Genomic DNA, 115,343 nt, shown 5'->3' with positions numbered 1-115,343 from the left:
TCGGGACGGAGGACCTTGGTCCGGAGGACCGACTCGTTCAGGTTCATCTGTCGGTCGAGCTCCTTGACGACCGCAGGCTCGGCCTGCAGGTCGATGACCGAGTAGATGCCCTCAGGCTTCTTCTTGATCTCGTAGGACAGACGACGACGGCCCCAGGTGTCGACCTTCTCGACCTTTCCGTTGCCCTCACGGACGACGGAAAGGAAGTTCTCGATCAGCGGAGAGACAGCGCGCTCTTCGAGATCGGGGTCGAGGATGACCATCACTTCGTAGTGACGCATGTGGAACCCACCTCCTTTGGACTCAGCGGCCACGGTCGTTCCGTGGCAGGAGGGTTGTGATGCGTACGCAACGGTATCGGCCGCCACTGACAATCGGGCTCCCATCGGCGAACCGAGCGGGATTCCCTGTCGTGACCTGGCCTTGGCCTGGGCAGACACCGGTGCAGAGAGTACAGAGTACCCGCACACGGGCTTCCGGTTGAAATCCGACCGGGTTGAGCGTCAATCTGTACACATCGGGTGTGTATGGCGCTACGATGCGCCGCCTTCCGCAGGAGGTGCCTTATGGCACAGACATTGCGACCCAACACCGTCGGTTCCCTGCTCGCCACCGACCACAAGCCCCATCCCCTCCAGGACACTCTGGTCGGGCTGACCCTGGTGCTCGGGGCGACGGCCTTCATCACGGCCCAGTTCCACAGCCTGCATCTGATCAGCTCCTGGACAGGGCTGCTGGGCATCCTCACCGGCGCCGGCGGACAGTTCATCTCGGAGACGACACGGGAGCGCTTCGGGCTGATCCTGGGTCTCGGTGCCGCGGCCGTCGGCTTCTTCCTTGGCATGGCACACGGCGGCCTCTTCGGCGGCGTCATCGGCTGACGGCCCGCCAGACAGCCGAACAAGCCCTCAGGACGTCCTGGCCGCGTATCGGTCAGGGCGCAGGTTCCATACGGCCAGACGGGGCGCTCACAGGGCGCAGTAGGCTTCGGCGCGAGAGCCGGAGCCCCTGTACCCATGGGGACACACCAGCCCGAGGAGCGCCCCGAATGAGCCTGACCCTGAGGACCATCAGCCGTGAGCAGCATCTGGCGTACATCCAGAGTCTGCCCGCGGCCAGCCACATGCAGGTCCCGGCCTGGGCAGACGTCAAGGCGGAGTGGCGCTCCGAGAGCCTCGGGTGGTTCGACGACAGGACCGGCGAGATGGTCGGGGCGGGCCTTGTGCTGTACCGCCAGCTGCCCAAGATCAAGCGTTATCTCGCCTACCTGCCCGAGGGTCCGGTCATCAACTGGTTCGCCCCGAACCTCGGCGACTGGCTGCAGCCGATGCTCGCGCATCTCAAGCAGCAGGGTGCCTTCTCCGTGAAGATGGGCCCGCCGGTGATCATCCGGCGCTGGGAGGCCGCGTCCATCAAGGGCGGCATCCAGAACCCGGACGTGAAGCGACTGCGCGACATCGAGGCCGACTTCATCGAACCGCGCGCCTTCGAGGTCGCCGACAAACTGCGCCGCATGGGCTGGCAGCAGGGTGAGGACGGCGGCGCCGGCTTCGGCGACGTGCAACCGCGGTATGTCTTCCAGGTGCCGCTCGCCAACCGCTCCCTGGAAGAGGTCCACAAGAACTTCAACCAGCTGTGGCGCCGCAACATCAAGAAGGCCGAGAAGGCGGGCGTCGAGGTCGTCCAGGGCGGTTACCAGGACCTGGAGGAGTGGCAGCGGCTGTACGAGATCACGGCCGTCCGCGATCACTTCCGGCCCCGCCCTCTGTCGTACTTCCAGCGCATGTGGACGGCCCTCAACACCGAGGACCCCAACCGCATGCGGCTCTACTTCGCCCGGCACGACGGCGTGAACCTGTCCGCAGCGACGATGCTGGTCGTCGGCGGACACGTCTGGTACTCGTACGGCGCCTCGGACAACATCGGGCGGGAGGTCCGGCCCTCGAACGCGATGCAGTGGCGCATGCTGCGCGACTCGTACGCGCTTGGGGCGACCGTTTATGACCTGCGCGGCATCTCCGACTCGCTGGACGAGACCGACCACCTCTTCGGCCTGATCCAGTTCAAGGTGGGCACGGGCGGAGAGGCCGCCGAGTACCTCGGCGAATGGGACTTCCCGCTCAACAAGCTGCTCCACAAGGCGCTCGACATCTACATGTCGCGCCGCTGACCCGGGCCGATCCGCATGCCGTGCCCCTGACCCGGCCCGGCATCGCTCCGTCGGTCCGGCGAAGCCGCCACAATTTCCCTTCATACCTCTGATACACCGCAGCCACGAGAAAGGTTCCGGGACCGGCCATGGCGCTCACGCTCTACGTCGACACCGCGCGCTGGCGGGCACACCACAAGCAGGTGTCCGAGCAGTTTCCGGGGCTGGTCCCCGTCTGCAAGGGCAACGGGTACGGCTTCGGCCACGAGCGCCTCGCTGACGAGGCCACCCGCCTGGGCTCGGACGTCCTCGCCGTCGGCACCACGTACGAAGCCGCCCGGATCAAGGACTGGTTCGGCGGTGACCTGCTGGTCCTGACGCCTTTCAGGCGAGGCGAGGAGCCGGTACCGCTGCCCGACCGTGTGATCCGCTCCGTGTCGTCCATCGACGGCGTGTACGGCCTTGTGGGCGCCCGCGTCGTCATCGAGGTGATGTCCTCGATGAAGCGGCACGGAGTCAGCGAGCAGGACCTGCCGCATCTGCACTCCGCCATAGAGAACGTCCGGCTGGAGGGCTTCGCCATCCACCTGCCGCTGGACCGCACCGACGGCTCGGACGCCGTCGAGGAGGTCATCGGCTGGATGGACCGCCTGCGTGCTGCCCGTCTGCCGCTGCACACGATGTTCGTCAGCCACCTCAAGGCCGAGGAACTCGCCCGCCTCCAGCAGCAGTTCCCGCAGACCCGCTTCCGCGCCCGCATCGGCACGCGGCTGTGGCTGGGGGACCACGAGGCGACCGAGTACCGCGGGGCCGTCCTGGACGTCACGCGCGTCTCCAAGGGCGACCGCTTCGGCTACCGCCAGCAGAAGGCCGCCTCCGACGGATGGCTGGTGGTCGTCGCGGGCGGTACGTCGCACGGTGTGGGCCTGGAGGCTCCGAAGGCGCTGCACGGTGTCATGCCGCGCGCCAAGGGCGTCGCCCGCGCCGGCCTCGCGACGGTCAACCGGAACCTTTCCCCGTTCGTCTGGGCGGGCAAGCAGCGCTGGTTCGCGGAACCCCCGCACATGCAGGTGTCCATCCTTTTCGTGCCTTCCGACGCCACGGAGCCGAAGGTCGGCGACGAACTCGTGGCCCATCTGCGGCACACCACCACGCAGTTCGACCGCATCGTCGAAGGCTGACCCTGGGGCCGCGATCCTCTGGGCCAGCCAAAAGGCCGTACACGGTGTCCGTGTACGGCCTTTTGCGTGGCTTCCCCGCGTCCTGTTCGCTCAGGGCGAACGGTCTCCAGCGGTCGCGCTTCCGCTGCCCCACTCCACCTGGGGCCCCTCGAAGTGCGCGGCGTGCCGCGGCGGATGGGCCGCGGCCCCGAACACGAAGACGTCCTCCGCACCGTCCAGCACCCCACCCGACGGATCGTCGTCACCGGCTCGGCGCACCATGTCCCGCTCAGGCATGAAGATGTCGCGCACGACCACGGCGCACAGGTACAGCGTCCCCAACAGGTGGACAGCGATGGCGACTTGGTAGCCCTCGGTCGGCAGACCCTTGTGAGCGTCCCCGCTGGTCGTGTAGGCGAGGTACATCCAGATCCCCAGGAAGTACGCGACCTCGCACGCCTGCCAGATCAGGAAGTCCCGCCAGCGCGGCCGAGCCAACGCGGCGAGGGGGACCAGCCACAGCACGTACTGCGGTGAGTAGACCTTGTTGGTGAGGATGAAGGCCGCGACGATCAGGAAGGCGAGCTGAGCGAAGCGGGGGCGGCGCGGGGCGGTGAGCGTGACCGCGGTCAGGCCCACGCAGACGAGCAGCATCATGATCAGCGCCCACGTGTTCGCCGCGTCGGCGGTGATCGTGATCTTCAACCAGTTCGAGAGGAACAGGAAGATCGAACCGAAGTCGACGCCCCGTTCTTGGCTGAAGCTGTAGAACTTCGCCCACCCGTCCGGCGCGAGATACATCACCGGAAGATTCACGACGAGCCAGGCTCCGACCGCGCCGAGCAGCGCGGTCCCGAACTCTCGCCATTTACCCGCTCGCCAGCACAGCAGGAACAGCGGTCCGAGCAGCAGGAACGGATAGAACTTGGCGGCCGTGGCGAGCCCGATGAGCACACCGAACGCCAGAACACGGCCTCGCGACCACATGAGCATCGCGGCGGCCAGGAGGGCCACAGCGAGGAGATCCCAGTTGATGGTGGCCGTGAGCGCAAAAGCGGGCGCCAGGGCGACCAGAAGGCCGTCCCAGGGCCGCCTACGGTGGGTGCGCGCGGTGCATACGGCGATGACCGCCGCGCACACCATCAGCATCCCGGCGTTGACCATCCAGTAGATCTGCTCCTGGTCCTGGATGCTGCCGCTGCCCGGAGTGAGCCAGGACGCGACCTCCATGAACACGCCGGTCAGCACCGGGTACTCGAGGTACTCCATGTCGCCGGGGAGCCTGTCGAAGTACGGCACAAGGCCGTCGGCGAAGCCGCGCCCCTGATAAAGGTGCGGGATGTCCGAGTAGCACGCGTGCGTGTACTGGGAGCTGGCCCCGAAGAACCATGCGCCGTCGTAGCACGGCAGCTTCTGCACCATGCCAAGGGCGAACACACCGATCGCCACGAGTGCGACGACCCGTACGGGGGTCCACCAGGACGTCCCGAGAAGGGCCCGTCGTCCGATGGGACCGCCGATCAGCTCACTGCCGGTCGCGGCGACCTCGTCTTCCCTGGTCGGCCGTACCGGCTCCGGCTCGCGGACGCTCGCTCGCGTCGTCTCTGCACTGGGCATGCCGCACATCCTGCCGTACGCACCTAGGAATGCGGCGAGGGCCGCCACACCTGGTCGGTGCGACGGCCCTCGTTTCACGTGAAACGGTGTGTTTCACGTGAAACACACACGGAGGCGGCTATCCGCTCGATCCTCCGAAGAGCCCTCCGTTGCCGTTCCCATTGCTGTTCCCGTTACTGCTACTGGTCGACTCCGATGGCGTGGCAGACACTCCTCCGTCCGTGCCGCCGGTGTCTGTCCCGCCGGTGTCCGTCCCACCGGTTTCGGAGCAGTTCCAGTCGAAGTTGCCGCAGGTCTCGCTCGTCGTGGGCGTGGGAGACGTCGTGGTCAGGGTGGGCGTCGGAGTCGGCGTCGCGCTCTCCACCTCGCTCTCGGTGGGCGAGGGGGTCACGCTCGGGCTCGGGGTGTCGTTGATGACCTCACCGATGTCCTCGGGCTCCGGGAAGTCCACCGCCTTCTCACCCTTGAGCGCCTGCTCCATGTAGTCGTGCCAGATCTGGGCCGGGAACGAGGCACCGTGGATCTTCTTCTCGCCACCCGTGCCGTACATCTCCAGGAACTCGCGATCCTTCTTGGTCTCGTCGTCGTCCATGCGGTACATGCCGATCGCGGTCGACAGCTGCGGGGTGTACCCGACGAACCAGGCGGACTTGTTGCCGTCGGTGGTACCGGTCTTACCGGCCACGTCCCGGCCCGTCAGCTGGGCGGCGGTACCGGTTCCCTTCTCGACCACGGTCTTGAGGACGTCGGTGACGTTGTCGGCGACCTTCGCGGTGAAGGCGTCCTTGGCAGTGCCCTCGTGCTGGAAGACGGTGCCGTCCTGGTCGGTGACCTTCTCGACCGAATACGGATCGTTCTGCTTGCCGCTGGCCGCGAAGGTGGCGTACGCACCAGCCATACGGATGGCACTCGGGTCGGAAGTACCGAGGGAGAACGACGGGAAGCTGGCGCTGGCAAGGCTCGACTCCAGGACACCCGCGTCCACGGCGGCCTCCTTGACCTTGTCCAGGCCGACATCCATGCCCAGCTGGACGTAGGCGGAGTTGACGGAGTTGCGCATCGCCTCGCGGAGGTCGATGTCGTAGCTCGGCGCGTTGTACGACTCACCGCCGTCGTTCGTCTGCAGCCACTCCTTGTCGTCCTTGTCCGTCCAGACGGTGCCGTCGTAGTCCTGGATCTTCAGCTTGTTCTTGCCGCTGTAGAGACTGTCGGGGGAAACGACGGTGCGCTCGTCCTGCGCCTGGACCGCGTCACCATCCTTGTCTCGTACACCCCAGGACATGGCGGCCGCCAGCACGAACGGCTTGAACGTCGAACCGACCTGGGCACCAGTCGCGTCGGCGTTGTCGGTGAAGTGCTTGGTCGCGTCCACGCCACCGTAGATGGCCTTGATCGCGCCGCTCTCCGGGTCCACGGAGGCCCCGCCGAACTGGACGTAGGTGTCCGTGTCCGGGCGCTTCTTGGGATCGATGTTTTTGTCCTGGACTTCCTTCACGGAAGCTTCGAGCGCGGCGACCTTCTTCTTCTCGAAGGTCGTATGGATCTCGTAGCCGCCCTGCTGAAGCTGGTCCTGAGTGATCCCGGTCTTGTTGTTGATGAGGTACGAGTTGGCCAGGTCGACGAGGTAACCGATCTGGCCGCTCAGCTGGGCGTTCGACCGCGGACTCTGGTACTTGGGGAAGGTCTTGTACTTGGCCCGCTCGGTGGCGGTCAGGTGCCCGTCCTTGACCTCTTCGTCGAGAATCCACTTCCACCGGTACTCGGCGCGCGCGCGGTTGGCCTTGGGAGTGGCGGACGGGTCGATCGACACGGCACCCGCGGGGTCGTAGTACGTGGCGCCCTTGAGCATCGCCGCCAGGAAGGCGCACTCGCTCGCGTTCAGGTCCGTGGCGTCCTTGTCGAAGTAGGCGCGCGCCGCCGCCTGGATGCCGTAGGCGTTGCGTCCGTAGTACGCCGAGTTCAGGTAGCCGGCCATGATGTCGTCCTTGTCCATGGAGGCACCGACCTTTATGGAGACGAACAGCTCCTTGAACTTGCGGGAGACCGTCTGCGACTGGTCGTCCAGCATCGCGTTCTTCACGAACTGCTGGGTGATGGTGGAGCCACCCTGCGTCTGGCCGCCCTTGGCCATGTTGACGAAGGCTCGGGCGATACCCATCGGGTCGACACCACTGTCGGTCTCGAATGTCTTGTTCTCGGCCGACATGACCGCGTAGCGCATCTCCTTGGGGATCTGCGCGTAACTGATGATCTGGCGGTTCGTCTCACCACCTGTGGCGACCATCTGGCTGCCGTCGGCCCAGTAGTAGACGTTGTTCTGTGCCTCGGCGGTCTTGGCGACGTCCGGGACGCCCACCAGGGCGTACGCGACACCCGCCACCGCCACCAGGCTGCCGCAGAAGCCGATGAACAGCCCCGAGACCAGCTTCCAGGACGGAATCCAGCGCGCTGCGCCGTACTTGCCCGCGCGCGGATAGTCGATGATGCGCTTCTTCACGGGCCCGGATGCACGGCCGCGGCCACGCCCGGGCCCGTTCGGGCCCCCGGGGCCGCCACGTCGGCCTCCGCCTCCGGGGCCGCCGTTTCCGGCGCCGTCGGCTCCTCTGCGCCGGCTGCCGCCACTGCTTCTCTGCGCCGCACGGCGGGCCTCGGCACGGCCACCGTACGAGCGCTCCTCTTCACCCCCCGACCCATAGGAGTCGGAAGGAGACCCGGTGGCGCTGCGCGGTGCCCCGCGGCGGCCAGAGGTCGAGCCGGACTGGCCGCGTCGGGCCGCGGCACGTCCGCCTTCCTGCGACTGCGGCAGTTTGCGACGGTGCTCGCTCATCGAACGATTACTCCTCGGGCAGGCGCACCCATGCGCGCCTGGAAGCGGCTGCGGCTGGTTTCCGGTCCCCCCGAAGTACGGATGCGGTCGTAATCGCATTCACCCGTACTGCACCGAGGACGGTGACGTCCTCAGACGTCACTTGGTTCCCCGTGGTGTGCATGCCGCACAGACTACGCACCGTCAAAACCCGCCTAGGGCCGAAGTTCACCCCAAATCAGGCAACTTGCTTCGTATGAATCGGTGATGTGACGCCGTTCACCGTGACCCCTCTTGCCGCATCCGAGTGGCCGTTCTATCGTGTCGATGTATCGAGTCGATACATCAGCGCGGCATAAAGACCGTGCCGAGGAGACAGCGACAGGGAGGAGGCGACATGAGCCGGCGTTCCGGGATCCTCGAGTTCGCCGTACTCGGCCTGCTCCGCGAGTCTCCGATGCACGGCTATGAGCTGCGCAAACGACTCAACACGTCACTGGGTGTGTTCCGTGCCTTCAGCTACGGCACGCTCTACCCCTGCCTCAAGACGCTGGTCGCCAACGGCTGGTTGATCGAGGAGCCGGGGGCCACACCCGAGGACGCCCTCGCCGCTCCACTTGCGGGGCGTCGCGCCAAGATCGTCTATCGATTGACGGCGGAAGGTAAGGAGCACTTCGAGGAGCTGCTCTCCCAGACGGGTCCCGACGCATACGAGGACGAGCACTTCGCGGCTCGCTTCGCTTTCTTCGGGCAGACGTCACGCGATGTACGCATGCGCGTACTGGAGGGCCGCCGCAGCCGCCTCGAGGAGCGCCTGGAGAAGATGCGCGCCTCTCTGGCGCGCACCCGGGAGCGCCTCGACGACTACACGCTTGAGCTCCAGCGCCACGGAATGGAGTCCGTGGAGCGCGAAGTGCGCTGGCTGAACGAGCTCATCGAGAGCGAGCGAGCGGGGCGGGACGTCAAGGGTTCCGCCTCCGAGGGCTCAGCTCAGCAGGACAGCACATCTGGCGAGGCGGGCGGCCTGCCCCGGCACCGGGACAGCTCCCGGCCGGATCCGTCCGACGACACCACCACGTGAGACCCGGTCGGGGTTTCACCAGTACATACAGGGAGCAATCGGAATGGGTTCGGTTCGCGTAGCCATTGTCGGCGTGGGCAACTGTGCCGCCTCGCTGGTGCAGGGCGTCGAGTACTACAAGGACGCCGACCCGGCGGCCAAGGTGCCCGGCCTGATGCACGTCCAGTTCGGCGAGTACCACGTCCGTGACATCGAGTTCGTCGCCGCCTTCGACGTCGACGCGAAGAAGGTCGGCCTCGACCTCTCCGACGCCATCGGTGCCAGCGAGAACAACACCATCAAGATCTGCGACGTCCCGAACAAGGGCGTCACGGTCCAGCGCGGTCACACCCTCGACGGTCTCGGCAAGTACTACCGCATGACCATCGAGGAGTCCGCCGAGGAGCCGGTCGACGTCGTCCAGATCCTCAAGGACCGCCAGGTCGACGTCCTCATCTGCTACCTGCCCGTCGGTTCCGAGGACGCGGCGAAGTTCTACGCCCAGTGCGCCATCGACGCCAAGGTCGCCTTCGTCAACGCCCTCCCGGTCTTCATCGCCGGCACCAAGGAGTGGGCGGACAAGTTCACCGAGGCGGGCGTCCCGATCGTCGGCGACGACATCAAGTCGCAGGTCGGCGCCACCATCACGCACCGTGTGATGGCGAAGCTGTTCGAGGACCGCGGTGTCCGTCTTGAGCGCACCATGCAGCTCAACGTCGGCGGCAACATGGACTTCAAGAACATGCTGGAGCGCGACCGCCTCGAGTCCAAGAAGATCTCGAAGACGCAGGCCGTCACCTCGCAGATCCCCGACCGCGACCTGGGCGAGAAGAACGTCCACATCGGCCCGTCGGACTACGTCCAGTGGCTGGACGACCGCAAGTGGGCGTACGTCCGCCTCGAGGGCCGCGCCTTCGGCGACGTCCCGCTGAGCCTGGAGTACAAGCTCGAGGTCTGGGACTCCCCGAACTCCGCGGGTGTCATCATCGACGCCCTGCGCGCCGCGAAGATCGCCAAGGACCGCGGCATCGGCGGCCCGATCCTCTCCGCGTCGAGCTACTTCATGAAGTCCCCGCCGGTGCAGTACTTCGACGACGAGGCCTACGCCAACGTCGAGAAGTTCATCAAGGGCGAGGTCGAGCGCTAAAGCCCGTCTCGTTGATGGCTGTTGAGGGTCCCCGGGCATTCCGCCCGGGGACCCTCCTCGTATGTGAGGCTGTGCTCCATGGCTGTCGTACGTGACCTGCGCGTACTCCTGCGCTTCCAGGGGTTCAGGCGTCTGCTCGGCGTACGGCTGCTGTCCCAGGGCGCCGACGGGGTCTACCAGGTCGCGCTCGCCACGTACGTCGTCTTCTCACCGGAGAAGCAGACCTCGGCCGGCTCGATCGCCTCCGCCATGGCGGTACTGCTGCTCCCGTACTCCCTCATCGGCCCCTTCGCGGGCGTCCTGCTGGACCGCTGGCGGCGCCGCCAGGTCTTTCTGTACGGCAACCTGCTGCGGGCGGCACTGGCGTGCGTGACGGCCGTCCTGATGCTGAGCCATGTCCCCGACTGGCTCTTCTACGTCTCCGCTCTGTGCGTCACCGCGGTCAACCGCTTCGTCCTGTCCGGCCTTTCGGCCGCGCTGCCCCGCGTCGTCGACTCCGAGCGGCTGGTGATGGCCAACTCCCTGTCGCCCACCGCCGGCACGCTCGCCGCGACCATGGGCGGTGGGCTTGCCTTCGTCGTCCGGCTGGTCGCCTCGGACTCCGACGCGGCGGTCGTCCTCGTCGGGGCAGCCCTGTATCTGTGCTCGGCCCTCGCCTCTCTGCGTCTTGCCCCGGAACTGCTTGGACCCGACCGGGAGTTGGTGCCGTCAAGGCTGTCCACGGCCCTCGCCGGCACCGCGCGCGGCCTCGCGGCGGGCGTGCGCCATCTGGCCGAGCCCGCACGACGACAGGCGGCCTGGGCGCTCATGGCGATGACGGTGATGCGCTTCTGCTACGGCGCCCTGACCGTCATGGTGCTGATGCTGTGCCGGTACGCCTGGACGTCCGGCTCGGATGACGACGGGCTGGCACTGCTGGGGCTGGCTTTGGGTATTTCGGGGGCAGGATTCTTCGCCGCGGCCGTGGTGACACCCTGGGCAGCCGGACGACTGGGCCCCGGCGGCTGGATCGTCGCCTGCGCCGGCGCTGCCGCCGTCCTGGAGCCCGCACTCGGCCTGCCGTTCGCCGCTGCTCCCATGCTGGTCGCCGCATTCGTCCTGGGTCTGACCACACAGGGCGCGAAGATCGCGACGGACACGATCGTGCAGTCCTCGGTCGACGACGGCTTCCGCGGCCGAATCTTCTCCGTCTACGACGTCCTGTTCAACGTCGCCTTCGTCGGTGCGGCCGCAGTAGCCGCACTGATACTGCCTCCCGACGGACGCTCGGTTTCGCTTGTCGTCACCGTGGCGGTGCTCTACGCGGCGGTGGCTGCCGCGTTGGCTCGCTTCGAGCTCCGGTGGGCGGCGCCTTAGCCGCAAAGCAAGGAGCGGTGTTTCACGTGAAACACCGCCCGTTCCTGGAGCCCGGGTCGATGTTTCACGTGAAACATCGACCCGATCCAAGAGCCTCAGCTCTGCTCGGCCCACCACTCCTTCAGCGCCGACACGGCCGCGTCACGCTCCATCGGCCCGTTCTCCAGCCGAAGCTCCAGCAGGAACTTGTAGGCCTGACCGATGGCCGGTCCGGGGCCGATGCCCAGGATCTCCATGATCTCGTTGCCGTCGAGGTCGGGACGGATCGAGTCCAGCTCTTCCTGCTCCTGGAGTTGCGCGATGCGTTCTTCCAGGCCGTCGTACGCGCGGGAGAGCGCGGTCGCCCTCCGCTTGTTGCGGGTGGTGCAGTCGGAGCGGGTCAACTTGTGGAGCCGGTCGAGGAGCGGGCCCGCGTCGCGTACATAGCGGCGAACCGCGGAGTCCGTCCACTCTCCGGTGCCGTACCCATGGAAGCGCAGGTGGAGTTCGACCAGACGCGAGACATCCTTCACGAGGTCGTTCGAGTACTTCAGCGCCGTCATCCGCTTCTTGGTCATCTTGGCGCCCACCACCTCATGGTGGTGGAAGGAGACCCGCCCGTCCTTCTCGAAGCGGCGCGTCCTCGGCTTGCCGATGTCGTGCAGCAGCGCGGCGAGCCGGAGGATCAGGTCGGGGCCGTCCTCCTCCAGCTCCATCGCCTGTTCCAGGACGATCAGCGTGTGCTCGTAGACGTCCTTGTGCCGGTGGTGCTCGTCGCGCTCCAGGCGCAGCGCGGGAAGCTCAGGCAGCACATGGTCGGAGAGCCCGGTGTCGACGAGCAGCGTCAGGCCCTTGCGCGGGTGCGCGGAAAGAATCAGCTTGTTCAGCTCGTCCCGCACCCGCTCGGCCGAGACGATCTCGATGCGCCCCGCCATGTCCGTCATCGCGGCCACCACCTCGGGGGCAACCTCGAAGTCGAGCTGTGCGGCGAACCGCGCGGCCCGCATCATCCGCAGCGGATCGTCGGAGAAGGACGCCTCAGGGGTACCCGGCGTGCGCAGGATGCGACCGGACAGGTCGTCCAGGCCCCCGTGCGGGTCGATGAACTCCTTCTCCGGCAGCGCGACGGCCATCGCGTTCACGGTGAAGTCACGGCGCACGAGATCTTCCTCGATGGAGTCGCCGTAGGACACCTCGGGCTTGCGTGAGGTCCGGTCGTACGCCTCGGAGCGGTACGTAGTGATCTCGATCTGGAACGACTGCTGTACGTCGCCCACCCGAGCGTCCTTCTGCGCGCCGACTGTGCCGAAGGCGATCCCCACCTCCCACACGGCATCCGCCCAGGGCCGCACGATCTTCAGTACGTCCTCGGGGCGAGCGTCGGTCGTGAAGTCCAGGTCGTTGCCGAGCCGGCCAAGGAGCGCGTCCCGGACCGAGCCGCCCACCAGCGCGAGTGAGAACCCGGCCTCCTGGAATCGGCGGGCGAGCTCGTCGGCGACAGGGGACACCCGCAGCAGTTCACTCACTGCGCGGCGCTGCACCTGACTCAGGGCACTGGGGTTGTCTTCGTTGGCGTTCGGCACAACAGAAAAGGGTACGTGGCCGGGGCCCCCGCGGGCGCCTCCATAAAACGTGCACAGCCGACCCCTCCCTGTACGACGGCCAATACGCACACATACAGGACACTCGGCCCGGTCCCCCGATCTTGTGGCACAGTCCGCGGCACTTCCCCTCAGCGCGCATCGTTACCATGCGTGGACGCACATTCCGACGACCACTGACGACGACGAGGGACGGGCGAGCGCGTGGCCGAGGCGGCAGACTTCCAGGGGATGAGTCCCTCACCTGCCCGCCGGTGGCTCCGGCGCAGCGGCGCACTGCTCGCCGGTGTGCCCTTGCTGGCCGGGCTGCTCCAGCTGCCCCTCGGTACGTCCGCGTACGCCTCAGAGAAGACCGCTGTGGCCGACGCCACCGGGTCCAGCACGGTCGATGTCTCCATCGACTCGCTCAGTCCCAGTGCCCCTACGACAGGCGACACCATCACGGTCTCCGGCACGGTCACCAACAAGGGCAAGCAGACGGTCACAGACGCCCATGTGGGCGTGCGGGTGGGTCCGTCTCTCAACAGCCGCTCCGCGATCGACAGCGCCGCGAAGCGCACCGGGTTCCAGTTGGGTCTCGACGGCTCGGAGGTCGGCGGCACGTACGTAGCGAAGTTCTCCGAGCTCGTCGTCGGCGTCTCGCAGTCCTTCAGCATCTCGGTGCCCGTCGATGAGCTGGATCTCGGCGCCGACGGGGTCTACCAGCTCGGCGTCTCCCTCACGGGCCGGACCGCCGCCCAGTCGTGGGACCAGATCCTCGGCATCCAGCGGACGTTCCTGCCCTGGCAGGAGGATGCGGCGGACACGAAGACGAAGACGACGTACCTCTGGCCACTGATCTCCACGGTCCACCTCACGGCGGAGACCGGGTCGGACGCGCAGCAGACCCCCGTCTTCGAGAACGATGACCTGGCCAAGGAGATCTCCCCGGGCGGCCGGCTGGATCAGCTGTTGTCCTTGGGCAGCAGTCTGGACGTCACCTGGGTGCTCGACCCGGACCTGCTGGCTTCCGTCGACGCCATGACGCGCAGCTACCAGGTTCAGGACGGCGACACCACCACGGCAGGCAAGAACCAGGCGATCGCCAAGCAGTGGCTCGCCGAGCTGGAGAAGACGGTCGAGGACAAGGAAGTCGTCGCCCTCCCCTTCGCCGACCCCGACCTGGCGTCTCTGGCGCACAACGGCACGAACGTCACCGGCTCCCTGAGTCACCTCAAGGACGCCACGGACGTGGCCGCCAGCACGGTGGACACGATCCTCCACGTCACGCCGAACACCGACTTCGCCTGGCCCGCGGACGGCGCCCTCGACCCGTCGATCGTCAAGGTCGCCACCTCCGCCGGCGCCGACAAGGTGATCGCCCGCAGCGACAGCCTGCGCGAGACGGGCGGGCTGTCGTACACGCCGAGCGCCGCCCGCCCCATCGGCGCCGGGACGACCGCGGTGGTCGCGGACGCCCGGCTGTCGACCGCATTCCAGGGCGACATGACGAAGGCCGACAGCTCCACGCTCGCCGTGCAGAAGTTCCTGGCCCAGAGCCTGGCGATCAACCTGCAGGAGCCGGAGAAGCAGCGCAGCATCCTGGTCGCCCCGCAGCGCATGCCGTCCGCGAGCCAGGCCCAGTCGATGGCGCAGGCACTGACGGCGCTCCAGGGCGGGAACTGGTCGGAGTCCCAGAGCCTGTCCGCGGCCGCCAAGGCCAAGCCGGACCCGGGTGCCACCACGAAGGTGCCCGCCGAGTCCTCGTATCCCTCCTCGCTGCGCAAGCAGGAGCTGCCTCAGTCGGCCTTCGAGTGGATCCGGGACACGCAGACGAGTCTCGACAACTTCAAGGTCATCCTCACCGACGAGTCCCGTGTGGTCACTCCGTTCGGCAGGGCGATGGACCGGGGGATGTCCACGTCCTGGCGCGGCCGGCCCGTTCCGGCGGCTACCTTCCGCGCAAGCGTTTCGTCGTACCTCAACGAACTCACCGGCCTGGTCAGACTGATCGAGAAGTCCGACGCGAAGCTCTCCGGTCGCAGCGCCACGATCCCCGTGACCGTGCAGAACAACCTCGTGCAGGGCGTCGACCATCTGGTCCTGCGCCTCACCTCGCAGCAGCCCACCCGCCTCAAGATCGGCGACGGCCCCTACGACGAGCAGCCGATCACCGTCGCGGGCGAGCACAGCCAGTCGGTGAAGTTCGACACCTCGATCAAGGCCAACGGCCCAGTGAAGGTGGTCGCCCAGCTGTACACACAGGACGGCCAGGAATACGGCGACCCCGTCACCTTCGAGGTGAAGGTCACCGAGATCACCTCGACGGTCATGCTGGTCATCGGCGGCGGCTTCCTGCTGCTCGTGCTCGCCGGATTCCGGATGTACACGCAGCGCAAGCGCGCGGCCGCCCGGCAGGCCGAGGAGGACGCTCGCAGGGACGAGAGCGCGGACGAAGACGCGGACGCCACCGAGGACACCGAGGACTCCCAGGACCACCCCGCGGGCGAGTCCGGCACGGAGTCCGGGGCAGACGACCCGGAGCACCCGAGTGACCCGACACCGGACACCGCACCGGAAAGCGCGGACCCGTCCGGCACGGGTGAGAGAGTGGACCGTTGAGCGATGTCGTGGCCGGTGGGCCCGGGGACGATGAGGTGGGGTAACCATGAACGCGCCGTACGAGGGTGACCGCGGTCAGGGCGCGGGCAGCTCGGGCTACCCCGAGGGCTACCCGGACCAGGGCACAGGGAACTCCGGCTACCCCGAGGGCTATCCCGAGGGCCCGCCGCCCGAGCCCGGGCAGCTGCCGCAGGGGCCCCCCGCGGACATGTACTTCCAGGATGCCTACACCCAGGACCCCTACCGGGCACAGGACCTCTCCGCCCAGGACCCGGTGACCGAGGCGCTCTACGACCGCGCCGCGCACCCTCCGCCGCCCCCCGGCACGTATCACCCGCAGCCTCCGCTCTACGCCCAGCCGCCCACGCCGCAGTACGCCCCCGATCCGCGCATCTGGGCCCAGACGCCCCCGCCGGAGCCCGCGGGCCCGACCCGGCACCTTCCGTACGGCGACAACGCGTCCACCACCCAGTTCGTGGGCGTCGACGACCTGGTCACCCAGGCCGGCGAGCAGCACCACGAGCCCGACGCCTTCGCCCACCTCTTCCGCGACCAGGGACAGGGCGCCGGCCGTCCCTACGCCGGTCCGCCCGGCGTACCGTCACCGGCCCCCGAACCAGCTCCGGCCGCCCCACAGGCTCCGCCCCCCGCGGCCGCGTCCGCTCCGAAGAAGTCCGGAGGGCGTGTTTCGGGGATGCTCCAATCGAGCGCGGTGATGGCGGCGGGGACACTGGTGTCCCGGCTCACCGGTTTCGTACGCACCATGATCATCACGGCCGCTCTCGGTGCCGCGACACTCGGCGACACCTGGACCGTGGCCTACACCCTGCCGACGATGATCTACATCCTCACCGTCGGCGGAGGACTCAACTCGGTCTTCGTGCCCCAGCTGGTGCGATCCATGAAGGACGACGAGGACGGCGGCGAGGCCTACGCCAACCGCCTGCTGACCCTCGTCATGGTCGCCCTCGCCGTGATCGTCGCTGCCGCTGTCTTCGCGGCACCGCTACTGATCCAGCTGATGTCGAACTCCGTCGCGAGCAATCCGGAGTCGAACAACGTCGCCGTCTCCTTCGCCCGCTACTGCCTGCCCACGATCTTCTTCATGGGTGTCCATGTGGTCATGGGCCAGATCCTGAACGCCCGCGGGAAGTTCGGCGCGATGATGTGGACTCCGGTCCTCAACAACATCGTCATGATCTTCACCTTCGGCATGTTCCTCTGGGTGTACGGGACCGCAGCGGACTCCGGCATGACGGTGAGCAACATCCCGCCGGAGGGCATCCGCCTGCTCGGCATCGGCACCCTGCTCGGCCTGGTCGTGCAGGCCCTGGCGATGATCCCGTACCTGCGCGAGACCGGTTTCCGGTTCCGCCCGCGCTTCGACTGGAAGGGCCACGGCCTCGGCAAGGCGGTCCAGCTTGCCAAGTGGACCGTGCTCTTCGTCCTCGCCAACCAGGCGGGCGTCCTCGTCGTCACCCAGCTGGCCACCGCGGCGGGCAAGGCGTCCGGCAAGAGCGGCGCGGGCATCATGGCCTACTCCAACGCCCAGCTGATCTGGGGCATGCCGCAGGCGATCATCACGGTCTCCGTCATGGCGGCCATGCTGCCGAGGATCTCGCGAGCCGCCCACGACGGCGATCCCGGTGCCGTCCGCGACGACATCTCCCAGGGCCTGCGCACCTCGGCCGTCGCGATCGTCCCGGTCGCCTTCATGTTCGTCGCCCTGGGCATCCCGATGTGCACCCTGCTCTTCGGCTCCAGCAGCATCCCGGCCGCCCAGTCCATGGGATACGTCCTCATGGCGTTCGGCCTCGGCCTGATCCCGTTCTCGGTGCAGTACGTGGTCCTGCGCGGCTTCTACGCCTACGAGGACACCCGCACGCCCTTCTACAACACGGTCATCGTGGCCGCGGTGAACGCCGCCGCCTCGGCTCTCTGCTACGTGGTTCTGCCCGCTCAATGGGCGGTCGTCGGCATGGCCGGCTCGTACGGCCTGGCGTACATGGTCGGCGTCGGAGTCGCCTGGCAGAGGCTGCGCAGACGGCTGGACGGCGACCTGGACGGCGCCCGTGTCCTGCGGACGTACGCACGGCTCTGCCTGGCATGCATCCCGGGTGCTCTGGCAGGTGGCGCGGTCGGGTTCGCGATCACCAGGGCGCTCGGTCACGGAGTCCTCGGATCGATCGCGGCACTCGTCGCGGGATCGATCGCCCTCCTCGGCGTCTTCTACGTCGCGGCGCGGAAGATGCGCATCGAAGAACTCAACTCAATGGTCGGAATGGTCCGCGGGCGCCTGGGGCGCTGAGGCGGGGGTACGCGCACAACCATCGTCCGCCGCCGCGTGTCGTGCATAGCGGCGGACTGTGGGCACAATTGGTTTCTGCGTCGGAGCACGCAATGGATGGGGAGGCGGGAACGACGGTGGCGGAACGGAGCACGGCTGCCGTCGACGTGGCAGACAACAGCGGTGACGAGCCGCTGACCGCCAAGGCGGACCAGTCCACGGCCGACGGGGTGGCCCAGAAGCGGGAGCGGGACACGGAGAGCGAAGAGGCACAGGGGAGCGGCGGGACCGAGCGTCCCGGAAAGGCCTCACCGCCCGAACTGCACAGTGGTCACAAGCTCGCCAGACGCTATCGCCTCGAGGAGTGCGTCACCCGTCTGGACGGTTTCAGCAGTTGGCGTGCGGTGGACGAGAAACTCCGCCGTGCCGTCGGTGTGCATCTGCTGCCCGCCGACCATTCGCGGGCCCGCTCAGTACTGGCGGCGGCCCGGTCCTCCGCCCTGCTCGGCGATCCCCGCTTCGTCCAGGTCCTGGACGCGGTCGAGGAGAACGACCTCGTCTATGTGGTGCACGAGTGGCTTCCGGACGCCACGGAGCTGACGACGCTCCTGGCCGCGGGCCCGCTCGAAGTGCACGACGCGTACCAGATGGTCAGCCAGGTCTCCCAGGCCATGGCCGCCGCGCACCGCGAGGGCCTGGCGCACCTGAGGCTGACCCCGGGCGCCGTACTGCGCACCTCGTCCGGCCAATGGCGCATCCGCGGGCTCGCGGTGAATGCCGCGCTGCGCGGCATCAGCTCCGACACCCCGCAGCGCACCGACACGGAGGCGATCGGCGCGCTCCTGTACGCCGCGCTGACTCAGCGCTGGCCGTACGACACCGATGCGTACGGTCTGTCGGGGCTGCCCAAGGGTGTCGGTCTCATCGCTCCCGACCAGGTGCGGGCAGGCGTTCACCGGGGCCTGTCCGAGCTCACCATGCGCGCGCTGGCCAACGACGGCGCGACCGCCTCCCGCCACGAAACTCCGTGCACCACGCCGGAGGAACTGGTGAAGGCGATCAACGAGATGCCCCGCATCCGCCCGCCGGAGCCAGCGTTCACCGCCCCGCCGGAGTACCAGCGCACGTCGTACCAGCAGGGCACCTACGGCCGCCAAGCACCACGCCCGGGCGCGACGCAACCCATTCCGGCCCCGCCGTCCCCGCTACAGAGCCGCACCGGCAAGGCCCTCAAGTGGGCCGTGTCGGCTCTGCTCATCGCCGCGCTGGGCCTCGGCAGCTGGCAGCTCGCGGACGCGCTCATGGACCAGGGCAAGTCCGAGGACACGAACCAGACTCAGCCGACGGACGGCAACGACAAGTCGAGCGACAAGGCCAAGCCGGTCGAGCCGATCACCATCAAGGGCGCGCAGGAATACGTCGCGAGCGGCGAGGCCCAGGCGGCCGGCGATGTCGGCCTGACGTACGACGGCGACAGCACGACATTCTGGCGCACCAAGAAGTACAACGAGGGTCCGAAATTGGCGCCCTACAAGCCCGGCGTGGGAATCGTCTACGACCTCGGCTCGGCCCAGGAGATCTCGGCCGCCTCCATAGGGCTGCGCTATCCGGGAGACCACACGACGATCCACTTGTACTCCACGGACTCACTGTCTCCCTCGACATCCGTCGAGGGAATGACGGAGATCGGGACCGTCACCACGAGCGGCACGACCGCGAAAGTGACGGCTCCGAAGTCCATGAAAACGCGGTACGTGCTGCTGTGGATCACCGATGTGCCGAGTGCTCCTGCCGACGGCTACAGCAGCGCCGGCTACAAGCAAGCCATCACGGACGTGAAGTTCACCGGCTGACGCTCGTCGACAAAGGGGAGGGGGTCCGATGGCCGATGAAGCCGCATATCGCGAAGCCAGCGATCAGGACCTCCTCGCTCGCCATGTCGAGGGCGACCCCGACGCCTTCGGCGAGCTCGTGCGGCGTCACCGCGACCGGCTCTGGGCGGTGGCCCTGCGAACGCTGGGAGACCGCGAAGAGGCCGCTGACGCGGTCCAGGACGCCCTGGTCTCCGCCTACCGCGCCGCCCACACCTTCCGCGGCCAGTCGGCCGTCACCACCTGGCTGCACCGCATCACGGTGAACGCCTGCCTGGATCGCGCCCGCAAGGCCGCTTCCAGGAAGACCTCTCCCGTCGATGACACCGAACGCCTGGAACAGCTCCTCGAGCCGCACGAGTCCGCCTCCGCTCCGGCCGAGCGCAACGATCTGCATCGAGAACTCCTCAAGGCGTTGTCCACCCTCCCGCCCGACCAGCGCGCCGCCCTGGTTCTGGTGGACATGCAGGGCTACCCCGTGGCGGAGGCAGCCCGCATCCTCGACGTGCCGATCGGCACGGTGAAGAGCCGCTGCGCTCGCGGCAGAGCCAGACTGCTCCCGCTGCTCACCCATCTCCGTACGGAGAACGGAAGCGGCGAGGACAGCAAGAAGGCGGGCGGCGGACGGAACCGGACGCAGGGGACATCCGTCCCACCCGCAGCGGGACCACACGATGCAGGGCCAAGCGATCCAGCTGCTGTGAAGGGCGGAGGTGGGAGAGCGTGACATCCACGACGGATATGGCCGGGCACCCGGACGTCGCGGAGATCTCCGACCTCACCGAAGGTCTCCTCCCTCCCACCCGTACCGAGGACGTGCGACGGCATCTCGAGGACTGCCCGCTCTGTGCCGACGTGTACGACTCGCTGGAGGAGATCCGAGGTCTGCTCGGCACCCTGCCGGGCCCGGCACGCATGCCCGCCGATGTGGCCGGCCGCATTGATGCCGCTCTGGCTGCGGAAGCTCTGCTGAGTGCCACGGCACCCGAGCACGACTCCGATGCGGAAGACGACCGCGCGAGTGTTTCACGTGAAACATCGGCCGCTGACGTCCTCGTCGCGTCTCCCGACTCGGGCTCCCCTTCCTCGGCAGACCGCCCCCTGGGCCACCCTCGCGCGGCCACCGGCCCCGGCCGTGCCCACCGAGTGCGTCATGGGCGCCGTAGGGCCGCCGTCATCGGCACGGTCTTCACGGCCGCAGCACTGGGGCTGGGCGCGATCCTCCTGCAGACGATGGGGGATGACAGCCCGGGCAAGAGTTCTCAGGCAGAGGCACCACAGGAGTCGGGTTCGACGGTCACCTTCTCCGAGGGGACGTTGGAGAGCCAGGTCTCCGATCTCCTCACGAAGAACAAGAACACAGAGAATCGCTCCGGCGGAGTGGAACCCTGGGGAGTCGAGTCCCCTGACGCCGGTTCCGGGTCTCCAGGAATCGGCACCTTGAACACGCCCTCCGTGACCGTCCCTCAATGCGTCCAGGAGGGAACGGGGAACAGCGGGGCCGTTCTCGCCGCGGAGCCAGGCACGTACAAGGGCACGAGCGTCTATCTCCTCGTGCAGCCCGACGCTTCCGACAGCACGAAGGTCGCGGCCTATATCGTCGACGCCGCCTGCGTCAAGAAGGACTCGGCATCCCCGGGAAAGCTCCTGCTGACGCAGTCCTACACCCCGTCCTGAGGTTCTCAGAGCCGAACGAGCTCCTGCCCAGACGCCGCATGGCCTCTCTCTGAGGTCTCGCGTCTCCGTGTGCCCGGACACAGTGGGAATGCTGGCCCCTTAGGATCCGTTGGGTGGGGTGAGAGTTCTGAGAGAGGCTCCCACCGGCAGTACGCAGCAGTCTCCAGAGACGAGGAATCAAGCCGTGACCGACGTTCGTAACGTGATCATCATCGGCTCCGGGCCCGCCGGCTACACGGCGGCGCTCTACACCGCGCGCGCGTCGCTGAAGCCGCTGGTCTTCGAGGGCGCCGTCACCGCAGGTGGCGCGCTGATGAACACCACCGAGGTGGAGAACTTCCCCGGCTTCCAGGACGGCATCATGGGCCCCGAGCTCATGGACAACATGCGTGCCCAGGCCGAGCGCTTCGGTGCCGAGCTCGTTCCGGACGACGTCGTCGCCGTCGACCTGGCGGGCGAGATCAAGACCGTCACGGACACCGCAGGCACCGTCCACCGCGCCAAGGCCGTCATCGTCACGACCGGCTCCCAGCACCGCAAGCTCGGCCTGCCCAATGAGGACGCCCTCTCCGGACGCGGCGTCTCCTGGTGTGCCACCTGTGACGGCTTCTTCTTCAAGGACCACGACATCGCCGTGATCGGCGGCGGCGACACCGCGATGGAGGAGGCTACCTTCCTCTCCCGCTTCGCCAAGTCCGTGACGATCGTCCACCGCCGGGACACCCTGCGCGCCTCCAAGGCAATGCAGGAGCGCGCCTTCGCCGACCCGAAGATCAAGTTCATCTGGGACAGCGAAATCGCCGAGATCGAGGGTGACCCGAAGCTTTCCGGTCTGAAGCTGCGGAACCTCAAGACGAGCGAGATCTCTGAGCTGCCGGTGACCGGTCTGTTCATCGCGATCGGCCACGACCCGCGCACCGAGCTCTTCAAGGGCCAGCTCGACCTGGACGGCGAGGGCTACCTGAAGGTCGAGGCGCCTTCGACCCGGACGAACCTGACCGGTGTCTTCGGCGCCGGTGACGTCGTCGACCACACGTACCGCCAGGCGATCACCGCGGCCGGCACTGGCTGCTCCGCCGCTCTCGACGCCGAGCGTTACCTCGCCGCCCTCGCGGACAACGAGGCCGCTACCGCGGCCGCCACTGTCTGACCCCCATCCGCCCCACCGCACAAACGAGTTAAGGAGCCCGCCGTGGCCGGCACCCTCAAGAACGTGACCGACGACTCCTTCGAGCAGGACGTCCTCAAGAGCGACAAGCCCGTCCTGGTGGACTTCTGGGCCGCCTGGTGCGGTCCGTGCCGCCAGATCGCGCCGTCGCTCGAGGCGATCGCAGCCGAGTACGGCGACAAGATCGAGGTCGTCAAGCTCAACATCGACGAGAACCCGGGGATCGCCGCCAAGTACGGCGTCATGTCGATCCCGACCCTGAACGTCTACCAGGGTGGCGAGGTCGCCAAGACCATCGTCGGTGCGAAGCCGAAGGCTGCGATCGTGCGTGACCTTGAGGACTTCATCGCCTAGTAATCGGTGAGCTGCCGCGCGCGAGCGGCGCGTGTTTCACGTGAAACACGAGTGGGCCAGCCCTTCCGGGCTGGCCCACTCGTGTTTGCAAGGTCAGAACGCCCCCTGCAAGGCCAGAGCGCCAGCTACAGGGGGCGGAGCGCCGGTTCCTTCTGCACGGCTCCCAGAAGGCGGTCCAGGGCCAGTTCCACGTCTTCCTTCCACGAGAGCGTCGTACGCAGCTCAAGCCTCAGTCGCGGATAGGTGGGGTGCGGCCGGACCGTCTTGAAGCCCACGGCCAGCAGATGGTCCGCAGGTAGCACACAGGCCGGCTCCTTCCACCGCGCGTCCCCGAATGCCTCGATCGCTTTGAAGCCGCGACGCAGCAGATCCTTGGCGACTGTCTGCACGATGACCCGGCCAAGTCCCTGCCCCTGGTAGCCCGGCAGGATGAAGGCGGTCATCAGCTGAACCGCATCCGGTGACACCGGACTCGTGGGGAAAGCCGTGGCGCGGGGAACATAGGCCGGAGGGGCGTACAGCACGAACCCCACCGGTACGTCGTCCACGTAGACAACGCGGCCGCAGGATCCCCACTCCAGCAGGACGGCGGAGATCCAGGCTTCCTTCTCCAGCTCAGGTGTGCCGGCCTTTACCGCGGCCTGACCGCTGACTGGGTCCAGCTCCCAGAAGACACACGAGCGACAGCGGTTGGGAAGGTCCTGAAGGTTGTCCAGCGTGAGCGGTACGAGCCGACGCCCCATGAAGGATGTTCCTCACTTCCTTCGCCCGCAGCGGCACGGGCGGCTGCCAGAGCGCTCCGCTCCTTGAGCAGACTGCCGACGAAACCGCCGACCGCTCCAAGTCCCAGGCCCGCGGTCAGCAGTCCGGTACGGGTCATGGATTGCACGGCCCCCGCCTCCCCAATGAAGGTGCTGCCAGGTGGATGCGCCATACCCGAACGCATCGTATCCACGATGCGATTCCATCGATACCGCCAGAAAGCAAAAGAGCGGGCCGTGTCCGGTACACACCGGACACGGCCCGTTCTGGTGGGTCCCCCGATCAAAGACCGTCCCGCCACCGGAGGACTCAGGCCTCCGAGTCCTCGGAGTCGTCGTCCAGAAGACTCTTCTGAAGAACCGGTCCCTCGCCCGGCGCGAGTGAACCGAGGATGCGCTCAAGGTCGTCCATCGAGGCGAACTCGACGGTGATCTTGCCCTTCTTCTGCCCCAGATCGACCTTCACCCGCGTCTCGAAACGGTCCGAGAGACGCGACGCCAGATCGCTGAGCGCCGGGGAGAGCCGAGCACCGGCCCGCGGCCCCTTGGAGCGCGGCGCGGTCTGCGGCCGCGATCCCATGAGGGTGACGATCTCCTCGACGGCCCGCACCGAAAGCCCCTCGGCCACGATCCGGTGGGCCAGCCGGTCCTGCTCCTCCGAGTCGTCGACGGAGAGCAGCGCCCGTGCGTGTCCGGCAGAGAGGACCCCCGCCGCAACACGGCGCTGAACCGCGGGAGAGAGCTTCAGCAGACGCAGGGTGTTGGAGACCTGCGGACGCGACCGCCCAATGCGATCCGCCAGCTGGTCGTGCGTGCAGTTGAAGTCCTTGAGCAGCTGGTCGTAGGCCGCGGCCTCTTCCAGCGGGTTCAGCTGCGCGCGGTGCAGGTTCTCCAGCAGCGCGTCCAGGAGGAGCTTGTCGTCATCCGTGGCCCGCACGATCGCCGGAATGGCCTCGAGCCCGGCTTCACGGCAGGCCCGGAAGCGCCGCTCGCCCATGATGAGCTCGTAGCGCGTAGGACCGACCTGGCGTACGACGACGGGCTGGAGGAGCCCGACCTCCTTGATGGAGGTGACGAGCTCGGCAAGAGCGTCCTCGTCGAAAACCTCGCGGGGCTGGCGCGGGTTCGGGGTGATGAAGTCGAGGGGCAGCTCGGCGAAGTGAGCACCTACAGGCGCCGGGGGCGCCTCCAGAGCTCCGTTCGACGACAGCTCCTCCGTTTCATGTGAAACAGGCGGCAGCATGGCCACCTTCGCCGCCGCCACCCCGCGCTCCGCGGTGAGTACGGGCACGGCCGTCGGTGAAGCGGACGTGCCGCCTACCGCCGAGGAAGCCGACTTCTCCCCTGTCGGGGCCGCAGGGATCAGTGCGCCGAGGCCACGCCCCAGTCCCCGTCGTCGCTCGCTCACTGGATCCCCTCCACCATGTTCTGACCGTTCTGTGCGCCCATGTGGGCAGGTTCCGCGTCGTACGCCACACCGACTCCTCGGAGGGCGATTTCTCGTGCTGCCTCAAGATACGAGAGGGCACCGCTCGACCCCGGATCGTAGGTCAGCACCGTCTGCCCGTAGCTCGGGGCCTCGGAGATACGGACCGAGCGAGGAATGCTCGTCCGCAGCACCTCCTCACCGAAGTGACTGCGCACCTCGTCCGCGACCTGCGACGCCAGTCGCGTCCGGCCGTCGTACATGGTGAGCAGGATCGTCGAGACATGGAGGTTGGGGTTGAGGTGCCCCCGTACCAGGTCCACGTTACGCAGGAGCTGTCCCAGGCCTTCCAGCGCGTAGTACTCGCACTGGATGGGGATGAGGACCTCCGCGCCGGCCACCAGCGCGTTCACCGTCAGAAGACCGAGCGACGGCGGGCAGTCGATGAGGATGTAGTCCAGCGGCTGCTCGTATGCCTGGATCGCTCGTTCCAGCCGACTCTCCCGTGCCACCAGGGACACAAGCTCGATCTCCGCACCGGCGAGATCGATCGTGGCAGGCGCGCAGAAGAGACCCTCGACATCGGGGACCGGTTGGACAACTTCGGAGAGCGGCTTGCTGTCGATCAACACGTCGTAGATCGATGGAACTTCGGCGTGATGGTCGATGCCCAGCGCGGTGGAGGCGTTGCCCTGAGGGTCGAGGTCGATCACCAGGACACGGCCACCGTGCAGAGCGAGTGAGGCAGCAAGGTTGACCGTGGTCGTGGTCTTACCCACCCCGCCCTTCTGATTGGCAACGACCATGACCCTGGTCTGCTCGGGCCGTGGCAGGCCCTCACCGGCGCGACCTAGCGCCTCCACTGCCAGTTGGGCAGCACGACCGATGGGAGTGTCGTCCATCGGGGGCGGTGTTTCACGTGAAACATCCTCCCCCATCGACTCGGTACGGGGACCGGGGACCGGATCGGTCATCGGTCCCGCGATGTTGGCGTCGGACCGCAAGGATTCACTCTCCTCGACTTCAGGCTCGCAATGAACAGAGCCTCCCATGCCTTCGGGGTCGTGAACCAGCGAGGCCCGTTCTTCTGTGGAGAAATCCACCTCTGTGGACAACTCCGCACCCCCTCTGAGGGAACCGAGAGGTCTCCGGTCGCGGGGTTCGGCCGCGGCCCGGCCGCGACTGATGATTCCGTGCAACAGTGAGCGACGTTTCACGTGAAACACGATGCATAGCGTTCACGGCCATCGCGGCGCGACACTCCGAGATGCGTAGGTTTGGCAGCTTGTGTGGAGTACCGCTCGTCGTCAGGACGGATCAGCGGGAGTGACGAAGAACTCCCGGCTCCATGGAGCGGAGCCGGGAGTTCAGGGTCCATCGAGCGCCTCTCAGGCTCAGCGTCGGCGTCGCGTTCGCCCGGTGCGGGCCGCCTTCGCCCGCTTGGCCGCGAAGCGCACACCTCCAGGACTCTCCCCGACCTCGACACGGACGACGGTGGAGAGCGGATCCACTACTCCCTCTCCGACCTGGAGGACGGAAGTCTGGACCGCACCGAGCTTGCTGAGCGCCGTAGCAGCACTCTTCAGCTCCTCCTCGGCGGTGTCACCCTTGAGGGCGAGCATCTCGCCGTAGGGACGCAGCAGTGGGATGCCCCAAGCGGCCAGGCGGTCCAGAGGCGCCACGGCGCGCGCGGTCACCACGTGAACAGGCTGAAGCTTGCCCATGGCCTCCTCAGCACGGCCACGGACGACCGTCACATGGTCGAGGCCCAGCAGTTCCACGACCTCGGTCAAGAAGGTCGTGCGCCGCAGCAATGGCTCAAGCAGTGTGATCTTGAGGTCCTCACGGACGAGCGCCAGTGGAATGCCAGGGAGCCCGGCGCCCGAGCCGACATCGCACACCGTCACTCCTTCGGGTACGACCTCGGAGAGCACCGCGCAGTTCAACAGGTGCCGCTCCCACAGGCGGGGCACTTCGCGCGGGCCGATCAGCCCCCGCTGCACACCCGCCTCGGCCAAGAGTTCCGCGTACCGGACCGCGTCCGCGAAGCGATTGCCGAATACCTCGCGCGCCTGCTCGGGCGCGGGAGGGAGCTCCGCTGCCTCCGTCACGGGGACCGTCCTTCCGTACCGCATAAGCGCATTGGGCGCTGACCACCAGGACCATCAGGGACTACCAAGGAGCAACCAGGTACTACCGGGGACTACCAGGCTGACAAAGATCGGCCCCGCCTGCGCAACAGACGGGGCCGATGGAACGTACGTACCGATCAGGCGGGAAGCACGACGACGAAGCGCTGCGGCTCCTCGCCCTCGGACTCACTGCGCAGGCCCGCGACCTTGACGGCGTCGTGCACCACCTTGCGCTCGAAGGGCGTCATCGGGTTCATCTTCACGGGCTCGCCGGAGCTCTTGACCTCGGCCGCGGCCTTGGCGCCCAGCTCGGAGAGCTCCTCACGCTTCTTCGCGCGGTAGCCCGCGATGTCCAGCATGAGCCGGCTGCGGTCCCCGGTCTCCCGGTGTACCGCCAGGCGCGTGAGCTCCTGCAGGGCCTCCAGCACCTCGCCGTCCCGGCCGACCAGCTTGTTCAGATCGCGGCCGCCGGCTTCGCTGATGATCGAGACAGCGGCGCGGTCGGCCTCGACGTCCATGTCGATGTCGCCGTCGAGGTCAGCGATGTCGAGCAGACCCTCGAGGTAGTCCGCCGCGATCTCGCCCTCCTGCTCCAAGCGGGTCAGGGTGTCGCCCTCGGCGGCAGCGGAGGTGGTGCCTTCCGTCACGGGATGGACTCCTTCTTACTTCTTGGACGGCGACTTGGGCCGCTGAGGACCCTTGCGCTGTCCGGACTGGGCTTTGCTGCGGGTACCGGAGCCGGGGTTGTTGCCGCTCGCCGCCGGCTTGGCTGCGTTCGGCTTGGCGTCCTGCGGCTCGTCGGACTTGGTCAGCGAGGTCTTCGGCTCGGACTCGCCCGCCGCCTTGGCCGCACCCGACTGACGCTGGGACTTGGACTGCCGCTTCGGCTGTTGCCGCTTGGAGGCGCCGCCGGTGGTCGTCGGGGTGCCGTCCTCGGCCTCGGTCACGGCGTCGCTCACGCCCTTCACCACGGTGCCGTCGGCCTGGGCCGCCAGGCCCGCCTTGGTCAGGGTGTTGATGAACTTGCGCTCGTGCTCGTTGCGGTCACGGCCCTTGGCGACGATCGCCTTGACGATGGCCTTCTCGCCGCGGCCACGGGTCTTCTCGTGGTGCGTGACGTGCTTCTGCAGGCGCTCCAGGTAAGCGGCCTGTGCCTTGCTGCCCGGGGTCGGGTTGTTGCGGATGACGTACATCTGCTGGCCCATGGTCCACAGGTTGGTGGTCAGCCAGTAGACGAGGACACCGACCGGGAAGTTGATGCCGAAGACGGCGAACATGACCGGGAAGACGTACATCAGCATCTTCTGCTGCTGCATGAAGGGCGTCTTCACCGTGGTGTCGACGTTCTTCGTCATCAGCTGACGCTGCGTGTAGAACTGCGACGCCGACATCAGGACGATCATGACCGCAGTGACGACACGGACATCGGTCAGCGTGGCACCGAGAGAGGCGACCTTGTCGGCGCCGTCGGTGAACTTCGCCGCGAGCGGAGCACCGAAGATGTGCGCCTTACGGGCGCTGGTCAGCAGCGAGTCGTCGATGAAGCCCATCGTCTTGCCGGTCGCGATGCTGTTCAGCACGTGGTACAGAGCAAAGAAGAACGGCGACTGCGCCAGGATGGGAAGGCACGAGGAGAGCGGGTTGGTACCCGTCTCCTTGTACAGCTTCATCATCTCTTCGGACTGGCGCTGCTTGTCGTTCTTGTAGCGTTCCTGGATCTTCTTCATCTCGGGCTGCAGCGTCTGCATCGCCCGCGTCGACTTGATCTGCTTCACGAAGAGCGGGATGAGGCAGATACGGATCAGGATCACCAGGGACACGATGGACAAGCCCCAGGCCCAGCCCGTATCGGGACCGAAGATCTTCCCGTACACGGAGTGGAACTGGACGATGACCCAGGAAACGGGTGTCGTGATGAAGCTGAAAAGACTGGCAATCGTGTCCACTAATCAGGCTCCTTGAGCATGGGACGGGGTCTCGGCGGCCGGGCTCGAGGGGTGGTCGGACATACCGTGCCCTTCGATGGCCGGTTCGGCGGCGGAGGTCCCGCCCTTGCGTGCACGCCAGGCGTTGCGCAGCATTTCGTGCCACCGCGGACGCTTACGCGGCGGAACATGGTCCACACCGCCCAGCGACCACGGATTGCACCGGAGGATGCGCCAGGCGGTGAGTGCCGTTCCCTTGATCGCACCATGCCGGTCGATGGCCTGGTAGCCGTAGTGGGAGCACGACGGGTAGTACTTGCACACCGGCCCCAGCAGCGGGCTGATCGTCCACTGGTACAGCTTGATAAGAGCCAGCAGCGGGTACTTCATCGCGCGCCCCCTCCCAGCAGCCGCTGAAGGGCGGCATCCAGGTCTCGGGCCAGCTGTTCATGGTCGGCGTCACCCGCACCGGGCAACGCTCGTACGACTACCAGGCTACCGGGGGGCAGCAGGGCCACTCGGTCACGCATCAGATGGCGAAGCCTTCGCTTCACCTTGTTGCGTACGACGGCCCCACCCACGGCTTTGCTCACGACGAAACCCGCACGCGTCGGGGGAGCGCTCTCCCCAGGCGCGTGCGGGTCCGTTGCACCGCTACGTAGATGGACGACGAGGAGCGGGCGTCCGGCCCGGCGTCCTCGGCGTACCGCGGTCGCGAAGTCCTCGCGCCGCCTCAGCCGATGCTCGGTAGGCAGCACGACGTCATGACCTGTTGGTTATCAGGCGGACAGGCTGGCGCGACCCTTGCCACGACGGTTCGCGAGAATCGCGCGGCCGGCACGGGTGCGCATCCGCAGGCGGAAGCCGTGGGTCTTGGCGCGACGACGGTTGTTCGGCTGGAAGGTGCGCTTGCTCACTCGGGGGCTCCAGAAAGAATCGGTGGTGGCGGGGTGCCGTCCTGGCTGTCACCGTGCGCCCACGAGTAGCTCGTATACGCCCGAGTGCACCGCTTCCCGATCACTCGAAGTGACCTGTGCCCATCGGAGGCAGGCGGCAGCAGCCATCGACAACTCGACCTGGTTACGGTACGCGCGGCTACGCCATCCGGTCAAACCAGCATCTGCCAGGAGACACTATCCACAGGCTGGGGACAACAACTTGAACCGCAGCGGTCGCCCTGACTACCGTGGCCAAACTCCGATTCGTTCCCTTCTCACCGCCCCAGCGGCTTTGTCCCCACCGCACCACCCGACTGACTTCCCAACCTGTTCCCAGAACCACACGTTCGTGGGACCCATGAGAGAGCGTGCCCTGTGGCTGACGTACCTGCCGATCTTGCCGCAGTGTGGCCACGAGTACTGGAACAACTTCTCGGTGAGGGCCGTGGTCAGGGCGTCGAGGCGAAGGACGAGCACTGGATCAAGCGCTGCCAGCCTCTCGCGCTGGTCGCGGACACTGCGCTCCTCGCGGTCCCGAACGAGTTTGCGAAGGGCGTACTCGAAGGCCGTCTCGCGCCGATCGTCAGCGAGACCCTGAGCCGCGAGTGCGGCCGCCCGATCCGCATCGCGATCACCGTCGACGACTCCGCCGGCGAACCCTCGACGCCCACCCAGCCCCGGTACGAGGAGCCCGAGCCCCCCTCAGGACAGGGCCAGGGCCGCGACACCTATGACGGCCAGGCACGCGAGGACCGGAACCCGTACGACAGCCAGGCGCGCGACGAGCGACCCTCGTACGACAGCCAGGGCCGTGACGAGCGGAACGGCTACGACGCCCAGGGCCGCGACGAGCGGAACCCCTACGACAGTCAGCGCCGCGACGGATACGAGGGGTACGGCCGCCACCGCGCCGACGACCACAGGTCCGGCCGATCCGACCAGCTCCCCGGGGCCCCCGGCGACCAGCTGCCGTCCGGCCGCCCGGACCAGCTCCCGAACGCCCGCCCCGCCTACCCCGACTACCAGCGCCCCGAGCCGGGCGCCTGGCCGCGGCACCAGGACGACTACGGCTGGCAGCAGCAGCGCCTCGGCTTCCCGGAACGCGACCCGTACGCCTCGCCCCCGCAGGACTACCGGCCGCAGTCCATGGACCGGCCGCCCTACGAGCAGCAGCGCCCGGACTACGACCAGCAGCGCTCCGACTACGACCAGCGCCCCGACCGCCGCGATCTCCAGGAGCCGCCCTCCGGAAGCGGCCACATGCACCGTGGCGGCCCCTCGCTGCCCTCGTCCAGCGGCGCCCCCGGCCCGCTGGCCGCGCAGCCCGCGCCGGCGAGCGGCCCTGGCGAGCCCACCGCACGCCTCAACCCGAAGTACCTCTTCGACACCTTCGTCATCGGTGCCTCGAACCGCTTCGCGCACGCCGCCGCGGTCGCCGTCGCCGAGGCGCCCGCCAAGGCGTACAACCCGCTCTTCATCTACGGGGAGTCCGGCCTCGGCAAGACGCACCTGCTGCACGCGATCGGGCACTACGCCCGCAGCCTCTACCCCGGCACGCGGGTGCGGTACGTGAGCTCCGAGGAGTTCACCAACGAGTTCATCAACTCCATCCGCGACGGCAAGGGCGACAGCTTCCGCAAGCGGTACCGCGAGATGGACATCCTTCTTGTCGACGACATCCAGTTCCTGGCGGACAAGGAGTCGACGCAGGAGGAGTTCTTCCACACCTTCAACACGCTCCACAACGCGAACAAGCAGATCGTGCTCTCCAGTGACCGGCCGCCCAGGCAGCTGGTGACCCTGGAGGACCGACTGCGGAACCGTTTCGAGTGGGGTCTGACCACGGACGTCCAGCCGCCCGAGCTGGAGACCCGTATCGCCATCCTTCGTAAGAAGGCGGTGCAGGAGCAGCTCAACGCCCCGCCGGAGGTCCTGGAGTTCATCGCGTCCCGCATCTCGCGCAACATCCGCGAGCTGGAGGGCGCACTGATCCGGGTGACGGCGTTCGCGTCGCTCAACCGGCAGCCGGTGGACCTCGGTCTGACGGAGGTCGTCCTCAAGGACCTGATCCCCGGCGGCGAGGACTCGTCCCCGGAGATCACCGCGCCGGCCATCATGGCGGCCACCGCCGACTACTTCGGCCTCACGGTGGACGACCTGTGCGGCTCCTCGCGCAGCCGTGTCCTGGTGACGGCACGCCAGATCGCGATGTACCTGTGCCGCGAGCTGACCGACCTCTCCCTGCCGAAGATCGGCGCGCAGTTCGGCGGCCGCGACCACACGACCGTGATGCACGCCGACCGCAAGATCCGCGCGCTGATGGCCGAGCGCCGCTCGATCTACAACCAGGTCACCGAGCTCACGAACCGCATCAAGAACGGCTGAGCAGGACGGCATCGGAGACGGCGGCACGGACCGTCGTACGTCGCTGAGGGCGCCCCGGGACGATTTCCCGAGGGCGCCTTTCGCCGTTCTCGTACGTCTGCTGAGGGCGTTCGGCGCCGGTCCCGTACGTCTGCTGAAGGCGCTCGGCGCCGATCTCATACGTCTCTGAAGGCGCTCGCGGACGTTCTCACGCGCCTGCCGAGGGCTCGCGGCGACGTTTTCAGCGCCTGTCGACGGTTCGCGTCGATGCTCGGCCGTCATCCTCTGTTCGATTACGGGCCGGGTTACGGCCACTCTCCACAGATTTGGTGACTTTCTGGCGTCCACACCCTGGGGACTGGGAAGTTGTCCAGATCGTGTCCACAGGGGGCACTGTTGAAAGACCATCAGACCAGGTCACCTGCTTGTGGATTGGTGGACGAACGCTCTCCACAGCCTGTGGACGAAGAAAAGATCCACAGGGTGTGCACGGAGTTGTCCACCGCCGACCCACAGGCTGGAGCCAGTTGTCCCCAGTGATCCCCAGCTTCTCCACACCTCTGTCCACTGTTCGGCAACGCGACGCGCGCTCTCACCGTGTCGAGTGAAAGGCGTCACACCAAGGTGCCTGGTTGGCCTGTGGGGAACGTGGGTAAACCTGGGGACGCCTCTGGGGAGAAGTGCCCTCAGGCTGTGCATGGAGTGTGCAGAACTTTTCGCCGTCCACAGAGGAGCGTGGTTTTCCACCGCTCCCACCCACAGGGTCGGTGGACAAAAAATCCCCTCTGACCTGCGAAAACAGGGTTATCCACGGTTTCCACAGGGCCTACTACTAAGACCAACTAGAGAGAGGCTGGGAATCGATTCGAAGCGGGGGCTGTGCACAACTTGCCCTCGGAGCCTCTGGTGCCGCTCGCAACGACTTGACCCCGAGGGGCACCGACTGTCAGTGCGGTGCGTCAGACTGGTCCCCGGTGTCCTGCCCATCCCTGGGCCGAGCGACACCGAGTCAGACGACGAAGGCCAGCAGGGCGAGAGCGCCGGCAACAGACGGAGGCGGCAACGGTGAAGATCCGGGTGGAACGCGACGTACTCGCGGAGGCAGTGGCCTGGGCGGCACGCAGCCTCCCGGCCCGTCCGCCGGCGCCTGTGCTCGCCGGCCTTCTTCTGAAGGCCGAGGAGGGCGCTCTGAGCCTCTCCAGCTTCGACTACGAGGTTTCGGCACGGGTCTCGGTGGACGCCGAGGTCGACGAGGAGGGCACGGTGCTCGTCTCCGGCCGCCTGCTCGCCGACATCTGCCGCGCTCTCCCCAACCGGCCGGTGGAGATTTCCACAGACGGTTCACGGGCGACCGTGGTCTGCGGCTCCTCACGATTCACACTCCACACCCTGCCTGTGGAGGAGTACCCGGCGCTGCCGCAGATGCCGTCGGCGACCGGCACCGTGCCCGGCGAGGTCTTCGCCTCGGCGGCGGCCCAGGTGGCCATCGCGGCCGGCCGCGACGACACCCTGCCCGTCCTGACCGGCGTCCGTATCGAGATCGAGGGCGACACGGTCACCCTCGCCTCCACCGACCGCTATCGCTTCGCGGTCCGTGAGTTCCTGTGGAAGCCGGAGGACCCCGAGGCGTCCGCGGTGGCCCTGGTGCCCGCCAAGACGCTCCTGGACACCGCCAAGGCCCTTACGAGCGGCGACAGCGTGATCCTGGCGCTGTCCGGCTCGGGTGCCGGCGAGGGTCTGATCGGCTTCGAGGGCGCGGGGCGGCGTACGACCACCCGTCTGCTCGAAGGCGACCTCCCGAAGTACCGCTCGCTGTTCCCGACGGAGTTCAATTCGATCGCCGTGATCGAGACCGCCCCCTTCGTGGAGGCCGTCAAGCGTGTGGCCCTGGTCGCCGAGCGGAACACCCCGGTGCGGCTGAGCTTCGAGCAGGGTGTGCTGATCCTGGAGGCCGGTTCCAGCGACGACGCACAGGCTGTGGAGAGGGTCGACGCCCAGCTGGAGGGCGATGACGTCTCGATCGCCTTCAACCCGACTTTCCTGCTCGACGGCCTGAGCGCCATCGACTCGCCGGTCGCCCAGCTCTCCTTCACGACGTCCACGAAGCCCGCGCTGCTCAGCGGCAAGCCCGCCGTGGACGCCGAGGCGGACGAGGCCTACAAGTACCTGATCATGCCGGTGCGCCTCAGCGGCTGACGCGTGGCGGTCCGACACACCCGGCCGACGAAGCCGCAGGTGGGGCGTACGTTTGAGCGCGTATGCCCACAGGTGTGCGTGAGCGTCCGGGTTTAGGCTCGGACGCAGGTACGAAAGTGCCGTCACGCCACGTCGCAAACCTAAGGAACAACTGATGGAGCTCGGTCTCGTCGGCCTCGGCAAGATGGGCGGCAACATGCGCGAGCGGATCCGCCGCGCAGGCCACACCGTCCTCGGATACGACCGCAACCCGGACCTCGCCGATGTCCACAGCCTGGAAGAGCTTGTGGGCAAACTCAAGGGCCCGCGTGTGGTGTGGGTGATGGTGCCGGCGGGTGCCGCGACCCAGTCCACCATCGATGAGCTGGCCGTGCTCCTGGAGCCCGGCGACGTCGTGGTGGACGGCGGGAACTCCCGCTGGACCGACGACGAGAAGCACGCCGTCGAACTCGGCATCAAGGGCATCGGCTTCGTCGACGCCGGCGTCTCCGGCGGCGTCTGGGGCCTGGAGAACGGCTACGCCCTGATGGTCGGCGGCGACGCCGAGAACATCGCCAAGGTCCAGCCGGTCTTCGACGCGCTCAAGCCCGAGGGCGACTTCGGCTTCGTCCACGCCGGCAAGGTCGGCGCGGGCCACTTCTCCAAGATGGTCCACAACGGCATCGAGTACGCCATGATGCAGGCCTACGCCGAGGGCTGGGAGCTCCTGGAGAAGGTCGGCTCGGTCACCGACGTACGCGAGGTCTTCCGCTCCTGGCAGGAAGGCACCGTGATCCGCTCCTGGCTCCTGGACCTCGCCGTCAACGCCCTCAACGAGGACGAGCACCTCGACAAGCTCCGCGGCTACGCCGAGGACTCCGGCGAGGGCCGCTGGACCGTCGAAGCGGCCATCGACAACTCCGTGCCACTGCCCGCGATCACCGCGTCGCTGTTCGCGCGGTTCGCCTCGCGGCAGGACGACTCGCCGCAGATGAAGATGGTCGCGGCCCTGCGCAACCAGTTCGGCGGCCACGCCGTCGAGAAGAAGTAATCCACAGATCCACAGGCCAAAAGCCCGCGGATCCACAACCCTGGGGGAGGTCGGCGAACGACCATGCACGTCACGCATCTGTCGCTGGCCGACTTCCGCTCCTACGCCCGGGTCGAGGTCCCGCTCGACCCGGGCGTCACCGCCTTCGTGGGCCTCAACGGCCAGGGGAAGACGAACCTCGTCGAGGCGGTCGGCTATCTCGCGACCCTCGGCAGCCACCGCGTCTCCTCCGATGCGCCGCTGGTGCGCATGGGCGCGGACCGGGCGATCATCCGGGCCAATGTGCGGCAGGGCGAGCGCCAGCAGCTCATCGAGCTGGAGCTGAACCCCGGCAAGGCCAACCGCGCCCGCATCAACAGGTCCTCGCAGGTCAGACCCCGTGACGTGCTCGGCATCGTCCGTACCGTCCTGTTCGCTCCCGAGGACCTCGCCCTGGTCAAGGGCGACCCCGGCGAGCGGCGCCGCTTCCTCGACGAGCTGATCACCGCCCGCTCCCCGCGGATGGCGGGCGTCCGCTCCGACTACGACCGGGTGCTCAGGCAGCGCAACACGCTCCTCAAGTCGGCCGCGCTGGCCCGGCGCCACGGTGGCCGCACCATGGACCTCTCCACGCTCGACGTCTGGGACCAGCACCTCGCGCGCGTGGGCGCCGAGCTGCTCGCCCAGCGGCTCGACCTGGTCTCCGCGATCCAGCCGCTGTCCGACAAGGCGTACGAGCAGCTGGCGCCCGGCGGTGGCCCGATCGCGCTGGAGTACAAGCCCTCGTCGCCCGAAATCGTCGGCCACGCGCGCGAGGAGCTGTACGAGCAGCTCATGGCCGCCCTCCTGGAGTCCCGCAAGCAGGAGATCGAGCGGGGCGTCACCCTGGTCGGCCCCCACCGGGACGAACTGCTGCTCAAGCTCGGCCAGCTGCCCGCGAAGGGATATGCGTCACACGGCGAGTCCTGGTCGTACGCGCTGGCGCTGCGCCTGGCCTCGTACGACCTGCTCAGGTCCGAGGGCAATGAGCCGGTTCTGGTGCTGGACGACGTGTTTGCCGAGCTGGACACCCGTAGGAGGGAACGGCTTGCGGAACTCGTCGCTCCCGGCGAGCAGGTGCTGGTGACCGCCGCGGTCGACGACGACGTACCGGGCGTACTGGCGGGGACGCGGTTCGCCGTGTCCGAGGGCGGGGTGGAACGCGTATGACGGAGAACACACCCGACCCGGCAGCGAGCCCCAAGACCCCCGAACCGTCCGGCGTCGACCTCGCGCGCGTGGCCCTGCGCGCCGCGAAAGAGCAGGCACGCGCGCGTGGGGACGCGGCGCAGCAGAAGAAACAGGCGCGGCGCGGCGGTGGCCTGCGCTCCGGCGCGCGCGCCGACGGGCGCGACCCGATGGCGCTCGGTGCCGCCATCAACCGGCTGCTCACCGAGCGCGGCTGGGAGACGCCTGCCGCGGTGGGTGGCGTGATGGGCCGCTGGCCGGAGATCGTCGGCGACGCGATCGCCACGCACTGCAAGCCGGAGCGATATGACGAGGAAGCGCGAGAGCTGACCGTCCGTTGCGACTCAACGGCGTGGGCCACCGAAATCAGGCTGCGTGCCCCGCAGTTGGTCGCGCGACTGAACGAGGACCTGGGGCACGGCTCGGTGCGCCTGATCAAGGTTCAGGGTCCCGGTGGTCCCCCTCGCCGCTTCGGTCCCCTGCGCGCCCCCGGAAGCAAGGGTCCCGGCGACACCTACGGGTGATCGGGACAGGCCGGAACCGTCGGCCGCGGTTGCCCGCGTGCGGTTGCGAACACCGACCTGACTCGGCAGTAGCCAAGGGTTGACACCCGGAAGCGCTGAGTGCCGCTGTGAGCCTCTTTGAGCCCGGGTCCGCATATGGGGAGTCGGCCGAGACCGGTTCAGGGCGGCACATGCGGACTCAGGTACCGGCAAACCCCCATCACACTCGGCGCTACCGGTAGACTGGAAGCTAATCCCGCCCCACTTGTGGGACGCACCGAGCAACGCTGACTAGGGCTTACCAACGCAACACGCCGCAGCCGCTCCGGCCACCCGTCAGGAGCTTGGCTTGTGCTGTGCCAGAAAGGGCGCTTCGTGGCCGATTCCGGCAACCCCAACGAGAACATCCCGTCCACCGACGCCGGCGTCAACGCCGAGGCCATTACCTCGCACGGCGAGGTCACAGCCTCGTACGACGCCAGCGCCATCACCGTCCTCGAGGGTCTGGACGCGGTCCGCAAGCGACCCGGTATGTACATCGGCTCGACAGGCGAGCGCGGACTGCACCACCTCGTGCAGGAGGTCGTCGACAACTCCGTCGACGAGGCGCTGGCCGGCCACGCGGACACCATCGACGTCACGATCCTGGCCGACGGCGGCGTGCGCGTGATCGACAACGGTCGTGGCATCCCGGTGGGCATCGTCCCCTCCGAGGGCAAGCCGGCCGTCGAGGTCGTGCTCACGGTGCTGCACGCGGGCGGCAAGTTCGGCGGTGGCGGTTACGCCGTGTCCGGCGGTCTGCACGGCGTGGGTGTGTCCGTCGTCAACGCCCTGTCGACGAAGGTCGCCGTCGAGGTCAAGACCGACGGGTACCGCTGGACGCAGGACTACAAGACGGGCGTCCCGACCGCCCCGCTGGCCAAGCACGAGGCCACGGACGAGACCGGCACCTCCGTCACCTTCTGGGCCGACGGCGACATCTTCGAGACCACCGAGTACTCCTTCGAGACGCTCTCGCGGCGCTTCCAGGAGATGGCGTTCCTCAACAAGGGCCTGACCATCAAGCTCACCGACGAGCGCGACTCGGCCAAGGCGACCGCCGGGGCGGACGAGGCGGGCGCCGATGAGAAGGACGAAGTCAAGACCGTCACGTACCACTACGCGGGCGGCATCGTCGACTTCGTGAAGTACCTGAACTCCCGCAAGGGAGACGTCGTCCACGACACCGTGATCGACATCGAGGCCGAGGACAAGGAGCGCCTGCTCTCCCTCGAGGTCGCGATGCAGTGGAACAGTGGCTACAGCGAGGGTGTGTACTCCTTCGCCAACACCATCCACACGCACGAGGGCGGCACCCACGAAGAGGGCTTCCGGGCCGCTCTGACGGGTCTGATCAACCGGTACGCGCGCGACAAGAAGCTGCTGCGCGAGAAGGACGACAACCTCACGGGTGACGACATCCGCGAGGGTCTGACCGCGATCATCTCGGTCAAGCTCGGCGAGCCGCAGTTCGAGGGCCAGACCAAGACCAAGCTGGGCAACACGGAGGCGAAGACCTTCGTGCAGAAGGTCGTGCACGAGCGCCTGACGGACTGGCTGGACCGCAACCCGAACGAGGCTTCGGACATCATCCGCAAGTCCATCCAGGCGGCCACCGCGCGCGTGGCGGCCCGCAAGGCGCGTGACCTCACCCGCCGCAAGGGCCTGCTGGAGTCGGCGTCCCTGCCGGGCAAGCTCTCGGACTGCCAGTCGAACGACCCCACCAAGTGCGAGATCTTCATCGTCGAGGGTGACTCCGCCGGCGGCTCGGCCAAGTCCGGGCGCAACCCGCAGTACCAGGCGATCCTCCCGATCCGAGGAAAGATCCTCAACGTCGAGAAGTCGCGGATCGACAAGATCCTGCAGAACCAGGAGATCCAGGCGCTGATCTCGGCCTTCGGCACCGGAGTCCACGAGGACTTCGACATCGAGAAGCTCCGCTATCACAAGATCATCCTGATGGCGGACGCCGACGTCGACGGCCAGCACATCAACACCCTGCTGCTGACGTTCCTGTTCCGCTTCATGCGGCCGCTGGTCGAGGCCGGGCACGTGTTCCTGTCGCGTCCCCCGCTGTACAAGATCAAGTGGGGTCGCGACGACTTCGAGTACGCGTATTCCGACCGTGAGCGCGACGCGCTGATCGAGCTGGGCAAGCAGGCCGGCAAGCGCATCCGCGAGGACTCGGTCCAGCGGTTCAAGGGTCTCGGCGAGATGAACGCCGAGGAGCTGCGCATCACGACCATGGACCAGGAGCACCGCGTCCTCGGCCAGGTCACCCTCGACGACGCCGCCCAGGCCGACGACCTGTTCTCGGTCCTCATGGGCGAGGACGTCGAGGCGCGCCGCGCGTTCATCCAGCGCAACGCCAAGGACGTCCGCTTCCTCGACATCTGAGTCGGTCTCAGCTGACCGCAGCAGAAAGGATCTTCACCAGCAATGGCCGACGAGAACACTCCCAGTACGCCTGAAGAGGGCGTCATCGCCCAGCGCGTCGAGCCCGTCGGGCTCGAGACGGAGATGCAGCGCTCGTATCTCGACTACGCGATGTCCGTCATCGTGTCGCGTGCGCTGCCCGACGTCCGGGACGGCCTCAAGCCCGTCCACCGCCGCGTCCTGTACGCCATGTACGACGGCGGCTACCGGCCCGAGAAGGGCTTCTACAAGTGCGCCCGCGTCGTCGGCGACGTCATGGGCAACTACCACCCGCACGGCGACTCCTCGATCTACGACGCGCTGGTCCGCCTCGCGCAGCCGTGGTCGATGCGGATGCCGCTCGTGGACTCCAACGGCAACTTCGGTTCCCCGGGCAATGACCCGGCCGCCGCCATGCGGTACACCGAGTGCAAGCTGATGCCGCTGTCCATGGAGATGGTCCGTGACATCGACGAGGAGACCGTCGACTTCACGGACAACTACGACGGCCGCTCCCAGGAGCCGACCGTTCTGCCGGCCCGCTTCCCGAACCTGCTGATCAACGGCTCGGCGGGCATCGCGGTCGGTATGGCGACCAACATCCCGCCGCACAACCTGCGTGAGGTCGCGGCCGGCGCCCAGTGGTACCTGGAACACCCCGAGGCCTCGCACGAGGAGCTCCTGGACGCGCTGATCGAGCGCATCAAGGGCCCCGATTTCCCCAGCGGTGCCCTAGTAGTGGGCCGAAAAGGGATCGAGGAGGCGTACCGCACGGGCCGTGGCTCCATCACGATGCGCGCGGTCATCGAGGTCGAGGAGATCCAGAACCGCCAGTGCCTGGTGGTCACGGAACTCCCCTACCAGGTCAACCCGGACAACCTCGCGCAGAAGATCGCCGACCTGGTGAAGGACGGCAAGGTCGGCGGCATCGCCGACGTCCGCGACGAGACGTCCTCGCGCACCGGCCAGCGCCTGGTCATCGTGCTGAAGCGCGACGCGGTCGCCAAGGTCGTCCTGAACAACCTGTACAAGCACACCGATCTGCAGTCGAACTTCAGCGCCAACATGCTGGCGCTGGTCGACGGCGTCCCGCGCACGCTGTCGCTCGACGCGTTCATCCGCCACTGGGTGAGCCACCAGGTCGAGGTCATCGTCCGCCGTACGCGCTTCAGGCTGCGCAAGGCCGAGGAGCGCGCGCACATCCTGCGTGGCCTCCTGAAGGCCCTGGACGCCATCGACGAGGTCATCGCGCTGATCCGGCGCAGTGACACCGTCGAGATCGCGCGCGAGGGCCTGATGGGCCTCCTGGAGATCGACGAGATCCAGGCGAACGCCATCCTCGAGATGCAGCTGCGCCGACTGGCAGCCCTGGAGCGCCAGAAGATCGTCCAGGAGCACGACGAACTCCAGGCGAAGATCACCGAGTACAACGCGATCCTTGCTTCGCCGGTGCGTCAGCGGCAGATCATCAGCGAGGAACTGACCGCGATTGTCGACAAGTTCGGCGACGACCGCCGCTCCAAGCTGGTCCCCTTCGACGGCGACATGTCCATGGAGGACCTGATCGCCGAAGAGGACATCGTCGTCACCATCACGCGCGGTGGCTACATCAAGCGCACCAAGACCGAGGACTACCGCTCGCAGAAGCGCGGCGGCAAGGGCGTACGCGGCACGAAGCTGAAGCAGGACGACATCGTCGACCACTTCTTCGTGTCGACGACGCACCACTGGCTGCTGTTCTTCACGAACAAGGGCCGCGTCTACCGCGCCAAGGCGTACGAGCTTCCGGACGCCGGCCGTGACGCGCGTGGCCAGCACGTCGCCAACCTGCTGGCCTTCCAGCCGGACGAGCAGATCGCACAGATCCTCGCGATCCGTGACTACGCGGCGGCGCCCTATCTGATCCTGGCCACCAAGGGCGGCCTGGTTAAGAAGACGCCTCTTAAGGATTACGATTCCCCGCGCTCGGGCGGCGTCATCGCGATCAATCTCCGTGAAACGGAGGACGGTTCCGACGACGAACTGATCGGAGCCGAACTCGTTTCTGCCGAGGACGATCTGCTTCTGATCAGCAAGAAGGCACAGTCGATCAGGTTCACGGCGACGGACGACGCACTGCGTCCGATGGGCCGCGCCACCTCGGGCGTCAAGGGCATGAGCTTCCGCGAGGGAGACCAGCTGCTCTCGATGAATGTTGTTCGACCCGGTACGTTCGTGTTCACTGCTACAGACGGTGGGTACGCGAAGCGGACCAACGTCGACGAGTACCGCGTCCAGGGTCGCGGTGGCCTGGGCATCAAGGCCGCCAAGATCGTCGAGGACCGTGGCTCTCTGGTGGGCGCGCTGGTGGTCGAGGAGACCGATGAAATCCTTGCCATCACGCTGTCCGGTGGTGTGATTCGTACGCGAGTCAACGAGGTCAGGGAGACGGGCCGTGACACCATGGGCGTCCAACTGATCAACCTGGGCAAGCGCGATGCCGTCGTCGGTATCGCTCGTAACGCCGAGGCCGGTCGTGAGGCGGAGGAAGTCGACGGCGAGGACGCCGTGGACGAGACCGCCGAAAGCGTCGAGGCCGTCGGTACGGAAGAGGGCGAGCCGTCCTCGGCCGAGTAGCGCGAGGAGTGAGGCAGCGTGAGCGGAGCCACGGGCGCCGGATCGACCGGTACGGAAACGGACGGCGGCCGTGGCCCCGCCATGGATGCGACTGACTCCCATGACTCTCATGGATCCCAGGGGGGAACTGTGACGGACACCCGAGGCCCGCAGGCCCAGCAGTACGTGGGCGGGGAGGCCCCGGCAGGACCGCCTCCGCCGCCCGGTTCGCCGGTGGCCGGGACGCCGCACCAGGGTTCGCCCCTGCCCGGTTCCCCGTTGCCTGCTTCGCCTTTGCCCGGTTCGCCGTTGCCGGGCGAGCGGCAGCCGTCGCAGCCCGCGCAGCCGTATCACCCGCCGCAGGCCTACCCGGCGCAGCCGCCGTCTGGCGCGGTCCGCCGGCCGCGCACCGGCGCGCGCACGATGCCGCGGACGCGCAAGGCGCGGCTGCGGGTCGCCAAGGCCGACCCGTGGTCGGTGATGAAGGTCAGCTTCCTGCTCTCCATCGCTCTCGGCATCTGCACGATCGTCGCGGCCGCGGTGCTGTGGATGGTCATGGACGCGATGGGCGTCTTCTCGACGGTCGGCGGCACCATCTCCGAGGCCACGGGCTCGAACGAGTCGAACGGCTTCGACCTGCAGTCGTTCCTCTCCCTGCCGCACGTCCTGATGTTCACGTCGGTCATCGCGGTCATCGACGTCGTCCTCGCCACCGCGCTCGCCACGCTCGGCGCGTTCATCTACAACCTCTCCGCCGGCTTCGTCGGCGGCATCGAGCTGACGCTCGCAGAGGACGAATAAGCACGAGCGAGCGGCCTCTCAAACGTCCGCCGACTATCGATTTTGGGACTGGCCGCGTCGTGCGCTAATCTTCAGAGGTCAGCGCGCGGGACGAACACCGCAAAGCGCGGCGGGGCTATAGCTCAGTTGGTTAGAGCGCATCCCTGATAAGGATGAGGCCACAGGTTCAAATCCTGTTAGCCCCACCAGCATGAAGACCCCCAACCGATTGTGGTTGGGGGTCTTTGTCATGGTGCGGACCCGGCCGGCCGCACAGCGGCCCATGGCCATTGACGAGCCCGGCGGATCGGACGATCCGCCGGGCTCGTGTGTTCCGGTCGACGTGCCTCCCGAGCCTGCCGACCGGAGTGCGGGGAGCGCAGGCAGGGTTCTGTCAGGCGCGGCGGCGCAGTTCCTCGACGACCGTCGCCACGCCCTCTTCCAGGGCCAGTAGGCGTGTGTGCCGGCGGAGGTGCGCGTACTTCGCCTCCGTCTCACGGTCGTCCGCACGCGCGCGTGCGTTCACCGGCTCGACGGTCTCCACGTGGTGCGTGTGGCGGAACAGGGGGATGTCCCTGGGCGCGACGAGCCAGGACATCTGCCTGCCCCCGGCCACCAAGTGCAGGACGTGCCGGCCGTCCCCGCCGGTGCTGCATCCGGCGAGGACCGAGGTCGCCGGATGCAGCACCGCGAGCCACGCGAGGAGATGCGCCCGTTCCCGCTCGAGACTCTCGCACTGCTGCTCGTAGGCGTCGGCGTGCTGCTGCCAGCGAGTCACCTCCGACACCTCCCCGCCGGGCGTCTGCGGGTCGGCCGGCGGGGGCTGGGCGGGGACACCGGCCTGTTCCCGCGTCGAACGGCGCCGGAAGGCCGCTTCGAGGAAGCCCTGGAACCGGCCGGCGGCACCGTGGCGTCGTGGGCCGGATCGCGGCCGGTCAGCCGGTTCCGGGGGCGAGGGCGTGACGGATGTGGACATGGGTTGCTCCGGGTTGCGATCCAGGACGAGGCTCACTGGGGCGGGGTCCGCGTTCCGCACCCACTGTCTACGGGCGGTTCGGTGGGCCGGGGTCGGATCGGCGCCCAGCGCCACGAGCTGGACCGGCCGTGCTGTTCGCCGGGCGGCGGCCGGCCGGCGGAGCGCAACGTCGACCCGGTACGCCGGTAAATGCTGGCGCCACGGGCGTTGGCGGCCCGACAGGCGTCGTCGGGCGGCTCCCCCTTGCGTACGTGCCGCTGGTAGGCCGCACGGGTTCCGCACGGCGCGATTTCCTCGCGCGGGGGAGCCACCCGGGCGGGTGGAGCCGACGGCACCTCGGCCCGTCGAGTGCGCCGCTTGTCCAGCTCGTGGCGCTGGGCGCCGGTGAGGCCCGCGGCGATGCCCGCGCGGTCGGACGCGGGGAGTCCGGCCTCACGGTGCAGCACGGCCACACGGCACTCCTGAAGAACCAGGCAGGAGTTGCAGATGGCGATGGCGGTCGCCCGCGTCCTGTCGGAGAACCACAGCTCGGGATCCTCGTTCCGGCACGTGGCACTCAGCCCCCAGTCCGGTGCGCCGCAGTCCGCTTCCGCGTGACGCGCAGCCGTCCGTTGCCACGACCCGCCGGTGCCAGGGACGACGGCCTCGGCGGACTCCGCGGGACGCTTTCCGGCCGCCGACGCCCGGAATCTGTCGCCGTAGGCCCTCACCGAGCCTGCTCGCTCGGTGTCGCGGTCACGGTCGTGGCGTCCTGTACGGCCGGTTTGCTCATCTCGAGCTCACCGGCCGCGTCGGCGACAACCGGCCGTAACGGATCCTGTGCGGGAGTCAACGGGCCCAGATGCGCTGCCACGTTGGGGAGCGAGCACCGCTCCGGACGGCCGTCCAGCGACAGCAGGGGCATGCCGTCGTGGCCGCGCCAGCCCTGGAAGTACCAGACCTGCCCGTGCGCATCGCACTGAGGAACCGTCAGGTCGTACACCCGCCCGCCGAACTCGAACGCCCGCGCCGCCTCCGGGCTCCTCGGGTTGGGCGACGGCGGTGGGAGCTCGTACGCCACCACCGATACTCGTACTCCTTCGTGGAGGCACTCACCGATGACCGCATCTGGCAGCAGCCGCTCGCCGTCGTGCGTGATGCCGAAGTGCGAGCGCCACCGCTTCCACTGGTCCTGATGGCTGACCAGGAGTACGACGCGCACCTGGTCGCCGTTCGCCTGGACGCTCTGGAAGTCCTGGTGCCGGCCGATGCGCTGCTCGATGGCGGCCGCGACGAGACGTGCATGCCGGCAGGACGTGTCCCAGGCGTGCGCCTGCCGTTCCAGTTCCGTCATCTGCCGAGGCCCGCGCGACCAACCCCCGGTCGCGGTGCGGTGCAGCACGATGCCGTAGGACTTTTCGGGGTCGACCAGGAGCTGTTCGCCGTCGAGGGCATGGGCCGCGGCCGTGACCGGATCGGTGCCACCGGCCTCCATGACCGTACGGATCACCCGTGCGGCGTGCGGAAGGTTCCTGTTCACGCGGCGCTCGCCTCCGTGGCCGTTCGCAGCTTCTGCATCGCCCGGAAGGTCAGTCCCCTGACCGCGCCGATGCTGCGCCCCATGGTGTGTGCGGTCTCGGCGGACGACATCTCGCCGATGTAGCGCAGCTCCAGGCACTGCCGCTGCTGCGGGCTGAGCGTGTGCAGGGCGTTCTGTACGGCGGTGAGCGCCTCGACCGCCTCCAACTCGCGCAGCGCCGTGGACTCGGCGCTGCGGTCGTGTACGTCGCTGTCCTCGAGTTCGGGGACCAGTGTCTCCAGCCGGGTGCGGCTCGTCCGTACCTCGTCGAGATGCAGGTTCCTGGCGATGGCGAGCAGCCAGGCGGTGAACGCCGCCCCCTGCCATGTGTACGAGGTGATGCGGCGCAGCGCCCGTGCGAAGACCTCCTGGGTGAGGTCCTCGGCCAGGTGGCGGTTCCGCGTCCGGAAGAGGAGGTAGCGGAACACGAAGCGCTGGTGCTGGACATACAGGGCGGCGAACGCCTCGCGGTCGCCCGCGCGGGCCCGGGCCACCAATTCGGGCTCCGCTGCTCGCGGCGTCCCGGTGTCACGTCTGATCTGTGCGGACACGAACTGTGTGCTCCTTTGTCACAGAGGCTTGTGGACTCGTCTTAAGGACGGGTGGATCGTGTGGGTCGAGGTGGTCGAGGTGGTCGAGGTGGTCGCTTCAGGAGGCGCGGCCTTCGTCATCCATATCCAATCTTCATGTAGATGTAGATTATTGGGGTAAGGGACGCGTGCGGCGGCAGCTGTCGCGCACGGCATGCTCAGGCGATTCGGTGACGCGTGGGCGTCGATGGGATGTAGGGAGGTCGAGTGGCCCACGGTGTCTACACTATTCATGTAGATGTAGATTTAGTCAAGAGGGAAAGCCCATGTGGGCCGAGGGTCTCAGGGGCATGCTGTAGCACGCGGGTAGAGCTGAATGCTTCCTGTTCCCGGAAAACCGCATGTCGATCTGCGATCTACTTGCGCATGTGGATGTTGTTGGTTGATGCTCGGAAACGTGACCAAAGGCCCTCATCCATCCGGCGAACTCGGCTCCGGCGAGGACTTCGCCCACAGGGGTGAAGACCTGGCTGCCCTGCTGGAACGCCTTCTTGCCCAAGCGCAGGGCCGGACGCAGAAGGATCTGGCCGAGCAGGCCGGCATCTCGTACCCGACGCTCAACGCGTGGGTGAACCGGACCCGTGGAACGTCCCGCATCGACCCCGACAAACTGCGGGCGATGGTGGAGGTGTTCCGTCGCTGGGGTGTGAAGACCACGCCGCGGGAGTTCTTCGCCTCCGTCGGACGACCGGTACCCGGTCCCAGTGGCGATGAACGGGAGGCTCAGCTGCTGCGGCTCTACCGGCAGCTGCCCGAGTCCAGGCAGCGTGACCTGGTCAAGAACGCCGAGGCGATGCTCCAGCTCAGCCGCGCCATCTGAAGGACACTGGCACAGCTCCGACTTGGGTGATTTGTCTCCACGTTCTCCCCGGTGTGGCACATCTCTGTGGAATATCCCGAGAGCGGATATATGGCGCACGGGCCGCGAGTACGATCGGTAGTCCGCTGGCCTCCCGGAGCGGGATCACTTCATGCTTTTGTGCACCCCTGGGGAGGTAGCTGTGTGCATCCTGATTTGCGTGGCGGACGACCTGCCGAAGATCGCCATCTGGGACCCCGACGAAATGAGCATCCTGGTCGCGCGGGGCAGCGAGACAGCCGAACTGTTCCGGGAACTACAGGAGATCCTCACGATCGACCTGGGCGCACCGGCCACCGCCGAGGCGGCGCTGTTCTGCTTCTGCGGCACACGCGTCGAACTGCCTGGCGAACTCGCGCTACAAGGTTCCGGCAGATCTGCTGACGCCCTCTGACGTACAGGCCGGCACATGCTGGTCATCGGGCGCCGGCGGGGCAGTCGACCGTGCTGGTGGATCCGGTTTCCGTCGTCGAGCCTGCTGTGACGGAAGAGTCGGTCGTCGCGGCCTCGGTTGCGTCCAGCGTCTCGGCAGCGGTCGCGTCCAGCGGCGGGCGATGGCGGCAGGACGGGGACGAACCGTGGGCCTCGGCTCGGATGCGCTGCTTCATTGTCGGAGGCAGGCCCCGATCATGTGCTCCGGACCAGACGGGCGCCGCCGGAACCATCACGGCCGGGGTCCCGGCGTTGCGGACGGGCCCTGACTGAGGTACGGCCGCGGCTGCGGTCGTAGTGACGAATCCGGCCGCTGTGAACACGGCGAGGAGGAGCGTGACGATGGCGGTCCACAGCTTCATGACCTGATTCCTGGCCATGGTCCCTCACTTTCGGGTTGGGTGATTTGCGTACTTTCCTCATGATGTGTATAGGGGTCGCCAAGTGGTGGACCACGCCCGGCGTGTGTCGATCTTCCGATGAACAGTCACTCGGACGGGCGCATGAGGCCCGAAATCTGGAGAAGAGGGAGCCGAAGCGGGCGCAGTCACCTTCCGAAGGGGGGCGATCACCCTTTGATCGGAGCGGTTCCCCACGCCCCTAATGCGCTGTCCTGGTGGCGAGTTGGCCGCCGACGCAGGTCACCGATCGATATCGGTCGGTGTGTATAGTCGGGCGCCAGAGGTCCCCTACGTCAAGGAAAGACGAGGTCGCGCGGTGAAGAAGCTCCTCCTGGTCGCACTGGCCGCCATCGGCGGGCTCCTCGTGTACCGCCAGATCCAGGCGGATCGCGCCGAGCAGGATCTGTGGACGGAGGCGACTGACTCCGTGCCTACGGGTTCGTGAGTATCGACAACAGTCGAGACAGCAGTCTCAGAGCAGACCCCGGCCGCCTCGCGGTCGGGGTTTTGTGTTGCTCTGGAAGCCCTCGCTTCACGTGAGCAAATAAATTCATCGCGCTGGCAAATTCGAGTGCTACGGAGAGGGCTCTTTCGGCCGCTCGTCCGAATAGCGCGGATAGCGAGGCGCCGGGCGGGGCAGGATGGGCCACGATCCGGGGCCACGGATACCTGTACGGGGGCTGGGCGTACGGCCCGGACATGCCTATGGACATGGCTACGGACATGCCTACGGATATGTATAGGGACAGGCATAGGGGACAGGCCTGCTACGAGGGGTGGCGCGTGATGGGGCGGCGCACGGTGCGGTGGCGCGCGATGTCGATGCACGGCCGGGCGCTCGCGGCCACGACAGCGACGGCGATCGCGCTGGCGGTAGCGGTTGCCGTAGCGGCAATGTGCGTGACCGTCACACTGCCGGGCCAGGCCGCCGCTGCCGGTTCACAGGTGGGGACCGCCGGTACGCCGAAGCCGTACGCCTTCGGCGAGGACGCCATCCCGGTCGAAGGCACCGCGGACACCACCAACTCCGTACGCCTGGACCCGGGAAAGGCGTACAAGAGCTCCATACCGAGGGACGGCAAGCTCTACTACCGCCTCCAACTCGACGCCACGTCCAACGCGTACGTCTCAGCCACCGCCATCCCCAGGGCGGGCGAGACCGTCACTTACGCGGACGCCGTCAAGGTGTCGGTGCAGGACGGCAACAGCCGCAACTGCTCCTTCTCCGAGACCGCGCACTTCGGTGCCACTCAGAGCTCCCGCCCGATCGCCGCCTGGGCCTCGCGCGAGACAGACGGCGACCGGTACGCCTGCCAGACGGCGGGGACGTACTACGTGGTCGTCGAGCGCAGTGGTACGACAGGTTCCTCCTCCGGGGACTGGGACCTGGAGCTCGGCTTCGTGTCGGAGCCCAGCCTTAAGAAGGCCGGTTCGACGACCGCACCCGAGACCTGGAACTCCGCGTCGCCCAACGCCCTCGCGGGAGAACCACAGTCCCGACTGGGTGGTGCGGGCTTCACCAAGGCGACCGCCCTGAAGCAGGGAGTCTGGCAGGACACGATCAGCCCCGGCCAGACCCTCTTCTACAAGGTGCCGGTCGACTGGGGACAACAGCTCTACACCACCGCCGAACTGGGCAGTTCGAACAACAGCGGCAACGGCTATGTGGGCACGGCCCTGGTCATGTCCCTGTACAACCCCGTTCGCGGTTTCGTCGACGACGTCGGCTCCGGATACGACGGCAGCCAGCGCTCGTCCGCGCTGGATCCGCTGCCTCCCGTCGCCTACGACAACCGCTACGCCCTCAGCGACCGCGTGACCGCGATGAGGTTCCCCGGCTCGTACTACCTCGTCGTCCATCTCGCCTCGCAGGTCGCCGACAAGTTCGGTGACGGACCGTTCGGGCTGACACTGCGCGTGCGCGTGGACGGCACCGCGCAGACGGGGCCGGCGTACGCGGGGCAGGCACAGCCCCGGGACGCGTTCGACGTTCCGTCGGGGGACATCGAGGACGCGGTGGGTGGCGCGGGCGGGCCCGGCGGCGGTAGTGCTGGCGAGAGCGATAGCGGAACGATGAAACTGATTGCCGTGGGTGGGATCGGCGCGGGGAGTGTCCTGGTGCTGACGCTCGGTATGTGGACCGTCGTTGCGCGGCGACGGGCAGGGACGGCGGCGGGCGCGGGGTCGGCGGTGGTGGAGGAGGCGGATACGGTTCCGGCACCACCGGCTTCGGCTTCGAGGGAGCATGGGGCGCCGCGGTACCCGTAGGACCGTGGAACCGGCTGCGGGGCCGCTGACTTGGGACGCTCCGATCAGATCTGGGTCAACGCCCAGAAACCCACCGCGAAGCAGGCCAGTGCGAGAAGCAGGACCGGCACGGCCACCTTCGCGGGAGGCCCTGGGCGCGGCCGCGCCCGCCTGGCGCGATGCTCCGCGATTGCTCCCACCGGATGCGGAACCTGCGGGGACCGAGCGGTGTATGAACCAGTAGAGGCGTACGCGTGCTGCGGCATCGCGGCGGACGGGGACACGGGCTGATGGGGGGAGGCCACTTGCGTGGGGGTTGGAGTGGGGGTCGGTTCGAAAGGCGGAGCGTAGAGGGGAGTTGGAGCCGGGAGCGCGACCGAGGTGGGGGGAGTGGGCGGCTGCTCAGGCTGGTGCGGCATTTGGTGGGGGGCGCGGTATTGCTGCGTCTCGTGCCATGCCTGCTGGGGCTGGGGCTGCCCCTGGTGCTGCGGCTGTGTGTGAGGGGCGGCCGCATGGGGTGGCGGCAGGTGGAAACTTCCGGTCTCGGACATCGCGGACGGCTGTGGGGGGACAGGGTCGGGACTGGGGTGGGGTGCGGGGGCCGAGGGGGGAGCACTGGGATCAGGATTCGGCCGTACGTTGCTGGGGATAGACCCCGGCCATGTGGCACCGGAGACGGGTCCCTGAGAGAGAGTGCCCGAGCCGCGCTGCCATGGCTCGGAGCCGGAGCCGGAGCCGGAGCCAGTCGCAAGGCCAGCGGCAGGGTTGGCCCCCGAGGGATCGTCCCCTGGGCCGAGTTGCGTCGCTGTGGAAGCCGAGTGCGGTCGGGGCGGTACTCCAGCCGCGCGCACCCCCGGTGTGGCCCTCAGCGGTCCCTCCGGGCCGAACCCCTCCGGGAGCGGCCCGAGTTGGTCGAAGACGTCGACCAGCTCGTCGTCAGGGCTCGGTTCCGGCAGCAGCTCGGCGGCCGAAGCGAGCGCCTTGCGCGCCCCCGTGGCGGTACGGAACCGCGCCTGCGGGTCGGGCTGCACCAACGTGGCCACGACCTGCCACAGCGGCTCGGGAATGCCTCGCGGAGCCGCAGGCGTGCCGTTCGCCGCGAAGTACTCGATCAGGGCCTTGGCATCGGGTTTGGCGCCCTCCAGCAGATACAGGGCGACGAGACCTACAGCGAACAGATCCGCGGGGAAGTCCGGATCGGCGCCCAGCATCTGCTCGGGCGCGAAGTAACCGGGCGTCCCCACCACGTAGTTGGTCTCCGTGAGCCGTGGCTCGCCCAGCCGCATCGCGATGCCGAAGTCGGACAGCCGCAGCCGTGGCCGGGCTCTGCCGGTGGCCTCCAGCAGGATGTTGGCGGGCTTGATGTCGCGGTGCACGACCCCCTCGGCGTGCACTGCGGTGAGCCCGGCCAGCAACTGGTCGAGCAAGGTGCAGACGAAAGACGGCGGCAGGGGACCGTAGTCCGCGACGAGATGGACCAGCGAACCGCCGGCGACCAGGTCCATGGTGAACAGAACCTTGTCGTCGTCGGCGGCCCAGCTGGCGGGAGCAAGGACATGCGGATGGTCGATCCGGAGCGCCTGCTCCCGCACGAAGCGCAGCAGCGCGTGCGCGTCGCTCTGCTGCAGCACCTTGGCGGCCACATACCGGCGCCGCCGATGATCCCAGGCGCGCCAGACGGCACCGACTCCCCCACGCCCGATCGGGTCGACCAGCTCGTACCGACCCGCGAAGACCTCACCCATGGTCGTGCGTCGCCCCCCTACGGCGGTCGGTCCGGTGACCTCTTCCGACGTGCACGGACGCCTGGACCTCTGTGAAGTGCCGGATGACCGGTACTCCGTGGAAGCGCCCGGCCGCGTGGACCTCGATGAGGTGCCCGGCTGCCTGACGTGCGGTGTCCGGAGGCATCGCGAGCCTCCAGGTGCCGGGTGTGCGGCGGCCGGGCCTCGGCTCAGCTCTGGTGCGACTGGTAGTGCGCGACCGCGTCCGAGGTGCGTCCTGCCCCGTACACCCGGAGGAACTCTGCCAGTTCCGGGTGGGTCGGGGCGAGAGTGTCCGCCGCTTCGATGATGTCCCCCGCGGCTGCCACCGAGCGCAGCAGTGACTGGATCTCGCGGACAACCCGCTTGACCGTGGGCGCACCCGAACTGCTCGTCGACTGTGTGGTGTTGCTGAGCACGGAGCCCCCCTGAGACTTCTTGATCTCGTCCATGCGCTCGGTTGCCTCCGCGGCGCTGACGCTGCCGTCCACGACCTGCCCCGCCAGGTCCTGCAACAGCTGCACCCGCTGCACCACCGCGGGATTGCCGATCTTGGCGCGCTGACCGCTCATCAGCTGCGACAACATGGGCGCGGACAGGCCCAGCACCCCGGCAAGACGCGCCTGGTTGAGTCCCAGATCGTCTATGAGCCTACGGAAGAGCGCCCCCAACGGCTCCCCGTACCAGTTCCGCTGCAGCTCCCGGGCTCTCGCGGTTGCTTCCTGCTGTGCGGCGTCCATTTGCGTCTCCCCATCGCTTCCCCAAATACCGCGGTTCGCTGTCGCGAACCACGTCGAGCATCTTACGGAGAGTGGTCGTCCACGGGGACCCCCAATCTTTTTGCGAGATCCCGGGGGTGACCCGGTACTCTGGTCCCCGGCGCCAGTCGAAAGGGGTACTTTCGGCCGGACGCTCCTCTTCCGGGGCCTTAGCTCAGTTGGTAGAGCGCTGTCTTTGCATGGCAGATGTCAGGGGTTCGACTCCCCTAGGCTCCACTCCAGGTCACAGGCCGTTTTCGGGTCCCTCCCACGGGAGGGACCCGGGGCCGCAGTACACATTCAGTACACATGCCTAGTGATCTTCCTTTGCTGCGGCGTACCTCGTGACGATCGTGGCCACGTCCCGCAGAGCGTCACGCCGTCCCCGCTCGCGGTCGAGCCGGTCGGCCACCTCGTCGAGCCGGTCCGGGAACAGGTGCCCGTAGGTGTCGAGCGTCATCGCCGCGGACTTGTGCCCGAGCATGGTCTGTACGACCTTCACGTCCGCGCCGCTGGCGATGCCCAGGGAGGCCGCGGTGTGCCGCAGCTTGTGCGGCGTCACTCCCTTGTTGGCCAACCCCGCAGTCTTCACGGCTGGGTTGAACACACGGGTGCGGAAGTTGTCGCCGTACAGCGGGCCGCCGGCCGGGGCGGTGAACAGCAGGTCGCCCGCGTCGCGGTCCTTCGTGACCTTCTCCAGTTCGAGAGCGAGGGACCGCAGGATCGGCACCTTCCTGCGCTCATGCGTCTTTGGCAGACCGAGGATCAGGCCGTCACGCGTCTTCTTGTACGCCTGCCGCACCGCGAGGCGTCGCGCCGTCGTGTCGACAGCGCCCACAGTCACGGCGGACACCTCGCCCCAGCGCAACCCGGTGTAGGCGAGCAGGAGCAGTAGGAGCCGGTACTCCCCCGCAGCCTCGGCGAGCCGGTCGACCTGGGCGTGCGTGAGGTAGACGTGATCCTGTGGCACCGGTCGCGGAAGCGGGACGCCGGCCGCAGGGTTCACCGCGATGCGCTTTGCCCGCACCGCATGCCCGAGGACGAGGGACAGGACCAGGTGGACCTTCTGGGTTCGCCCGGGGCCGACTTTGCGGCACCCGTGCGAGCCCTCGGCGAGGTGGCCGACCCACTCGGCTATGTCCTCCCACTCGATGCGCCGCACCTGGTAGTCGCCCCAACGAGGTTCGACGTGCACGCGCCACGTGTCGAGGTACGTCTCACGAGTGGTCGGCTCCAGGCCCCCGAGGGTGCCCTTCCACTTCTCGTAGACGTCCGTCAACGTTGCCTTGCCCGCGGACGCGTCCCGGTACGAGCCGTCCCGCATCTTGGCCTCGACCTCGTGAACGTGGTTCTCCGCCTCGGGCAGCTTGGCGAACGTGGCCGACTTCGGCTTGGCGTCCGGCCCGTACCAGCGGACCCGCCACCGGCCCGGTGCCTGGCGCCTGCTACCGGCCTTCTTCGCGGCCTTCCACTTCTCCATGGCCGCCTGGTACTCGGCGTGATTCGCGCGGTCCTCGATCCAGACCCTAGCCATCGCTCTCCCCCTCTTGGGCTCGTTGGCGCTCCTTGGCCAGCTGGAAGGCCAGCCGCTCGAACTCCTCTTCCGGCGCCTCGGTCATGTAGTCCCGCGCGTTCATCCCCGGTAGCGCCTGCTGGCCCTTGATGTAGTTCCGCCAGATCAGCGCCAGCCCCTCCGCGTCCGGACTGCCCTTCCACGCGCCAGGCAGGGGCAGTTCCTCGGGAGGGAGTGGCTTGCTGAGCAGGTGGACGGGTGCGACGCCCAGGGCGACCGCCAGCGCGATCAGCTCGTCCACGGTCACGAAGCGCCGGCGCCTGCCCTCCTTGTCACGACGACCGGTCTCGATGTTCGACACCGATTGCGTCGTGATCTCGGGTGCCCCGATGTCTGCGCACCGCTGCGCCAGCTGGGAAGCGGTGAGCCCGCGTTTGCGTCGGATCTCGCGGATGCGCTCCGCTGCGATGTCACTGTAGCTCGTCACAACGACGAATCTAGACGCACACTTGACGAGTTGCAAGCCCTTGAGGGAAGATCCGGGCAACAAGGCGCGTCGATTCGACGTGCTGCACGTCGATTCAACGAGGATCGGTGACATGGCGGACCGGATGCTCACTCCCAAGCAGGTCGAGACCGAGTACGGCGTAGCGGCAAAGACGCTGGCCAACTACCGGTGGCAGGGCATCGGGCCCAGCTACGTGAAGACGAACCCCAGCAAGTACGGCCGCGTGAAGTACCGGCGCAGCGCCGTAGAGGCCTGGCTCAACGCACAGACCGTGCAGGCCGGGGGCACGGCGGCATGACGAGAAACACGAACGCCCCCACCGAAGCGGGGGCGTCGCGGGGGCGCCTGGAAACGACCACTGCCAGCGTAGCGCCCCTCGACGGCGCGCTGTGGCTCGTCCGGCACGGCTTCCCCGTCTTCCCCTGCGACCACCCCGCACTCACCCGCTGCGCAGGCCTCCACAAGACGTGCGACGGATCCCGCGGCAAACACCCGGCCGTAGCCTTCACCCGAGCCTGGACGCTCGACGAACGCCGCGTCCACGAGACCTTTGCCCGCGGACTCCGGAACCCCGCCGTAGCCGTAGGCGCCTGCTCGGGACCTGACGGGACGCGGCTCGTCGTCGTCGACAGCGACCGCCCTGGGGCCATCGAGGACGTAGCAAGCGCCCGCGGCGAGCAGTGGCCGGCCACCATGCGCGTCTGGACCGCCAAGGGGCACCACGACTACCTGTGGGCCCCCGCCGCGCTCAAGCTCGGCAATGGACTCGGCGCCCTACAAGGGCAGTTCGAGGGCGACGTCCGGGCGGGCAACGCCTACGTCATCGGCCCCGGATCGCTCCACGCGTCCGGCGTCCTGTACGAGGTGGACGACCCAGGACGCCCGCCCGCCCTCGCCCCGCCCTGGCTCCTGGACGCGCTCGTCACCAAGCCCACGTTCGCCCCGCAGAGGGCGCGTTGGCGGGACGCGTCCCGGCAGGCGTCTCGCAGCGCCCGCGGCCTGGTCGCGTTCGTCCTCGACTCCCGTCCTGGCGACCGCAACAACCGACTGTTCTGGGCCGCTTGCCGAGCGGCCGAGGACGCCCAGGACGGCCGCGAGGACGCCCGCGGCGAACTCCTCGCCGCGGCCGTTCAGGCAGGCCTCGACGAGCGGGAAGCGCTCGCCACGATCCGATCCGCGTACCAGCGCACGGGAGCCACTGCATGAACGACCAGGACGCGGCAGGACGCGAGGGCGGGCCGTCGCCGACCGGGCGTCCCTGGCCCGTCCTCGGACAGGACGCCTACCACGGGCTGCCGGGCCGAATCGTCCGCGCGATCGACCCGCACACCGAAGCGGACCCCGCCGCGATGCTCTTCACCCTGTACGCCGCGTCCGGCGCGTACATCGGTCGGACGCCCCACATGTACGCGGGAGCCGAGGAGCATGGCGCCCGTATCTGGCCGCTCGTCATCGGCCGCACCGCGGGCGGGGTCAAGGGCACTTCGTGGGCGGAGATCCGGCAGGTGATGCGAGCAGCCGCCCACGACTTCACTCACGGCCACGTCGCCGGCGGCCTCTCCTCGTCGGAGGGACTGATCTACGCGGTGCGCGACGGTGGAGATCCTGACACCGCAGACGACGACAAGGGGTTCGATCCCGGGGTCAGTGACAAACGGCTGCTCGTCGTCGAGACAGAGTTCGCCTCGGTCCTGGCCCAGGGCAAGAGGGACGGAAACACGCTGCTGCCGCTCATCCGGCAGGCCTGGGACGGCGGCACGCTGCGCACCATGACCGTGCACCCCCGGGTAGCGACCGAGCCGCACATCGTCATCGTCGGGCACATCACGCCGACCGAGCTCCGCGTGAAGCTCAGCGAGGCTGAGCGGGCGGGCGGCACGATGAACCGCTTCCTGCCCGTCATGTCGAAGCGGTCCAAGCTGCTGCCAGACGGCGGGCAGTTGGAGCAGGCGACCGTGAAGGCGCTCGGCGCGGAGCTGGCGGCCGTCATGGACAAGGCGCAGGGAATCGGCCGGATGAGCCGCAGCCTCGACGCACACGAGCACTGGGTGCAGCTGTACACCCGGCTCGCATCCGACCATGCCGGGGACGGGCGCGTTGCCCAGGTCGTTGCCCGTGCCGCGCCGCAGGTGCTGCGGCTGTCCGTCATGGCGGCCCTGCTCGACGGCTGCGACTACATCGACCTGCCGCACATGAAGGCGGCAGAGGCGATGTGGGACTACGTCGAAGACTCCGCCTGGTACGTCTTCAGCGAGGGCTCGGGGAACACCGACCTCGACCGGCTGAAGCTGTTCGTCGACGCGGCCGGCCTCGATGGCGTCACGCGCACGCAGGTGGTCGCCGAGTGCTTTGGCAGGAACCGGAAGGCCGCGCAGATCGATGGGCTGTGGGCACAGCTCCTCTCCCTACCTGGTTACGAAGAGCGACAGGAAGCCACGGGAGGCAGGCCGGTCAAGTGGATCCGACGAACTAAGCCGCAATAACGAAAGAAGCAGGTCAGGGCTCATGACTTACCGCTGACTTAGTTCGTAGGTACGAAAGAAGTAACCAGGAAGTCAGGGCCGTGACCTGCATAGTTCGTAACTTCCGCTTAGTTCGTACCTCCCGCCCACCTCCTCGGCCCACCATCGCGGCGACTACACAACGTGAGCACGACGGAAGCTCGGAGCCTTTTACAAATCGGACATATCTCAACCCCGCGCCCAGCTGGCATTATTCTCTCCCCGGGCCCAATGACCTCCGCGATCATGGCGGATCCATACCAATTGGCCGGTCAATCGCCTACTCTTGGATCAGTTCGGCGGAGGTCATGCTCCTGTCCAAACGGTGCAGCGGGTCCCTGGCGCTACGGCCTCGGGGACCCGCATCCGAAGAACCCCGCTCGTAGCGGATTGCTCGAGTTCCGGTCCGGCGCCAAGGCCTCGGACGGCCGACTGATCTGGACAGCACACCCGTCCATCAGCCATGCCGTCCCCAGGAGGGGCCGTGACCACGCTTCAGGAACTCACCACCAGAGCCACCCAGCAGCGCGACGCCGCGCAGACCGCGGTCGACCGCGCACAGGCTGAGCTGGCTTCTCTCCGCGAAGACCCGAACCTGACCACCGAGATGGTCCGCAGCACGGTTGCGACCCGCGACGCGGCGGACCGGTCGCTCGCCGAGGCACAGAGCAGCCTCGACGGACTCCTGTCCGCGCAGCGTGAGGAAGACGAGGTGCAGCAGCAGTACCGGCAGACCTCTCCCGCCGCCAACCGCGCCCCGGCCTACGACCGGGTCGCCCGGGTCGGCGCCGAGGAACGGACCTACCAGGGCCCGCAGGCCAGCCGTGACGGCCGCGGGGTCAACGGCCCCGACTTCCTGCGGGACCTGTACGACTACCAGGTGAAGCGCGACCCGGGCGCGGGTGGCCGCCTGGAGCGGCACGGCCAGGAGGTCGAGCGGCTCGACCCGATGTTCGCTCAGCGCATGACCGGCACGGGCGCGGTGTCCGGCTTTGTGCCGCCTCAGTACCTGACTGACCTGTTCGCCGAGTTCGCCCGCGCCGGCCGGCCGCTGGCGAACCTCTGCTCGGGCATCCCGCTCCCGGAGACGGGTATGGAGGTCGACATCCCGCGCGTCACGACGGCCACCACTACGGCCGTACAGACCGCCGAGGGTGGAGCGATCGGGAACACCGACCTCGACGACACACTGTTGGCCGCTCCGGTCCGCACGGTGGCCGGCTACACCGACGTGTCCCGGCAGGCCATCGAGCGCGGCGTCATGGTCCAGTCGCTGGTGTTCGGCGACCTGGCCGCGGACTACAACGCCAAGCTGGACACCCAGCTCATCAACGGCTCGGGTGCGTCCGGCCAGCACACGGGCGTGCTGAACGTCGTCTCCATCAACGGCATCACGTACACCGACGCGTCGCCGACGATCCCGGAGCTGTGGCCCAAGCTGGCCGACGCGGCCGGGCAGGTGATGGGGCAGCGGTTCACCGGCCCCACCGCGTTCGCCATGCGGTCGAACGTGTGGGCGTGGATCCTCGCTCAGGTCGACACCGCGGGCCGCCCGCTCGTCGAGCCGGGCACGATCGCCGTCAACCCGATCGCCGTGGCGTCCACGCGGCCGGTCGACTACACGGTGACCGCGGTCGGCTCGCTGTTCGGCGTCCCCGTCGTCCTCGACAACAACATCCCGAACAACCTCGGGGCGGGCACGAACGAGACCCGGATCATCGCCGCGGACTTCCGTGACCTGATCCTCATGGAGGACGACTCGGCGGCGCCCGTGCAACTGCGGTTCGACGACGTGCTGTCCGGCACGCTTCAGGTGCGGCTGCTGGCCTACGGCTACTCGGCGTTCGCGGCCGGCCGCCAGCCGAAGGCCATCAGCGTGATCAGTGGAACCGGGCTCATCGTCCCGGCCCTCTGACCGCAGGTAGAGGGGTCCCGGTCTCGGCGGAGACTGGGACCCCTTTGCCGTGCCCGCTCAGGTAGAGGGGGGCCTCTACCCCGGTAGCGGGGTCGGTCATGGGGTCTGACCAGGGCCGTAGAGGGGGTAGAGGGGGTACGGGCCTACCCCCCGAAACTCGAAACTTGGCAGGTCAGGCCCGATATCGGGGGCGAAACCGGTTTCGGGTGGAGGCGAAACCACAGGCAGGGCCGAAACCGGCTGTACCTGACGAGAGGTACAGCGGGTACGGCGGTGTACCTCGCCCGGGTACAGCTCAGGTACGCGTACCCGGAGCGACGACGAACGTCCCCTTGTTGGGCAGGGTGACGGCGAGGCCGCGTTCCCGCAGCTCCTGGACGGCCCGGCGTGCGGTGCCCGGGGCCACGCCGTACTGGGTGCCCATGTCGCGCTCGTTCGGCAGGCGCGCGCCGTGCGGTAGGCGACCGGACCGGATCTCTTCCTCGACCTGGTTCGCGACGCGCACGTAGACGTACTGGAACGGGTCCTCGCTCATGATCTGGAACGTATGGCTCGCCCTCGCCCCCGGCATCCGCAGGTGGTCACCTATGGCCCCATGGGGTCCCCTGTAGTGGCATGTAGCGGTAGCGTCTGAGCAGCGAAAGGCCCCCGCGGCCGTGACGGGCCCGGGGGCGTGGACGACGCTTCGAGGGAGCGACGACATGGACGAGGCTACAGACGGCCGGACGGCTGGCAAAGACGCGCACATGCAGGGGCCGGCGGCCCTGGCGTACCGTGCACTCCTTGAGCACACGCAGGCCTGCGAGCAGTGCGTAGACGATTCCCGCAAGTGCCCTACGGGCAGGGCCCTGGTGCGCACTCTGCGGGGGGCGCGGCGGCCCGCGTAGCGTCTGGCTCGAGCCGCTCACAGACGCGGAACCCCCGGTGCAGGAGAGGCCCGGGGGTTCCGCTCATTGAGGGGGGAGGCGGTGAGGGAGGCAGGGAGTTCTCCCTACCTGCCTCCCTCTGCTACCTCCCTGGGTTGACCTGCGTCTTCACCCGTTAGGGAGGCGAGGGAGGCATCTAGCAGGCGGCTTCTGCACGCCCCCAGGACGGTGTTTCTCCGGCCTCGGATGCCTCCCTCCCTGCCCAGGCGAGCAGCACCGCGGCCATGGACCAGGTGAGCTGGTCGGCCTTCGCGGTGTTGCACGGCTCGCAGGACAGGACGAGGTTCGCGGGCAGGTTGCACTCCCACGCGGACCGGGGGATGTAGTGGTCCGCGGTCGCCTCGCGCATCCCGTCGAACGGGGTCCGGCAGTAGAAGCAGCGCCGGCCGTCCCGCTCGGCGAGGTACAGCCGCGTTTCCCTGGGTGCGTGCTGTAGGGACGGAGGCAGCGCCCGCTTGTTCTTCTTGGGCCGCTTGGGTCGGTTCCCCTGGAGGAAGCGGGCCGCCTTCTGGATGCGGTGGAGGAACCGCTGTACGTCGGCCTCCAGGGCTGCCGCCTCGTCCGCGCCCAGGAGCGTCACGTCGTCGACCTTGAGGGCGTCCAGGCCGGGCCCGAACACGGCCAGCTGCGGGAACTTCTCTCCCGCCTCGTGGACCAGGCGGGCCTCCATCATGAGCGTGCCGTCCGGGAGGGAGAGCTCAAGGCCTTCCCCGGAGTGGCACTCGCGGTCCTCGCCCTGCTGGATGGTGTGGTCCTCGGTGCACCACTTCGGGCAGCCGTACACGAGTCGCAGAGCAGGTGTCATCGGGTCCACCGCCCCTCGTGGTCGGCGCGGCGGCGCGCCTCGCCCTGCTCGCGGATCTTCAGCAGTTCGTCGGCAGTCTCGGCGAGGGCGTCGGCGTAGGTGCGGACCTGCTCGGCCAAGGCGCGCACCTCGTCCGGTCCCATCTCGGCCTCGGCGTTCATGCCGAGGGTGGGCCACATGACGACCGTGGGGGTGCGCAGCGTCTTCCCGAACGGGTACTGAGTGATCTCGGTGACGATGACGTCCTCGGTGCCGCCGTCCACGGACAGGGCGAGGGCTTCCTCTCCGCCGCGGTGCGCGAAGTCCTCCAGGAACGTGCCGCGCGTCATGTCCTCCTGGTGGTCGTCGGCGCACCACGGCGGGCACATGACGGTGAGGGTCGCGCCGGGGGAGTCGAGCAGCTTGATAACCCGGGTCCGCTCCTCGGCGTACACCTTCCGGTAGGCGTCGAGCGCGTCGGCGTCGGTGAGCTGCGGCGCATCCTCGGACGCGAGGAACGCGGCGACGGCCGGGAACGCGCGGTCCACGGAGCGGCGGGCCGCCGCCTGCTCGTCGGCGAACCTGGCGCGGAGTCTGGCGGACGTGCTGGGCTGTACGTTGTTCATGGCTCGGATTCCTTGCTATGGGAGGGTCCGGCCGCAGGTCCCGGGCGGTGTCCAACCACCCCCGGGACCGCCCGCCGCAGTACACATGACGTACACATCGCGACGGGAAAGGCCGGGAACTTGCGGGTAACGCAGGGACGCGTTTTGCCTGTTCAACCGGCCTGTAACTGGATTCATGCAGGTGACAGAGCCACCCTTAACGCCTTTGCATGGCAGATGTCAGGGGTTCGACTCCCCTAGGCTCCACATCCGGAAAGCCCCTCCGACCTGCGGAAACGCAGGTCGGAGGGGCTTTTGCATGGCAAGGCGCAGCGTGGGTGAGTGGGTGGGTGGGGCGGCCCGGGGGCATTGGTCTCATTGCCCGCAGACGACCAAGCCCCCTTCGTCACTCATCGCATTACTCCTTCTCGGCGCGACGGCGCGACGGCGCGACGCTCGCGGGCTCACGGCACTGCCCGCTCGCCGGTTCCACGTGAAACATCGTCGCCCACATGTGAAACTCGCCCCGGTTCCACGTGAAACATCGCTGTGGGGCAGGAGACCCTCAAGTCTCCTGCCCCACAGCGATGTTGAGATCAGAATCCGAACCCAGGACGGAAGGTCAGTGGCGGTCGTCGCGCTCCGCCGCTTCCTCCTCGGCCTCCTTGGCCTGGACCTCGGGGTCCAGGTCGGACTGGCCGCTGCCGTCGACCGACGTCAGGTGAGCCGCCTCGGGCACCTCCGTCGCGGCCGGCGGCTCGACGAGCCAGTCGGGGTTGGCCTGCTTGTCCCACCACTTCCAGGCAGCGAATGCGCCGCCCGCCAGAATGCCCAGGACGGCCAGACCCTTGGCGAGACGGCCGACCCTCGCCCGCCGTTCCTGCTTGCGGACCAGCTTCTGGATCTCCTTCGGCGAGACCTGACCACGCAGCGCGGCGAGTGCCGCCACACCACGTGACGTGGCCTCCTCCCGAACGGGCTGGGCCGCGGCCACCGCCTGCTCGATCTTCGGCTTGGAATAGTCGGCGGCCTGACGAGCCGCCTTGCGGGTACGGACGGCGGCTTCGTGAGCTGCCTGGTCGACCTTCGGCGGCACATGCGTACGAGCCTGCTCAACGCGTGGGGCGAGATGGGCGTCGTACTGGACGCGGGCCTGTTCGGCAGCCAGAGACACCTTGGGCGCGAGACGTACACGCGCCTCGTGCGCATAGTGCGAGGCCTTGTCCTTGGCTGTGTCGGCGTAAGGCGCCACCACTTCCGCGGCGTGCAGCACGCTGTCCTTCGCCGAGCCGCTCGCGGCGCGCACGCTGTCGATGCGGGTCACGGGTTTCCTCCTCCTCGGTGGCGTACGTCGGGGGTTCTGAGTACCCCCAATGACACACAGTTCACCTTTCCACCCTTATCCGGATCATGCCCGTCCGAGGGGGCCGTGGCATGTGAGGGCGGGCATCCGGGTCATGGGCGGAGACTCCGGGCGAACTAAGAGCGAGAGCCGCTCACGTGTCGATCAAGTCCAATAGCGGATTAATACGGGGCAACGGGAGCTTGTCGTCGACAATGCCACGGATCGCCGCGACGCGCCCCGGTACGGAGAGGACTCGGCCGGATTTCTGCAAGCCCTGCACGCGGTTGTTCGCCCGGAGGTGGTGGCCGGGCGACGCGTGGGCCGGTCCGTGCGAGGATCGGAGAGTCAAAAGAAGGCAACGGAAGGCAGATCGTGGCTGAGCAGCTTTACGCCACCCTGAAGACCAACAACGGCGACATCGAAATCCGGCTTCTGCCGAACCACGCGCCCAAGACGGTCCGGAACTTCGTCGAACTCGCCACGGGCGAGCGCGAGTGGGTCAACCCGGAGACGGGGGCCAAGTCCAAGGACAAGCTCTACGACGGCACGGTCTTCCACCGGGTGATCAGCGGATTCATGATCCAGGGCGGTGACCCGCTGGGCAACGGCACCGGCGGCCCCGGCTACCAGTTCGAGGACGAGTTCCACCCGGACCTCGCCTTCGACAAGCCCTACCTGCTGGCCATGGCCAACGCCGGCCCCAGCACCAACGGCTCGCAGTTCTTCATCACCGTCTCCCCGACGGCGTGGCTGACCCGCAAGCACACCATCTTCGGCGAGGTTGCCGACAAGGTCAGCCAGAAGGTCGTCGACGACATCGCCGGCGCCAAGACCAACCCGCGCACCGACCGCCCGGTCAACGACGTCGTCATCGAATCGGTCGTCGTCGAGACCCGCGAGGCCTGAGCCCCGACCTGAGCCCTGAGGGCTGAGCATCGAGGACTGAGCCCCGGGGGATCGTCCGGGTGCGCGCGGCAGAGTCCGTTCGCTCCCGCAGGGAACCAAACGCCCCGTTCATCCGTAAGGATGGACGGGGCGGTGCATTGCGTACGACAGAGTGAGGGGACCCCCATGGACCAGGCGCCAGGCAGCCCCCAGGACCCACAGGGCCCGGGGGATCAGGGACCGCAGGACGCCCGGAGCCTGCCCACCTGCTACCGGCACCCGGACCGCGAGACCGGCATCCGCTGCACCCGCTGCGAGCGCCCGATCTGCCCCGAGTGCAGTGTCGACGCCCCCGTCGGTTTCCAGTGCCCCGACTGCATCCGCAGCGGCTCCGGCACCGGTCACCCCGCGACGGCCGCCCAGCCCCGCACCCTTGCGGGCGGCAAGATCGCCGCCGACCCCCGGCTCGTCACCAAAGTCCTGATCGGGATCAACCTCGCCGCGTTCCTGGTCCAGCAGTCGGTCGGCGACCGCTTCACCGACAGCTTCGACCTGTTCGGGCAGGCATGGCTCTCCGGCGAGATGCAGGGCGTCGCGGAGGGGCAGTGGTACCGGCTGCTGACGGCGATGTTCCTGCACGGCAGCTACATCCACATCATGTTCAACATGCTCAGCCTGTGGTGGATCGGCGGCCCCCTGGAGGCGGCCCTCGGCCGTGCCCGCTACCTTGCCCTGTACTTCGTCTCGGGCCTCGCGGGCAGCGCGCTCACGTACCTCATCGCCGCCCCGACCCAGCCGTCGCTCGGCGCCTCCGGCGCCATCTTCGGCCTCTTCGGCGCGACCGCCGTCCTCATGCGCCGGCTCAACTACGACATGCGCCCGGTCATCGCCCTGCTGGTGATCAACCTGATCTTCACCTTCGGGTGGAGCAACATCGCCTGGCAGGCGCACATCGGCGGCCTCGTCGCCGGTGTCGTCATCGGCTACGCCATGGTCCACGCGCCGCGCGAGCGGAGGGCCCTCATCCAGTACGGGGTGTCTGCCCTGGTACTGGTCGCAGTTGTGGTTACCACGCTGGTGAGGACCGTTCAGCTCACCTGAGAAGCCGGTGTTGTCCACAGACCGTGGCGGATCTTGTGCATATTGTGCGGGAACAGATGTGCCCCCTGTCGCTCACCTGGGTTTTCCCAGGTCGGACAGGGGGCGAACATGCTTCCGGATACCGGTAGGTCAGTCACACCGGCGTCAACACTGGATGAGTTATCCACAGATCGTCGTTCTTTTTCCACCTGCTGTGGACAACCGAACAGCGACTGTGGATAACTCAGGGGATAGCCCTGGGCAGAGCTGCCTCCGGCAGTGCTACTTCCACTGCGTGGAGACGCCGAAGCCCGCGGCGATGAAGCCGAAGCCGACCACGATGTTCCAGTTGTCGAGCGCGTCGACGGGCAGCGAACCGTCCGTGACGTAGAAGACGACGATCCAGGCCAGGCCGATGAGGAACATGGCCAGCATGACCGGTGCGACCCAGCTGCGGCTGGTCAGCTTGATGTTGGTTGCCTGCTTCGCCGCGGGCGGCGTGTAGTCGGCCTTCTTGCGGATACGTGACTTCGGCACGAGGGTCTCTCCTGTCGATGCGCTGCGTGGCCGCGCAGGGAACTTGGGCGGGCTCCGGGGCAGCGTACAAGGGGACACTGAGCGCTCCCCCGGGCGTCCGTTAGCGTAGTGCTTCCGCGGCGCCGAAGGAGATAAGGGTACGTTGAGCAATTCTGCCGACTCCCCCGGGACAGGTTCCAGTCCTGCCGGTAAGCGCCGTTTCCGGCCCGTTCGCGTACTCACCGCAGCGGTCTTCGCCCTCGCTGGCCTCATTTTTTTCACCAGTTTCAATACGGCCAAGGGCACCAACATCCGCACGGACGCCTCTTTGCTGAAGCTCTCCGACCTGATCCAGGAGCGCAGCCACAAGAACGGACTGCTGGACGAGTCCAACGGCGTCCTGCGTGACGACGTCGACACCCTGGCCGGGCGGGAGGACGGCAGTACGGCAGCCGAGGACGCCAAGCTCGCGGCGCTGGAGAAGAACGCGGGCACCCAGAAGCTGAAGGGCGAGGCCGTCACGGTCACGCTCAACGACGCCCCGCCGAACGCGACGGCCAAGCTGCCCGGCTACCCCGAGCCGCAGCCCGACTACCTGGTCATCCACCAGCAGGACCTCCAGGCGGTCGTGAACGCCATGTGGCAGGGCGGTGCCCAGGGCATCAGGGTGATGGATCAGCGGCTGATCTCCACGAGCGCCGTCCGCTGCGTCGGCAACACCCTGATCCTCCAGGGCCGCGTCTACTCACCTCCGTACAAGATCACCGCGATCGGTGACCCGGACAAGCTCCAGGAGGCGCTCGCCGCCTCCCCGGCGATCCAGAACTACATGGTGTACGTCAACGTCTACGGACTCGGCTGGAAAGTCGACGAGGACGGGGCGGTGACTCTTCCCGGCTACTCGGGCACAGTGGATCTCCACTACGCCAAGCCTGTGGAGTAGCTCGAAGAGGCTCGGAGTAGTGCCTGATTAGTTGCTGCCGCTGGGGGACCCTGTGTCGGTGCGAGTGGTCGTCAGGACGATCAGTGAACTGTGCATCACCGTCGGTACTGTGATCGTGCTCTTCGTGGTCTATGTGCTGTTCTGGACGGGCGTGAAGGCCGACAGCGCGATGGACCGGCAGATCGACCAGCTCCAGGAGCAGTGGTCGAAGGGGAGCGTGAATCCGCCGGCCGCGCCACAGAGCTCCAGCTCGCCGGGTCCCGGAGAGAGCTCCGACGCGGCTCCGGAGCCGCCGGCTTCGTACATGTATGACAAGCCCTTCGCCGTGATGTACATCCCGCGGCTTGGTTTCACGTGGAACAAGCCCGTGCTCGAAGGCACCGGCACCGATGTCCTCAAGAAGGGGCTGGGCCACTACAGGGGCACGGCCCAGCTCGGGCAGACGGGGAACTTCTCCGTCGCCGGCCACCGCCGTACGTACGGCGACCCCTTCAAGGACTTTCCCGAACTCCGCAAGGGTGACGCGGTGGTGCTGACGGACGGGACGACCTGGTTCACGTATCGGATCGACCAAGGCCCGTACAAAACGCTGCCCGCCGACATTGAGGTGATCGATCCTGTGCCGCGTAAGTCCGGGTACACGCGTTCGGGCCGCTATCTCACGCTGACCACGTGCGACCCGGAGTGGGGGCACAGTCATCGGCTGATCGTCTGGGCGCATCTGGATTCCACACAGCCTGTGGAGGCTGGGAAACCGGCGGCGCTACGCCGTTAGTCTGGTGCGGTACGGCGACGGAAGGGACGGCATGTACGGCTGGATCTGGCGGCATCTGCCGGGGAACGCGTGGGTGAGGGCACTGATCTCACTCGTGCTGACCCTCGCAGTGGTCTACGTGCTGTTCCAGTACGTCTTCCCCTGGGCCGAACCGCTGCTTCCCTTCAACGATGTGACGGTGGACAACCAGTGAGCGCGCGGATTCTCGTCGTCGACAACTACGACAGCTTCGTCTTCAACCTGGTCCAGTACCTGTATCAGCTGGGCGCCGAGTGCGAGGTCCTGCGCAACGACGAGGTGTCGACCGCGCACGCCCAGGACGGCTTCGACGGAGTGCTCCTGTCACCTGGCCCGGGCGCTCCCGAGCAGGCCGGGGTCTGCATCGAGATGGTCCGGCACTGTGCCGCGACCGGCGTCCCGGTCTTCGGCGTCTGCCTCGGCATGCAGTCGATGCAGGTGGCGTACGGCGGTGTGGTGGACCGTGCGCCCGAGCTGCTGCACGGCAAGACCTCGCTCGTGGAGCACGAGGGACAGGGCGTCTTCGCGGGCCTTCCGTCTCCCTTCACGGCGACCCGCTACCACTCGCTCGCGGCCGAGCCGGAGACCGTGCCGGCCGAGCTGGAGGTCACGGCCCGTACCCACGACGGGATCATCATGGGGCTGCGGCACCGTGAACTCCCGGTCGAGGGCGTGCAGTTCCACCCCGAGTCGGTGCTGACCGAGCACGGGCACCGCATGCTCGCCAACTGGCTGGTGGCGTGCGGCGACCAGGGGGCCGTGGCGAGGTCGGCGGGGCTCGCCCCGGTGGTGGGCAGGGCCACGGCGTGACCGCGCTGCGCCCCGAGCGCGAGAGCTCCTCCTACGGCGGCGAGGCCGCGTACGGGGGCGCCGAAGCGTTCGAGGGCGCCGAGGCACTCGCGAGCGCGGAAGCGATTGCGGGCGCGCAAGCTTTTGAGGCGGCGGTCGAGCAACTGGCCGACCCGCTGACGGATCCGTTGCCGGGGCAGCGGCAGCAGGCCGCCGGTCAGCAGCCGGCGACCGGTCAGCAGCGGATTCCTCCGCAGCAGCCCGCCCCTCTGCAGCAGCCCCCTGTGCAGCAGACCTCTCCGCAGCAGCCCGCCCCTGTGCCGGGGACTCCTCAGCAGCAGGAGTGGTACGACCCGGAGGGGTACGCGCACGAGTGGTACGCGGCGCCCGAGCCGACGCGGCCGCGGCAGCCTGCGTACGAGGAACCGGTCGCCGCGCCGTACGTCGAGCCGGTCGCCCCGCCGTACCGGGGGCCGGGCCCCATGCCGTACGAGCAACCGCGGGCGACGCCCGCGCCGTTGGACGACGAGACGGTGGCGCTGCGGGTTCCGGAGTCGATTCCGGTCCCGCCCCGAATAGCAGGAAACACTGCCGGAACCACTGCCGGAAGCGCCGCCGTGTCCGCGCCCGGAGGCCGCGCCGCCCGGCGCAAGGCTGCCAGGCGCCACGGGCGGCACGGAGGCCCTCAGGAGCCCCTGGAGTCCCCCGAGTCCCAGGAGACCCTGGAGTCGGCGGAGAGGGCCGCTGAGGCCCCTCTGACGCGTATGGAGGCCCGACGGGCGGAGCGGGCGCGGAAGCCCGGCGCGGCTGTCATCGTGAGCCGGATGATCGGTGAGGTGTTCATCACCACCGGCGTCCTGATGCTGCTGTTCGTGACGTACCAGTTGTGGTGGTCGAACGTGCGGGCTCATCAGCAGGCGGACAAGGCCGCGAACAACCTTCAGCAGGACTGGGCGACCGGCAAGGGGAACCCGGGGACGTTCGAGCCGGGGCAGGGTTTCGCCATCCTGCACATTCCGAAGCTGGACGTGGTCACGCCGATCGCCGAGGGCACGAGCAAGTCGAAGGTGCTCGACCGCGGAATGGTCGGCCACTACGCCGAGGGCAGCCTGAAGACGGCGATGCCGGACGCCAAGACGGGCAACTTCGCGCTCGCGGGGCACCGGAACACGCACGGGGAGCCGTTCCGGTACATCAACAAGCTCGAGCCGGGCGACGAGATCGTCGTCGAGACGCAGGACGACTACTTCGTCTACAAGATGACGTCGATCCTGCCGGTGACGAGTCCGAGCAACACGGCCGTGATCGACCCGGTGCCGAAGGGCTCGGGTTTCACCGGGCCGGGCCGCTACATCACACTCACCACCTGCACGCCGGAATTCACCAGCAAGTACCGGATGATCGTGTGGGGCAAGATGGTCGAGGACCGGCCGCGCAGCGAGGGAAAGCCGGAAGCGCTCGTCCAGTAGGAGCGGCCGGCGGCAGTACTCAGAAGCACTCGGTAGAAGCACATGGGACAACCCGAGACAGACCAGACGGGGCAGATGCACAGTGGCAGCGAGGACCGACCACGACGAGCGCACGGACGTCGAGGAGCCGGCGCCCGCACCGCGACGGCGCGGCTCCGGCCGCTTGGCGATGGCGGTCAGCGTTTTCGGTGAACTCCTCATCACCACGGGTCTGGTGCTGGGTCTGTTCGTCGTCTACTCGCTGTGGTGGACGAACGTGGTCGCGGACCGCGCGGCGGACAAGCAGGGCGACAAGGTCCGCGACAACTGGGCCGCGGCGGACACCGGCCCGGGAGCCCTGGACACCAAGAACGGCGTCGGCTTCCTGCACGTCCCGGCGATGAAGAACGGCGAGGTCCTGGTCGAGAAGGGCACGTCGTCCAAGGTGCTCAACGACGGCGTCGCCGGCTACTACACGGACCCAGTCAAGTCCCCCCTGCCGACGAGCGACAAGAACGGCAACTTCACGCTCGCCGCCCACCGCGACGGCCACGGCGCCAAGTTCCACAACATCGACAAGCTCAAAAAGGGCGACTCGATCGTCTACGAGACCAAGGACAACTGGTACGTCTACAAGGTCTACGCCATCCTCCCGGAGACCTCGAAGTACAACGTCAAGGTCCTCCAGTCCGTCCCCAAGCAGTCCGGCAAGACGAAGCCGGGCCACTACATCACGCTGACGACGTGCACGCCGGTGTACACCTCCCGGTACCGGTACGTGGTGTGGGGCGAGCTGGAGCGGGTGGACAAGGTCGACAGCGACCGGACGCCGCCGAAGGAACTGGGGTGAGGTGACTGAGCCTCTGCGAGGGGCTCAGTCACCTACGATGACGAAGGCCCGAAGCCGCAACTATCTCTTGCGGCTTCGGGCCTTGCTGTGTCGTGGCGCGACTATTCCAGAACCGCCAGTGTTGATCCGGCGCTCCATTCCTCCAACAGTCCGCGGTGTACGGCGATGACGCCGCCGTCGGTGGCGACGTTCAGGGCGTCACGGGTGAACGGGCACGTCGCTACGAAGAGCGCCACCTCCGAGGAGTGCAGCACCTTGGCCGCTCCGATGAACTTCTGGACGGCGGGGCTGGTGACGGAGAGGTAGGGCGCGAATCTCTTGCACTGGACGACCACCGCTCGCCTGTCGGACGTGAGACCGGTGATGTCGACCCCTCGGTCTCCGCTGCCGCCCCGTACGACGACGTCAGTGCAGCCGTCGCGGCGCAGGAGTTCGGCGACGTACTCCTCGAACTCGCGGCCGTTCATGACGTCGATGGCGGCCATGACTCCGGCGAGAGGGCGGTCCTCTCGATGGCTTTCCAGGCGTTGCAGCCTGGCGTGATGCTGGCGGAGCCTGCGCTCGACGGTCTGGACCCCTGCCCGCAGGGCGATCAGCTCCCTGCGGTACTCGCCCGATGTCTCGATCAGGGCGTTGAACATGGGGACGACGGTCTTGCCGAGGATGTGGGTGATGCGTTGGTCGATGCGGTCATCGAGGTCGGTGGCGTCCGCCTGGACGGAGTTATCCACAGGGCGTGTACGCGCCACGTACTCCATGTCGAGGAGGTAGACACACACCTGACGTGCGACTTCGCTCTCTCGGAGCAGCATGGCGACGTTGAGGACTGTGCGGCGAGAGAAGATGGCGAGAGAGGCTGTGTGCGACTCGATCCCACTGAGCTCCTTAAAGGAGCTCAGTTCTGAACCTGCCAAAACCCGATAGCCGTTGGTTTCCAGTTCTGCTCGGTGGTCGACCACCAGGGAGCGGATGGCCTTGATGCCCGCTTGGAAGTACGCCGCCAGCATCGCCGTCGTCACATGCGTGCCGTCCGGCAGTAGCGACAGCGCCTTCACTCTGGCGAGTACGTCCGTGCGGTCCAGCGCGCTGCCTCGCAGAGCCTTCGATTCCACCAGAGCCGATTCGTTGATCACGTTCTGCCCTTCCATTCACAGTGTGGCCGTATGGCCAGGGCAGAGCTTCGGCACCCCACCCCATTCGATCAACGAGTCATGACATATGAAGACACTATGGACGCATGCGCAGGCTTGCGGCGGAATGTCGGTGGCCAAGGAGTCCGACAGGAAGAAGACGTGCCGGTACGCCACCCTGAAGACGTACGCACCGGTGAAAACGTCCCGCCACCGGTACATTCGTGTGGGGCGAACTGGTCCGCGTGGACAAGGCGGACAGTGAGCGGACGCCGCCGAAGGAACTGAACTGTCACCAAAGCGGCCTTCCAGTGCGCGGCGATCTGCTCCGGTGGCAGGCCCTGAAGGGGCAGAAGCACCGTCACCGCTCACGCTGCCCACCGCTATGGACCCCGCCGCAGGTTGCGTAGCCACTCACTCTCGGTGGCGGATGCATTGGCGAACCCGATGGGTGGGCGCACACTGACCAAAACCTCGCCGGGCGGGCGGACGTTGCTGACACCTCGATCGAACGCCCGGCGAGTGCCGTGTCAATGCCCCTGGCCCCGACGGCCTCAACTCCCTTTATGCGCAAGACTTCTGGAGTGTGCTTAGCCGAGACACCAGGGAGGAATAACCCACGGGTAGCTTTCAGGGCTTCGTGACAGTTGTCTTCTCAACCGCAGGGCACGGTCTTGGTCTTGATGAGGTGGCTGTACACCGTCGACCGGGGCACGCCGAACAGGTCGGTGATCTTGCCGGACGCCTGCTGAGACAGGGTGCCTCCGCGGGCGGTAGGAAGCGCCGGGCAGATGCGGTGTTGTCCAGGACGACTTGCAGCGCCCGAGGGCAGCAGTCTGACGGACCGGGGCCGTCCCCGGAAGCGTGCCCAATCTGGCCGCCGGTTAGGACCAGTCGGTGCAGGAGTTGAGCTTGGTGCTTCCTTCGAAGCGAGCTACCTCGACCCCAGTGGCTTCAATGCCCCACGAGGTCTGGGCGGTGGTGCTGAGCGTGAGGGTCTCGCCCGAGCCCGAGGTGAGGGAGTGCCACGCCCACGTCGTGGTTGCACTGGTCCCGACCGCCTTGCTGAGGAAGCGAACCCGTACGTGGTGCCCGTCAGCGGACGTGTCCGTAACCGACAGCGCGATCTTGAACTCCTTGTACGGCCACTGGTCCCCTGTGGGATAAGTCGCCCCCATGCTGCCTCGCGCCCCCGTCGTCGAGCAGCTGGCGGTCTCCGCCGCGGACGCCTGACCGGTGAACGCGATCGTGACCACAGCCGCCGCGGCGCAGGTGGTGGCTATGCGCGTGCGAGTTCTCATATTGTTTTCTCCCTGTTAGTTGCCAGTGGCCCTGATCTCCCTCGGAGGGGGCCTCCTGATGATCGATTGCCGATGCTGCCTAAAAACTTGGGCAACCACCAGCAATATGTCGCACAGTTGATCGATATTCAGTCGTCTTGCTTGCCATGGGCAAACAACTCAAGAACCTTGTAGACGGACAGGAGGGATCTCTCTGCGGATAGCTGATTTCCCTCTCCGTGGACTTGTTTATGTCGATTTCGTACAGATGATCACCTCGGGGTTGGCTCAGTACTGCCCGGTCAGTGAGACCGACCGAACTTGGAGCACCGTGAAGAAGACTGACGGGGAGATCGTGGAAATCCTCCACGCTCCGGACGTCGCCGAGAGCGTGGGCCCGGCGTAATCGCTGGTGGGGGCGATCTGAAGGCCGTGCACCGGTACGCACGGGTGAGGGACCCCGGTCACCCGGTCACCGGCCTGTTAGATAGCCGAAAATGATCCATCCGGCAGGTCGATGAGTGAGCAGGCTTCCTCGGGGTGCTCGCGCACGAGCAGGCCTAGATGACGAAGGCCCGGCTCCCTGAGAGGGAGCCGGGCCTTGGCCGTCGTGCTGGGCGGAGTCAGTTCCCCGGGCGGGCCACCTATCCGGTGGAGCCGCCGAAGAAGCCTCCGTTGTTGCCTCCGTTGTTGCCGTTGACGCTGACGGTCGTGAGCGTGACCGTCGTGTTGTCGGGATCGTCGACCGGGGTGTTCGCGACCGGGTCCTGAGCGGTGACGATCGCGTTGTCGCTCTCGTCGCTGCCGTCGGCGAACTCGATGTCGTTGAAGCCGGCCGCCTGAAGCGTCTGCCTCGCCTGCTGCACGGTCTGGGTGACCACGCTCGGCACGGCGGTCTGGGTCTTGGCCTTGCCGATCTGGATCTGCACGTTGGACCCGGGGTCGGCCTGCGAGTTGACTGTCGGGACGGTCTGGATGACCTTGCCGACCAGGTTGCCGTCGTCGGTCTCCACCTCGACGCACGTGCCGACCAGGTTGTTGGTCGTCATCTGTTGTTTGGCCTCGTCACAGCTCTTGCCTGTGACGTCCGGGACCGTGGACTTCTTCTTCTCGATGGCCACGGTCAGGGTGATCGTCGTTCCCTTTTCCTGGTCCGTGCCACCCGCGGGGTCCTGATCCGACACGACACCTGGGGTCCGGTCGGACTCCTCTTCCTTCTTCTCGACCTTGAAGCCCTTTTCGGTGAGCTGGGCTTCCGCCTTCTCGAATTGCACGCCCGTGACGTCCGGAACCGTGACCTTCGGCGCCCCCGTCGACACCACCAGATTGACGGTGCTGCTCTTGTCGACCTTGGTGTCGGCGACCGGGTCCTGCGAGCAGATGTTGCCCTTGGGCTGGTCCTCGCAGGCCTGCTCCGTGACTGTTCCCACCACGAGGTCGCTGTTGGTCAACAGCTTCGTGGCGTCCGCTTTGGTCTCGCCGACGAGGGCGGGCACCTTCACGTTCGTGTCGGCCGCGTTGTCCCCGGGGAACACGTACTTGCCGATCAGGATCGCGCCGACCAGGACGAGGACTCCCGCAAGGACCAGCAGGATCGTCGAGGTGTTCGACTTCTTCTGGCGGCGGCGGTCGGGGCGGTCGTCGTAGCCGTAGCTGCCGTCGTCCGGGTTCATCGGGGGAAGCATGGAGGTGGCGCCGGCGTCCGCGGAGCGCAGGGCCGTGGTGGGCTGGTCGGCGCCGTAGCCGCCGTAACCCACGGAGCCCATGGCCGCGGTGGCGGCGACGGGCTGGCCGTCGAGGCAGGCCTCGATGTCGGCGCGCATCTCGTCGGCGGACTGGTAGCGGTAGTCCGGGTCCTTGACGAGCGCCCGCAGCACGATCGCGTCCATCTCGGGCGTGAGCTCGGGGTCGAAGACGCTCGGGGGCTGCGGTTCCTCGCGTACGTGCTGGTAGGCGACCGCGACCGGGGAGTCGCCGATGAACGGCGGGCGGACGGTCAGCAGCTCGTAGAGCAGGCAGCCCGTCGAGTACAGGTCGGAGCGCGCGTCGACCTGCTCGCCCTTCGCCTGCTCCGGCGAGAGGTACTGCGCCGTGCCTATGACGGCGGACGTCTGCGTCATCGTCATACCGGAGTCGCCCATGGCGCGGGCGATGCCGAAGTCCATGACCTTGACCTGGCCGTTGCGCGTGAGCATGACGTTGGCGGGCTTGATGTCACGGTGGACGATGCCGGCGCGGTGGGAGTACTCCAGGGCCTGGAGGATCCCGATGGTCATCTCCAGGGTGCGCTCGGGCAGCAGCCTGCGCCCCGAGTGCAGCAGCTCGCGCAGCGTGGACCCGTCGACGTACTCCATCACGATGTACGGGATGGACGTGCCGTCGATGTAGTCCTCACCCGTGTCGTACACGGCGACGATCGCGGGATGGTTGAGCGAGGCGGCCGACTGGGCCTCCCGGCGGAACCGGGCCTGGAACGACGGGTCGCGCGCGAGGTCGGCTCGCAGCGTCTTCACCGCCACCTGGCGCCCGAGCCGGGTGTCATGCGCGAGGTAGACCTCCGCCATGCCACCACGGCCGAGCACTTGGCCCAGCTCGTACCGGCCGCCGAGGCGACGCGGCTCTTCCATAGCTACCTACCAGCCCTCTCCGTCGGTCCCGACCGCCGTTGTGTGGTCGGGCGGTGTGCTGTCCGGGCATACCGTACCCGGCTCGCCTTCTGTGACCTGGCCACTATCGTCACCCGATACAGGACCGGTATCCCAACGTGCACCGATGTGAAGGAGACGTGACGGGGGTCACTTGTTGCTGTCGATGACTGCCTGCATCACACTCTTCGCGATGGGGGCCGCGAGGCCGCCACCAGAGATGTCGTCACGATTGGCGCTCTCGTCCTCGACCACCACGGCGATGGCGACCGGTGTGCTGCCGTCGCTGAGCTTGGCATACGAGATGAACCACGCGTACGGGTTCTCGCTGTTGTCGACGCCGTGCTGGGCGGTACCGGTCTTGCCGCCGACCGTGACGCCGTCCTCGTTGATCTGAGCGTTCTTGCCCGTGCCGTCCTTGACGACCGTCTCCATCATCGACTGCAGGATCCCGGCGTTCTCCGAGGACAGCGGCTCGCTCATCTTCTCGGGCTCGGTCTGCTCGATGACGTCGAGGCCCGGAGCCTGCAGCTTGTCGACCATGTACGGCTTCATGAGCGTGCCGTTGTTGGCGACGGCCGAGGCCACCATGGCCATCTGCAGCGGGGTCGTGGCGGTCTCGAACTGGCCGATCGAGCTGAGCGCGGTCTGCGGCTTGTCCATCTTCTCGGGGAAGACGGAGGCGCTGGAGCGGACCGGCGTGAACTGCTCGGAGTTGAAGCCGAACTTCTCGGCCTCCGCCAGCATCTTGTCCTTGCCGAGGTCGGCGCCGATCTTGCCGAAGACGGTGTTGCAGGAGACGCGGAGCGCTTCGCGCAGGGTCGCGTCCTTGCAGGGGATGTTCCCCTCGTTCTTCAGCTCGGTCGTGGTGTCCGGAAGGGTGTACGGCAGCGGGGAGTCGGTCTTCTCGTCCGCGGACGTGTACAGGCCGTTCTCCAGAGCCGCGGCCGCGGTCACCACCTTGAAGGTGGATCCCGGCGGGTAGACCTCGCGCAGCGCCCGGTTGAGCATCGGGTCGTTGGGGTCGTTCTTCTTCTGGAGCGCCGTCCAGGCCTTGCCGTCGACGCTCGTCGAGTTCCCGGCGAACGTGGAGGGGTCGTACGAGGGGGTGGAGGCGAGGGCCAGGATCGCACCGGTCTCCGGGTCGATCGCGGCGACGGCGCCCTTGCCCTGCTTGAGGAGACCGTCGTACGCGGCCTTCTGCGCGGCGGCGTTGAGGGTGGTGACGACGTTGCCGCCCTGCTTCGACTCGCCCGTGATCATGTCGAGGGTGTTTCGGAAGAAGAGCCGGTCGTCGTTGCCGGTGAGGATGCCGTCCTCGATGGACTCCAGCTGGGTGGCGCCGAAGGCTTGGGAGGCGTACCCGGTGACGGGCGCCCACATGGCGCCGTCCTTGTAGGTGCGCTTGTACTCGAAGTCGTTGTAGCTGTCGCCGCTGGTCTTGGCGGATCCGGTGATCGGGTTTCCGTCGACGATGATGTTGCCGCGCGGGGTGGCGTAACGCTCGATCGCGACGCGGCGGTTCTTCGGGTCAGACCTCAGAGTGTCCGCCTGGACGTACTGGATCCAGTTGTCGCGGATGAGTAGGGCGAGGACGAGGAGCCCGCAGAAGATCGCGATCCGGCGCAGGGGCTTGTTCACGGGCGGACCACCTGGGTCATCTCGGCGTCGGGGTTGGGAGCGGGAGCCGGTGCCGGGCGGCGCGCGGTGTCGCTGATTCTGATCAGGATGCCGATGAGGGCCCAGTTGGCGATGACGGAGGATCCTCCGGATGCCAGGAACGGCATCGTCATACCGGTCAGCGGGATCAGGCCCATGACGCCGCCGGCGACGACGAAGACCTGGAGGGCGAAGGCGCCGGAGAGGCCCACGGCGAGGAGCTTGCCGAACGGGTCGCGGGCGGCGAGGGACGTGCGTACACCGCGCTCCACGATCAGGCCGTAGAGCACCAGGATCGCCATGATTCCGGCCAGGCCCAGTTCCTCGCCGAAGGTGGCGAGGATGAAGTCGGAGTTGGCGGCGAAGCCGATGAGGTCGGAGTTGCCCTGGCCGAGCCCGGTGCCGAGGGTGCCGCCGGAGCCGAAGGCCCACAGGGCCTGCATGGACTGCTCGGTGTGTCCGAACACGCCTTGCTGGCTGAGGGTGTACTCGCGCATGGGGTCGAGCCAGGCCTGGACGCGCTGCTGGACGTGTGTCTCGAACGAAGCCACGCCTACCGCGCCGGCCGCCGACATCAGCAGACCGAAGACGATCCAGCTGGTCCGCTCGGTGGCGACGTACAGCATGACGATGAACATTCCGAAGAACAGCAGCGACGTACCGAGGTCGGTCTCGAAGACCAGGATCAGGATCGAGATCACCCAGACGACCAGGATCGGGCCGAGGTCCCGTCCGCGTGGCAGGTAGAGACCCATGACGCGGCGGCTGGCCAGAGCCAGGGCGTCTCTCTTCACCATGAGGTAACCGGCGAAGAAGATCGCCAGGATGATCTTCGCAAACTCACCCGGCTGGATACTGAATCCGGCGACCGAGATCCAGATCTTGGCGCCGTAGATGTCCTCGCCGAGCCCCGGGACCAGCGGAAGGACCAGCAGGACCAGCGCGCCGAACATGGAGATGTAGGTGTAGCGCTGCAGAACGCGGTGGTCCTTGAGGAGGATCAGTACGGCCACAAACAGGGCGACGCCCATTGCGGAGTACAGCAGTTGGCGAGGGGCCGCCTGGACGAAGTCGTCGCTCGCCTGGAGCCGCTTCGACTGGTCCAGGCGCCAGATGACGACCAGGCCGATGCCGTTCAGCAGCGTCGCCAGCGGCAGCAGCAGCGGGTCCGCGTACGGCGCGAACTTGCGTACGACGAGGTGGCCGACGCCCGCGAGGAGGCCGAGGCCGAGGCCGTAGCTCAGCAGGCCGGGCGGCACCGAGTCGTTGATGGCGAGGCCTACGTTGGCGTAGGCGAACACCGGGATGACGACGGCGAACACCAGCAGCGCCAGCTCGGTGTTGCGTCGGCTCGGTGTGCCGATCGAGCCGATGGTGGAGGTGTGGTGCGTCGGCGAGTTCGTACTGCTGCTCATGGTGTGACAGGGCCCCTCACGGCTGCTTACTGCTTACCGCACAGCGAGACCAGCTTCTGCTCTTCGTCGGAGAGGCTGGGGCCGGGTGTGGGAGTGGGTGCGGTCGTGGACGTGGACGAGGACGCCGAGGGGGTCGGCGTCGGTGTGGCCTTGGACGTCAGGGAGGTCTTTGTGGTTCCCGTGGTCCCGCCGGCCTCGCCCTCACCGGTCTTGGCGTTGTTCTCGGCTTCGGCGGTGCGGCGCTCGGAGTCCTTCTTGCAGGCGGAGGCCTGCAGGGCGAGTTCGTCGATCTTCGACTTGGCGTCGCTCAGGCCGCCTTCGGCGATGGTCGCCTTGACCTGCTCCTGCATGTACGGCGGCAGGTACTTGAGTTCGATCTCGGGGTGGTCCTTCTCCACCTTCGAGAGCGAGACCCAGGCCAGGTCCTGGCTGATGCCCTGGTACAGCGCGACGTGCTCGTCCTTGGTGCCGACGTAGTACTGCGTCTGCGTCCAGCGGTAGCCGCCGTAGAGGCCGCCGCCGACGACGGCGAGCGCGAGCACGATGTAGAAGGATCTCTTCAGCCACTTGCGGCCGGTGCGCGGCTTGACGAAGTCCTCGTCGGAGTAGCCGCCGAAGCCGCTCGTGTCCACGTAACCCGTGGTGTCGCCGCTGCCGGGCGGGCCGAACTCGCCGCCGCCGCCCTGTCCGGGCACGGGCCGGCCGAGGCTGGAGGCCCGCCCTGCGGGCGTCTGCATCGCGTCGTTGTCGTGCATCTGGTGCTGATGCTGGTTCTCGGCGACGGCGCCCACGACGACCGGGGTGTCGGAGAGCTGCGCGGCGAGGGTGTCGCCCCCGTCGATGTCGAGGACGTCGGCGATGATGACCGTGATGTTGTCCGGGCCGCCGCCGCGCAGCGCGAGCTCGATGAGCTGCTGCACGGTCTCCTGCGGGCCCTGGTAGCTGGCGAGGGTGTCTTCCATCGTCTGATGGGAGACGACCCCGGAAAGTCCGTCGGAGCAGATCAAGTAGCGGTCGCCGGCGCGGACTTCACGGATGGAGAGGTCCGGCTCGACGTGGTCGCCGCTGCCCAGCGCGCGCATGAGGAGCGACCTCTGCGGGTGCGTGGTGGCCTCTTCCTCGGTGATGCGTCCCTCGTCGACGAGGCGCTGCACCCAGGTGTGGTCCTGCGTGATCTGCGTCAGTACGCCGTCCCGCAGCAGGTACGCGCGGGAGTCGCCGACGTGCACCAGACCGAGCCGCTGACCGGTCCACAGGAGGGCCGTGAGGGTCGTCCCCATGCCTTCCAGCTGGGGGTCCTCCTCGACCATCATCCGCAGCTGGTCATTGGCTCGCTGCACGGCGGTGCCGAGCGAGGTGAGGATGTCGGAGCCGGGCACGTCGTCGTCGAGCGCGACGATCGTGGAGATCACCTCGGAGCTGGCGACCTCACCGGCGGCCTGGCCGCCCATCCCGTCGGCGATCGCGAGCAGACGGGGACCGGCGTAGCCGGAGTCCTCGTTCCCCTCGCGGATCATGCCTTTGTGCGATCCGGCGGCGAAGCGCAGTGACAGACTCATGCGCACCTCGCCCGTCGGCTCCGGGTACATCCGCACGGTGCCCACCCTCCGGTCGGGAGCGCGCGGGCGTCCAAGGCGTGGACCGCCGCTGCGTGCTCGCTCCGCTCGCTCATTGTCGTACTACTTCCGCAGCTCGATGACGGTCTTGCCGATGCGGATCGGCGCGCCCAGCGGAATCGGTGTGGGGGTCGTCAATCGGTTCCGGTCGAGATACGTGCCGTTGGTGGAGCCGAGGTCCTCGACGATCCACTGGCCGTCCCGGTCCGGGTAGATCCTGGCATGACGGCTGGACGCGTAGTCGTCGTCCAGCACGATGGTGCTGTCGTGCGCGCGGCCCAGCGAGATGGTCTGCCCCTGCAAGGCGACCGTCGTGCCCGTGAGGGTGCCCTCCGAGACGACGAGCTTGGTGGGGGCACCGCGACGCTGGCGGCTGCCGCCACTGGGCGCCGCGGCCTGCTGGCGTTGCGGCGGTGGTGCGGCCTGGCGCGCGGCCGACTGCTGCCTGTTGGCGTCCCGTCGCGATCCGCGCTGTGTGACACGCGTTCCGAACAGGTCGCTGCGGATGACCTGCACGGCCACGATCACGAACAGCCACAGAACGGCCAGGAAACCCAGCCGCATGACCGTGAGGGTCAGCTCTGACATTGCCCCCGCTTCACCCTTCGGCTTGCCGGTAAATGATGGTGGTGCTGCCCACGACGATCCGCGAGCCGTCGCGGAGCGTAGCGCGGGTGGTGTGCTGCCCGTCCACCACGATGCCGTTGGTGGACCCGAGATCCTGGACAGTAGAGGGCGTTCCGGTCCGGATCTCACAGTGCCGGCGCGAGACGCCGGGGTCGTCGATCCGCACGTCGGCTTCGGTGCTGCGGCCCAGCACCAGCGTCGGGCGGGAGATCTGATGGCGTGCGCCGTTGACCTCGATCCAGTGCCGCATCCGGCCGCCGGGCTGCACGCCCGGTGCCGCGGTGGGCCGCTGGCCCATGGGCGCGGGTCCGCCGCGGACGCCGGGCGGCGGGGCGGCCGGCATGGGCGGAGCTGCTGCGGGCTGGGCGGCCGGAGGATAGCCGTAGGCGCCGGGCCTGCCCGGGGCGGGCGCCGCGGGGGCGCGCTCCGGGGCCTGCTGGTTGGTGGAGGAGGCGAGCGTACGGCTGCGCACCCGGTACAGACCGGTGTCGAGGTCGTCGGCCTTCTCCAGATGGACCTTGATGGGGCCCATGAACGCGTACCGCTGCTGCTTCGCGTAGTCACGCACCATGCCGGCGAGCTCGTCGCCGAGCTGCCCCGAGTAGGGGCTGAGGCGCTCGAAGTCCGGCGTGCTCAGCTCGACGATGAAGTCGTTGGGTACGACGGTCCGGTCGCGGTTCCAGATCGTGGCGTTGTTGTCGCACTCGCGCTGGAGCGCTCCGGCGATCTCCACGGGCTGGACCTCGGACTTGAACACCTTGGCGAAGGTGCCGTTGACCAGACCTTCGAGACGTTGCTCGAACTTCTTCAGGACTCCCATGGGGCACCTCCTCCTTCGTAGCCGTCCTGGTACAGCTTGCTGTCGTCATCCTGGTGCTGCGGGTCTTGCTCGTGCTGCGGGTGCTGCTCGTAGCGCTGGTCGTGCTCGTACTGCTTACTGATCGTATCCACGCGTCGGGAAATCGGCTGGTTCCCCCTGTCGGCCCGGTCGACGGGTGTCGACGGCTTCCGGAGTCCCTTCCCGAGTTCCCTGCGCGGTGCCGTTTCGAACTCCTGCGGGCGCTACTCCTGCCAAGGATCGTAGAGGCGGTCCGCGACCAGTGTCCCGCACCTGACTGTGCGGGCTGTCCTGCTCCTGGGTAGATGCCCAGGACCGGTACGAGGTTGATACGTGAACCGGTTCTGCTTGAAACTTGCGGCCGTCGCTGTGGACGGTGCGGGGGAGGTGGCCTGGGCGGGAGCCCCTGTCCGGGAGGGGTGCGGACGTCGTCTCGCGGGGGTGCGGGCGCGGTCCGCACGGGGGCGCGGGCCCCGGGAAAGGGATGTGAATCCACCCCGATCAGCGTGCTAATCTTCTCGATGTCGGCAGGCGCTCACACCACTTGGTGCGAGACGGACGACACAGAGAATGCGCGAGTGGCGGAATGGCAGACGCGCTGGATTCAGGTTCCAGTGCCCGCAAGGGCGTGGGGGTTCAACTCCCCCCTCGCGCACCAGCTGAAAGCCCCGCAGGTCTTGGACCTGCGGGGCTTTTGCGTTGTCCGGTTCTTGCAGCTCCGGGGTCTTAAGTGCGGCGCCCCGTGTGATTGTCCTGTTGATCGTTCTGCGTGAGGACAATCACACGGGGCGTGCGGTGGTGCGGTCGCGCTCTTAAGGGTTACGAACGGTTCCGCGGGGTTACGCGGCGAGGCGCTCGGCGAGTTCCTTGGCCTTGGCGGCCGCGTCGTCGAGGGCCTTCGTGCGCGAGGCCTCGAAGAGGGGGATCAGCTCGGCCATCGCCGGGTTGTGCGGGGCCATCGTGAGCTCCGGGACGATGAAATCGAGGTCCAGGGCGAGGGTGTCGCGCAGGACCGCCTCCAGGTAGTTCCGCACGTACTCGTAGGGCTCGCGCGGGGTGCCGGGCGCGTAGGAGCCGCCGCGGCTGGCGACGACCGTGACCGGGGTGCCCTTCACCTTCGAGTCCTCCGTCATGGCGGTGCGGCCCATGAGGACGATGTTGTCCAGCCACGCCTTGAGGGTCGACGGGATCGCGTAGTTGTACATCGGGGCGCCGATCAGGATCGCGTCGGCCTGCTCCAGCTCCTCTATGAGCGTCACGCGCTCCGCGAAGGCGGCGGCCTGCTCGGGGGTGTGCGCGTCCGGGGCGGCGAAACCGGCGGAGTGGGCGTCGGCGGTGATGTGCGGCACCGGGTTCGCGGCGAGGTCGCGGTAGATCACGGTGCCTTCGGGGTGCTGCTCCTCCCATGCCTTGCGGAAGGCGTCCGTCACCGTGCGGGAGGCGGAGGCGGAGCCCGGGAACACGGACGAGTCGATGAGAAGGAGGGTGGCCATGGGGATCTCCAAGGGGGCTGGGGGGAGTCGTCGGCGCGTGGTCGACGTGCTCGGCGTGGTCGGCCGAGAAAGTGAGAAGCCGAGCCTGGCGAGCGGGCTTCTTTTTCGTACTCGACTATAGATAACACAGCTACTTACTTTTTTTCATCCCCTTGTGTGGGCGCAGTACTCTGGAGCCATGCCAGAACCGGGATTCCGCGAGGACACAGGGCCGTGCCAGAAGGTCGACGACGGCATGACCCGGGTGTTCCAGCTGCTCGGAAAGCGCTGGACGGGCCTGGTCGTCTCCGTGCTGCTGCAACGGCCCGTCCACTTCGCCGACCTCCGCAGGGCGATCCCCGGCATCAGCGAACGGATGCTCTCGGACCGGCTCACCGAACTGGGCGCGGCGGGACTGGTCGTGCGCGAGGTCGACGAAGGCCCCCCGCTGCGGGTCTCCTACCGGCTGACGGAGTCGGGCGCCGCACTGGAACCCGCGCTCAAGGAACTCGGGTCCTGGGCGGAAAGGCATCTGCCGGAAAGCGGGCCGTGCCCGCGGTGACGTGGGCGGTACGCCGCTGATCTCCCGGAGCCTGTGGAGTTGTCCACAGGCTCCGAGTTGTCCACAGGGTCTGACGCCTTTCCATGACCGGCTGTACGGTCATGACGAGTTGATGTTCATGCACGGGGGAGGCGGTCGGAGTGACCGAGCCAGGTACAGCGGGTCCGGCGCAGGAAGCGCAGCGGCCGCAGCAGGTGTCCAGGGCTTTTGCGGTACGTGGATTCGCGGCATCGCCCCATCAGGGCTCGCCGAAGGAAGAGGGCAAGGCCCTGCGCGGCCCCGTGCCCCGCGCCGCGCACGCGGAGCTCACGACGGACGCCGGCCGGCCCGACGCCGTGAGCGCGGTGGAGGAGTCCAACCGCGGCCGGATCCCCGGGCTCACCCCGATACGCGTCGGCAGGATGGCGGCCACGCCCTTCGCCTTCCTGCGCGGTTCGGCGGGCCTCATGGCTTACGACCTCGCGCGCACCCCCATGACCGGGATCAGCGCCCAGATATGCGGCGACGCGCACGCGGCGAACTTCGGCCTCTACGGGGACGCGCGCGGCGGCCTCGTCATGGACCTGAACGACTTCGACGAGACGGTGCACGGCCCCTGGGAGTGGGACCTCAAGCGCCTCGCCACCTCGCTGGTGCTCGCGGGCCGGGAAGCCGGGGCGGACGAAAACACCTGCCGCAAGGCGGCACACGACGTGGTCGGCGCCTACCGGCGCACCCTGCGGCTGCTCGCGAAGCTCCCGGTGCTGGACGCGTGGAACGCCATCGCGGACGAAGAACTCGTCTCGCACACCGACGCCCACGATCTCCTCGGCACGCTGGAACGGGTCTCCGAGAAGGCGCGGGGCAACACCAGCGGGCGGTTCGCGGCGAAGTCGACGGAGGCCGTGGAAGGCGGTGGCCGACGCTTCGTGGACGCGCCGCCGGTGCTGCGCCGCATACCCGACGCGGAGGCGGCGGCGGTGGCCGCGTCACTGGAGGAGTACCTCACGACGCTGTCGCAGGACCGGCTTCCCCTCCTCGCCCGGTACGCCGTGCACGACGTCGCTTTCCGTGTCGTCGGCACCGGCAGTGTGGGCACCCGGTCCTACGTCGTCCTGCTCCTGGACCACCGCGGCGAACCCCTCGTCCTCCAGGTGAAGGAGGCACGCGCCTCGGCGCTGCTCCCGCACCTGGTGACGGCCGGCCACGCGATACCCGACGTGCCGCACGAGGGCCGCCGCATGGTCCTCGGCCAGAAGCGCATGCAGGTCGTCAGCGACATTCTGCTCGGCTGGACCTCGGTCGACGGACTCCCCTTCCAAGTACGCCAGTTCCGCAACCGCAAGGGCAGCGTCGACCCCGCCGCCCTCGCCGCCGACCAGATAGACGACTACGCCCGCATGACCGGCGCCCTCCTCGCCCGCGCCCACTCCCACAGCGCCGACCCGCGCCTCATCGCCGGGTACTGCGGCAAGAGCGAGGAGCTGGACGAGGCAGTCGCTTCGTTCGCGGTGGCGTACGCGGACCGTACCGAGGCGGATCACGCGGAGCTGGTGGGGGCTGTGCGGGCGGGGCGGATTGAGGCTGAGTTGGGGGTTTGAGGGGTGGGGGAAGGGGTGGGGGCGGGGAGGGGGAGGCCCCCCAAGCAGTCGTCCCGAGTAGTCCCGACGCAGTGGTCCCGAGTAACCCCGACGCCCCGTGGCCTACGCTGGTCGGGTGACGACGCCGGAAGCCGAGCAGAGCCAGTCCGAGCCCATCGACGAGGGGGCGCGGGAGCAGTCCGGTGCCCTGGAGAGCGCGGCGGACGGGTCCGCCGTGGCAAGGTCCTACGAGGCGCAGCCTGGGGGCGGGTCGCCCTCGCAGGAGGAGCCCGGAGGCGAGCCGTCCCAGCAGGTCGGCGCCGAGGGTGAGGCGTCTTCGCAGGCGGAGCCCGATGGCGAGACGCTTCAGCAGGCCGGCACCGACGGTGGGACGTCGGAGCAGGGGACCTCGGAGCAGACGGGAACCGAGAGTGTGGCGCGGCCCGAGGAGCGGTTGGAGCGGGCCGTGCGGGCGGCCGAGCAGGCGCTGATCGAGTTCGAGATCGCCGTGGAGACCTTCCGGGTCGAGGTCGACAACTTCTCGCGGCTGCATCACCAGAAGCTCGGGCCGATGTACTCCAGGCTCGACGAGCTGGAGGCGCTGATCGCCGAGGCGCGGGCCGCGCGCACCGGAGACCCGGAGGACCTCCGCAAGGCGGACGAGGCGCGGGCGCGGGTCATGCCGATGCCGGGCGTCGAGGAGCTGTTCCACGGCTGGATGGACTCCGAGGGACTGTTCCCGGAGGCTGTGGCGATGCTGACGGATCAGCCGGTGCGGCCTCCGCAGCGGGTGCGCCCCAGTGACGAGGCCCGCAAGCTCTTCCGTGAGCTCGTCCGCAAGGCCCACCCCGACCTGGCGCAGGACGAGGACGAGCGCAAGCGGCGCGACGAGTTCATCACCCGGGTCAATGCCGCGTACGCGCGGGGCGACGAGGCGCTGCTGCGGGAGCTCTCCGCGGAGTGGGCCGCGGGTCCCGTGCCCGAGGAGTGGAAGCCGAGCCGTAGCGAGGAGCTCTACGCCCGGCTCGAGTGGCTCTCCCAGCGCAAGGAGATGCTCACGTTCGTCGCCCGCGAGCTGGAGGAGAGCGCGATCGGCGCGATGCTCAAGATGGCTCCGGAGGATCCCGACCGGCTCCTGGAGGAGATCGCCGAACAGCTGCTGACCCAGGTCGGCGAGCGCGAGACGGAGCTGGCCGAGTTGACGGGGCAGACTTCCTGAACCCGTCGAGCGACTGCCTGAAGCGGTCGAGCCGACTACCTGAAGCCGGTTGATCGGGCTCGCTGGAGCTGATCGGCCGGGATGTCCGCGGGGGATCGGGCTGTCTGTGGGGTCAGGTAGCGTCGGAGTTATGAGTTTCGGAGCTGGTGTGCCCACGGTCGAGGTCGGGGATCTCGCGGACGGAGACTTCCTGCTGGACGTCCGGGAGGACGACGAGTGGGAGGCAGGTCACGCCGAGCGGGCGCTGCACATCCCCATGAGCGAATTCGTCGCGCGTTACGGCGAGTTGACCGAGGCGGCCCCGCAGGACGGCAAGGTCCACGTGATCTGCCGCTCCGGTGGCCGTTCGGCGCAGGTCACGATGTATCTGGTCCAGCAGGGCATCGACGCGGTGAACGTCGACGGCGGCATGCAGGTCTGGGCAGCCACCGGCCGCCCGGTGGTGGACGACAAGGGCCAGCCGGGTTTCGTGGTCTGAAGCGACTGAAGCGACTGAAGCGACTGAAGCGACTGAAGCGACTGAAGCAACTGAAACGGCTGAAACGACCGCACCCGTACCGGGGGAGGCGTCGGCTGCCTGCCCCGGCACGAGCGTGAGCCCAGGTGGCCGCCCGGATGGGCGGCGGGCGTGCGGTCAGCCCAGCGGATGGGCGGCCAGCAGATCGCCCAGTGCCTCCTCGTGCGCCGCCGCCGGCCCGAGCGCCAGCTCAAGCTGCTTGGCCCAGGCGTGGTACCGGTGCAGCGGATAGTCGGTGTCGGCGCCGAACCCTCCGTGCAGATGCTGCGCGGTCTGCACGACCCGCCGTACCCCTTCCGATGCCCAGATCTTGGCGACGGCCACGTCTCCGGACGCCGGAAGCGCACACCCCGCCCCCGTACTGATCCGCCATGCGGCCTGCCAGAGCGTCACTTCCATCGCGCGCAGGTCGATGTAGCGGTCGGCGGCCTGTACGGCGACCGCCTGGAACGTGGCGACCGGGAACCCGAACTGCTCCCGCTTGCTGGTGTATTCGCTCGTCATCCCGAGCACGCCCTCCCCGAGCCCGAGCGCCAGCGCGCACGTCCCGGTGGTCAGCAGCTCGCGCAACCACTCCCACGCACCGTCCGCGTCGATGACATCCCGGGCGGCGATCCGTACCGACTCCAAGCGCAGTTCACCGAGCCGCTCGCCACTGGTGGAGATCTGCTCGGCGAGTACGGCTCCTTCGTGGACGCGGGGCACGAGTGCGAGGACGGTCCTGTCTGCAGCCGTGTGCGCGGGTACGAGGGTGAAGTCGGCGTTCTGCGCCCAGGGAACGGCGGTCTGTACCCCGTCCAGCACCCACGCCTCACCGTCCTGCCGTGCGGTCACGGCGAGTTCGGCCCCGTCATGGCCGCTGCGGCCGTTAGCGGCGACGGTCAGCACCAGCTCGCCGCGGCCCGCCCGCGTGAGTACCTCCGCCTTCAGCTCCTCGCCGCCGTATCTCTGCACGGCCACCGCTGCCGCGCTGCTCTCCAGCAGCGGCACCCGTGCGAGCACCCGCGCCGACTCACGCAGCACCAGGCACAGCGCGACGGCGTCGAGACCTGCCCCGCCGTACTCCGCGTCGAGGAGCAGGCTCAGCAGGTCCGCGTCGGCGAGCTTCGCCCACAGTGCCCGGTCGAAGTCCTCGGCCACGGCGCCCGCGGTGAGTGCGGGGCTGGGCACCCCGTCCGGCGCGACCCCCGAGAACACCGCCTTCGCCGCCTCGACCGCCGCCTGGTGTTCCTCGGTGAAGGTGAAGTCCACGGTCCCGTCCTCCCATGCACCGGCCAACCGGCCAACAGACCAGGCAGGCACCTGATCTGACGGAGCGTCAAGATAGAACAGGTTCTACGAGAAGGGAACCGAAGGGAGCGGCCGGTCACGGCTGCGTCACCCGCGACTGGCATCGGCCATGACTCTCCCCCTTGCAGACCGATCGTTCGGTCTGCCCGGATTCAATGGTGAGACGAGTCGCCGTAAGGTGTCAACCGCTGTGGATAACCTCTTGGCGGCTGATGTGGCCGCTGTGGCTCATGGGGCTGTGCCGGGCGATCTGGCCTGAGTACCGTTCCCGTGCGAACGCCGCAGCGTGGGGCTCGCGGGCGGTACGACGACGCCGCGCGGCCTCGGTGGTGGGGAGTGTGACCGGATCGGGATAGGGGCGGAATGGACGCGTACGACGAGGGCTCGAACGGCCGGCAAGCGCCGGACGCGCCGCCCGACGGGCCCGCGCCTGCCAGGCGCGACACTCCCGGCGCACCTGATATCCCCTCCACGCCCGACACCCGCGAGGTGTCCACCGCCACTGACCTGCCCAACGCTCCGGACGCGTCCAACGTGCCCGGCGGACTCACCGAAGGCGAACCCACGGTCCCGGCCGGAACCGCGCCAGGCGACACACTCGCCCCCACCGGCATAGCCGCCCTCTCCCCCGGCTACCAGATCGCCGCCGCCCTCGCCCTCGCGGTCGTCGCGGTCACGGCCTGTGTGCATCTCGGCATGGTGTTCCTGCACCTCGCGCCCTCGAACACCGTCACCAAGCAGCACGGCACGGCGATCGAGGAGTGGATCTACCCCGAGTTCGAGCAGAACTGGAAGTTGTTCGCGCCGAACCCCCTGCAGCAGAACATCGCCGTCCAGGTGCGCGCCCAGGTCCGTACGCCGGACGGCACCAGCCGCGAGACCGGGTGGTACGACCTGTCGGCGCTCGACGGCGCGGCCATCGACGGCAACCTGCTGCCGAGCCACACCGATCAGAACGAACTGCGCCGGTCCTGGGACTTCTACGTCAGTTCGCACGACGCCGAGAACCGCCCCTCGGGCATGCGCGGTGACCTCTCCGAGCGCTATCTGCGCCGGGTCGTCGTGCTGCGCCTGGACCGCCTGCAGGCCGGCGGCAAGGACGCCGTCGTCGAAAGCGTCCAGGTCCGTTCCCGTACGACCAACGTGACGCCGCCCGAGTGGAGCCAGGAGCAGGTGTCCGACAAGCCCGTGCTCCGCGAACTGCCCTGGTGGTCCGTCGCCGAGGGCGACCGGCAGCAGGAGACGGCGGAGGCGAGCGCCCGATGAACCGTTACGCCCTGTCGCTCTCGCGCGGCATCAGCCGGGTCACCGGGGCGGCCCTCGGCCCCTACCAGAGCGCCGTGATCCGTATCGGATTCTCCGTCACCTGGCTGCTGTTCCTGCTGCGCGAGTATCCGCACCGCCAGGAGATGTACGGGCCCGACGGGCCGTGGAGCTGGGACATCGCCCAGCAGCTCATCGCCAACAACCACGCCTTCACGGCCCTGATGTGGTCCGACAGCCAGATCTGGTTCGAGATCGTCTACGCCCTCGCCGCCCTGTCTAGTCTCCTGCTGCTGCTGGGCTGGCGGACCCGCACGATGTCCGTGCTCTTCATGGTCGGCGTGCTCTCGCTGCAGAACCGCAGCGTCTTCATGGGGGACGGCGGCGACAACGTCATCCACCTGATGGCGATCTACCTGGTGTTCACGCGCTGCGGCCAGGTGTGCTCGCTGGACGCGCGGCGGGCTCGGCTCGGGCGGGAGGCACGCGCGCGTGGAGAGCGTGTCGGGCCCGACCGGGTCGGCCCCGCGCTGTGGGGGGTGCTCGGCTTCGCGCTGGCGACGGTGACTTTCGCGGGACGGCTCAGTGGCGGCTGGCTGCTGGTCTTCTGGGGGCTGTGGGCGGTGCAGGCCCTGTGGTGGGCCGTCAGCAGCAGCGTGCGCGCCGCCGAGCCCCGGATCCTGCTGGACGTCGTCGCCAACCTCGTGCACAACGCGGCCCTGGTCGTGATCATGGCCGAGGCCTGTCTGATCTACGCGACCGCCGGCTGGTACAAGATCCAGGGCTCGCGCTGGCAGGACGGCACCGCGGTCTACTACCCGCTCCACCTGGACTACTTCTCGCCCTGGCCGGCTCTGTCCGACCTGATGACGCAGTACGGCACGATCGTGATGCTGGTGACGTACGGGACGGTCATCGCCCAGGTCGCCTTCCCGTTCACCCTGTTCAACCGGCGGGTCAAGAACGTGCTCCTGGTGGTCATGATGACCGAGCACGCGGTGATCGCCGTGGTGCTCGGGCTGCCGTTCTTCTCGCTCGCGATGATCGCCGCCGACGCGGTGTTCCTGCCGACGTCGTTCCTGCGGCGCCTCGGCGGATGGGTCACACGCGCGCGTGGAGAGCTGTTTTCGGGTGACGGCGGCCGTACGTTGCCGGGTCCGCGCGAGCAGCAGCCGAGCGCCCCGGATCCGGCCGAGCCCACGCACGTAGGCTTCAGGGCATGAACGACCCCGACGGCAGGCTCGGAACACCCGGCGTCACGGACCCCCAGGACGCCGTACGAGCCTGGCACCGCCTCGCGGATGGTTCCGTACTGCTCGACGGTTTCCACGCCCTCAAGCACGCGCTGCGCTTCCAGGCCCGCATCCCGGTGGCCGTCACGACCGATCGGCAGGCGGCACTCGCGCTGGCCGACGACCTGGCCCCCGACGTACGAGAGGCCGTCGAGGGGCTGCTGGTGGAGGTCCCGGAGGCGACGCTGAAGGCCCTGGTGCCGCGTCCGCACCCCACTTCGGTGGCCGCTCTCGCCGTACGTCCGTCCCGGGCGGCCCATCTGGAGACGCTGGCCCGGATGCCGCGTCCGGCGCCCGTCGTGGTCCTCGACAACCCGCGCAACCTGGGCAACGCCGGGGCCGTGATCCGGCTCGCGGCGGGCTTCGCGGCGACCGGGGTGGTCACGACGGGCTCGCTCGACCCCTGGCATCCCACGGTCGTACGCGGCGGGGCGGGCCTGCACTTCGCGACCGCCGTGGAGCGGCTGACGGTGGACGAGCTGCCGCCGGGCCCGGTGTTCGCGCTGGACCCGGAGGGCGAGGACATCCGTGGGCTCAAGCTCCCCGACGACGCGGTCCTCGCCTTCGGCTCCGAGCGCAGCGGCCTGTCCGCCGAACTCCGGGCCCGCACCGACCACTTGGTGTCCCTGCCGATGCGCCCCCAGGTCTCCAGCTACAACCTCGCGACCAGCGTTGCGATGACGCTGTTCCACTGGAGCGCGACCGGGGGCGCGACGGCCTGAGGGGTAGGGCCTGTCTGACAATTCCCGTCTGCCTCGCGACGCCATGCACGCGCCCCCACCCTCGAACCGGCTTCGCCCGGCTCGGGCGGGGGGACCCCCTTCGCCGTACCGGGCGCAGACCCAAGTACGTCCAGTACGAGGGTCTACGCCCGGCACGCCGAGAGCACGCACCTACTGCGACACGAGCTGCTGCCGCAGCGGGCGCGAGGCCGCCCTCCGGGCGACGACGGGAATTGTCAGACAGGCCCTACGCGTCCCGGCGTACCTCCACCACGCGGAAGCGGTTGGCGACGAACGCTCCGTCGCTCAGGGCCGCGTTGGCGGCCGGGTTGCCGCCCGAGCCGTGGAAGTCGGAGAACGCGGCCGTCTGGTTGACGTACACGCCGCCCGTGAGGTTCAGCGAGAGCTGGGCGCACTCCTCCAGGCAGGCCTCCTGCACGGCCTGCTCGAACTCCTCCGAGCTGGTGTACGCGCCGACCGTCATCGCGCCCTTGTCGCGGATCGTGCGGCGCAGCAGGTCCACCGCGTCGGCCGCCGAGTCGACGGCGACGGCGAAGGAGACGGGGCCGAAGCACTCGCTCATGTAGGCCGCCTCGTCGTCCGGCTTGGTGCCGTCGAGCTTCACGATCACCGGTGTACGGACGACCGCGTCCGGGAACTCCGGGTTGCTGATCTCCCGTGAGGGGAGCGCGACTTCGCCGAGGCCGGAGGCGGCTTCCAGGCGGGCCTTCACGTCGGGGTTCACGATGGCTCCGAGGAGCGCGTTGGCGCGGGCGTCGTCGCCCAGGAGCCCGCCGACCGACTTGGCGAGGTCGGCGACCACCTCGTCGAAGGACTTGGGGCCCTCCTCCGTGGTGATGCCGTCGCGCGGGATCAGCAGGTTCTGCGGGGTGGTGCACATCTGGCCGCTGTACAGGGACAGGGAGAAGGCCAGGTTGGACAGCATGCCCTTGTAGTTGTCGGTCGACTCCACGATCACCGTGTTGACGCCGGCCTTCTCCGTGTAGACCTGCGCCTGGCGGGCGTTGGCCTCCAGCCAGTCGCCGAACGCCGTCGAGCCGGTGTAGTCGATGATCCGGATCTCGGGCCGTACGGCGAGGGTCTTGGCGATGCCTTCGCCGGGGCGCTCGGCGGCCAGTGCCACCAGGTTCGGGTTGAAGCCCGTCTCGGCGAGCACCTCGCGAGCCACCTGGACGGTGAGCGCGAGCGGCAGCACCGCGCGCGGGTGGGGCTTCACGAGCACGGCGTTGCCGGTGGCGAGGGAGGCGAACAGGCCCGGATAGCCGTTCCACGTCGGGAAGGTGTTGCAGCCGATCAGGAGGGCGATGCCGCGCGGCACGGGCGTGAACCGCTTGGTCATGGTGAGCGGGTCCCGCTTGCCCTGGGGCTTGACCCACTCCGCGCTGTCCGGCGTGCGGACCTGCTCCACGTACGCGTACGCCACCGCCTCCAGGCCGCGGTCCTGCGCGTGCGGGCCGCCCGCCTGGAACGCCATCATGAAGGCCTGGCCGCTGGTGTGCATGACCGCGTGTGCGAACTCGTGGGTGCGGTCGCTGATCCGCTTGAGGATCTCCAGGCAGACCGCGGCACGCGCCTCCGCGCCCGCGTCGCGCCAGGCACGCTGCCCCGCGCGCATGGCGGGCAGCAGCACGTCGACGTCCGCGTGCGGGTAGGTGACACCCAACTCGATGCCGTACGGCGAGACCTCGCCGCCCACCCAGTCGTCGGTGCCGGGCTGGCCGAGGTCGATGCGGGTGCCGAGGAGGGCGTCGAAGGCGGCCTTGCCCTCCGCCATGCCCAGGCTGCCGTTCTCGCCGTACGCCTTGGGGTGTTCGGGGTGGGGGGACCAGTACGCGCGCGTGCGGATCGCTTCCAGCGCCTGGTCGAGGGTGGGCCGGTGCTGGGCGATCAGCTGGTGCGCGGTGAGTTCGGCGGCCATCAGGGACCAACTCCTCCTCGAAGCAGCTCTTCATCGAGCTGTGGATTGAGCTGTGAATCTGGGCAGGATTTTCAGAAGGTGCGGCTCGAAGCGTCTCTGGCAGGGTGGTGGTGGGCGACGGGCGGGCATTCAGAGTTAGATTAACCGAACGATCGGTCGGGGCAAGGGGGTCCGCCGTATCTGTGGAAAACCCTGTGCGGGAGGATCGCGAGCATGACAGCACTCGACCTCAGCAGCCCCGTGGCCGTCGTCGGCACCGGCACGATGGGGCAGGGCATCGCCCAGGTCGCGCTGCTCGCGGGCCACTCCGTGCGGCTCTACGACGCCGTCCCCGGGCGCGCCGGCGCGGCGGCCGAAGCGATCGGCGCGCGCCTCGACCGGCTCGTCGAGAAGGACCGGCTCACCGGCGCCGACCGGGACGCCGCACGCGATCGGCTGCGACCGGCCGGGAGGCTGGAAGACCTCGCGGACTGCGCGCTGGTCGTCGAGGCGGTGGCCGAACAACTCGAGGTGAAACAGCGGCTGTTCCGCGAGCTCGAGGACATCGTCGGGGACGACTGCCTGCTCGCCACCAACACCTCGTCCCTGTCCGTCACGGCCATCGGCGGCGCCCTGCGCAACCCGGGCCGCCTCGTCGGACTGCACTTCTTCAACCCGGCGCCGCTGCTGCCCCTCGTGGAGGTCGTCTCCGGGTACGCGAGCGACTTCTCGTCGGCCACGCACGCGTACGAGATCGCACGCGCCTGGGGGAAGACCCCCGTCGCCTGCGCCGACACCCCCGGTTTCATCGTCAACCGCATCGCGCGGCCCTTCTACGCCGAGGCCTTCGCGGTGTTCGAGTCGCAGGCCGCCGACCCGGCCACCATCGACGCGATCCTGCGCGAGTCCGGCGGCTTCCGGATGGGCGCCTTCGAGCTGACCGACCTGATCGGCCAGGACGTCAACGAGTCCGTCACGCACTCCGTGTGGCAGGCCTTCTTCCAGGACGTGCGCTTCACGCCCTCGCTCGCCCAGCGGCGGCTGGTCGAGTCCGGCCGGCACGGCCGCAAGACGGGACACGGCTGGTACGACTACGGGGAGGACGCCGAGCGCCCCGAGCCGCACACTGCCGAGAAGGCGCAGGCGCCCGCGTACGTCCTCGTGGAGGGTGATCTGGGCCCGGCCGCCGAGCTCCTCCCGCTGATCCGCGAGGCGGGCATCCAGGTCCGTGAGGACGAGGAGGACCACGGCACCCGCCTGGTCCTGCCCAGCGGCGGTCAGCTGGTCCTCGCCGACGGCCAGACTTCCGTCGAGTTCCGTGACGTCGTCTACTTCGACCTGGCGCTCGACTACCGGAAGGCGACCAGGATCGCCCTGTCGGCCTGCCAGGACACCGCTCCCTGGACGCTCGCGGAGGCCATCGGCCTCTTCCAGGCGCTGGGCAAGGACGTCAGCGTCATCGGGGACGCCCCGGGCATGATCGTCGCCCGGACCGTGGCCCGGATCGTCGACCTGGCGCACGACGCCGTCGCCAAGGGAGTGGCCACCGAGGAGGACATCGACACGGCGATGCGGCTCGGCGTCAACTACCCGCTGGGCCCCTTCGAGTGGAGCCGCAGGCTCGGCAGCGCCTGGGCGCACGACCTCCTGGAAGAGCTGCATCTGCGCGAACCCTCCGGCCGCTACGCGCCCTCACTGGCGCTGTACCGTCACGGAAACACGGTTGACAAGCGGGAGGGCACCTCATGACCACCGCCAAGCGCGACACGTACACCCCGGAGACCCTCCTCTCCGTCGCCGTCCAGGTCTTCATCGAGCGCGGCTACGACGGCACCTCCATGGAGCACCTCTCCAAGGCGGCGGGCATCTCCAAATCGTCGATATACCACCACGTCACCGGCAAGGAAGAGCTGCTGCGCAGGGCCGTCAGCCGGGCCCTCGACGGCCTCTTCGGGATCCTCGACGAGGAGCACGCGCGCGTGGGGCGTGCCGTGGAGCGCCTGGAGTACGTGGTGCGCCGCATGGTCGAGGTGCTCACCACCGAGCTGCCGTACGTGACGCTGCTGCTGCGCGTGCGCGGCAACACGGACACCGAGCGGTGGGCCCTGGAGCGGCGCCGCGACTTCGACCACCAGGTGGCCGAGCTGCTGAAGGCGGCGGCCGCGGACGGTGACGTACGCGGCGACGTGGAGGTCCGGCTCGCGACCCGGCTGGTGTTCGGAATGATCAACTCGATCGTGGAGTGGTACCGGCCCGACGGGCGGGGCATGGACGAGCGGGAAGTGGCCGACGCGGTGGCGCAGTTGGTCTTCGGGGGACTGCGCAAGGAGTCCTGACCTCCCGGGTCACCAAGGCGTCCCTCGGTTGAACGCCCCGGTCACCGGGGCGTTCAGGACTGCGGTTCCAGGTCCTCTTCCTCGAACACCAGCAGTGTGCGGGTGCTGAGCACCTCCGGGATGGCCTGGAGGCGGGTGAGCACCAGTTCGCGCAGGGCCTTGTTGTCCGGGGTGTGCACCAGCAGGAGCACGTCGAAATCGCCGCCCACCAGGGCGATGTGGGAGGCGCCGGGGAGCACTCTCAGCTGCTCGCGGACCGTGCGCCAGGAGTTCTGCACGATCTTCAGGGTGACGTACGCCGAGGTGCCCTGCCCGGCGCGTTCGTGATCCACGCGCGCCCCGAAGCCGCGGATCACGCCGTCCTCGATGAGGCGGTTGATACGCGCGTAGGCGTTGGCTCGTGACACATGGACACGTTCGGCCACGGAGCGTATCGAGGCACGGCCGTTCGCCTGGAGCATCTGGAGGATGTCCTGATCTATGGCGTCGAGGGGACGGGCGGGTGGAAGGGCGGGGCCGGCCTCCGGCGGCTCGGCCATTTGTTCAGGTGCCATGTCCCCCCGCCTCCCTACCATGGACGTACTGCGTCCATTTCAGGCTGTGCAGAACCGTTTGTCCACAGCTTGAAGGGGTCTGTAGCCAAAATGTGCCGACGACCGAACAATCGGTAGGTGAGGCGCATCACAACCGTGACGCGTCTGAAGCCGTCTCCCACGAGGAGGTGCCGTCATGACGGTCATGGAGCAGCGAGGCGCTTACCGGCCAACGCCGCCGCCGGCCTGGCAGCCCCGCACCGACCCCGCGCCGCTGCTGCCCGACGCGCTGCCGTACCGCGTGCTCGGCACCGAGGCGGCCGCGCAGGCCGACCCGGGGCTGCTGCGCCGTCTGTACGCGGAGCTGGTGCGCGGCCGCCGTTACAACACGCAGGCCACCGCCCTCACCAAGCAGGGCCGCCTCGCCGTGTACCCCTCCAGCACGGGCCAGGAGGCCTGCGAGGTCGCCGCTGCGCTCGTGCTGGAGGACCGCGACTGGCTCTTCCCCAGCTACCGCGACACGCTCGCCGCCGTCGCCCGCGGCCTCGACCCGGTCCAGGCGCTCACCCTCCTGCGCGGCGACTGGCACACCGGCTACGACCCCCGCGAGTACCGGATCGCGCCCCTGTGCACCCCCCTCGCGACCCAGCTCCCGCACGCCGTGGGCCTCGCGCACGCCGCCCGGCTCAAGGGCGACGACGTGGTCGCCCTCGCGATGGTCGGCGACGGCGGCACCAGCGAGGGCGACTTCCACGAGGCGCTGAACTTCGCCGCCGTATGGCAGGCCCCGGTCGTCTTTCTCGTCCAGAACAACGGCTTCGCGATCTCCGTACCGCTCGCCAAGCAGACCGCCGCCCCGTCGCTGGCCCACAAGGCCGTCGGCTACGGGATGCCGGGCCGCCTGGTGGACGGCAACGACGCTGCGGCCGTGCACGAGGTGCTGAGCGAAGCCGTCCGCCGTGCGCGCGCGGGGGGCGGTCCGACGCTCGTCGAGGCGGTGACGTACCGCATCGACGCCCACACCAACGCCGACGACGCGACCCGCTACCGAGTCGATTCCGAGGTGGAGACCTGGCGCGCGCACGACCCGATCGCGCTCCTGGAGCACGAGTTGACCGAGCGCGGGCTGCTCGACGAGGACGCGATGCGGTCCGCCCGCGAGGATGCCGAGACGATGGCCGCGGATCTGCGTGAGCGCATGAACCAGGACCCGGTGCTCGACCCCATGGATCTGTTCGCCCATGTGTATGCCGAGCCCACACCGCAACTGCGTGAGCAGGAGGCGCAACTGCGCGCGGAGCTGGCGGCCGAGGCGCACGGGCCGGAAGGAGCCGGGCGATGACGACCGTTGCCCTCAAACCGGCGACCATGGCGCAGGCCCTCGGGCGGGCGCTGCGCGACGCCATGGCCGCCGACCCGGCCGTCCACGTCATGGGCGAGGACGTCGGCGCCCTCGGCGGTGTCTTCCGGGTCACCGACGGGCTCGTCAAGGAGTTCGGCGAGGACCGCGTCACGGACACGCCGCTGGCCGAGGCGGGCATCCTCGGGACAGCCGTCGGCATGGCCATGTACGGGCTGCGGCCGGTCGTGGAGATGCAGTTCGACGCGTTCGCCTACCCGGGGTTCGAGCAGCTGATCAGCCATGTCGCGAAGATGCGCAACCGCACCCGGGGCGCCATGCCGCTGCCGATCACGATCCGTGTCCCGTACGGCGGCGGCATCGGCGGCGTCGAGCACCACAGCGACTCCTCCGAGGCGTACTACATGGCGACTCCGGGGCTCCATGTCGTCACGCCCGCGACGGTCGCCGACGCCTACGGTCTGCTGCGCGCCGCCATCGCCTCCGACGACCCGGTCGTCTTCCTGGAGCCCAAGCGGCTGTACTGGTCGAAGGATTCCTGGAACCCGGACGAGCCGCCGGCCGTTCAACCGATAGGCCGCGCGATGGTGCGGCGCTCCGGCCGGAGCGCCACACTCATCACGTACGGGCCGTCCGTGCCCGTCTGCCTCGAAGCCGCCGAGGCGGCGCGGGCCGAGGGCTGGGACCTCGAAGTCGTCGACCTGCGCTCCCTGGTGCCGTTCGACGACGAGACGGTCTCGGCTTCGGTACGGCGGACCGGACGCGCTGTTGTCGTACACGAGTCGGGTGGGTACGGCGGGCCGGGCGGGGAGATCGCCGCACGCATCACCGAGCGCTGCTTCCATCACCTGGAGGCACCGGTGCTGCGCGTGGCCGGCTTCGACATCCCGTATCCGCCGCCGATGCTGGAGCGGCACCACCTGCCTGGCGTCGACCGGATCCTGGACGCCGTGGGGCGTCTGCAATGGGAGGCGGAGAGCTGATGGCGCAGGTCCTGGAGTTCAGGCTTCCCGACCTCGGGGAGGGGCTCACCGAGGCGACGATCGTCCGCTGGCTGGTGGAGGTCGGAGACGTCGTCGCAGTCGACCAGACCGTCGTCGAGGTCGAGACGGCCAAGGCGATGGTCGACGTGCCCTGCCCGTACGGGGGTGTGGTCACCGCCCGCTTCGGCGAGGAGGGCACGGAACTGCCCGTGGGGGAGCCGCTCCTGACAGTCGCGGTGGGCGCGGCCGACTCAGGCGAGGGCGACGAGGGATCCGGGAACGTGCTGGTGGGGTACGGCACGGCGGCGCCTCCGGCGCGGCGCGGGAGGGTGCGGCCGTCGAGTGTGACGGGCGCGCCGGCATCGCGGGCCCCCGGGACTCCGACTGGTACGCGGACAGGCGTATCGGCGGATGCCGCAAGCGTGGTGGCCGCCGTGAACGGAGGGCGTGAGCTCGGACGGGCCGGGGGCGGTCCTGCCGCGCGGTCCGGCGACGGGGACCACCCGGTCACCGATGGCCGGTACGGCCCGGGCAGGATTGCCGACGACCGCCCGGCCGACGGCGATGGTGGTGGCGTGGCGGTGATCGGGGATGGTCCCGTGCCGGTCATCTCCCCGCTCGTACGGCGGCTCGCGCGTGAGAACGGCGTGGATCTGCGGGAGTTGGAGGGTTCCGGACCCGACGGGCTGATCCTGCGGGCGGATGTCGAGTACGCGCTGCGTGCGGCGGCGACCGGTCAGGTGCGGGCACCCGCTGCCGCGAAACCCCTCCGGGCTCCGGCCGTCGGCCACGGGGCCGTCGCGCCCATCGGCGCACCCTTGGCCCAGTCCCCCCATCAGCCTGCGACCGCGCTTGGCGCATCTCCGCACGGCACCCGTATTCCCCTGCGAGGCATCCGCGGCGCAGTCGCCGACAAGCTCTCCCGCAGCCGTCGGGAGATACCCGACGCGACCTGCTGGGTGGACGCCGACGCCACGGAACTCATGCAGGCGCGCGCGGCGATGAACTCCGCCGGCGGCCCGAAGATCTCCCTCCTCGCGCTGCTCGCCCGGATCTGCACCGCCGCGCTGGCCCGCCACCCGGAGCTGAACTCGACGGTCGACATGGAGGCCCGTGAGGTCGTCCAGCTAGACCAGGTGCACCTGGGTTTCGCGGCGCAGACCGAGCGTGGGCTCGTCGTCCCCGTCGTACGGGACGCGCACGCGCGCGGCGCGGAGTCGCTGAGCGCGGAGTTCGCGCGGCTGACCGAGGCCGCGCGGACCGGGACGCTGACGCCCAGGGAACTCACGGGCGGCACCTTCACGTTGAACAATTACGGCGTGTTCGGTGTCGACGGCTCCACGCCGATCATCAACCACCCCGAGGCGGCCATGCTGGGCGTCGGCCGGATCGTCCCCAAGCCCTGGGTGCACCAGGGCGAGCTGGCGGTGCGACAGGTCGTGCAGCTCTCGCTCACCTTCGACCACCGGGTGTGCGACGGCGGCACGGCGGGTGGCTTCCTGCGCTATGTCGCGGACTGTGTGGAACAGCCGGCGGTGCTGCTGCGGACCCTGTGAACACCGCGTCCACATGCTGTCCAGGGGGATGGCAATGATCCTTCGGGCGCTCATACTCGGGGGATGAACGCGTACGAGGCCCCGGGCGACCCCGGCGCAGGTCTTCCGTACGACGCCGTCGTGCTCGCGGGCGGCGCCGCGTGGAGGCTCGGTGGCGCCGACAAGCCCGGTGTGCGCGTGGGCGGCCGGGCGCTCCTCGACCGGGTGCTGACCGCCTGCGCGGGCGCCGCCACCACGGTGGTCGTGGCCGAGCGGCGGGCGACCGCGAGGCCCGTGCTCTGGGCCCGTGAGGACCCGCCGGGCGGAGGGCCGCTGGCCGCCCTGGACGCCGGGCTGCGGCACACCACCGCGGAGTACGTCGTCGTGCTCTCCGCCGACCTGCCGTTCCTGGACGACGGAACGGTACGGCGGCTGCTGGAAACCCTGCGTGCGAACACCGGCGCGGGGAGCCCGGCAGATACCGAAGGGGAGTTGAGTGGCCCCGACGGCGTCCTGCTCGTCGACTCCGGCGGCAAGGACCAGCCGCTCGTGGCCGCGTACCGAGTGCGGGCACTGCGGCGGGAGCTGGACTCGCTTGCCGCCGCATCCAACAGCGGCTCCGCCGCGGGCGGCGGTCTGACCGGGCTGCCGCTCCGGCGGCTCACCGCCGCGCTCGACCTCATCCGAATCTCCGACCCTGTCGCGTCCTTCGACTGCGACACCTGGGACGACATCGCCGTCGCCCGGGCACGTATCAGGGAGCATGGGCACGTGTTGGATGAATGGATTACCGCAGTCAAGGACGAACTGGGCATCGACCTGGACGTCGACATCACCATCCTCCTCGACCTGGCCCGCGACGCCGCACACGGTGTGGCCCGGCCCGCCGCGCCGCTGACCACGTTCCTCGTGGGGTACGCGGCCGGGCGGGCCCAGGGCGGCCCAGAGGCGGTAGCCGAGGCAGCCCGCAAGGCCGCTGCGCTCGCGCTCCGCTGGGCCGACGAGGACGCCGCCGACGCCAAGCCGGACGCCGCCAAGCCGGACGCTGGCCCCGCGGGAGGATCCGCGCCCGGCGCAGGCTCCGACGCCCGGCCGGACGCCGGATGACCGCCGCGCGCGGCATCCGGGACAGCCAGGACGCCGACGACTTCGACGTGGAGGAGGCGCTGGCGCTGGTCAAGGGAGACAGCGCCCGCGCCTCGGGCGAGCCGGGCTCCGGGGCCGGCGCCGGAGCCCGGGGAGGGTCCGGTACGCCCTCCACCTCCGTCCCCACCCCCCAGGGCGAGCCCCACGCGCACGCCACCGACAGCGGCAACGGCGACCGTGGTGCGGGCAGCCACGGTGGCAGCGGCCACGGCGTCGGCCACAAGGCCACCCCCTGGCCCCAGGCCCGCACCATCGCCGAGCGAGCCGCGCGTTCCGTCCCCCGCCCCACCCCCGTCTCCGTGACCCTGGACGCCTCCCTCGGCCTGGTCATCGCCGCCCCGCTCACCGCGCTCACGGACCTCCCCTCCTTCGACACCTCGGCGATGGACGGCTGGGCGGTCGCCGGGCCCGGCCCCTGGGACGTACGCGAGGAAGGGGTGCTCGCCGGGCAGGCGCAGCCGGAGGCGCTCACCGACGGCGAGGCGGTACGGATCGCCACCGGGGCGCGCGTCCCGCAGGACGCCACCGCCGTACTGCGCAGTGAGCACGGGCGTATCGACGACAAGGGGCGGCTGCACGCGGCCCTCCCCCAGGCTTCCGGCCCCGCTCGCTCAGGGGGGACGGCCGGCGTCGTGCACGGGCAGGACATCCGCCCGCGCGGCCAGGAGTGCCGCAGCGGCGACCAGTTGCTGCCGGTCGGCGCGCTGGTCACGCCCGCTGTGCTGGGCCTCGCCGCGGCCGCCGGGTACGACACACTCGCCGTCGTCCCCCGGCCGCGTGTCGAAGTCCTCGTGCTCGGCGACGAGTTGCTCACCGAGGGACTGCCCCAGGAAGGGCTGATCCGGGACGCGCTCGGCCCGATGCTGCCGCCCTGGCTGCGTGCGCTCGGCGCCGAGGTCGTCGCGGTGCGCAGGCTCGGTGACGACGCCAAAGCCCTGCACCGGACCATCACCAGCTCCGAAGCCGACCTGATCATCACCACCGGCGGCACCGCGGCCGGCCCCGTCGACCACGTCCACCCCACCCTGCGGCGCATCGGCGCCGAACTCCTCGTCGACGGCGTCAAGGTGCGCCCGGGTCACCCCATGCTGCTGGCTCGCACCAAGGAGAACCAGCACCTCGTCGGCCTGCCGGGCAACCCCCTGGCGGCCGTCTCCGGCCTGCTCACGCTCGCCGAGCCCCTGCTGCGCATCCTTGCCGGACGTGCGGCGCCTGAGCCGTACACGCTGCCCCTCAAGGACGCCGTGCACGGGCACCCGTACGACACCCGGCTCGTCCCCGTCGTGCTGCGCGGCGACCGGGCCGTGCCGCTGCACTACAACGGTCCCGCAATGCTGCGTGGCATCGCGGCGGCCGATGCCCTCGCGGTCGTACCGCCCGGCGGTGCTCGCGCGGGTGAGGAGCTGGAACTCCTGGACCTGCCCTGGGTGATGTCAGGAATCGGGGCGTGTTTCACGTGAAACAACCGGGCCATGACGCGATTGCCCGCCAAGCGGACGAACATCTCATGACGCATCGGGTGAAACTCCCGAAAAGCTTCGTGGAGCGCCCGATCCGTCAGGTCGGCAAGCGGGTCGCGATGGCCCTGTTCACGCTCGCCGCCACGGCGTTCATCGTCTGGATCGACCGCGACGGCTACAACGACAGCTCGGACGGTTCCGTCGACTTCCTCGACGCGTTCTACTACGCGACCGTCACCCTCTCCACCACCGGATACGGCGACATCACCCCGGTCAGCGACGCCGCCCGGCTCACCAACATCTTCGTCATCACGCCGCTGCGGGTGCTGTTCCTGATCATCCTGGTCGGCACCACGCTCGAAGTCCTCACGGAACGCACCCGTGAGGAATGGCGGCAGAACCGCTGGAGGGCGGCCTTGCGAGATCACACCGTCGTTGTCGGTTTCGGTACCAAGGGGCGGTCGGCCATCGAGACCGTCTGTGCGACCGGGCTGAAGAAGGAGCAGGTCGTGGTCGTCGACCCCAACTCCAAGGTGGTCGACGCGGCAACGGCCGACGGATACGCGGGAGTCATCGGGGACGCGACGCGCAGCGAAGTGCTGGTGCGGGCCGAGGTGCGCAAGGCACGGCAGATCATCATCGCCACACAGCGGGACGACACGGCGGTACTGGTCACGCTGACCGCGCGGCAGCTCAACAGCGGAGCGAAGATCGTCGCCGCCGTGCGGGAGGAGGAGAACGCGCCGTTGCTGCGCCAGTCAGGCGCCGATGCCGTCATCACCAGCGCCAGCGCGGCCGGGCGGCTGCTCGGGCTCTCCGTGCTCAGCCCCGCCGCGGGCATGGTCATGGAGGACCTCATCCAGCAGGGCAGCGGGCTCGACATCGCGGAGCGGCCGGTCATAAAGGCCGAGGTCGGCAAGGGCGTACGGGAGACGGAGGACCTGGTGGTGAGTGTCGTACGCGGGCATCGGGTGCTCGGATACGACGATCAGGCCATCGGGACGCTGCAGTTGACGGACCGGCTCATCACGATCGTGCGAGTGACGCCGGGCAACCAGGTGGCACCCGACATCAACCGCCTTCGTATGGACTAGCAGTCATAAGTGCTCACTTGCGGTTGTACAACCGCATCGTGATCGGGCCGAAGACCAGGACGAGCAGTCCTGCCCAGCCCAGTGACCAGGCGACCTCCGCGGCCGGCCAGTCGCCTGCCATCAGGCCGCGCACCGCCGAGGACAGGTGGGTGATCGGGCTGTTGTTGACGAAGGCCTGGAGCCAGCCCGGCATGGTCTTCGGGTCGACGAAGACGTTGGAGAGGAAGGTCAGCGGGAAGATCACCATCATGCTGACGCCCATCACCGACTTCTCGGTGCGCAGCAGCAGGCCGAACATGGTCCAGATCCACGAGAACGCGAACGAGAAGACCAGCAGCAGCGCGATGCCGGCGACCACGCCGAGAACCCCGCCGTCCGGGCGGTAGCCCAGGATCACGCCGACGGTGAGCATCACCACCGAGGCCATCGTGTAGCGCAGGGCGTCGCCGAGGAGATAGCCGACCATCACCGACGGCCGCCAGATCGGCAGCGTACGGAAGCGGTCGAAGACGCCCTTCTCGATGTCCGTGTTGACCGAGACACCCGTGTACATCGTGATCATCACGACGGACATCACCAGGATGCCCGGCAGCAGGAACTGGATGTACTCCGTGGGCGATCCGGCCAGCGCACCGCCGAAGAGGTACGTGTACATCAGCACCATCATGATCGGGAAAGCGGTGACGTCGAAGAGCTGCTCCGGCACGTGCTTGATCTTGAGCATCGCCCGCCAGCCGAAGGTCAGCGACGCCGACAGGGCACTGGGCCGCGGCGGCCGGTCCTTGCTGATGAGGAGCGCGGCCAGCGTCTCGGCGCTGACAGGCGCGAGATCCTGGCTCTCGGTGGTCGTCGCGGTGCTCATACCGCGGCCTCCTTGTCCATCGTGCCGTCGGCCGAAGGAGCCTCGGGTTCGGTCACGTGTCCGGTGAGGGCGAGGAAGACCTCGTCCAGGCTGGGCTGCCCCAGCGAGAAGTTGTCGACGACGATGCCGGTGCGGGCCAGCTCGGCGAGCGCTCGCGCGGCCCGCTCCGCCGCTCCCCGGCCGTTGCTCGCACCCGCGCCGACCCGGGCCGTCAGCGCCACCGGATCGGGCTCGAGCTGCACCTCGGCGTCGAGAGCGATGCGCAGCACCTCCTCCGCCTGCGGGCGCTGCGCCGGATCGCGCAGCCGCAGATGTACGGAACCGGCGCCGACGGACGCCTTCAGCTCGCCCTTCGTGCCCTCGGCGATCACCTTGCCCTTGTCGATCACCGCGATCCTGGAGGCCAGTTGGTCGGCCTCGTCCAGATACTGCGTGGTGAGCAGCACGGTGGTGCCCTGGGCGACGACCGCGCGCACGATGTCCCACACCTGGTTGCGGCTGCGCGGGTCGAGGCCGGTGGTCGGCTCGTCGAGGAAGAGCAGGTCGGGGGTGTTGAGGATGGACGCGGCGATGTCGATACGGCGCCGCATGCCGCCCGAGTAGTGCTTGACCTGCTTGGCCGCCGCCTCGGTCAGCCCGAAGGCCTCCAGAAGCTGCTCCGAGCGGATCGCCGCGGCGCGCTTGTGGTGCCCGAGGAGGCGGCCGAGCAGCACCAGGTTCTCGGTGCCGGTCAGGTCCTCGTCCACGGACGCGTACTGGCCGGTGAGGCTGACCCTGCTGCGTACCCGGTCGGCCTCCCGTACGACGTCGTGGCCGAAGACGTGCGCCTGGCCGCCGTCGGGGCGCAGCAGGGTGGCCAGCATCTTCACGGTGGTCGTCTTGCCGGCGCCGTTCGGCCCGAGGACGCCGTAGACCGTGCCGGTGGGTACGGCGAGGTCGACGCCGTCCACGGCTCGGGTGTCGCCGAATGTCTTCACCAGACCGGCGGTCTCGATCGCCAGGCCGGACGACGGTGCGCTCTGTGCGCTCATGTCTCGGTGTCCTTCCGCGTACGGGGTTACGCAAGGAAGACCGCCGCCGTGACGCGAACTCATCGCCTCCCGAGGGACCAATTCGCGCAGCTGTCCGTCTCCACGCCCTCTGAGCCTTTACGGTTCCTTTGCCTCCACCGTGCCTCTCCCGGAGGACCCGCGCATCCCAATTACCGCGAGGAGTAGCGTCCCCCTCATGTACGCGATCACGATTCCTGAACCTGGTGGGCCCGAGGCGCTGGTGTGGGACGAGGTCCCGGACCCGGTGCCCGGAGAGGGCGAAGTGCTGGTCGAAGTGGTGGCCAGCGCCGTCAACCGCGCCGACCTGCTGCAACGGCAGGGCTTCTACAACCCGCCGCCCGGCGCGTCCCCGTACCCCGGTCTCGAGTGCGCGGGACGCATCGTCGGGATCGGCCCCGGAGTCTCCGGGTGGACGGTCGGCGACGAGGTGTGCGCGCTGCTCGCGGGCGGCGGATACGCCGAGAAGGTCGCCGTTCCGGCCGGTCAGCTGCTGCCCGTGCCCGCGGGCCTGGACCTCAGGCGCGCGGCCGCGCTGCCCGAGGTGACCTGCACCGTCTGGTCGAACGTCTTCATGGTGTCGCACCTGCGCCCCGGCGAGACCCTGCTCGTGCACGGCGGCTCCAGCGGCATCGGCACGATGGCGATCCAGTTGGCGAAGGCCGTCGGCGCGAGGGTCGCGGTCACGGCCGGTACCAAGGAGAAGCTCGACTTCTGCGCCGAGCTGGGCGCGGACATCCTCATCAACTACCGCGAGCAGGACTTCGTCGAGGAGATCGAGCGGGCCACGGACGGCGCGGGCGCCGACGTCATCCTCGACAACATGGGCGCCAAGTACCTGGACCGGAACGTCCGCGCACTCGCCGTCAACGGACGGCTCGCGATCATCGGCATGCAGGGCGGCGTCAAGGGCGAGCTGAACATCGCCACCCTCCTCGGCAAGCGCGCCGCCGTCACCGCGACCTCGCTGCGCATCCGCCCGGTCGAGGAGAAGGCGGCGATCGTCGCGGCCGTACGCGAGCATGTCTGGCCGCTGATCGCCTCCGGCCACGTACGCCCGATCGTCGACCGCGAGCTGCCGATGAACGACGCGGCGGAGGGCCACCGGGTGCTGGAGGGGAGCGGGCACATCGGAAAGGTGCTGCTTGTCGCTCCCTAGGGAGCGCGTTGCCCGAGCCGTTTCAGCCGCGCCGGACCCGCCGCGGTTTCAGCCGCGCCGGACCCGCAGGGCGAGGAACGCCAGCCCCAGGCCCAGGCCGATCAGGATCAGCCCGCTGCCCAGGGGCACGATCCGGAGTACGGGTTCCGGGTCGGGCCCGGGGCGGACGACGCTCTGCCGTACGGGGATCGCGGCGTCCGGCGACGGCTCGGAGACGGCGCTCGCCGCAAGGTTGTCGGGGACGGCGGGGTCGCGATCCGGGTACGCCGGCTCCGCGACCCCGGCCTCCGGCTGCCCTGTCGGCTCCTCGCGCCCGGGTCGCTCACGGCCCTCTCCCGGACGGCTCCCCGCGCGGGAGGCATCGGCACTGGGCTCGTGAGCGTAGGCGGCGGCGTACGACGCGGAGCCGGAGGCGGCGTACGAAAGGTGCGCGCCCCCGGTCGCCAGGGCCAGCAGCAGCCCCACCACGCACAGCGCGCGCGGCGCACGCGGCGCATGAACCACACGCACCGCCCGGAGCCATGGAGTCACGCCGGTGACCCCCTCCCGGTGAGGAGTCCCAAGATCAATGGGTCAAGCCTCACACGCTCCCCTTGCCCCGGCATCTCGGCGGCGCACGGGTGGTAGACAATGGACGGCATGGAGATGCCGAGGAACGAAAGGTCGCCGGAGAACCCTCAGATCCTGGTCGTAGGACAGGACGGAATGGCTCTCGGTGGCACCGGAGACGAGGACTCCCGTGAGGTCCCGGTGACGGAGATGGTGGAACAGCCCGCCAAGGTGATGCGCATCGGCAGCATGATCAAGCAGCTGCTCGAGGAGGTGCGTGCGGCACCTCTGGACGAGGCGAGCCGGGTCCGGCTCAAGGAGATCCACGCGAGCTCCGTGAAGGAGCTGGAGGACGGACTCGCCCCCGACCTCGTCGACGAACTCGAGCGCCTCTCCCTTCCGTTCACCGACGAGGGGATCCCCTCGGACGCCGAACTGCGCATCGCACAGGCACAGTTGGTGGGCTGGCTCGAGGGCCTCTTCCACGGGATCCAGACGACCCTGTTCGCCCAGCAGATGGCGGCCAGGGCCCAGCTGGAGTCGATGCGCCGAGCCCTCCCGCCGGGCGTCGGCGGCGCCGAGGACGACGAGGACCCCCGCACGGGCGGCCGTTCGGGCGGACCGTACCTGTAGCCCCCCGGCGGTAACTGCAGCCCCCGCGGTACCCGGACAACGAAACGGGCCCGGCACGTAAGTGCCGGGCCCCTCGCATGTCAGAAACGGATCACCAGGACGATCCGGAAGCAGGTCAGGACGGGTCGCCCGTCGACACACTGAGCTCGATCTCGGGCATGTTCTGCGGGTCGACGTCCGTGCCGTCGGAGGGGAACTGGTCCATGACCGTGCCCTCGCCGTAGGTGTTCTCATTGACGTACTTGATCGTCATCTGCCAACCCGCGGCCTGGAAGCAGGACTTCACCGACTGGATGTACTTGTACGAGAAGTCCGGGACCCGGATCTTGGTCTCGTCGTTGTACGACTCCTCCGGCTCCGTGCACTTCTCCGTGTCGATCGTCTTCGTCGTGTCCGGACCCTTGTGCCCCGCCACCACGGACGCCGACTGACTGGGATCGGTACCGCCTCCGGTGTCGTCACCGTTCCTGTTCAGGGCGAGTGCGGTGAGCAGGCCGCCGATCGCGACGAGCGCGACCACGATCGAGCCGACGACGACTCCCTTGTTGCTCTTGCGGCCGCCCCCGGAGCCTCCCGGGTGAGGAGTCGGGTGCTGGGGCGCCAGGTTGTACGGCGGCGGGGTCGAGATGCCCTGCTGCGGGGAGTACGCCGAGGTCTGCGGCGGCGTCAGGTAGCCGCCCTGCTGCGGATAGCCGTACGACGGAGCCGGCTGCGGGGTGGGCGGCGGTGTGGGCGCCGGGGTCGGCGGACCGTAGGCACCCGGCTGGTACGGCGTCTGGACCGGACCCGGTGCCGGAGCCGCCTGGTCGACGGGCGGGAAGACCGCGGACGCTACGCCCGCGCCGCTCGACGTCTGGGCGCCGGGCACGATGCTCGGCGCGGCGGAGTGCAGCGACTGGGACACGCGCATGCACTCGTCGCGCATCGCCTCGGCGCTGGGAAACCGCTCGTTCGGGTTCTTCTTCAGCGCGCGGGCGACCAGTGCGTCCACGGCCGGGGGCAGCGAGCGGTTCACCGAGGAGGGCGCGACCGGCTGCTCCTGCACATGCGCGTACGCGATGGCCAGCGGCGAGTCCGCCTCGAACGGAAGCCGTCCGGTGGTGAGTTGGAACAGCATGATGCCGACGGAGTACAGGTCGGATCTGGCGTCCACGCCTCTGCCGAGGGCCTGCTCCGGGGAGAGGTACTGCGGGGTGCCGACGACCATGCCGGTCTGGGTCATCGAGGTGACACCGGACTGCATGGCGCGGGCGATGCCGAAGTCCATCACCTTGACGACGTTGCGCTTCGTCATCATCACGTTGCCCGGCTTGATGTCCCGGTGGACCAGGCCCATCTCGTGGCTGATCTCCAGGGCGGCCAGCACATCCGCGGTGATCTTGAGCGCCTTGTCGGCGGGCATGGCGCCGTACTGCGCGATGTCCTGGTCGAGCACGGAGCCGAGCGGGCGGCCCTCGACGTACTCCATGACGATGTACGGCGTCGTCATGCCGTCCAGGACGTCCTCGCCGGTGTCGAAGACCGAGACGATGTTCGTGTGCGTGAGCTTCGCCACCGCTTGGGCCTCGCGGCGGAACCGCTCGCGGAAGGCCTGCTCGCGGCCGAGTTCGGTGTGCAGGGTCTTGATCGCGACCTGGCGGTCGAGCACCGAGTCGTACGCGAGGTGGACCGAGGCCATGCCGCCCTCGCCGAGCAGATCACGCAGCTGGTAGCGGCCGCCGGCGACCGCACGCCCCGCGTACCGGCCCTGTGCGCCGTCCTGGCTCATCTTCTGCGTCCCCCATCGGCGCGGCGGAAGCGGCTGGTCGCCCCCGCGGTCCGTGACTCGATGACTCGATTGTCGTGATCGAATGTGTGATCTGCCCGGTGATCGGCCGGTGTTCGGTGATCGATTGGCTCATTCTCGGCCAAGTCTGCCCGAGGGCACTGACACGTCAAGCTCGGTGCCCGTTCCGTGACCGTCTGCGAAAGAAGCGTCGCGGAAGCGTTACAGGTGCCGTACGGGCGGTACACAGGATTTGCACGCGGGCACCCGGGACGGGTTGGATGGCCGGTCCATCCCACTTCCGTCTCGGACCGGCGCCTTGCGCGGAGCCTGTAGCGTGGCCCGACGGAGACCGTAACAACCACCGCGCAGACCGCGGGCAGAAACGACGGCGAGGACTGATGGCACAGCAGCAGCGCGCTCAGGGCCCGTCCGACCCCGAGGCGACTGGCGGCGGTATGTCAGATGCGCCGGAGCTGTGGGGTAACGGCGGGCTGGTCGGCGACGGCCGGTATCGGCTGACCCACAGACTGGGCCGGGGCGGCATGGCCGAGGTTTTCGCGGCCGAGGACGTACGCCTGGGGCGCACGGTCGCGGTCAAGCTGCTCCGCTCCGACCTGGCCGAGGACCCGGTCTCCAAGGCCCGCTTCACACGCGAGGCCCAGTCGGTCGCCGGCCTCAACCACCACGCTGTCGTCGCCGTGTACGACTCCGGCGAGGACGTGGTCGGCTCCCGCGTCGTCCCGTACATCGTGATGGAGATCGTCGAGGGCCACACGATCCGCGATCTGCTGATCAACGCCGAGGCTCCCGGGCCCGAGCAGGCGCTGATCATCGTCTCCGGTGTCCTGGAGGCGCTCGCCTACTCGCACCAGCACGGCATCGTGCACCGCGACATCAAGCCGGCGAACGTGATCATCACGGACACCGGCGCCGTGAAGGTCATGGACTTCGGCATCGCGCGCGCCCTGCACGGTGCGCAGTCGACGATGACCCAGACCGGCATGGTCATGGGCACGCCGCAGTACCTCTCCCCGGAGCAGGCGCTCGGCAAGGCCGTCGACCACCGCTCCGACCTGTACGCGACGGGCTGCCTCCTCTACGAACTCCTCGCGCTGCGGCCCCCGTTCACCGGCGAGACGCCGCTGTCGGTGGTCTACCAGCACGTCCAGGACATTCCGGTGCCCCCGTCCGAGGTCTCGGACGCGGCGCCGCCGGAGCTCGACGGGCTCGTCATGCGCTCGCTCGCGAAGGAGCCGGACGACCGGTTCCAGACCGCCGAGGAGATGCGCGGGCTCGTCCAGTACGGGCTGCAGATGCTGTACGACCAGGGCAGCCACACCGGCACCTGGAACACCGGCCCGGTCGACATGCACGGCGGGCCGCGCACCCCGGCGGCGGGCTTCGCCGGTACGGCCGCGCTGCCGCATCCCAGCGACTCCGGCACCTCGCAGATTCCGCAGCCGATCCTGCCGAGCGGGTACGGCGGTGGGGACGACGGCGGCTTCGAGGGGCACGGCAACAAGGGCGGCGGCCGCGGCAAGCTGTGGATCCTCGCGGTCCTCGCGGTGATCGCCATCGCGGCGGGTGTCGCGCTCGCGCTCAACAAGACCAATGACGATGGCGGCGGGACGGGCACGACGCAGTCGCCCACGGCGACGTCCTCGTCCACCGAGGACAGCGATTCCAGCGCGACCCCGAGCGACGAGGCCACGGACAACCCCACCGACGAGTCGACGGACGACGGCACCAGCTCGGGCTCCGGCTCGGACTACACACCGTCGTACACGCCGTCCCCGAGCTACAGCAGTGACCCGACCGACGAGCCCACGGACGAGCCGACCACCACGGAGCCGACCACCGCGGAGCCGTCGGACGACCCGACGACCACGGAGCCGACGGACCCGGCGACAGGGGAGCCCTCGGACCCGGGCGTCACCGGTGACACCTCTGCCGGGGGCAGCGGCTGACCCGCCGGACAAACACCCTCCACGCGCGCGTGCGGCCCGAAACGGGCTCCACGCGCGCGTGCCGTTTGCGGCGGCCCACCCAGTGGCATCCGCAGGTCACCCCGCGAACGCCTCGCACACCGGCTCGTACTCCCGGGTCCACCACACCGCCAGCGCCGACGCCGCCGGGAACTGCGGATCGGCGCGGGTGTCCCCCCGCTCGTAGTGCCAGCGCAGTATCCAGAAGTCGTTGAGGCGCTCCCACCACACGCGGTGCACGGCGGCGGCGAGTTCGGAGGGGGTCGCGCCCGCGGTACGCCGGTACGCGCGCGCGTAGGCCCGCACTTTGGCCAGGTCGAGCGCGCCGACGGGCTGTACGAAGAAGATCACCGCGGCGCGTACCGCCTCCTCGGCGCGAGGCTGGACGCCCAGCCGGTCCCAGTCGACGATCGCGGCCGGTTCGCCGTCGCGGTAGAGCAGGTTGAACGGGTGGAAGTCGCCGTGCACCCAGCCCACCGAACCGCCCCGCGGAGGCCGTCGGTCCGCATGCCGCTCCAGGAGGGCGCGCCGTTCCAGGAGCCGGTGCCTGGCCAGTTCGTCGAAGGCGTCGGGCGGCCGGTGGCGGCGTACCTGGGCGAGCAGGTGGTCGATGAGCGCGAAGGTGTCGGCCGGGTCGGCGCCGTCGGCCGGCTCCGCGGGCCCGCGTCCCTCCGTGGGCATCACCTGCTCCAGGCTCGCGTGGACGACGCCCAGGAGCGCCCCCAGCCGCGCACACTGCTCCGTGGTGAGCTGGCCGCCGTGCCGGTGCCGTCCGTCGACCCACGGGTGCAGCGCGTACGCGTGGCCCCCGACGACGGCGACCGTACGCCCGTCGGTGCCGGTCAGCGGCGGGGCGACCGGGACGCCGAGGTCCGCGAGGCGCTGGGTCGCCCGGTGCTGGCGGGCGATCGCGACGGGGTCGGCGGTCTCGGGGTCGAAATGGTGCTTGAGGAAGTACCTGCCGCGGGTGGTGCGCAGCCGGTAGCCGCGGTTGAGCAGCCCCTCTTCGACGGGTTCGCAGGTCAGCGCGGACCCGGCGGAGTACTGGCGGAGGAGGGCGCCCAGAGGGGGCGCGAAAGACACAGGGGGTGGTACAGAAGAGCGCGGCACGCGGCAGATGCTAGGGCACTCAACTGGCCCCTGACCTTGCGTTTGTCACAGACAGTCGCCCTGTATGCAACATCGGTCACAGAACGTGCTGGAACCGCCGTTCCAGGCCACCGTCCGTCGAATGCACGGTGGAGAACTGCGGCTCGATGCCCAGATAGACCGGCTCGTAGGGCTCGCCGTCCACCAGGCGCGGCGCGGGACCGAAACGTTCCAGCTGCGCCGCGGTCGGCTCGATGGTCTCGCACCGGCCGACGACCTGCACGGACCACAGGCTCTCCCCCGGCCGTGCGGAGCTCAGGTTGTCGGTGCCGTACGCGACGACGCTGCCGGCGCAGGCCTGGTGGTAGCCGCAGTTCCGGGGCATCCGCAGCAGGACGCGGCCGTCGGCCACGATGTGCCGGGCGAACGCGAGGAAGGGCAGCGCGCGCATGCTGGTGGCCACCCGGCCGTAGTCGGTGCGGCCGATCAGTTCCACGGCGAGCTGAATGTCGTCCGGCTGTTCGTCGGGCATACGACCAATTTCCGGTACCCAGGAGAGCGGGAAAAGGGCCACCCGTCTCCTGTAGGGGGGCCATAAGTCCCGAAGGGCTTCCCCATCACCGGCGACGCTGCGACTAGTGCCGCTGCTCCTGCTCCACCTGCAGACGCGCGACGTACGCGGCCGCCTGGGACCGCCGCTCCATCCCCAGTTTGGCCAGCAGGCTCGACACATAGTTCTTGATCGTCTTCTCGGCGAGATGCAGCCGTTCGCCGATCACGCGATTGGTGAGCCCTTCGCCGATCAGGTCGAGGATCTTGCGCTCCTGCTCGGTGAGGTGCGCGAGCCTGTCGTCGCTCTTGGGGCCGCCCCCCTCGCGCAGCCGCTCCAGGACGCGCGCGGTGGCCACCGGGTCGAGCAGGGACTTCCCGGCGGCGACATCACGTACGGCCGAGAGCAGTTCGCTGCCACGGATGGCCTTGAGCACATAGCCCGAGGCGCCCGCCATGATCGCGTCGAAAAGGGCCTCGTCGTCGGCGTACGAGGTCAGCATCAGGCACTTGATGTCCTCGTCCTGGGACCGGATCTCGCGGCAGACCTCGACGCCGCTGCCGTCCGGGAGCCGTACGTCCAAGATGGCGACGTCGGGGTGGGTGGCCGGAATCCGTACCAGGGCGTCGGCCGCCGTGCCGGCCTCGCCGACCACCTCGATGTCGTCCTCCACCGAGAGCAGCTCATGGACGCCGCGCCGGACCACCTCGTGATCATCGAGGAGAAATACGGTGATTTTCCCGTTTTCACGCACGGTGTCAGTGTCACACACGATCATTGGCCCTGCCCCGGGGTGAACTCTTCCCGTGCCAGGGGTGACCGGGATAACGTGCCGGTGTTCCGGCCCCCTGCAAGGCTGTTACCAGCGCTGTGACCAGCGGCTGTTCCCGACCGAGGCGATGTACTTGGAGATCCGACTAAAAAGTAGTTGGAAATCCGAGCAAAATCGCAGGTCAGGCGGGGTTTCACAGAATTGTGAAGCACTGGGTAACGTGGCTGTTGCAGGGCGCTCGCCGGGGCACCTGTCACGCCTGTTCCCGGCCGAGTGCACCCACCCCGTGCACGGGTACTGGAGCAGGCGAGCCGCACTGGCCGACCGGCAACCCCGGGGGCCGGACCGACGGAGGAGCACACGTGACCGTGGAGAGCACTGCCGCGCAGAAGCCGCGACGCAGCGCCGGTACGAAGAGCGCCGCAAGCACCGGCACGACCGGGACGAAGCGCGCCGCGAGCGGTGCCAAGCGCACCGGCGCAAACAAGTCACCGGGCGCAGACCCTGAACTCATTCAGCTGCTGACCCCCGAGGGCAAGCGGGTCAAGGACGCCACGTACGACCCGTACGTCGCCGACATCACCCCCGAAGAGCTGCGCGGCCTGTACCGGGACATGGTGCTGACCCGCCGTTTCGACGCCGAGGCCACCTCCCTGCAGCGCCAGGGCGAGCTGGGCCTGTGGGCCTCGCTGCTCGGCCAGGAGGCCGCCCAGATCGGCTCCGGGCGCGCCACCCGCGAGGACGACTACGTCTTCCCGACCTACCGCGAGCACGGCGTCGCCTGGTGCCGCGGGGTCGACCCGACCAACCTGCTCGGCATGTTCCGCGGCGTGAACAACGGCGGCTGGGACCCGAACACCAACAACTTCCACCTGTACACGATCGTCATCGGCTCGCAGACCCTGCACGCCACCGGGTACGCCATGGGCATCACCAAGGACGGCGCCGACTCGGCCGTGATCGCCTACTTCGGAGACGGCGCCTCCAGCCAGGGCGACGTCGCCGAATCGTTCACCTTCTCCGCGGTCTACAACGCCCCCGTCGTGTTCTTCTGCCAGAACAACCAGTGGGCCATCTCCGAGCCGACCGAGAAGCAGACCCGCGTCCCGCTCTACCAGCGCGCGCAGGGCTACGGCTTCCCGGGCGTCCGCGTCGACGGCAACGACGTCCTCGCCTGCCTGGCCGTCACCAAGTGGGCCCTGGAGCGGGCCCGCCGCGGCGAGGGCCCCACCCTCGTGGAGGCGTTCACCTACCGGATGGGCGCGCACACCACCTCCGACGACCCGACCAAGTACCGGGCCGACGAGGAGACCGAGTCCTGGGAGGCG

103 protein-coding genes and 3 tRNA genes (2 of these 106 cut by a window edge) are annotated in these 115,343 nt (G+C 68.6%); 59 read left to right on the top strand and 47 right to left on the bottom strand.

What is annotated here, in order from left to right; translation table 11 throughout:
* Positions 1 to 281, bottom strand: partial view of a 30S ribosomal protein S6 gene (gene rpsF / locus OG266_RS22345; RefSeq protein ID WP_006604399.1) — the 5' portion only. The gene continues 10 nt to the left of window position 1, outside the view; 281 of the gene's 291 nt are visible here — the first part of the coding sequence; its start codon is at positions 279 to 281; its stop codon lies beyond the left edge, outside the window.
* A gap of 285 nt (positions 282 to 566) precedes the next feature.
* Here rpsF and OG266_RS22340 point away from each other — a divergent pair, with 285 nt between their 5' ends.
* The 3 genes from OG266_RS22340 to OG266_RS22330 all read left to right on the top strand — a co-directional run bounded on the left by OG266_RS22340 (position 567) and on the right by OG266_RS22330 (position 3,330).
* The gene (locus OG266_RS22340; RefSeq protein ID WP_266458455.1) at positions 567 to 881 is read left to right on the top strand and encodes a hypothetical protein; all 315 of its coding nucleotides are present in this window, start codon (positions 567 to 569) and stop codon (positions 879 to 881) included.
* A gap of 167 nt (positions 882 to 1,048) precedes the next feature.
* Complete coding sequence (femX, locus tag OG266_RS22335; RefSeq protein ID WP_266458452.1) at positions 1,049 to 2,170, top strand: peptidoglycan bridge formation glycyltransferase FemX; 1,122 nt, start codon at positions 1,049 to 1,051, stop codon at positions 2,168 to 2,170.
* Between the two features lie 128 nt (positions 2,171 to 2,298).
* Positions 2,299 to 3,330, top strand: a complete 1,032-nt coding sequence (locus OG266_RS22330; RefSeq protein WP_266458449.1) for an alanine racemase — start codon at positions 2,299 to 2,301, stop codon at positions 3,328 to 3,330.
* Between the two features lie 90 nt (positions 3,331 to 3,420).
* Here OG266_RS22330 and OG266_RS22325 read toward each other — a convergent pair whose 3' ends face one another.
* Both OG266_RS22325 and OG266_RS22320 read right to left on the bottom strand, forming a co-directional pair.
* Positions 3,421 to 4,926 carry a glycosyltransferase family 87 protein gene (locus tag OG266_RS22325; protein WP_371548015.1) on the bottom strand — a complete coding sequence of 502 codons (1,506 nt, stop codon included), beginning with the start codon at positions 4,924 to 4,926 and terminating at the stop codon, positions 3,421 to 3,423.
* 118 nt (positions 4,927 to 5,044) lie between these two features.
* Positions 5,045 to 7,753, bottom strand: coding sequence for a transglycosylase domain-containing protein (locus OG266_RS22320; RefSeq protein ID WP_371548014.1), 2,709 nt, complete (start codon positions 7,751 to 7,753; stop codon positions 5,045 to 5,047).
* Positions 7,754 to 8,129: 376 nt separating this feature from the next.
* On the opposite strand from OG266_RS22320, the gene OG266_RS22315 reads away from it, so the two are divergent.
* The 3 genes from OG266_RS22315 to OG266_RS22305 all read left to right on the top strand — a co-directional run bounded on the left by OG266_RS22315 (position 8,130) and on the right by OG266_RS22305 (position 11,295).
* Positions 8,130 to 8,813 carry a PadR family transcriptional regulator gene (locus OG266_RS22315; protein ID WP_326721955.1) on the top strand — a complete coding sequence of 228 codons (684 nt, stop codon included), beginning with the start codon at positions 8,130 to 8,132 and terminating at the stop codon, positions 8,811 to 8,813.
* A 43-nt stretch (positions 8,814 to 8,856) separates the two neighbouring features.
* The gene (locus OG266_RS22310; protein WP_266458438.1) at positions 8,857 to 9,939 is read left to right on the top strand and encodes an inositol-3-phosphate synthase; all 1,083 of its coding nucleotides are present in this window, start codon (positions 8,857 to 8,859) and stop codon (positions 9,937 to 9,939) included.
* 78 nt (positions 9,940 to 10,017) lie between these two features.
* Entirely contained in the window at positions 10,018 to 11,295 is a 1,278-nt protein-coding gene (locus OG266_RS22305) for an MFS transporter (protein WP_371548011.1), read from the top strand.
* 95 nt (positions 11,296 to 11,390) lie between these two features.
* On the opposite strand, the gene OG266_RS22300 is transcribed toward OG266_RS22305, so the two are convergent.
* Positions 11,391 to 12,857, bottom strand: a complete 1,467-nt coding sequence (locus OG266_RS22300; RefSeq protein ID WP_371548009.1) for a CCA tRNA nucleotidyltransferase — start codon at positions 12,855 to 12,857, stop codon at positions 11,391 to 11,393.
* 222 nt (positions 12,858 to 13,079) lie between these two features.
* Here OG266_RS22300 and OG266_RS22295 point away from each other — a divergent pair, with 222 nt between their 5' ends.
* The 7 genes from OG266_RS22295 (at position 13,080) to trxA (ending at position 22,833) form a co-directional block, all read left to right on the top strand.
* Positions 13,080 to 15,476 carry a DUF6049 family protein gene (locus tag OG266_RS22295; protein ID WP_371548007.1) on the top strand — a complete coding sequence of 799 codons (2,397 nt, stop codon included), beginning with the start codon at positions 13,080 to 13,082 and terminating at the stop codon, positions 15,474 to 15,476.
* Positions 15,477 to 15,522: 46 nt separating this feature from the next.
* A complete protein-coding gene (gene murJ, locus OG266_RS22290) occupies positions 15,523 to 17,784 on the top strand; it encodes a murein biosynthesis integral membrane protein MurJ (protein ID WP_371548005.1) in 2,262 nt (753 codons plus the stop codon).
* A 116-nt stretch (positions 17,785 to 17,900) separates the two neighbouring features.
* Positions 17,901 to 19,616 carry a protein kinase family protein gene (locus OG266_RS22285; protein WP_371548004.1) on the top strand — a complete coding sequence of 572 codons (1,716 nt, stop codon included), beginning with the start codon at positions 17,901 to 17,903 and terminating at the stop codon, positions 19,614 to 19,616.
* A gap of 28 nt (positions 19,617 to 19,644) precedes the next feature.
* Complete coding sequence (sigM, locus tag OG266_RS22280) at positions 19,645 to 20,361, top strand: RNA polymerase sigma factor SigM (protein WP_266458420.1); 717 nt, start codon at positions 19,645 to 19,647, stop codon at positions 20,359 to 20,361.
* A complete protein-coding gene (locus OG266_RS22275) occupies positions 20,358 to 21,311 on the top strand; it encodes an anti-sigma factor (RefSeq protein ID WP_371548001.1) in 954 nt (317 codons plus the stop codon). The genes sigM and OG266_RS22275 overlap by 4 nt, the downstream gene beginning before the upstream one ends.
* A 184-nt stretch (positions 21,312 to 21,495) precedes the next feature.
* Positions 21,496 to 22,461, top strand: coding sequence for a thioredoxin-disulfide reductase (trxB, locus tag OG266_RS22270; protein WP_266458414.1), 966 nt, complete (start codon positions 21,496 to 21,498; stop codon positions 22,459 to 22,461).
* A 42-nt stretch (positions 22,462 to 22,503) separates the two neighbouring features.
* Positions 22,504 to 22,833, top strand: coding sequence for a thioredoxin (trxA, locus tag OG266_RS22265; protein ID WP_266458411.1), 330 nt, complete (start codon positions 22,504 to 22,506; stop codon positions 22,831 to 22,833).
* Positions 22,834 to 22,958: 125 nt separating this feature from the next.
* Here trxA and OG266_RS22260 read toward each other — a convergent pair whose 3' ends face one another.
* The 9 genes from OG266_RS22260 to rpmH all read right to left on the bottom strand — a co-directional run bounded on the left by OG266_RS22260 (position 22,959) and on the right by rpmH (position 29,994).
* Positions 22,959 to 23,576: a GNAT family N-acetyltransferase gene (locus OG266_RS22260; protein WP_266458407.1), complete on the bottom strand. Its 618-nt coding sequence runs from the start codon at positions 23,574 to 23,576 to the stop codon at positions 22,959 to 22,961.
* A gap of 328 nt (positions 23,577 to 23,904) precedes the next feature.
* Entirely contained in the window at positions 23,905 to 25,002 is a 1,098-nt protein-coding gene (locus tag OG266_RS22255; RefSeq protein WP_266458405.1) for a ParB/RepB/Spo0J family partition protein, read from the bottom strand.
* Positions 24,999 to 26,072, bottom strand: a complete 1,074-nt coding sequence (locus OG266_RS22250; RefSeq protein ID WP_323178313.1) for a ParA family protein — start codon at positions 26,070 to 26,072, stop codon at positions 24,999 to 25,001. The genes OG266_RS22255 and OG266_RS22250 overlap by 4 nt, the downstream gene beginning before the upstream one ends.
* Positions 26,073 to 26,414: 342 nt before the next feature.
* The gene (gene rsmG / locus OG266_RS22245) at positions 26,415 to 27,131 is read right to left on the bottom strand and encodes a 16S rRNA (guanine(527)-N(7))-methyltransferase RsmG (protein WP_371547998.1); all 717 of its coding nucleotides are present in this window, start codon (positions 27,129 to 27,131) and stop codon (positions 26,415 to 26,417) included.
* 158 nt (positions 27,132 to 27,289) lie between these two features.
* Entirely contained in the window at positions 27,290 to 27,799 is a 510-nt protein-coding gene (locus OG266_RS22240) for a R3H domain-containing nucleic acid-binding protein (protein WP_266458399.1), read from the bottom strand.
* 15 nt (positions 27,800 to 27,814) lie between these two features.
* Positions 27,815 to 29,098, bottom strand: a complete 1,284-nt coding sequence (gene yidC, locus OG266_RS22235; RefSeq protein ID WP_371547996.1) for a membrane protein insertase YidC — start codon at positions 29,096 to 29,098, stop codon at positions 27,815 to 27,817.
* A gap of 3 nt (positions 29,099 to 29,101) precedes the next feature.
* A complete protein-coding gene (gene yidD, locus OG266_RS22230) occupies positions 29,102 to 29,467 on the bottom strand; it encodes a membrane protein insertion efficiency factor YidD (protein WP_266458393.1) in 366 nt (121 codons plus the stop codon).
* Positions 29,464 to 29,835 (bottom strand): ribonuclease P protein component, encoded by a 372-nt coding sequence (gene rnpA, locus OG266_RS22225; RefSeq protein WP_266458390.1) that lies wholly within the window; start codon positions 29,833 to 29,835, stop codon positions 29,464 to 29,466. The genes yidD and rnpA overlap by 4 nt, the downstream gene beginning before the upstream one ends.
* 21 nt (positions 29,836 to 29,856) lie before the next feature.
* The gene (gene rpmH, locus OG266_RS22220; RefSeq protein ID WP_006381191.1) at positions 29,857 to 29,994 is read right to left on the bottom strand and encodes a 50S ribosomal protein L34; all 138 of its coding nucleotides are present in this window, start codon (positions 29,992 to 29,994) and stop codon (positions 29,857 to 29,859) included.
* A 396-nt stretch (positions 29,995 to 30,390) separates the two neighbouring features.
* Between rpmH and dnaA the strand changes: the two genes are divergently transcribed.
* From dnaA to OG266_RS22175, 9 genes are all read left to right on the top strand, one after another.
* Positions 30,391 to 32,400: a chromosomal replication initiator protein DnaA gene (gene dnaA, locus OG266_RS22215; RefSeq protein ID WP_266458387.1), complete on the top strand. Its 2,010-nt coding sequence runs from the start codon at positions 30,391 to 30,393 to the stop codon at positions 32,398 to 32,400.
* A gap of 1,044 nt (positions 32,401 to 33,444) precedes the next feature.
* The gene (gene dnaN, locus OG266_RS22210) at positions 33,445 to 34,575 is read left to right on the top strand and encodes a DNA polymerase III subunit beta (protein ID WP_371547995.1); all 1,131 of its coding nucleotides are present in this window, start codon (positions 33,445 to 33,447) and stop codon (positions 34,573 to 34,575) included.
* A gap of 154 nt (positions 34,576 to 34,729) precedes the next feature.
* Positions 34,730 to 35,605, top strand: coding sequence for a phosphogluconate dehydrogenase (NAD(+)-dependent, decarboxylating) (gene gnd, locus OG266_RS22205; RefSeq protein WP_329546635.1), 876 nt, complete (start codon positions 34,730 to 34,732; stop codon positions 35,603 to 35,605).
* A gap of 63 nt (positions 35,606 to 35,668) precedes the next feature.
* Entirely contained in the window at positions 35,669 to 36,793 is a 1,125-nt protein-coding gene (gene recF / locus OG266_RS22200) for a DNA replication/repair protein RecF (RefSeq protein WP_371547993.1), read from the top strand.
* Complete coding sequence (locus OG266_RS22195; protein WP_329546634.1) at positions 36,790 to 37,335, top strand: DciA family protein; 546 nt, start codon at positions 36,790 to 36,792, stop codon at positions 37,333 to 37,335. Before recF ends, OG266_RS22195 begins: the two co-directional genes overlap by 4 nt.
* A 354-nt stretch (positions 37,336 to 37,689) precedes the next feature.
* Positions 37,690 to 39,750 carry a DNA topoisomerase (ATP-hydrolyzing) subunit B gene (gene gyrB / locus OG266_RS22190; protein ID WP_266458365.1) on the top strand — a complete coding sequence of 687 codons (2,061 nt, stop codon included), beginning with the start codon at positions 37,690 to 37,692 and terminating at the stop codon, positions 39,748 to 39,750.
* A 42-nt stretch (positions 39,751 to 39,792) separates the two neighbouring features.
* Entirely contained in the window at positions 39,793 to 42,384 is a 2,592-nt protein-coding gene (gene gyrA, locus OG266_RS22185) for a DNA gyrase subunit A (RefSeq protein ID WP_371547990.1), read from the top strand.
* 18 nt (positions 42,385 to 42,402) lie between these two features.
* Entirely contained in the window at positions 42,403 to 43,164 is a 762-nt protein-coding gene (locus OG266_RS22180) for a DUF3566 domain-containing protein (protein WP_266458360.1), read from the top strand.
* Between the two features lie 111 nt (positions 43,165 to 43,275).
* Positions 43,276 to 43,352 (top strand) — tRNA-Ile (locus OG266_RS22175).
* A gap of 185 nt (positions 43,353 to 43,537) precedes the next feature.
* Here OG266_RS22175 and OG266_RS22170 read toward each other — a convergent pair.
* The 4 genes from OG266_RS22170 to OG266_RS22155 are packed head-to-tail and all read right to left on the bottom strand — an operon-like array spanning position 43,538 to position 46,228.
* On the bottom strand, positions 43,538 to 44,119 hold the full coding sequence (locus tag OG266_RS22170) for a hypothetical protein (protein ID WP_371547988.1): 582 nt from the start codon (positions 44,117 to 44,119) through the stop codon (positions 43,538 to 43,540).
* A gap of 32 nt (positions 44,120 to 44,151) precedes the next feature.
* Positions 44,152 to 44,829, bottom strand: coding sequence for a WhiB family transcriptional regulator (locus OG266_RS22165; protein WP_329546630.1), 678 nt, complete (start codon positions 44,827 to 44,829; stop codon positions 44,152 to 44,154).
* Positions 44,826 to 45,638 (bottom strand): BN159_2729 family protein, encoded by an 813-nt coding sequence (locus OG266_RS22160; protein WP_371547985.1) that lies wholly within the window; start codon positions 45,636 to 45,638, stop codon positions 44,826 to 44,828. Before OG266_RS22160 ends, OG266_RS22165 begins: the two co-directional genes overlap by 4 nt.
* Positions 45,635 to 46,228, bottom strand: a complete 594-nt coding sequence (locus tag OG266_RS22155; protein WP_371547983.1) for an RNA polymerase sigma factor — start codon at positions 46,226 to 46,228, stop codon at positions 45,635 to 45,637. The genes OG266_RS22160 and OG266_RS22155 overlap by 4 nt, the downstream gene beginning before the upstream one ends.
* A 436-nt stretch (positions 46,229 to 46,664) precedes the next feature.
* Between OG266_RS22155 and OG266_RS22150 the strand changes: the two genes are divergently transcribed.
* Together OG266_RS22150 and OG266_RS22145 are read left to right on the top strand one after the other, a co-directional pair.
* Positions 46,665 to 47,087 carry a helix-turn-helix transcriptional regulator gene (locus OG266_RS22150; protein ID WP_266458349.1) on the top strand — a complete coding sequence of 141 codons (423 nt, stop codon included), beginning with the start codon at positions 46,665 to 46,667 and terminating at the stop codon, positions 47,085 to 47,087.
* A gap of 199 nt (positions 47,088 to 47,286) precedes the next feature.
* Entirely contained in the window at positions 47,287 to 47,520 is a 234-nt protein-coding gene (locus OG266_RS22145; protein WP_266458347.1) for a hypothetical protein, read from the top strand.
* Positions 47,521 to 47,542: 22 nt separating this feature from the next.
* On the opposite strand, the gene OG266_RS22140 is transcribed toward OG266_RS22145, so the two are convergent.
* Positions 47,543 to 47,938, bottom strand: coding sequence for a DUF6344 domain-containing protein (locus OG266_RS22140; protein WP_371547980.1), 396 nt, complete (start codon positions 47,936 to 47,938; stop codon positions 47,543 to 47,545).
* 337 nt (positions 47,939 to 48,275) lie between these two features.
* On the opposite strand from OG266_RS22140, the gene OG266_RS22135 reads away from it, so the two are divergent.
* Positions 48,276 to 48,404, top strand: coding sequence for a DLW-39 family protein (locus tag OG266_RS22135; RefSeq protein ID WP_003999697.1), 129 nt, complete (start codon positions 48,276 to 48,278; stop codon positions 48,402 to 48,404).
* Positions 48,405 to 48,745: 341 nt separating this feature from the next.
* A complete protein-coding gene (locus OG266_RS22130) occupies positions 48,746 to 50,227 on the top strand; it encodes a hypothetical protein (protein WP_371547978.1) in 1,482 nt (493 codons plus the stop codon).
* Between the two features lie 44 nt (positions 50,228 to 50,271).
* On the opposite strand, the gene OG266_RS22125 is transcribed toward OG266_RS22130, so the two are convergent.
* Positions 50,272 to 51,951, bottom strand: coding sequence for a serine/threonine-protein kinase (locus tag OG266_RS22125; RefSeq protein ID WP_371547977.1), 1,680 nt, complete (start codon positions 51,949 to 51,951; stop codon positions 50,272 to 50,274).
* A gap of 209 nt (positions 51,952 to 52,160) precedes the next feature.
* Positions 52,161 to 52,709, bottom strand: a complete 549-nt coding sequence (locus tag OG266_RS22120; protein ID WP_371547976.1) for a helix-turn-helix domain-containing protein — start codon at positions 52,707 to 52,709, stop codon at positions 52,161 to 52,163.
* 182 nt (positions 52,710 to 52,891) lie between these two features.
* Here OG266_RS22120 and OG266_RS22115 point away from each other — a divergent pair.
* Positions 52,892 to 52,964: transfer RNA gene (locus tag OG266_RS22115), tRNA-Ala, on the top strand.
* A gap of 76 nt (positions 52,965 to 53,040) precedes the next feature.
* On the opposite strand, the gene OG266_RS22110 is transcribed toward OG266_RS22115, so the two are convergent.
* Both OG266_RS22110 and OG266_RS22105 read right to left on the bottom strand, forming a co-directional pair.
* Complete coding sequence (locus OG266_RS22110; protein WP_371547975.1) at positions 53,041 to 54,261, bottom strand: tyrosine-type recombinase/integrase; 1,221 nt, start codon at positions 54,259 to 54,261, stop codon at positions 53,041 to 53,043.
* Positions 54,254 to 54,727, bottom strand: coding sequence for a helix-turn-helix domain-containing protein (locus OG266_RS22105; protein WP_371547974.1), 474 nt, complete (start codon positions 54,725 to 54,727; stop codon positions 54,254 to 54,256). Before OG266_RS22105 ends, OG266_RS22110 begins: the two co-directional genes overlap by 8 nt.
* Positions 54,728 to 54,839: 112 nt before the next feature.
* Between OG266_RS22105 and OG266_RS22100 the strand changes: the two genes are divergently transcribed.
* The 4 genes from OG266_RS22100 to OG266_RS22085 all read left to right on the top strand — a co-directional run bounded on the left by OG266_RS22100 (position 54,840) and on the right by OG266_RS22085 (position 59,164).
* Positions 54,840 to 55,046 (top strand): helix-turn-helix transcriptional regulator, encoded by a 207-nt coding sequence (locus tag OG266_RS22100; protein WP_371547973.1) that lies wholly within the window; start codon positions 54,840 to 54,842, stop codon positions 55,044 to 55,046.
* On the top strand, positions 55,043 to 55,954 hold the full coding sequence (locus OG266_RS22095) for a bifunctional DNA primase/polymerase (protein ID WP_371547972.1): 912 nt from the start codon (positions 55,043 to 55,045) through the stop codon (positions 55,952 to 55,954). The genes OG266_RS22100 and OG266_RS22095 overlap by 4 nt, the downstream gene beginning before the upstream one ends.
* Positions 55,951 to 57,231 carry a DUF3987 domain-containing protein gene (locus tag OG266_RS22090; protein WP_371547971.1) on the top strand — a complete coding sequence of 427 codons (1,281 nt, stop codon included), beginning with the start codon at positions 55,951 to 55,953 and terminating at the stop codon, positions 57,229 to 57,231. Before OG266_RS22095 ends, OG266_RS22090 begins: the two co-directional genes overlap by 4 nt.
* A 502-nt stretch (positions 57,232 to 57,733) precedes the next feature.
* Positions 57,734 to 59,164: a phage major capsid protein gene (locus tag OG266_RS22085; RefSeq protein WP_371547970.1), complete on the top strand. Its 1,431-nt coding sequence runs from the start codon at positions 57,734 to 57,736 to the stop codon at positions 59,162 to 59,164.
* Between the two features lie 295 nt (positions 59,165 to 59,459).
* Here the strand turns inward: OG266_RS22085 and OG266_RS22080 are convergent, their stop codons facing one another.
* The 4 genes from OG266_RS22080 to OG266_RS22065 form a co-directional block, all read right to left on the bottom strand.
* Positions 59,460 to 59,699 carry a GntR family transcriptional regulator gene (locus OG266_RS22080; protein ID WP_371547969.1) on the bottom strand — a complete coding sequence of 80 codons (240 nt, stop codon included), beginning with the start codon at positions 59,697 to 59,699 and terminating at the stop codon, positions 59,460 to 59,462.
* A gap of 527 nt (positions 59,700 to 60,226) precedes the next feature.
* Positions 60,227 to 60,895, bottom strand: a complete 669-nt coding sequence (locus OG266_RS22075) for an HNH endonuclease (RefSeq protein ID WP_371547968.1) — start codon at positions 60,893 to 60,895, stop codon at positions 60,227 to 60,229.
* Positions 60,892 to 61,500, bottom strand: coding sequence for a hypothetical protein (locus OG266_RS22070; RefSeq protein ID WP_371547967.1), 609 nt, complete (start codon positions 61,498 to 61,500; stop codon positions 60,892 to 60,894). Before OG266_RS22070 ends, OG266_RS22075 begins: the two co-directional genes overlap by 4 nt.
* Before the next feature lie 601 nt (positions 61,501 to 62,101).
* Positions 62,102 to 62,803: a DUF5324 family protein gene (locus OG266_RS22065; protein WP_371547966.1), complete on the bottom strand. Its 702-nt coding sequence runs from the start codon at positions 62,801 to 62,803 to the stop codon at positions 62,102 to 62,104.
* Positions 62,804 to 63,196: 393 nt separating this feature from the next.
* Here OG266_RS22065 and OG266_RS22060 point away from each other — a divergent pair, with 393 nt between their 5' ends.
* On the top strand, positions 63,197 to 63,730 hold the full coding sequence (locus OG266_RS22060) for a peptidylprolyl isomerase (RefSeq protein ID WP_371547965.1): 534 nt from the start codon (positions 63,197 to 63,199) through the stop codon (positions 63,728 to 63,730).
* Positions 63,731 to 63,895: 165 nt separating this feature from the next.
* Positions 63,896 to 64,810, top strand: coding sequence for a rhomboid family intramembrane serine protease (locus OG266_RS22055; RefSeq protein ID WP_371547964.1), 915 nt, complete (start codon positions 63,896 to 63,898; stop codon positions 64,808 to 64,810).
* Positions 64,811 to 65,071: 261 nt separating this feature from the next.
* On the opposite strand, the gene crgA is transcribed toward OG266_RS22055, so the two are convergent.
* Complete coding sequence (gene crgA, locus OG266_RS22050; protein ID WP_266458327.1) at positions 65,072 to 65,326, bottom strand: cell division protein CrgA; 255 nt, start codon at positions 65,324 to 65,326, stop codon at positions 65,072 to 65,074.
* 142 nt (positions 65,327 to 65,468) lie between these two features.
* On the opposite strand from crgA, the gene OG266_RS22045 reads away from it, so the two are divergent.
* The 6 genes from OG266_RS22045 (at position 65,469) to OG266_RS22020 (ending at position 70,128) form a co-directional block, all read left to right on the top strand.
* Positions 65,469 to 66,248, top strand: a complete 780-nt coding sequence (locus OG266_RS22045; protein ID WP_266458324.1) for a DUF881 domain-containing protein — start codon at positions 65,469 to 65,471, stop codon at positions 66,246 to 66,248.
* Between the two features lie 58 nt (positions 66,249 to 66,306).
* Complete coding sequence (locus tag OG266_RS22040; RefSeq protein WP_371547963.1) at positions 66,307 to 67,023, top strand: class E sortase; 717 nt, start codon at positions 66,307 to 66,309, stop codon at positions 67,021 to 67,023.
* Positions 67,024 to 67,054: 31 nt separating this feature from the next.
* Complete coding sequence (locus OG266_RS22035; RefSeq protein WP_266458318.1) at positions 67,055 to 67,216, top strand: hypothetical protein; 162 nt, start codon at positions 67,055 to 67,057, stop codon at positions 67,214 to 67,216.
* Positions 67,213 to 67,851: an aminodeoxychorismate/anthranilate synthase component II gene (locus tag OG266_RS22030; protein ID WP_266458315.1), complete on the top strand. Its 639-nt coding sequence runs from the start codon at positions 67,213 to 67,215 to the stop codon at positions 67,849 to 67,851. The genes OG266_RS22035 and OG266_RS22030 overlap by 4 nt, the downstream gene beginning before the upstream one ends.
* Positions 67,848 to 69,299, top strand: a complete 1,452-nt coding sequence (locus OG266_RS22025; RefSeq protein ID WP_371547962.1) for a class E sortase — start codon at positions 67,848 to 67,850, stop codon at positions 69,297 to 69,299. The genes OG266_RS22030 and OG266_RS22025 overlap by 4 nt, the downstream gene beginning before the upstream one ends.
* A gap of 82 nt (positions 69,300 to 69,381) precedes the next feature.
* Positions 69,382 to 70,128 (top strand): class E sortase, encoded by a 747-nt coding sequence (locus OG266_RS22020; RefSeq protein ID WP_371547961.1) that lies wholly within the window; start codon positions 69,382 to 69,384, stop codon positions 70,126 to 70,128.
* A gap of 101 nt (positions 70,129 to 70,229) precedes the next feature.
* Here OG266_RS22020 and OG266_RS22015 read toward each other — a convergent pair whose 3' ends face one another.
* From OG266_RS22015 to OG266_RS21975, 9 genes are all read right to left on the bottom strand, one after another.
* The gene (locus OG266_RS22015) at positions 70,230 to 71,261 is read right to left on the bottom strand and encodes a restriction endonuclease (protein WP_371547960.1); all 1,032 of its coding nucleotides are present in this window, start codon (positions 71,259 to 71,261) and stop codon (positions 70,230 to 70,232) included.
* Positions 71,262 to 72,142: 881 nt separating this feature from the next.
* The gene (locus OG266_RS22010) at positions 72,143 to 72,559 is read right to left on the bottom strand and encodes a hypothetical protein (RefSeq protein WP_371547959.1); all 417 of its coding nucleotides are present in this window, start codon (positions 72,557 to 72,559) and stop codon (positions 72,143 to 72,145) included.
* A 623-nt stretch (positions 72,560 to 73,182) separates the two neighbouring features.
* Entirely contained in the window at positions 73,183 to 75,165 is a 1,983-nt protein-coding gene (gene pknB / locus OG266_RS22005) for a Stk1 family PASTA domain-containing Ser/Thr kinase (protein ID WP_371547957.1), read from the bottom strand.
* Positions 75,166 to 75,333: 168 nt separating this feature from the next.
* A complete protein-coding gene (locus OG266_RS22000) occupies positions 75,334 to 76,824 on the bottom strand; it encodes a peptidoglycan D,D-transpeptidase FtsI family protein (protein ID WP_371547955.1) in 1,491 nt (496 codons plus the stop codon).
* Positions 76,821 to 78,257, bottom strand: coding sequence for an FtsW/RodA/SpoVE family cell cycle protein (locus OG266_RS21995; RefSeq protein ID WP_371547953.1), 1,437 nt, complete (start codon positions 78,255 to 78,257; stop codon positions 76,821 to 76,823). Before OG266_RS21995 ends, OG266_RS22000 begins: the two co-directional genes overlap by 4 nt.
* Before the next feature lie 26 nt (positions 78,258 to 78,283).
* Complete coding sequence (locus OG266_RS21990) at positions 78,284 to 79,816, bottom strand: Stp1/IreP family PP2C-type Ser/Thr phosphatase (protein WP_371547951.1); 1,533 nt, start codon at positions 79,814 to 79,816, stop codon at positions 78,284 to 78,286.
* Positions 79,817 to 79,936: 120 nt separating this feature from the next.
* Positions 79,937 to 80,461: an FHA domain-containing protein gene (locus OG266_RS21985; protein ID WP_266458302.1), complete on the bottom strand. Its 525-nt coding sequence runs from the start codon at positions 80,459 to 80,461 to the stop codon at positions 79,937 to 79,939.
* A 10-nt stretch (positions 80,462 to 80,471) separates the two neighbouring features.
* Positions 80,472 to 81,320, bottom strand: coding sequence for a DUF3662 and FHA domain-containing protein (locus OG266_RS21980; protein ID WP_266458299.1), 849 nt, complete (start codon positions 81,318 to 81,320; stop codon positions 80,472 to 80,474).
* Positions 81,308 to 81,451 (bottom strand): hypothetical protein, encoded by a 144-nt coding sequence (locus OG266_RS21975; protein WP_266458296.1) that lies wholly within the window; start codon positions 81,449 to 81,451, stop codon positions 81,308 to 81,310. Before OG266_RS21975 ends, OG266_RS21980 begins: the two co-directional genes overlap by 13 nt.
* A 459-nt stretch (positions 81,452 to 81,910) precedes the next feature.
* Between OG266_RS21975 and OG266_RS21970 the strand changes: the two genes are divergently transcribed.
* A tRNA-Leu gene (locus tag OG266_RS21970) sits at positions 81,911 to 81,996 on the top strand.
* A 181-nt stretch (positions 81,997 to 82,177) separates the two neighbouring features.
* On the opposite strand, the gene OG266_RS21965 is transcribed toward OG266_RS21970, so the two are convergent.
* Complete coding sequence (locus tag OG266_RS21965) at positions 82,178 to 82,831, bottom strand: FMN-dependent NADH-azoreductase (RefSeq protein WP_371547948.1); 654 nt, start codon at positions 82,829 to 82,831, stop codon at positions 82,178 to 82,180.
* 178 nt (positions 82,832 to 83,009) lie between these two features.
* On the opposite strand from OG266_RS21965, the gene OG266_RS21960 reads away from it, so the two are divergent.
* The 4 genes from OG266_RS21960 to OG266_RS21945 all read left to right on the top strand — a co-directional run bounded on the left by OG266_RS21960 (position 83,010) and on the right by OG266_RS21945 (position 86,628).
* Complete coding sequence (locus OG266_RS21960; protein WP_266458260.1) at positions 83,010 to 83,372, top strand: helix-turn-helix domain-containing protein; 363 nt, start codon at positions 83,010 to 83,012, stop codon at positions 83,370 to 83,372.
* Positions 83,373 to 83,512: 140 nt separating this feature from the next.
* The gene (locus OG266_RS21955) at positions 83,513 to 84,952 is read left to right on the top strand and encodes a DUF2252 domain-containing protein (protein ID WP_371547947.1); all 1,440 of its coding nucleotides are present in this window, start codon (positions 83,513 to 83,515) and stop codon (positions 84,950 to 84,952) included.
* Between the two features lie 115 nt (positions 84,953 to 85,067).
* Entirely contained in the window at positions 85,068 to 86,150 is a 1,083-nt protein-coding gene (locus OG266_RS21950; RefSeq protein WP_371547945.1) for a hypothetical protein, read from the top strand.
* Positions 86,151 to 86,298: 148 nt separating this feature from the next.
* Entirely contained in the window at positions 86,299 to 86,628 is a 330-nt protein-coding gene (locus OG266_RS21945; protein ID WP_266836211.1) for a rhodanese-like domain-containing protein, read from the top strand.
* A 156-nt stretch (positions 86,629 to 86,784) separates the two neighbouring features.
* Here OG266_RS21945 and OG266_RS21940 read toward each other — a convergent pair whose 3' ends face one another.
* Positions 86,785 to 87,918, bottom strand: a complete 1,134-nt coding sequence (locus OG266_RS21940; RefSeq protein WP_371547944.1) for an acyl-CoA dehydrogenase family protein — start codon at positions 87,916 to 87,918, stop codon at positions 86,785 to 86,787.
* Positions 87,919 to 88,320: 402 nt separating this feature from the next.
* Between OG266_RS21940 and OG266_RS21935 the strand changes: the two genes are divergently transcribed.
* The 3 genes from OG266_RS21935 to OG266_RS21925 are packed head-to-tail and all read left to right on the top strand — an operon-like array spanning position 88,321 to position 91,234.
* The gene (locus tag OG266_RS21935) at positions 88,321 to 89,223 is read left to right on the top strand and encodes a DUF5819 family protein (protein ID WP_371547942.1); all 903 of its coding nucleotides are present in this window, start codon (positions 88,321 to 88,323) and stop codon (positions 89,221 to 89,223) included.
* On the top strand, positions 89,220 to 90,443 hold the full coding sequence (locus OG266_RS21930; RefSeq protein WP_371547941.1) for an HTTM domain-containing protein: 1,224 nt from the start codon (positions 89,220 to 89,222) through the stop codon (positions 90,441 to 90,443). Before OG266_RS21935 ends, OG266_RS21930 begins: the two co-directional genes overlap by 4 nt.
* Entirely contained in the window at positions 90,440 to 91,234 is a 795-nt protein-coding gene (locus tag OG266_RS21925; protein WP_371547940.1) for a TrmH family RNA methyltransferase, read from the top strand. The genes OG266_RS21930 and OG266_RS21925 overlap by 4 nt, the downstream gene beginning before the upstream one ends.
* A 247-nt stretch (positions 91,235 to 91,481) precedes the next feature.
* Here the strand turns inward: OG266_RS21925 and paaN are convergent, their stop codons facing one another.
* Positions 91,482 to 93,173, bottom strand: a complete 1,692-nt coding sequence (gene paaN / locus OG266_RS21920) for a phenylacetic acid degradation protein PaaN (protein WP_371547938.1) — start codon at positions 93,171 to 93,173, stop codon at positions 91,482 to 91,484.
* A 213-nt stretch (positions 93,174 to 93,386) separates the two neighbouring features.
* Here paaN and OG266_RS21915 point away from each other — a divergent pair, with 213 nt between their 5' ends.
* Entirely contained in the window at positions 93,387 to 94,901 is a 1,515-nt protein-coding gene (locus OG266_RS21915) for a 3-hydroxyacyl-CoA dehydrogenase (RefSeq protein ID WP_371547937.1), read from the top strand.
* Positions 94,898 to 95,488, top strand: a complete 591-nt coding sequence (locus OG266_RS21910; protein ID WP_266458242.1) for a TetR/AcrR family transcriptional regulator — start codon at positions 94,898 to 94,900, stop codon at positions 95,486 to 95,488. The genes OG266_RS21915 and OG266_RS21910 overlap by 4 nt, the downstream gene beginning before the upstream one ends.
* Before the next feature lie 53 nt (positions 95,489 to 95,541).
* Here the strand turns inward: OG266_RS21910 and OG266_RS21905 are convergent, their stop codons facing one another.
* Positions 95,542 to 96,042: an Lrp/AsnC family transcriptional regulator gene (locus OG266_RS21905; protein WP_371547935.1), complete on the bottom strand. Its 501-nt coding sequence runs from the start codon at positions 96,040 to 96,042 to the stop codon at positions 95,542 to 95,544.
* A gap of 175 nt (positions 96,043 to 96,217) precedes the next feature.
* Between OG266_RS21905 and pdhA (OG266_RS21900) the strand changes: the two genes are divergently transcribed.
* From pdhA (OG266_RS21900) to OG266_RS21875, 6 genes are all read left to right on the top strand, one after another.
* Positions 96,218 to 97,363 (top strand): pyruvate dehydrogenase (acetyl-transferring) E1 component subunit alpha, encoded by a 1,146-nt coding sequence (gene pdhA / locus OG266_RS21900; RefSeq protein WP_371547933.1) that lies wholly within the window; start codon positions 96,218 to 96,220, stop codon positions 97,361 to 97,363.
* Positions 97,360 to 98,364, top strand: coding sequence for an alpha-ketoacid dehydrogenase subunit beta (locus tag OG266_RS21895; RefSeq protein WP_371547931.1), 1,005 nt, complete (start codon positions 97,360 to 97,362; stop codon positions 98,362 to 98,364). The genes pdhA (OG266_RS21900) and OG266_RS21895 overlap by 4 nt, the downstream gene beginning before the upstream one ends.
* Entirely contained in the window at positions 98,364 to 99,920 is a 1,557-nt protein-coding gene (locus OG266_RS21890; RefSeq protein WP_371547930.1) for a dihydrolipoamide acetyltransferase family protein, read from the top strand. Before OG266_RS21895 ends, OG266_RS21890 begins: the two co-directional genes overlap by 1 nt.
* Before the next feature lie 63 nt (positions 99,921 to 99,983).
* Positions 99,984 to 101,006 (top strand): DUF6457 domain-containing protein, encoded by a 1,023-nt coding sequence (locus OG266_RS21885; protein WP_371547928.1) that lies wholly within the window; start codon positions 99,984 to 99,986, stop codon positions 101,004 to 101,006.
* Positions 101,003 to 102,505 carry a molybdopterin molybdotransferase MoeA gene (locus tag OG266_RS21880; protein WP_371547926.1) on the top strand — a complete coding sequence of 501 codons (1,503 nt, stop codon included), beginning with the start codon at positions 101,003 to 101,005 and terminating at the stop codon, positions 102,503 to 102,505. The genes OG266_RS21885 and OG266_RS21880 overlap by 4 nt, the downstream gene beginning before the upstream one ends.
* Positions 102,502 to 103,599, top strand: a complete 1,098-nt coding sequence (locus tag OG266_RS21875) for a TrkA family potassium uptake protein (RefSeq protein ID WP_371552897.1) — start codon at positions 102,502 to 102,504, stop codon at positions 103,597 to 103,599. Before OG266_RS21880 ends, OG266_RS21875 begins: the two co-directional genes overlap by 4 nt.
* A 13-nt stretch (positions 103,600 to 103,612) precedes the next feature.
* Here the strand turns inward: OG266_RS21875 and OG266_RS21870 are convergent, their stop codons facing one another.
* Both OG266_RS21870 and OG266_RS21865 read right to left on the bottom strand, forming a co-directional pair.
* Entirely contained in the window at positions 103,613 to 104,461 is an 849-nt protein-coding gene (locus OG266_RS21870) for an ABC transporter permease (RefSeq protein ID WP_266458225.1), read from the bottom strand.
* Positions 104,458 to 105,492: an ATP-binding cassette domain-containing protein gene (locus OG266_RS21865; RefSeq protein WP_371547924.1), complete on the bottom strand. Its 1,035-nt coding sequence runs from the start codon at positions 105,490 to 105,492 to the stop codon at positions 104,458 to 104,460. Before OG266_RS21865 ends, OG266_RS21870 begins: the two co-directional genes overlap by 4 nt.
* 196 nt (positions 105,493 to 105,688) lie before the next feature.
* Between OG266_RS21865 and OG266_RS21860 the strand changes: the two genes are divergently transcribed.
* Positions 105,689 to 106,669 carry an NAD(P)H-quinone oxidoreductase gene (locus OG266_RS21860; RefSeq protein WP_371547923.1) on the top strand — a complete coding sequence of 327 codons (981 nt, stop codon included), beginning with the start codon at positions 105,689 to 105,691 and terminating at the stop codon, positions 106,667 to 106,669.
* A gap of 48 nt (positions 106,670 to 106,717) precedes the next feature.
* On the opposite strand, the gene OG266_RS21855 is transcribed toward OG266_RS21860, so the two are convergent.
* The gene (locus tag OG266_RS21855; protein ID WP_371547922.1) at positions 106,718 to 107,200 is read right to left on the bottom strand and encodes a hypothetical protein; all 483 of its coding nucleotides are present in this window, start codon (positions 107,198 to 107,200) and stop codon (positions 106,718 to 106,720) included.
* 108 nt (positions 107,201 to 107,308) lie between these two features.
* On the opposite strand from OG266_RS21855, the gene OG266_RS21850 reads away from it, so the two are divergent.
* The gene (locus OG266_RS21850; RefSeq protein WP_266458214.1) at positions 107,309 to 107,851 is read left to right on the top strand and encodes a bacterial proteasome activator family protein; all 543 of its coding nucleotides are present in this window, start codon (positions 107,309 to 107,311) and stop codon (positions 107,849 to 107,851) included.
* A gap of 115 nt (positions 107,852 to 107,966) precedes the next feature.
* Here the strand turns inward: OG266_RS21850 and OG266_RS21845 are convergent, their stop codons facing one another.
* Positions 107,967 to 109,619: a protein kinase gene (locus tag OG266_RS21845; protein ID WP_371547920.1), complete on the bottom strand. Its 1,653-nt coding sequence runs from the start codon at positions 109,617 to 109,619 to the stop codon at positions 107,967 to 107,969.
* A 398-nt stretch (positions 109,620 to 110,017) separates the two neighbouring features.
* Here OG266_RS21845 and OG266_RS21840 point away from each other — a divergent pair, with 398 nt between their 5' ends.
* Positions 110,018 to 111,586 (top strand): protein kinase, encoded by a 1,569-nt coding sequence (locus OG266_RS21840; protein ID WP_371547918.1) that lies wholly within the window; start codon positions 110,018 to 110,020, stop codon positions 111,584 to 111,586.
* A gap of 96 nt (positions 111,587 to 111,682) precedes the next feature.
* Here OG266_RS21840 and OG266_RS21835 read toward each other — a convergent pair whose 3' ends face one another.
* The 3 genes from OG266_RS21835 to OG266_RS21825 form a co-directional block, all read right to left on the bottom strand.
* A complete protein-coding gene (locus OG266_RS21835) occupies positions 111,683 to 112,687 on the bottom strand; it encodes a phosphotransferase (protein WP_371547916.1) in 1,005 nt (334 codons plus the stop codon).
* A gap of 103 nt (positions 112,688 to 112,790) precedes the next feature.
* Complete coding sequence (locus OG266_RS21830; protein ID WP_371547914.1) at positions 112,791 to 113,225, bottom strand: pyridoxamine 5'-phosphate oxidase family protein; 435 nt, start codon at positions 113,223 to 113,225, stop codon at positions 112,791 to 112,793.
* Between the two features lie 103 nt (positions 113,226 to 113,328).
* Positions 113,329 to 113,997 carry a response regulator gene (locus tag OG266_RS21825; RefSeq protein WP_371547912.1) on the bottom strand — a complete coding sequence of 223 codons (669 nt, stop codon included), beginning with the start codon at positions 113,995 to 113,997 and terminating at the stop codon, positions 113,329 to 113,331.
* A 380-nt stretch (positions 113,998 to 114,377) separates the two neighbouring features.
* On the opposite strand from OG266_RS21825, the gene pdhA (OG266_RS21820) reads away from it, so the two are divergent.
* On the top strand, positions 114,378 to 115,343 hold the 5' portion of the coding sequence (pdhA, locus tag OG266_RS21820; protein ID WP_266458196.1) for a pyruvate dehydrogenase (acetyl-transferring) E1 component subunit alpha. Its footprint extends 255 nt past the window's final position; 966 of the gene's 1,221 nt are visible here — the first part of the coding sequence; the start codon lies at positions 114,378 to 114,380; its stop codon lies beyond the right edge, outside the window.

Origin of the sequence: Streptomyces sp. NBC_00554 (assembly GCF_041431135.1) — a bacterium.
Classification (GTDB): domain Bacteria; phylum Actinomycetota; class Actinomycetes; order Streptomycetales; family Streptomycetaceae; genus Streptomyces.
Note: the sequence above shows the minus strand (reverse complement) of the source record. Positions and strands in the feature narration are given on the sequence as shown.

Coding starts and splice junctions, on each gene's coding strand:
- OG266_RS21870 (WP_266458225.1), bottom strand. CDS start 104,461: ATGAGCACCGCGACGACCACCGAGAGCCAGGATCTCGCGCCTGTCAGC.
- OG266_RS21990 (WP_371547951.1), bottom strand. CDS start 79,816: ATGAGTCTGTCACTGCGCTTCGCCGCCGGATCGCACAAAGGCATGATC.
- OG266_RS21980 (WP_266458299.1), bottom strand. CDS start 81,320: ATGGGAGTCCTGAAGAAGTTCGAGCAACGTCTCGAAGGTCTGGTCAAC.
- gnd (WP_329546635.1), top strand. CDS start 34,730: ATGGAGCTCGGTCTCGTCGGCCTCGGCAAGATGGGCGGCAACATGCGC.
- OG266_RS21905 (WP_371547935.1), bottom strand. CDS start 96,042: ATGGCACCTGAACAAATGGCCGAGCCGCCGGAGGCCGGCCCCGCCCTT.
- OG266_RS22140 (WP_371547980.1), bottom strand. CDS start 47,938: ATGGCCAGGAATCAGGTCATGAAGCTGTGGACCGCCATCGTCACGCTC.
- OG266_RS22095 (WP_371547972.1), top strand. CDS start 55,043: ATGACGAGAAACACGAACGCCCCCACCGAAGCGGGGGCGTCGCGGGGG.
- OG266_RS22315 (WP_326721955.1), top strand. CDS start 8,130: ATGAGCCGGCGTTCCGGGATCCTCGAGTTCGCCGTACTCGGCCTGCTC.
- OG266_RS21885 (WP_371547928.1), top strand. CDS start 99,984: ATGAACGCGTACGAGGCCCCGGGCGACCCCGGCGCAGGTCTTCCGTAC.
- OG266_RS21910 (WP_266458242.1), top strand. CDS start 94,898: ATGACCACCGCCAAGCGCGACACGTACACCCCGGAGACCCTCCTCTCC.
- OG266_RS21860 (WP_371547923.1), top strand. CDS start 105,689: ATGTACGCGATCACGATTCCTGAACCTGGTGGGCCCGAGGCGCTGGTG.
- OG266_RS22330 (WP_266458449.1), top strand. CDS start 2,299: ATGGCGCTCACGCTCTACGTCGACACCGCGCGCTGGCGGGCACACCAC.
- OG266_RS21880 (WP_371547926.1), top strand. CDS start 101,003: ATGACCGCCGCGCGCGGCATCCGGGACAGCCAGGACGCCGACGACTTC.
- yidD (WP_266458393.1), bottom strand. CDS start 29,467: ATGAAGTACCCGCTGCTGGCTCTTATCAAGCTGTACCAGTGGACGATC.
- femX (WP_266458452.1), top strand. CDS start 1,049: ATGAGCCTGACCCTGAGGACCATCAGCCGTGAGCAGCATCTGGCGTAC.
- OG266_RS21925 (WP_371547940.1), top strand. CDS start 90,440: ATGAACGACCCCGACGGCAGGCTCGGAACACCCGGCGTCACGGACCCC.
- OG266_RS22195 (WP_329546634.1), top strand. CDS start 36,790: ATGACGGAGAACACACCCGACCCGGCAGCGAGCCCCAAGACCCCCGAA.
- OG266_RS22125 (WP_371547977.1), bottom strand. CDS start 51,951: ATGGGTGAGGTCTTCGCGGGTCGGTACGAGCTGGTCGACCCGATCGGG.
- OG266_RS22130 (WP_371547978.1), top strand. CDS start 48,746: ATGGGGCGGCGCACGGTGCGGTGGCGCGCGATGTCGATGCACGGCCGG.
- OG266_RS21840 (WP_371547918.1), top strand. CDS start 110,018: ATGGCACAGCAGCAGCGCGCTCAGGGCCCGTCCGACCCCGAGGCGACT.
- OG266_RS22070 (WP_371547967.1), bottom strand. CDS start 61,500: ATGAACAACGTACAGCCCAGCACGTCCGCCAGACTCCGCGCCAGGTTC.
- OG266_RS21915 (WP_371547937.1), top strand. CDS start 93,387: ATGACAGCACTCGACCTCAGCAGCCCCGTGGCCGTCGTCGGCACCGGC.
- OG266_RS22305 (WP_371548011.1), top strand. CDS start 10,018: ATGGCTGTCGTACGTGACCTGCGCGTACTCCTGCGCTTCCAGGGGTTC.
- OG266_RS22325 (WP_371548015.1), bottom strand. CDS start 4,926: ATGCCCAGTGCAGAGACGACGCGAGCGAGCGTCCGCGAGCCGGAGCCG.
- pdhA (WP_371547933.1), top strand. CDS start 96,218: ATGACGGTCATGGAGCAGCGAGGCGCTTACCGGCCAACGCCGCCGCCG.
- OG266_RS22170 (WP_371547988.1), bottom strand. CDS start 44,119: ATGTCCACATCCGTCACGCCCTCGCCCCCGGAACCGGCTGACCGGCCG.
- sigM (WP_266458420.1), top strand. CDS start 19,645: ATGGCCGATGAAGCCGCATATCGCGAAGCCAGCGATCAGGACCTCCTC.
- OG266_RS21850 (WP_266458214.1), top strand. CDS start 107,309: ATGGAGATGCCGAGGAACGAAAGGTCGCCGGAGAACCCTCAGATCCTG.
- OG266_RS22075 (WP_371547968.1), bottom strand. CDS start 60,895: ATGACACCTGCTCTGCGACTCGTGTACGGCTGCCCGAAGTGGTGCACC.
- pknB (WP_371547957.1), bottom strand. CDS start 75,165: ATGGAAGAGCCGCGTCGCCTCGGCGGCCGGTACGAGCTGGGCCAAGTG.
- OG266_RS21935 (WP_371547942.1), top strand. CDS start 88,321: ATGGACGCGTACGACGAGGGCTCGAACGGCCGGCAAGCGCCGGACGCG.
- gyrA (WP_371547990.1), top strand. CDS start 39,793: ATGGCCGACGAGAACACTCCCAGTACGCCTGAAGAGGGCGTCATCGCC.
- OG266_RS21865 (WP_371547924.1), bottom strand. CDS start 105,492: ATGAGCGCACAGAGCGCACCGTCGTCCGGCCTGGCGATCGAGACCGCC.
- OG266_RS22010 (WP_371547959.1), bottom strand. CDS start 72,559: ATGAGAACTCGCACGCGCATAGCCACCACCTGCGCCGCGGCGGCTGTG.
- murJ (WP_371548005.1), top strand. CDS start 15,523: ATGAACGCGCCGTACGAGGGTGACCGCGGTCAGGGCGCGGGCAGCTCG.
- OG266_RS22090 (WP_371547971.1), top strand. CDS start 55,951: ATGAACGACCAGGACGCGGCAGGACGCGAGGGCGGGCCGTCGCCGACC.
- OG266_RS21890 (WP_371547930.1), top strand. CDS start 98,364: ATGGCGCAGGTCCTGGAGTTCAGGCTTCCCGACCTCGGGGAGGGGCTC.
- OG266_RS21895 (WP_371547931.1), top strand. CDS start 97,360: ATGACGACCGTTGCCCTCAAACCGGCGACCATGGCGCAGGCCCTCGGG.
- OG266_RS21845 (WP_371547920.1), bottom strand. CDS start 109,619: ATGAGCCAGGACGGCGCACAGGGCCGGTACGCGGGGCGTGCGGTCGCC.
- OG266_RS22340 (WP_266458455.1), top strand. CDS start 567: ATGGCACAGACATTGCGACCCAACACCGTCGGTTCCCTGCTCGCCACC.
- OG266_RS22035 (WP_266458318.1), top strand. CDS start 67,055: ATGTACGGCTGGATCTGGCGGCATCTGCCGGGGAACGCGTGGGTGAGG.
- OG266_RS21960 (WP_266458260.1), top strand. CDS start 83,010: ATGCCAGAACCGGGATTCCGCGAGGACACAGGGCCGTGCCAGAAGGTC.
- OG266_RS22100 (WP_371547973.1), top strand. CDS start 54,840: ATGGCGGACCGGATGCTCACTCCCAAGCAGGTCGAGACCGAGTACGGC.
- OG266_RS21995 (WP_371547953.1), bottom strand. CDS start 78,257: ATGAGCAGCAGTACGAACTCGCCGACGCACCACACCTCCACCATCGGC.
- paaN (WP_371547938.1), bottom strand. CDS start 93,173: ATGGCCGCCGAACTCACCGCGCACCAGCTGATCGCCCAGCACCGGCCC.
- OG266_RS22310 (WP_266458438.1), top strand. CDS start 8,857: ATGGGTTCGGTTCGCGTAGCCATTGTCGGCGTGGGCAACTGTGCCGCC.
- OG266_RS21830 (WP_371547914.1), bottom strand. CDS start 113,225: ATGCCCGACGAACAGCCGGACGACATTCAGCTCGCCGTGGAACTGATC.
- OG266_RS22120 (WP_371547976.1), bottom strand. CDS start 52,709: ATGGACGCCGCACAGCAGGAAGCAACCGCGAGAGCCCGGGAGCTGCAG.
- OG266_RS22080 (WP_371547969.1), bottom strand. CDS start 59,699: ATGAGCGAGGACCCGTTCCAGTACGTCTACGTGCGCGTCGCGAACCAG.
- OG266_RS22055 (WP_371547964.1), top strand. CDS start 63,896: ATGGACCAGGCGCCAGGCAGCCCCCAGGACCCACAGGGCCCGGGGGAT.
- OG266_RS21930 (WP_371547941.1), top strand. CDS start 89,220: ATGAACCGTTACGCCCTGTCGCTCTCGCGCGGCATCAGCCGGGTCACC.
- OG266_RS22250 (WP_323178313.1), bottom strand. CDS start 26,072: ATGGGAGGCTCTGTTCATTGCGAGCCTGAAGTCGAGGAGAGTGAATCC.
- OG266_RS21985 (WP_266458302.1), bottom strand. CDS start 80,461: ATGTCAGAGCTGACCCTCACGGTCATGCGGCTGGGTTTCCTGGCCGTT.
- recF (WP_371547993.1), top strand. CDS start 35,669: ATGCACGTCACGCATCTGTCGCTGGCCGACTTCCGCTCCTACGCCCGG.
- OG266_RS22110 (WP_371547975.1), bottom strand. CDS start 54,261: ATGGCTAGGGTCTGGATCGAGGACCGCGCGAATCACGCCGAGTACCAG.
- OG266_RS22260 (WP_266458407.1), bottom strand. CDS start 23,576: ATGGGGCGTCGGCTCGTACCGCTCACGCTGGACAACCTTCAGGACCTT.
- OG266_RS22320 (WP_371548014.1), bottom strand. CDS start 7,753: ATGAGCGAGCACCGTCGCAAACTGCCGCAGTCGCAGGAAGGCGGACGT.
- OG266_RS21965 (WP_371547948.1), bottom strand. CDS start 82,831: ATGGCCACCCTCCTTCTCATCGACTCGTCCGTGTTCCCGGGCTCCGCC.